Origin of the sequence: Neisseria sp. P0009.S008, from assembly GCF_051958615.1 — a bacterium.
Taxonomy (GTDB): domain Bacteria; phylum Pseudomonadota; class Gammaproteobacteria; order Burkholderiales; family Neisseriaceae; genus Neisseria; species Neisseria subflava.
The window spans coordinates 115,344-197,241 of the sequence record NZ_JBQCVG010000006.1; the positions used below are offsets into that span (position 1 = coordinate 115,344).

The 81,898-nt window shown below is 50.6% G+C and carries 75 protein-coding genes, 4 tRNA genes and 2 pseudogenes (1 of these 81 running past the window's edge); 36 read left to right on the forward strand and 45 right to left on the reverse strand.

Features of this window, described 5'->3' with window-relative positions:
• The 5 genes from ACTHSQ_RS06515 to tldD all read right to left on the reverse strand — a co-directional run.
• Nucleotides 1-25 carry the start of an amino acid ABC transporter substrate-binding protein gene (locus ACTHSQ_RS06515; RefSeq protein ID WP_049329484.1) on the reverse strand. It extends 830 nt beyond the left edge of the window, so only the first 25 of its 855 coding nucleotides appear in the window; its start codon is at nucleotides 23-25; its stop codon lies off the left edge, out of view.
• A gap of 74 nt (nucleotides 26-99) precedes the next feature.
• Nucleotides 100-831, reverse strand: a complete 732-nt coding sequence (locus ACTHSQ_RS06520; protein WP_308887034.1) for an amino acid ABC transporter ATP-binding protein — start codon at nucleotides 829-831, stop codon at nucleotides 100-102.
• Nucleotide 832: 1 nt separating this feature from the next.
• Complete coding sequence (locus ACTHSQ_RS06525; protein ID WP_308112123.1) at nucleotides 833-1,501, reverse strand: amino acid ABC transporter permease; 669 nt, start codon at nucleotides 1,499-1,501, stop codon at nucleotides 833-835.
• The gene (locus ACTHSQ_RS06530) at nucleotides 1,491-2,150 is read right to left on the reverse strand and encodes an amino acid ABC transporter permease (RefSeq protein ID WP_440371109.1); all 660 of its coding nucleotides are present in this window, start codon (nucleotides 2,148-2,150) and stop codon (nucleotides 1,491-1,493) included. Before ACTHSQ_RS06530 ends, ACTHSQ_RS06525 begins: the two co-directional genes overlap by 11 nt.
• A 151-nt stretch (nucleotides 2,151-2,301) precedes the next feature.
• Complete coding sequence (gene tldD / locus ACTHSQ_RS06535) at nucleotides 2,302-3,744, reverse strand: metalloprotease TldD (RefSeq protein ID WP_440371108.1); 1,443 nt, start codon at nucleotides 3,742-3,744, stop codon at nucleotides 2,302-2,304.
• A gap of 255 nt (nucleotides 3,745-3,999) precedes the next feature.
• Between tldD and ACTHSQ_RS06540 the strand changes: the two genes are divergently transcribed.
• Nucleotides 4,000-4,515: a DUF4189 domain-containing protein gene (locus ACTHSQ_RS06540; protein ID WP_254347082.1), complete on the forward strand. Its 516-nt coding sequence runs from the start codon at nucleotides 4,000-4,002 to the stop codon at nucleotides 4,513-4,515.
• Nucleotides 4,516-5,065: 550 nt separating this feature from the next.
• On the opposite strand, the gene ACTHSQ_RS06545 is transcribed toward ACTHSQ_RS06540, so the two are convergent.
• The 6 genes from ACTHSQ_RS06545 to ACTHSQ_RS06570 form a co-directional block, all read right to left on the reverse strand.
• The gene (locus ACTHSQ_RS06545) at nucleotides 5,066-5,908 is read right to left on the reverse strand and encodes a cell division protein (RefSeq protein WP_440371107.1); all 843 of its coding nucleotides are present in this window, start codon (nucleotides 5,906-5,908) and stop codon (nucleotides 5,066-5,068) included.
• Nucleotides 5,909-5,923: 15 nt separating this feature from the next.
• Nucleotides 5,924-7,684 carry a bifunctional biotin--[acetyl-CoA-carboxylase] ligase/type III pantothenate kinase gene (locus tag ACTHSQ_RS06550; protein WP_440371106.1) on the reverse strand — a complete coding sequence of 587 codons (1,761 nt, stop codon included), beginning with the start codon at nucleotides 7,682-7,684 and terminating at the stop codon, nucleotides 5,924-5,926.
• Nucleotides 7,681-8,187, reverse strand: a complete 507-nt coding sequence (gene rfaE2 / locus ACTHSQ_RS06555; RefSeq protein ID WP_094192836.1) for a D-glycero-beta-D-manno-heptose 1-phosphate adenylyltransferase — start codon at nucleotides 8,185-8,187, stop codon at nucleotides 7,681-7,683. The genes ACTHSQ_RS06550 and rfaE2 overlap by 4 nt, the downstream gene beginning before the upstream one ends.
• Before the next feature lie 258 nt (nucleotides 8,188-8,445).
• Nucleotides 8,446-8,521, reverse strand: a tRNA-His gene (locus ACTHSQ_RS06560).
• A gap of 9 nt (nucleotides 8,522-8,530) precedes the next feature.
• Nucleotides 8,531-8,607, reverse strand: a tRNA-Arg gene (locus ACTHSQ_RS06565).
• A gap of 27 nt (nucleotides 8,608-8,634) precedes the next feature.
• Nucleotides 8,635-8,712, reverse strand: a tRNA-Pro gene (locus tag ACTHSQ_RS06570).
• 201 nt (nucleotides 8,713-8,913) lie between these two features.
• Here ACTHSQ_RS06570 and folD point away from each other — a divergent pair.
• From folD to aroG, 13 genes are all read left to right on the forward strand, one after another.
• Nucleotides 8,914-9,765, forward strand: coding sequence for a bifunctional methylenetetrahydrofolate dehydrogenase/methenyltetrahydrofolate cyclohydrolase FolD (gene folD, locus ACTHSQ_RS06575; protein ID WP_003683785.1), 852 nt, complete (start codon nucleotides 8,914-8,916; stop codon nucleotides 9,763-9,765).
• A gap of 84 nt (nucleotides 9,766-9,849) precedes the next feature.
• On the forward strand, nucleotides 9,850-10,923 hold the full coding sequence (locus ACTHSQ_RS06580) for an AI-2E family transporter (RefSeq protein ID WP_440371105.1): 1,074 nt from the start codon (nucleotides 9,850-9,852) through the stop codon (nucleotides 10,921-10,923).
• Nucleotides 10,924-11,052: 129 nt separating this feature from the next.
• On the forward strand, nucleotides 11,053-12,294 hold the full coding sequence (locus ACTHSQ_RS06585) for an aromatic amino acid transporter (RefSeq protein ID WP_440371104.1): 1,242 nt from the start codon (nucleotides 11,053-11,055) through the stop codon (nucleotides 12,292-12,294).
• Between the two features lie 93 nt (nucleotides 12,295-12,387).
• Complete coding sequence (locus tag ACTHSQ_RS06590; protein ID WP_440371103.1) at nucleotides 12,388-12,861, forward strand: DUF7832 domain-containing protein; 474 nt, start codon at nucleotides 12,388-12,390, stop codon at nucleotides 12,859-12,861.
• Nucleotides 12,858-13,919: a glycosyltransferase family 4 protein gene (locus ACTHSQ_RS06595; RefSeq protein ID WP_440371102.1), complete on the forward strand. Its 1,062-nt coding sequence runs from the start codon at nucleotides 12,858-12,860 to the stop codon at nucleotides 13,917-13,919. The genes ACTHSQ_RS06590 and ACTHSQ_RS06595 overlap by 4 nt, the downstream gene beginning before the upstream one ends.
• 20 nt (nucleotides 13,920-13,939) lie before the next feature.
• Nucleotides 13,940-14,518 (forward strand): D-glycero-beta-D-manno-heptose 1,7-bisphosphate 7-phosphatase, encoded by a 579-nt coding sequence (gene gmhB / locus ACTHSQ_RS06600; RefSeq protein ID WP_440371101.1) that lies wholly within the window; start codon nucleotides 13,940-13,942, stop codon nucleotides 14,516-14,518.
• Between the two features lie 71 nt (nucleotides 14,519-14,589).
• Entirely contained in the window at nucleotides 14,590-15,321 is a 732-nt protein-coding gene (locus tag ACTHSQ_RS06605; protein ID WP_440371100.1) for a lysophospholipid acyltransferase family protein, read from the forward strand.
• Nucleotides 15,322-15,370: 49 nt separating this feature from the next.
• The gene (locus ACTHSQ_RS06610; protein ID WP_440371099.1) at nucleotides 15,371-16,066 is read left to right on the forward strand and encodes a M48 family metallopeptidase; all 696 of its coding nucleotides are present in this window, start codon (nucleotides 15,371-15,373) and stop codon (nucleotides 16,064-16,066) included.
• 172 nt (nucleotides 16,067-16,238) lie between these two features.
• Complete coding sequence (locus ACTHSQ_RS06615) at nucleotides 16,239-16,610, forward strand: hypothetical protein (RefSeq protein ID WP_003683787.1); 372 nt, start codon at nucleotides 16,239-16,241, stop codon at nucleotides 16,608-16,610.
• A gap of 156 nt (nucleotides 16,611-16,766) precedes the next feature.
• Nucleotides 16,767-18,242: a surface lipoprotein assembly modifier gene (locus ACTHSQ_RS06620; protein ID WP_440371098.1), complete on the forward strand. Its 1,476-nt coding sequence runs from the start codon at nucleotides 16,767-16,769 to the stop codon at nucleotides 18,240-18,242.
• Between the two features lie 292 nt (nucleotides 18,243-18,534).
• Nucleotides 18,535-20,031: a subtype B tannase gene (locus ACTHSQ_RS06625; RefSeq protein WP_440371097.1), complete on the forward strand. Its 1,497-nt coding sequence runs from the start codon at nucleotides 18,535-18,537 to the stop codon at nucleotides 20,029-20,031.
• Nucleotides 20,032-20,237: 206 nt separating this feature from the next.
• Nucleotides 20,238-20,915: a TIGR02117 family protein gene (locus ACTHSQ_RS06630; RefSeq protein ID WP_003683940.1), complete on the forward strand. Its 678-nt coding sequence runs from the start codon at nucleotides 20,238-20,240 to the stop codon at nucleotides 20,913-20,915.
• A gap of 278 nt (nucleotides 20,916-21,193) precedes the next feature.
• Nucleotides 21,194-22,237 carry a 3-deoxy-7-phosphoheptulonate synthase AroG gene (aroG, locus tag ACTHSQ_RS06635; RefSeq protein WP_003683923.1) on the forward strand — a complete coding sequence of 348 codons (1,044 nt, stop codon included), beginning with the start codon at nucleotides 21,194-21,196 and terminating at the stop codon, nucleotides 22,235-22,237.
• A 186-nt stretch (nucleotides 22,238-22,423) separates the two neighbouring features.
• Here the strand turns inward: aroG and ACTHSQ_RS06640 are convergent, their stop codons facing one another.
• Together ACTHSQ_RS06640 and wrbA are read right to left on the reverse strand one after the other, a co-directional pair.
• A complete protein-coding gene (locus ACTHSQ_RS06640; protein ID WP_440371096.1) occupies nucleotides 22,424-24,601 on the reverse strand; it encodes a TonB-dependent siderophore receptor in 2,178 nt (725 codons plus the stop codon).
• Between the two features lie 211 nt (nucleotides 24,602-24,812).
• Nucleotides 24,813-25,418, reverse strand: a complete 606-nt coding sequence (gene wrbA, locus ACTHSQ_RS06645) for an NAD(P)H:quinone oxidoreductase (protein ID WP_250590916.1) — start codon at nucleotides 25,416-25,418, stop codon at nucleotides 24,813-24,815.
• 99 nt (nucleotides 25,419-25,517) lie between these two features.
• On the opposite strand from wrbA, the gene ACTHSQ_RS06650 reads away from it, so the two are divergent.
• From ACTHSQ_RS06650 to xth, 14 genes are all read left to right on the forward strand, one after another.
• Entirely contained in the window at nucleotides 25,518-26,720 is a 1,203-nt protein-coding gene (locus ACTHSQ_RS06650) for a YihY family inner membrane protein (RefSeq protein WP_440371095.1), read from the forward strand.
• Between the two features lie 125 nt (nucleotides 26,721-26,845).
• Complete coding sequence (locus tag ACTHSQ_RS06655; RefSeq protein ID WP_440371094.1) at nucleotides 26,846-28,189, forward strand: replication initiation factor domain-containing protein; 1,344 nt, start codon at nucleotides 26,846-26,848, stop codon at nucleotides 28,187-28,189.
• A gap of 44 nt (nucleotides 28,190-28,233) precedes the next feature.
• The gene (locus ACTHSQ_RS06660; protein ID WP_440371093.1) at nucleotides 28,234-28,524 is read left to right on the forward strand and encodes a hypothetical protein; all 291 of its coding nucleotides are present in this window, start codon (nucleotides 28,234-28,236) and stop codon (nucleotides 28,522-28,524) included.
• Between the two features lie 4 nt (nucleotides 28,525-28,528).
• Entirely contained in the window at nucleotides 28,529-28,726 is a 198-nt protein-coding gene (locus tag ACTHSQ_RS06665) for a hypothetical protein (RefSeq protein ID WP_002215770.1), read from the forward strand.
• A 170-nt stretch (nucleotides 28,727-28,896) separates the two neighbouring features.
• Complete coding sequence (locus ACTHSQ_RS06670) at nucleotides 28,897-29,139, forward strand: hypothetical protein (RefSeq protein WP_440371092.1); 243 nt, start codon at nucleotides 28,897-28,899, stop codon at nucleotides 29,137-29,139.
• A 15-nt stretch (nucleotides 29,140-29,154) separates the two neighbouring features.
• The gene (locus ACTHSQ_RS06675; protein WP_440371091.1) at nucleotides 29,155-29,466 is read left to right on the forward strand and encodes a hypothetical protein; all 312 of its coding nucleotides are present in this window, start codon (nucleotides 29,155-29,157) and stop codon (nucleotides 29,464-29,466) included.
• Between the two features lie 112 nt (nucleotides 29,467-29,578).
• Nucleotides 29,579-29,872 carry a hypothetical protein gene (locus ACTHSQ_RS06680; protein ID WP_083311705.1) on the forward strand — a complete coding sequence of 98 codons (294 nt, stop codon included), beginning with the start codon at nucleotides 29,579-29,581 and terminating at the stop codon, nucleotides 29,870-29,872.
• A complete protein-coding gene (locus ACTHSQ_RS06685; protein ID WP_440371090.1) occupies nucleotides 29,826-31,355 on the forward strand; it encodes an IgG-binding virulence factor TspB family protein in 1,530 nt (509 codons plus the stop codon). The genes ACTHSQ_RS06680 and ACTHSQ_RS06685 overlap by 47 nt, the downstream gene beginning before the upstream one ends.
• Before the next feature lie 13 nt (nucleotides 31,356-31,368).
• The gene (locus ACTHSQ_RS06690; RefSeq protein WP_440371089.1) at nucleotides 31,369-31,650 is read left to right on the forward strand and encodes a DUF2523 family protein; all 282 of its coding nucleotides are present in this window, start codon (nucleotides 31,369-31,371) and stop codon (nucleotides 31,648-31,650) included.
• Between the two features lie 2 nt (nucleotides 31,651-31,652).
• The gene (locus ACTHSQ_RS06695; protein ID WP_440371088.1) at nucleotides 31,653-32,825 is read left to right on the forward strand and encodes a zonular occludens toxin domain-containing protein; all 1,173 of its coding nucleotides are present in this window, start codon (nucleotides 31,653-31,655) and stop codon (nucleotides 32,823-32,825) included.
• A 282-nt stretch (nucleotides 32,826-33,107) separates the two neighbouring features.
• Entirely contained in the window at nucleotides 33,108-34,058 is a 951-nt protein-coding gene (locus tag ACTHSQ_RS06700; RefSeq protein ID WP_440371087.1) for an IS110 family transposase, read from the forward strand.
• Between the two features lie 221 nt (nucleotides 34,059-34,279).
• Nucleotides 34,280-36,061 carry an extracellular solute-binding protein gene (locus tag ACTHSQ_RS06705; protein ID WP_049350828.1) on the forward strand — a complete coding sequence of 594 codons (1,782 nt, stop codon included), beginning with the start codon at nucleotides 34,280-34,282 and terminating at the stop codon, nucleotides 36,059-36,061.
• Nucleotides 36,062-36,475: 414 nt separating this feature from the next.
• Nucleotides 36,476-36,754 carry an ArsR/SmtB family transcription factor gene (locus tag ACTHSQ_RS06710; RefSeq protein WP_003683896.1) on the forward strand — a complete coding sequence of 93 codons (279 nt, stop codon included), beginning with the start codon at nucleotides 36,476-36,478 and terminating at the stop codon, nucleotides 36,752-36,754.
• A gap of 167 nt (nucleotides 36,755-36,921) precedes the next feature.
• Nucleotides 36,922-37,692 carry an exodeoxyribonuclease III gene (gene xth / locus ACTHSQ_RS06715; protein WP_049350827.1) on the forward strand — a complete coding sequence of 257 codons (771 nt, stop codon included), beginning with the start codon at nucleotides 36,922-36,924 and terminating at the stop codon, nucleotides 37,690-37,692.
• 239 nt (nucleotides 37,693-37,931) lie between these two features.
• Here the strand turns inward: xth and ACTHSQ_RS06720 are convergent.
• The 14 genes and pseudogenes from ACTHSQ_RS06720 to ACTHSQ_RS06785 all read right to left on the reverse strand — a co-directional run.
• Nucleotides 37,932-38,003, reverse strand: a pseudogene (locus tag ACTHSQ_RS06720) (REP-associated tyrosine transposase); the annotation flags it as partial.
• Between the two features lie 66 nt (nucleotides 38,004-38,069).
• Complete coding sequence (locus ACTHSQ_RS06725; protein ID WP_308112160.1) at nucleotides 38,070-40,127, reverse strand: tetratricopeptide repeat protein; 2,058 nt, start codon at nucleotides 40,125-40,127, stop codon at nucleotides 38,070-38,072.
• A gap of 84 nt (nucleotides 40,128-40,211) precedes the next feature.
• Nucleotides 40,212-43,025: a DNA polymerase I gene (gene polA / locus ACTHSQ_RS06730; RefSeq protein ID WP_440371086.1), complete on the reverse strand. Its 2,814-nt coding sequence runs from the start codon at nucleotides 43,023-43,025 to the stop codon at nucleotides 40,212-40,214.
• Nucleotides 43,026-43,416: 391 nt separating this feature from the next.
• On the reverse strand, nucleotides 43,417-43,842 hold the full coding sequence (locus tag ACTHSQ_RS06735) for a F0F1 ATP synthase subunit epsilon (RefSeq protein WP_440371085.1): 426 nt from the start codon (nucleotides 43,840-43,842) through the stop codon (nucleotides 43,417-43,419).
• A 10-nt stretch (nucleotides 43,843-43,852) separates the two neighbouring features.
• Entirely contained in the window at nucleotides 43,853-45,250 is a 1,398-nt protein-coding gene (gene atpD, locus ACTHSQ_RS06740) for a F0F1 ATP synthase subunit beta (protein WP_063076780.1), read from the reverse strand.
• Between the two features lie 38 nt (nucleotides 45,251-45,288).
• The gene (gene atpG, locus ACTHSQ_RS06745; protein ID WP_315039539.1) at nucleotides 45,289-46,164 is read right to left on the reverse strand and encodes a F0F1 ATP synthase subunit gamma; all 876 of its coding nucleotides are present in this window, start codon (nucleotides 46,162-46,164) and stop codon (nucleotides 45,289-45,291) included.
• A 24-nt stretch (nucleotides 46,165-46,188) separates the two neighbouring features.
• Nucleotides 46,189-47,736, reverse strand: a complete 1,548-nt coding sequence (gene atpA, locus ACTHSQ_RS06750; protein WP_003683922.1) for a F0F1 ATP synthase subunit alpha — start codon at nucleotides 47,734-47,736, stop codon at nucleotides 46,189-46,191.
• A 10-nt stretch (nucleotides 47,737-47,746) separates the two neighbouring features.
• Nucleotides 47,747-48,280 carry a F0F1 ATP synthase subunit delta gene (locus ACTHSQ_RS06755; protein WP_003683778.1) on the reverse strand — a complete coding sequence of 178 codons (534 nt, stop codon included), beginning with the start codon at nucleotides 48,278-48,280 and terminating at the stop codon, nucleotides 47,747-47,749.
• A 4-nt stretch (nucleotides 48,281-48,284) separates the two neighbouring features.
• Nucleotides 48,285-48,755, reverse strand: a complete 471-nt coding sequence (locus tag ACTHSQ_RS06760; RefSeq protein WP_003683705.1) for a F0F1 ATP synthase subunit B — start codon at nucleotides 48,753-48,755, stop codon at nucleotides 48,285-48,287.
• Between the two features lie 73 nt (nucleotides 48,756-48,828).
• Nucleotides 48,829-49,065, reverse strand: a complete 237-nt coding sequence (atpE, locus tag ACTHSQ_RS06765) for a F0F1 ATP synthase subunit C (RefSeq protein ID WP_003676106.1) — start codon at nucleotides 49,063-49,065, stop codon at nucleotides 48,829-48,831.
• 63 nt (nucleotides 49,066-49,128) lie between these two features.
• The gene (atpB, locus tag ACTHSQ_RS06770; protein WP_036472483.1) at nucleotides 49,129-49,995 is read right to left on the reverse strand and encodes a F0F1 ATP synthase subunit A; all 867 of its coding nucleotides are present in this window, start codon (nucleotides 49,993-49,995) and stop codon (nucleotides 49,129-49,131) included.
• On the reverse strand, nucleotides 49,985-50,338 hold the full coding sequence (locus ACTHSQ_RS06775; RefSeq protein WP_440371084.1) for an ATP synthase subunit I: 354 nt from the start codon (nucleotides 50,336-50,338) through the stop codon (nucleotides 49,985-49,987). Before ACTHSQ_RS06775 ends, atpB begins: the two co-directional genes overlap by 11 nt.
• A gap of 274 nt (nucleotides 50,339-50,612) precedes the next feature.
• Entirely contained in the window at nucleotides 50,613-51,473 is an 861-nt protein-coding gene (locus ACTHSQ_RS06780; RefSeq protein ID WP_039863743.1) for a ParB/RepB/Spo0J family partition protein, read from the reverse strand.
• 101 nt (nucleotides 51,474-51,574) lie between these two features.
• Nucleotides 51,575-53,359 (reverse strand): chorismate-binding protein, encoded by a 1,785-nt coding sequence (locus ACTHSQ_RS06785; protein ID WP_440371083.1) that lies wholly within the window; start codon nucleotides 53,357-53,359, stop codon nucleotides 51,575-51,577.
• Between the two features lie 167 nt (nucleotides 53,360-53,526).
• Between ACTHSQ_RS06785 and ppk2 the strand changes: the two genes are divergently transcribed.
• On the forward strand, nucleotides 53,527-54,456 hold the full coding sequence (gene ppk2 / locus ACTHSQ_RS06790) for a polyphosphate kinase 2 (protein WP_070583865.1): 930 nt from the start codon (nucleotides 53,527-53,529) through the stop codon (nucleotides 54,454-54,456).
• Nucleotides 54,457-54,508: 52 nt separating this feature from the next.
• Here the strand turns inward: ppk2 and ACTHSQ_RS06795 are convergent, their stop codons facing one another.
• The 5 genes from ACTHSQ_RS06795 to tpiA form a co-directional block, all read right to left on the reverse strand.
• Nucleotides 54,509-54,943 (reverse strand): hypothetical protein, encoded by a 435-nt coding sequence (locus ACTHSQ_RS06795; protein ID WP_440371082.1) that lies wholly within the window; start codon nucleotides 54,941-54,943, stop codon nucleotides 54,509-54,511.
• A 51-nt stretch (nucleotides 54,944-54,994) separates the two neighbouring features.
• On the reverse strand, nucleotides 54,995-55,552 hold the full coding sequence (locus ACTHSQ_RS06800) for a UbiX family flavin prenyltransferase (RefSeq protein ID WP_440371081.1): 558 nt from the start codon (nucleotides 55,550-55,552) through the stop codon (nucleotides 54,995-54,997).
• A 90-nt stretch (nucleotides 55,553-55,642) separates the two neighbouring features.
• Nucleotides 55,643-55,728, reverse strand: a tRNA-Leu gene (locus ACTHSQ_RS06805).
• Nucleotides 55,729-55,743: 15 nt separating this feature from the next.
• Nucleotides 55,744-56,103 (reverse strand): preprotein translocase subunit SecG, encoded by a 360-nt coding sequence (secG, locus tag ACTHSQ_RS06810; protein ID WP_003683944.1) that lies wholly within the window; start codon nucleotides 56,101-56,103, stop codon nucleotides 55,744-55,746.
• Between the two features lie 7 nt (nucleotides 56,104-56,110).
• Nucleotides 56,111-56,884, reverse strand: coding sequence for a triose-phosphate isomerase (gene tpiA, locus ACTHSQ_RS06815; protein WP_004519014.1), 774 nt, complete (start codon nucleotides 56,882-56,884; stop codon nucleotides 56,111-56,113).
• Between the two features lie 182 nt (nucleotides 56,885-57,066).
• On the opposite strand from tpiA, the gene ACTHSQ_RS06820 reads away from it, so the two are divergent.
• Together ACTHSQ_RS06820 and ACTHSQ_RS06825 are read left to right on the forward strand one after the other, a co-directional pair.
• Nucleotides 57,067-57,723 (forward strand): protein-L-isoaspartate O-methyltransferase family protein, encoded by a 657-nt coding sequence (locus ACTHSQ_RS06820; RefSeq protein ID WP_440371080.1) that lies wholly within the window; start codon nucleotides 57,067-57,069, stop codon nucleotides 57,721-57,723.
• 52 nt (nucleotides 57,724-57,775) lie between these two features.
• On the forward strand, nucleotides 57,776-58,105 hold the full coding sequence (locus ACTHSQ_RS06825) for a rhodanese-like domain-containing protein (protein WP_003679997.1): 330 nt from the start codon (nucleotides 57,776-57,778) through the stop codon (nucleotides 58,103-58,105).
• Nucleotides 58,106-58,171: 66 nt separating this feature from the next.
• On the opposite strand, the gene ACTHSQ_RS06830 is transcribed toward ACTHSQ_RS06825, so the two are convergent.
• From ACTHSQ_RS06830 to ACTHSQ_RS06870, 9 genes are all read right to left on the reverse strand, one after another.
• The gene (locus tag ACTHSQ_RS06830; RefSeq protein ID WP_440371079.1) at nucleotides 58,172-59,602 is read right to left on the reverse strand and encodes a basic amino acid/polyamine antiporter; all 1,431 of its coding nucleotides are present in this window, start codon (nucleotides 59,600-59,602) and stop codon (nucleotides 58,172-58,174) included.
• 98 nt (nucleotides 59,603-59,700) lie between these two features.
• Nucleotides 59,701-60,588, reverse strand: coding sequence for a homocysteine S-methyltransferase family protein (locus ACTHSQ_RS06835; RefSeq protein WP_440371078.1), 888 nt, complete (start codon nucleotides 60,586-60,588; stop codon nucleotides 59,701-59,703).
• A gap of 141 nt (nucleotides 60,589-60,729) precedes the next feature.
• Nucleotides 60,730-61,422, reverse strand: coding sequence for a hypothetical protein (locus ACTHSQ_RS06840; protein ID WP_440371077.1), 693 nt, complete (start codon nucleotides 61,420-61,422; stop codon nucleotides 60,730-60,732).
• Between the two features lie 181 nt (nucleotides 61,423-61,603).
• Complete coding sequence (gene fabF, locus ACTHSQ_RS06845) at nucleotides 61,604-62,851, reverse strand: beta-ketoacyl-ACP synthase II (protein WP_250591587.1); 1,248 nt, start codon at nucleotides 62,849-62,851, stop codon at nucleotides 61,604-61,606.
• 162 nt (nucleotides 62,852-63,013) lie between these two features.
• Nucleotides 63,014-63,250, reverse strand: coding sequence for an acyl carrier protein (gene acpP / locus ACTHSQ_RS06850; RefSeq protein WP_003679644.1), 237 nt, complete (start codon nucleotides 63,248-63,250; stop codon nucleotides 63,014-63,016).
• 284 nt (nucleotides 63,251-63,534) lie between these two features.
• Nucleotides 63,535-63,855 carry a cupin domain-containing protein gene (locus ACTHSQ_RS06855; RefSeq protein ID WP_440371076.1) on the reverse strand — a complete coding sequence of 107 codons (321 nt, stop codon included), beginning with the start codon at nucleotides 63,853-63,855 and terminating at the stop codon, nucleotides 63,535-63,537.
• 570 nt (nucleotides 63,856-64,425) lie between these two features.
• On the reverse strand, nucleotides 64,426-66,606 hold the full coding sequence (gene tdfF / locus ACTHSQ_RS06860; RefSeq protein WP_440371075.1) for a TonB-dependent iron piracy receptor TdfF: 2,181 nt from the start codon (nucleotides 66,604-66,606) through the stop codon (nucleotides 64,426-64,428).
• Between the two features lie 74 nt (nucleotides 66,607-66,680).
• Nucleotides 66,681-67,004, reverse strand: coding sequence for a cupin domain-containing protein (locus ACTHSQ_RS06865; protein WP_009425946.1), 324 nt, complete (start codon nucleotides 67,002-67,004; stop codon nucleotides 66,681-66,683).
• Between the two features lie 299 nt (nucleotides 67,005-67,303).
• The gene (locus ACTHSQ_RS06870; protein ID WP_440371074.1) at nucleotides 67,304-68,281 is read right to left on the reverse strand and encodes a siderophore ABC transporter substrate-binding protein; all 978 of its coding nucleotides are present in this window, start codon (nucleotides 68,279-68,281) and stop codon (nucleotides 67,304-67,306) included.
• Nucleotides 68,282-68,517: 236 nt separating this feature from the next.
• On the opposite strand from ACTHSQ_RS06870, the pseudogene ACTHSQ_RS06875 reads away from it, so the two are divergent.
• A pseudogene (locus tag ACTHSQ_RS06875) lies at nucleotides 68,518-69,186 on the forward strand (helix-turn-helix transcriptional regulator); the annotation flags it as partial.
• 315 nt (nucleotides 69,187-69,501) lie between these two features.
• On the opposite strand, the gene ACTHSQ_RS06880 reads toward ACTHSQ_RS06875, so the two are convergent.
• Together ACTHSQ_RS06880 and ppk1 are read right to left on the reverse strand one after the other, a co-directional pair.
• Entirely contained in the window at nucleotides 69,502-71,517 is a 2,016-nt protein-coding gene (locus tag ACTHSQ_RS06880; protein ID WP_440371073.1) for a prolyl oligopeptidase family serine peptidase, read from the reverse strand.
• A gap of 102 nt (nucleotides 71,518-71,619) precedes the next feature.
• Nucleotides 71,620-73,677 carry a polyphosphate kinase 1 gene (gene ppk1, locus ACTHSQ_RS06885; RefSeq protein ID WP_440371072.1) on the reverse strand — a complete coding sequence of 686 codons (2,058 nt, stop codon included), beginning with the start codon at nucleotides 73,675-73,677 and terminating at the stop codon, nucleotides 71,620-71,622.
• Between the two features lie 206 nt (nucleotides 73,678-73,883).
• Between ppk1 and fabI the strand changes: the two genes are divergently transcribed.
• Nucleotides 73,884-74,672: an enoyl-ACP reductase FabI gene (gene fabI, locus ACTHSQ_RS06890; RefSeq protein ID WP_003748060.1), complete on the forward strand. Its 789-nt coding sequence runs from the start codon at nucleotides 73,884-73,886 to the stop codon at nucleotides 74,670-74,672.
• A 447-nt stretch (nucleotides 74,673-75,119) separates the two neighbouring features.
• Complete coding sequence (gene mscL / locus ACTHSQ_RS06895; RefSeq protein WP_440371071.1) at nucleotides 75,120-75,563, forward strand: large conductance mechanosensitive channel protein MscL; 444 nt, start codon at nucleotides 75,120-75,122, stop codon at nucleotides 75,561-75,563.
• 255 nt (nucleotides 75,564-75,818) lie between these two features.
• On the opposite strand, the gene ACTHSQ_RS06900 is transcribed toward mscL, so the two are convergent.
• The gene (locus tag ACTHSQ_RS06900; protein ID WP_440371070.1) at nucleotides 75,819-78,713 is read right to left on the reverse strand and encodes an Rne/Rng family ribonuclease; all 2,895 of its coding nucleotides are present in this window, start codon (nucleotides 78,711-78,713) and stop codon (nucleotides 75,819-75,821) included.
• A 516-nt stretch (nucleotides 78,714-79,229) separates the two neighbouring features.
• On the opposite strand from ACTHSQ_RS06900, the gene ACTHSQ_RS06905 reads away from it, so the two are divergent.
• Entirely contained in the window at nucleotides 79,230-80,216 is a 987-nt protein-coding gene (locus tag ACTHSQ_RS06905; protein WP_440371069.1) for an RluA family pseudouridine synthase, read from the forward strand.
• Nucleotides 80,217-80,226: 10 nt separating this feature from the next.
• The gene (locus ACTHSQ_RS06910; RefSeq protein ID WP_440371068.1) at nucleotides 80,227-80,877 is read left to right on the forward strand and encodes an HAD-IA family hydrolase; all 651 of its coding nucleotides are present in this window, start codon (nucleotides 80,227-80,229) and stop codon (nucleotides 80,875-80,877) included.
• A 65-nt stretch (nucleotides 80,878-80,942) separates the two neighbouring features.
• Here the strand turns inward: ACTHSQ_RS06910 and ACTHSQ_RS06915 are convergent, their stop codons facing one another.
• A complete protein-coding gene (locus tag ACTHSQ_RS06915) occupies nucleotides 80,943-81,749 on the reverse strand; it encodes a DNA ligase (RefSeq protein WP_036472495.1) in 807 nt (268 codons plus the stop codon).
• Between the last annotated feature and the right edge of the window lie 149 nt (nucleotides 81,750-81,898).

The window sequence follows — 81,898 nt, forward strand, 5'->3', positions numbered from 1 at the left end:
CTTTGAATTTTGCGTTCAGTTTCATTGGGAATCTCCTTTTTGAATGTTTGCTTGGGATAGAATGCCGTCTGAAAGGGGGAGCGGACGGTTTGCGGTAAATCAGTAGTCCATACCTGCCAGAAATTGGCGGGCACGCTCGCTTTTGGGTGCGGAGAAGAAGGTTTCGGGATCGGACGATTCGACGATGCCGCCTTTGTCCATAAAGACGATGCAGTCGGCAACTTTGCGGGCGAACCCCATTTCATGGGTTACGATGAGCATGCTCATGCCTTCGCGGGCGAGTTCTAAAACCACTTCCAAGACTTCGCGCACCATTTCGGGGTCGAGTGCGGCGGTAATTTCGTCCAGAAGGATGACTTCCGGATTCAGGCACAGGGCGCGGACGATGGCGATGCGCTGTTTCTGGCCGCCGGAGAGTTCGCGTGGATAGGCGTTTTTGCGGTCGAGCAGTCCGACACGTTCCAACAGCTTGTCGGCTTGAGCCTCTGCCTCGGCACGGTTGCGGTTTTGTACTTTTACCGGGCCTAAGAGGATGTTTTCGATGACAGTCATGTGGGCAAACAGTTCATAGCTTTGAAAGACCATGCCAACTTTTTGCCGGGCGGTTTGCCAGGAAACGTCTTTACCGAATTCGCCAACACCGTCCATCACGATGCTGCCGCCTTGGTGCGGCTCCAAACCGTTGACGCAGCGCAGGAGGGTGGATTTGCCGCAGCCGGACGGACCCAATAACACAATCACTTCGCCTTTTTCCAAGTCCAAATCTAAGGATTGAATGGCGGTTACGCTGCCGTATTGTTTGTGCAGCTTGCGGATGCTCAATAAAGCCATATCAGTGTTCCCATTTTTGTTCCAGCTTTGCCGCCAACAGCGACAGCGGCCAACAGCATAAAAAATACAGCATAAAAATCAGGCCATAAACCCAAAATGAGGCATTGGGCTGCGTCAGCAGAGAGTTTTCAATAATTTGCTGTCCCACTTTGACCACTTCAATCACGCCGATAAGCGAGGCGAGCGAACTGGTTTTAATCATTCGCGTAAATAAATTAACCGCCCCCGGCAAAGCGCGGCGGATACCTTGCGGCAATTCGATGTAGCGGAACACTTGACGACGGCTCAAACCCAGTGCCAAGCCCGATTCGACTTGATGTTTTTCAATCGATTCCAATGCGCCGCGCACCAAATCGCCCATTTCGGCGATGCCCCAAAGCGTAAAAACCCAAACGCAAACCCAAAATCCGCCGATGTGTATGCCCGTCCACACGGACAAACCGAAATACAGGCCGAACAGCCACACCAAAATCGGCACGATGCGGATGGTTTCGAGATAAAACCGTCCGATAAGGCGGACAAGCCGGTTGCGCGAACGCAAAACCAGGCCGAACAACGTCCCCAATACGCAAGAAGCCGCAACAGAGATTAAAGAAATTTGTGCCGTTAAGAGCAGGCCTTCGCCCAAACGTGCCGCATTTTTTCCTTCAAAAAGCCAGTCAAACGCCATATTTCGCCCTCCGTATGCGGTTTTCCAATCGCCGCACCAACAAAGAAACAGGCAGCAGGATAATCAGATAAGCGGCAAACAGCAGGAACAATGCCTCGTTGGTTTTATAGTCCATACCAATCACATCTTTGGTAACAAACAACAATTCTGCAATACCGACCGCGCTAATAACGGATGTTTCTTTCATTAAAAACAATATATTAGCGGCAATAGCCGGAAAAGCGACCGCCCAAGCCTGCGGCAATTCGACATAGCGGAACACTTGAAATCGGCTCAAACCAACGGCTTTGCCCGCCTCGACCTGCCCTTTTGGCACTGCCAAAATGCCGGCGCGGACGGCTTCCGCCATATAGCTTGCGCCCAAGAAAACCAGTGCGATCACGCCGCAGGTGAAACCGTCCCATTTAATGCCCATTTTCGGCAGGCCGTAATACAGGAAAAACAACTGGATCAACAGGGGCGTATTGCGCGACAGTTCGATATAGGCGCGTGCCAATGCGTAGAAAGGGCGGATGCGGTATGCCGTTACCACGGCGACGGGCAGGCCGAACAGCAACGACAAAACAACGCCGTAAACGGACAATTCCAGCGTCAGCTTTGCCGCATCGGCGAATTTGGGTATGGCATCGATCAGATAAGGCCAGTTCATCAGAATCAGACAATCAGCTTAACGAAAGGCGGTATTTTAATGAACTTGTAAGATAATGTTAAAGAATTCTTGGGAATATCAAACATCATAAAAAAGAATAAGGCGATGCCGTCTGAAAAAACTTTCAGACGGCATCGTACTGGATTCCGCGTCAGATTGCGCTGCCGCCGACGGTCAGCCCGGCATCGATACGCAAAGTCGGCTGCCCCACGCCGACGGGGACGCTCTGCCCTTCTTTGCCGCACACGCCGATGCCGCTGTCCAACGCGGTATCGTTGCCTATCATCGAAACATGTTTCAGCACTTCGGGGCCGTTGCCGATAATGGTCGCGCCTTTGACAGGGTATTGCAGTTTGCCGCCTTCGACCCACCACGCTTCGGATGCGCTGAATACGAACTTGCCGCTGGTAATGTCCACTTGTCCGCCGCCGAAGTTGACGGCGTAAATGCCCTTGTCGATGGACGCGATAATTTCTTCCGGCTCATAGCCGCCGTTTTCCATAAAGGTATTGGTCATGCGCGGCATAGGCGCAGAAGCGTAACTTTCGCGGCGGCCGTTGCCGGTCGATTGCGTGCCCATCAGGCGGGCGTTGGTTTCGTCCTGCATATAGCCGACCAAAATACCGTCTTCAATCAATACCGTGCGGCGGGTTTCATTGCCTTCGTCGTCGATATTGAGCGAACCGCGTCTGTCGGCAATATCGCCTTGGTCAACGACGGTAACGCCTTTGGCGGCCACACGCTCACCGATTCGGCCGGAGAAAACGCTGGTTTCTTTGCGGTTGAAATCGCCTTCCAAACCATGTCCGACCGCTTCGTGCAGCAACACGCCCGGCCAGCCGTTGCCCAAAACAACGGTCATCTCGCCGGCAGGCGCAGGACGGGATTCAAGATTGGTCAGGGCTTGTTTGACGGCGGAATCGACAAACCGATGCACCAAGGTTTCATCAAAATACGCCAAATCATAACGTCCGCCGCCGCCCGCGCTGCCCTGCTCGCGACGCTCGCCCTGCTTGGCAATGACGGTTACGTTCATGCGCACCATCGGGCGGATATCGGCAGCGTGTTTACCGTCCAGACGGGCGATGTACACCATGTCGTATTCGCAGGTCAAACCGGCCATCACTTGCACGATACGCGGATCGGTGGCTTTGGCCAGCGTTTCGACTTTGTTCAACAGCGCGACTTTGGCAGCGGAATCGAGGCTGGCAATAGGGTCAATCGCCATATGGACAGGCTTGCCGTAGGCAGGTGTCGGCACTTTGACGCTGGCCTCGCCACCGGCCGCACCAATCACGCGCACGGCTTTGGCAGAGCGGTTGATCGAATCGATACACAGGCTGTCGGCGTAGGCAAAAGCGGTTTTATCGCCCGAAACGGCACGCACGCCCACGCCCTGATCAATTTGGAAGCTGCCCGATTTGACAATGCCTTCTTCCAGATGCCAACTTTCATAGGCAGTGCGCTGACAATAGATGTCGGCATAATCAACATGGTTGGCGCCGATAATGCTCAGGCTTTGGGCGAGCAAATCGGGGGAAAGATGGTTGGCTTCGAGCAAATCTCGCTGTACGGCGGCGTAGGTTTGTTGCATAATTTTTCAGACGGCCCGACAAGCAGGCAAAGTTAATTTGGCCTTGATTATACGGTATTTTATATGGCTTTGGATATGTTGATTGCTTGGGTTTATGAGTGATTGAAACAAATCAAAAGGCCGTCTGAAAGATAAGGGCGAAATGTTTGCCTACCCTATTTCAACCTCAGCCGCGTAAAGAAGATAACAAATCATCGTAGGATTGATGCAGCGCAGGCTGATAAAGATTCAAATAATAAATAGATTGGAATTGAAATGAAAAAGTTACTTGTTGTATTGCTAGGACTGGCAAGTCTTAATGTTTATGCCAACGGCTGTGGCGGTGAATACCAACCTGCAACTGGAACCTGTCGTATTATCGACAGCTCGGGCAGACAGATTTTATATAATGTTCCACAATCAAAAGTATCTAAGCCACAAAAAAAAATAGAATATGTAGATGTGCACGTCCCATCTAAGTTTGGAGCTATCGCAATCAGTAAAAAGGCTGGCCATATTACAGGTTCTTTAAATCATAGGTCATTAGCAGAAGCAAAAAGTGAAGCAATTAAACGTTGTAAGAAAGGTAGTAATGGGGCTTCTTGTGAGATTCTTAAATGGGTTAGAAATGGCTGCGTTGCTGCGGCAGTAGGAAATTTAAAAGGAACTCCTATAATTATTGGCGGTGCTGCTGAGCAAGGATTTTCCGAACAAACAGCTATAACAAATTGTACCAATACAGGCGCACAAGAATGTAGAATCCTAATGCCAGAGGGTTGCTCTTTACCCTAATTCTTATACGCTATACTTTCCTCTATCCACATTCTGTTTTAACGAGTACAACACGATAAAACGCTTATCTGGTTTTGTTTTAACCACAGCCCTGTTGCCGTTTTCTACCTCTGCCGGCAATGCTTCAGACATTGTCGGCAAGCTACTGACAGTCTGCCAAATATGCCTGCAAGGTCATTAACGGCCTTTTCAATCACGGCAAAGCCGATACCGAAATTTAATTTCCATACAAAACAAATTATTACGGTAAATTCCATTATTTTTTCAATTTTACTATTGATAATAATTATTATTAGCGTATAATCAAAACCACTCGGAAGACGTCCTAATCCGAGCCATTAAACGACAGATTTTATCCCCCTCTTTCCCATTATCTCTTGATACTCGGAGTGCGCATATACGAAACATACCTGTTCCCCTTTATATCAGATACTCAAAACCGAAAAACATGAAACCCACTGCCGATACAGTGGGTTTCGTGTTTTTTTTGGCGTTCGGTTTATCAGGCTTGGCACTGCTGTTCAGGCCGTCTGAAACCGAATAGGCCTGATTATCGGCAGGTCTTCATGTTCAACTTGCCATAACGGCCGACAATATTTCTGATGTCTTGTGCATCGCGCTCGTCGACCGCCATGAAGACCACAGTCATGCGCGCCACGCTCAAACCGGTATCGGGTGCGCTTCTGTCTTCCTGTTCGACAATGCGCGCGCCGCCGAAACCTGCGCTGGACAAGCGTGAAATCAAAACTTGGGCGGAAGAACGGCTGCGTGTTACGTCAATGCTGATTTCGCCGTTGTGAATGCTGCCGCTAAAGCCGCGGCTGCTCAAGGCATCAAGCTGGGCGGAGGTGTCGCCGTCCGCAGGCAAGACCACGCGGAAGGTTTTGGAAGAAGTCTCGCCAGCGGATGCGCCGTTGCGTTTTTCGATACTGCGGCTGGCGGCATGAGGCCATTTGCCCAACAGGCCTTTGATGCGGTGGTAATCGTCTTCATCCATCACCACGGTGGCGCTGCTGGTACACAAGCGTTCCACGCCGGCCGCGCCCATCTCTTCTTCAGCGGCGCGACGCTCTTGCGCTTCTTTCTCGCGGCGCATTTTTTCTTTTTTCTCTTTCAACTGCTGCGCTTCTTGCTTTTTACGCAAGGCTTCCGCTTCTTCGGATTCAGGTTCGGCCATAATCAGGCCGTCTGATTCGACCACCACCCAATCAGGTTGCGATGCCTGCTGAGGTTCGGCTTTAGGCACATCCAAAGAAGACGGGCGCAATAATTCGTGTGTACTGCCTTCCAAAGCAGATTCGGGTTTGGCGGTTTTATGTTGTGTCCGATAGGCAACCATGCTGCCAAAAACAATGATGTTGAGTGCGACCAAGACCGCAAACAGCCATTTCATGATGCGTTTTCCTTTTTATTGTCCGTTGCGATGGGCAATCCAATGCAAGAGCCCGTGAATCACGAGATTATCGACGATTTTCACTTGATTGTCATGAACGAATGATTCCGGCAGCGCCTGCACGACTCTGGCCGCGCCGCCGCCCGTGATAATGATATCGACCGGTTTGCCCTCGCCCGTTTTGTCTTTCAGACGGCCATGCATCATCATCAACGCGCCGCAAACGGCATCCATCATGCCGCTGGCAATGGCGTTCGGCGTTGTGGTTGGAAACGGATATACCTTGCCGATGGGGCGGTTGAGGTTGGCGGTCTTGAGCGCCATCGCCTCTTTCATCAAGTGGAAACCGGGCATGATGGTGCCGCCGAGATAATGATTGTCTTCCGTCAGCGCGTCGGTGGTTATGGCGGTACCGCAGCTGACGACGACGCAGGCGTTTTGCGTAAAGCGGCGGCTGCCCAGCGCATTAAACCAACGGTCGGAGCCATGTTCTTCAGGGCGGCGGTAATGGTTGCGGATACCCAAAGCCTGCGGCATGGAAGACAGCCATTCGACCGGACGGGTTAATTGTTCTTCAACCATCGCTTTTTTTACCGAACCACACACGGCGCAACCGACAATCTTCACATCATCATCGGCAAATTGTAGCCATTCTTCGCCCAGCTGGGTCAAATCACGATACGGCGCGCGGCCGACTTCGGAAAATGTGCCGTTCTCTACCCATGCCCATTTCAACTGACTGTTGCCGCCGTCCAGCAGCAAAAAGCGTTCCGGTTTGGCAGCGGCAGGTTGTGCCGGTCGGTTATCCGGGCGCAAGCTGATCTCGCCGCTGACAATGTTTTTTTCGCCTTTGTCCGTCTGCAAACGCAACGCGCCTTGCGCATTCACGCCTTTGACCACGCCTTCGTAGATAACGCGTCCTTCCTGAAGCAGCAACACCGGGCTGTCCGTATCGCGGTTGGCGGCATCGTATTCGCCGACACATAACGCGAATCCGTTTTGCGCGTATTCGCTCAACAGCGCATCGAGTTGCGCCAATACCGCATTCAACAAGGTTTTGACGCTTACGCCCTGCTTAGAGGCCGTCTGAAACAAAGCCTGCACGGAAGTGGCGTTTTCAACTTCTTTCGGTAATACAAAATTGATGCCGATGCCGATGATGGCGACAGTCTTATTCTCTACCCTCGCCGTTTCAATCAAAATACCGGCCAATTTATCGTTGGCCACGACCAAATCGTTCGGCCACTTGATATTTACGTCCAAACCGATATCGGCAAGCGCGCGGCGGCAAGCCAATGCCACCACCAACGCCAGCGAACCCAGCTCATATTGCGGCTTGTCAAACGTCCAGCCCAAGCTGAACATCAGACATTCGCCCTGTCGGTTGACCCAACTCCGCCCTTGCCGTCCGCGTCCTTTGGTTTGGAAATGCGCCACACACAAGGCCTTATGCGCCAAATCTGCCGACTGGCGCGCCAATGCCATGATTTCATCGTTGCTGGACGAACATTCGTGTTTCAACTGCGCACGAAAACCCTGTTTTCCGGCCATTTGTTGCAAAGATTCTTCGGAAAACACAGCCAAAGGACGCACCAAGCGCCATTGCCCATCGTGCTGGCGCAGCAAACCGCGGATATGGCCCGGCATCTGCTGCCAGAATCCGTTTAATTGTTGCGGCTTCATCCCGACCACACGCGCCAACTGGGAAACGTGTTGCGGCAGGCCGTCTGAAAGCGCGGCGAGCAAAGCCCAATGGCGGCTGTTCAAATCCGTCATTCGCCTCCTCCGGCTTCACGGATTTTCGCCAAAGTTTTGGTGGTCGAAGTCTGGTGTAAAAACGGAATCGAAAATACTTTGCCGCCACGCGCAAACGTCTCGGCCGCACCGACAATCTTATCCACAGGCCAATCGCCGCCTTTAATCAATACATCGGGTTTGACCATTTCAATCAACGCGGCCGGCGTGTCGTCATCAAACCATGTGACCAAATCCACGCTCTCCAATGCCGCTGCCACTGCCGCGCGGTTTTCCAAAGGATTAATCGGACGGTCGTCCCCTTTGCCCTGACGGCGCACCGACGCATCGGTATTCAACGCCAACACCAAAGCCGCACCGGCCGATCGCGCCTGCGCCAGATAGGTTACATGGCCCCTATGGAGAATATCGAAACAGCCGTTGGTAAACACCAGCGGACGGGGCAATGCCGCCAAACGCTCCGCCAGCTTTTCGGGCGGACAGATTTTGGATTCAAATTCTGGAGCTGACCATTCGGACATGATGCGGTTCCTTTGGGAATGAAACAGAAAATAATCAGGGTATTATAAAGGATAACGGCGAAACGCCATAAAAAGATACCGAACGGTACAATATTCGGGCTTGATTACGTATTCATTGATATTTGATAACACAGCAAACGCCATTTTTGCCGATGCCATGATGAAACGGTTTGATAAATACTTTTTTGAAACCCAATTAAATCTGAAGTAAAATTCGGGTATAAATGGAAAAAGCCTGCATACAATATGCAGGCTTTCATCTGGGGTGGCTGATGGGGCTCGAACCCACGACAACTGGAATCACAATCCAGGGCTCTACCAACTGAGCTACAGCCACCGTAAAAATTGGCACGCCCGACAGGAATCGAACCTGTAACCCCCGACTTAGAAGGTCGGTGCTCTATCCGGTTGAGCTACGGGCGCTCATGCCGATTCGTGCTAAGAATTTTGTGGTCGGGGCGGTGGGATTCGAACTCACGACCCTCTGCTCCCAAAGCAGATGCGCTAACCGGGCTGCGCTACGCCCCGACTGAAGACCTGAACTATACAGACCCTTTTCAACCCGGTCAACACCTACTTTGCTTTATTTTTTCATTTTTTGGTTATCTTATTATTTTTAATCGTTATTTATTTTTATGTTTCGTAACCAGGGTCACTCTTTTGTGTCAGGCCGTCTGAAAAATGCGATAATTTAAACGCAATATTTATCCCTATTGAGGAGGAAAAATCATGGCTGCACAACTTATAGACGGAAAAAAAATCTCCCAACAACGCATCGAGGCGGTCGCGCAGGCGGTAAAAGCACGTCAGGAAAAAGGTTTGCACACGCCTTGCTTGGCAGTAGTATTGGTTGGCGACGACCCTGCCAGCGCGGTTTATGTACGCAATAAAAAACTGACCTGCCAAAAAAGCGGCATAGAATCGCGCTCTTATGAGCTGCCGTCTGAAACCACGCAAGACGATTTGCTGAAACTGGTGGACGAATTGAACAGCGACCCTGCCGTCGACGGTATTTTGGTGCAACTGCCGCTGCCGGCTCACATCGACAGCCAAGCGGTTTTGGAGCGTATCGAGCCGCATAAAGATGTGGACGGCTTCCACCCTTACAACGTCGGCCGCCTGGTCGTCAAAATGCCGCTGATGCGCCCTTGCACGCCCAAAGGCGTGATGACTTTGTTGGAAGCCTACGGCATCGACCCGAAAGGCAAAAAAGCGGTCGTCGTCGGCGCGTCCAATATTGTCGGCCGCCCGCAGGCGTTGGAATTGCTGCTGTCCCGCGCGACGGTAACCATTTGCCACAGCGCCACGCAAAACCTTGCCGATGAAGTTGCGGCCGCAGATATTTTGGTGGTCGGCGTAGGCATTCCGAATTTCGTTAAAGGCGAATGGGTCAAACCCGGCGCAGTCGTTATCGATGTGGGCATCAACCGTTTGGACGACGGCAGCCTGTGCGGCGACGTTGAGTTTGATGTCGCCAAAGAACGCGCGTCCATGATTACGCCCGTTCCCGGCGGCGTCGGCCCAATGACGATTGCCACTTTGTTGGAAAACACGGTACACGCGGCCTCATTGCACGATTAATCGCTGTCATTAAGTTAGGCCGTCTGAACATGGTTTTTCAGACGGCCTGACCTGTTTTTTTGCTTTTTACCTTATTGGCTTCACATGTCCTTACTCTCTTCACACACCGACAACCCGACTTTCCGCAACGCCTCCTATATCCTGATGGGCTTGGCCTTGCTGATTGTCTTGCACTACCATTTTCTGCCGCTGCTGCTGCCGGTTATCCTGACCTATATCTTTATTACGCGCACCAACGGCGTCATCCTCAAACTCCGCCGCCGTGTTTTGCCGCGCAACACGCGGCTGCATAAATCGCTCAACGCGCACAATATCAACCTGATTTCCACTACGCTGACGCTGGCCATCGTGTTCAGCATCATCACGATGATGTCTTTGGGCATTTACCACCTGATACACGGCGGCCATGTCGGCTTTATGCTGGCCAAGCTGGCGGCGATTTTGGAAGACACCAAAAACAGCCAAGACCTGCCTGCGGCCATTCTCAATATGCTGCCCAACAATATGGCCGAAATCAAAGCCTCGGCAATCAAGCTGATTGAAGAATACCGCGCCGCGCTGACCCGTATCAGTAAAAACAGCATCACATCCTTCGTGTACATCCTCATCGGCATCATCATCGGCGCCATGCTCAGTTTCCACCGCCTGAAAATGCGCAAAAACCGCCACAAAATGCCGCTGTTTAAAGCCGAATTGATACGGCGCATCGTCAATTTTGAAACCAGCTTTGAACGCGTGTTCCTCGCCCAAGTCAAAATCTCGCTGATCGACACCTTCCTGACCGGCCTGTACCTCTACTTGGTTTTGCCGCTGTTCGGCGTTGACCTGCCGTTTAAAATGACCGTCCTGATCGTCGCCTTTATCGTCGGTCTGATTCCGGTGGCGGGCAACCTGATTTCCAACACCATCATCATTATTTTGAGCCTCGGCGCATCGCTGTACGTCGCACTTGCCTCGTTGGTTTTCCTCGTTGTCATCCATAAACTCGAATATTTCCTCAACGCCAAAATCATCGGCTCGGAAATCGAATCCAGCGCGTGGGAATTGCTGGTGGCGATGGTCGTCTTTGAACGCATTTTCGGCATCGGCGGCATCATCGTCGCGCCGGTTTATTACGCCTATCTGAAAAACGAATTGAAACTGCGAAAATTGATTTAATCAGTTGCATTTATACACATCAAAGGCCGTCTGAAAACGACAATCGGGTTTTCAGACGGCCTTTGCTTTACCTTTTCTTACACTTTACGGCATAATGGCAGCCACACATTTCTAGAAGAAAGATAAACAATGTCAACCAAAACCCCTTCCCTATTCGGCGGCGCGATGATTATCGCCGGTACGGTTATCGGCGCAGGCATGCTTGCCAACCCGACCGCCACCTCCGGCGTATGGTTTACCGGCTCGCTGGCCGTGTTGCTGTACACCTGGTTTTCCATGCTCTCCAGCGGCCTGATGATTTTGGAAGTCAATACCCATTATCCGCACGGCGCCAGCTTCGACACCATGGTTAAAGACCTGCTCGGCCCGACTTGGAACGTCATCAACGGCGTTGCCGTCGCTTTCGTTTTATACCTGCTCACCTACGCCTACATCTTCGTCGGTGGCGACCTGACAGCCAAAGGCATCAGCAGCGCGGTAGGCGGCGAAATCTCGCTCACCGTCGGCCAACTCGTCTTCTTCGGCATTCTCGCCTTTTGCGTTTGGGCATCCGCACGCTTGGTTGACCGCTTTACCAGCATCCTCATCGGCGGCATGGTATTGACCTTTATTTGGGCAACCGGCGGCCTGATTGCCGATGCCAAAATGCCTATCCTGTTCGATACCCAAGCCCCTGCCGGCACCAGCTACTGGATTTATGTCGCCACCGCCCTGCCCGTCTGCCTTGCCTCATTCGGCTTCCACGGCAACGTCTCCAGCCTGCTCAAATACTTTAAAGGCGACGCACCCAAAGTGGCCAAATCCCTGTGGTCGGGGACGCTGATTGCCTTGGTGATTTACGTCCTCTGGCAAATCGCTATCCAAGGCAACCTGCCGCGCAACGAGTTCGCACCGGTTATCGCCGCAGAAGGCCAAGTTTCCGTCCTGATCGAAACGCTGTCCAAGTTCGCCCAGACCGGCAATATGGACAAAGTGTTGACCCTGTTCTCCTACATGGCGATTGCAACGTCCTTCCTCGGCGTAACGCTCGGCCTGTTCGACTACATCGCCGACATCTTCAAATGGAACGACAGCATTTCCGGCCGTACCAAAACCGCCGCGCTGACCTTCCTGCCGCCTTTGATCTCCTGCCTGCTCTTCCCTACCGGCTTCGTTACCGCCATCGGCTACGTCGGTCTGGCCGCAACCATCTGGACAGGCATCATCCCCGCCATGCTGCTCTACCGCTCGCGCCATAAATTCGGCATCGGCAAAAACTACAAAGTTTACGGCGGATTCTGGCTGATGGTTTGGGTCTTCCTCTTCGGCATCATCAACATTGCCGCCCAAATACTGAGCCAAATGGAGCTCGTTCCCGTATTTAAAGGTTAAATTCCCTTAAGGCCGTCTGAAACACCCTCTTTCAGACGGCCTAATTCATTATTTTCCGCTACAATACCCCCTTTCCCCCAACGAACACCGTCCATGTACGACAATATCCGCTTCCATCTCGACGAAGACTATTCTGACCAGCTCCCACCCGAAAACGCCGCCACCCATATCGGCATGTACTGGCAGTGGGCCGCGCAGGCAGGCCTCGTCAACCCCGTCTGGCAAACCGCCCCCGAAACCGCAGCCGACTTCGCCGCCATGACCTCGGGCAAAATCAGCGGACGGCACTTCCTGCTCAAGCACATGGACGGCGCATTGACGGCGGACGACTTTACCGAACTCGGCCAACGGTTTACCGAGTTCTACTACACCGACGAAGAAGACGGCTACGGCGCATTTATGGAAGACTACGTCCTCGCCCTCGACACGCCCTCGCTCGGCGGCTTCTACCACGTCAAAAACGCCCCGGAAACCTTCACCAAACTGACACCCGTTTTTCAGACGGCTTTTGAAAAATGGAAAAGCAGTTTGAAAGCAGAAAAATATTCGAAAGAATCCACACAATGAAGCCGAACTATTCTATCGACATTGCTATTAACTGCTTCCGTCCAGGTGGCGGCATGGAAAGCTACACTTTCGACCTGGTCCGTGGTTTAAGCGCACACGGCATCAAACCTACAGTCTTTGCTGCACAAATTGATACAACGGTTCCGGAATACCGCCAAGTTGATACGCATCACGTCAATCAAAAAAAGATTCCAAAAAAGTTGCGTCCTTTTTTCTTCAGTATGCAATTGGCCAAACTCCGGCAAAACAGGAATATCCCCCTTATTGCCTGCAATCCCAGTAATTATGCTGATATCTTTGTCTGCGGCGGTACACACTTAGGTTACCTGCACAACATGGGTAAAACCCCAAACCTACTTGATAGACTCATCATTCGGCGTAACCGTACCAACTACTTAACGGCAAAATTGATCATGGCGCATTCACACTTAATGCAACACGAGTTGATCAACCTCTATGGGGTGCCTTCTGAAAAAATCCGTGTTATCCATCCACCTGCCGATACTGCACGCTTCTACGCTAAACCGGAAGAAATTCCTGCAACTCGTGCGAGATACGGATTTAAAGACGACGAAACTATTTTCCTATTTCCATCAACCGGACACACCCGAAAAGGCTTGGATTTATTAGCAGAATTTTTCGAGCATACCGATTTGCCCATCAAACTGGCTGTTGCCGGATCGGCTTTACCCCACCCGATGAACAACGTTATTGAGCTTGGTTTCTGCAAAAATATGCCTGAACTTTACCGAGCTGCCGACTTCACCATCATGGCATCACTGTACGAACCATTCGGACTGGTTGGCATAGAATCTATTTTGTGCGGAACCAGAGTTGTTTTCTCCGACAATATGGCATGTACCGAAGTCATGAACGAAAATGCAGGCTTCTTTTTCTCACGTCAAAACCCAGAAACATTGGCACAAGCCATCACTCAAGCAGTTTCTTTCAAACGGCAGGGAAAACACAAAATTACCTCTCCTATGCAGGCATTAACCTATAATCCCACCTTAACGCATCATATCGACCAAACTCTCAATATGTTGAAGGCCGTCTGAAAACAATATTTAGGAACACCATGAAACTCATCATTCTCGACCGCGACGGCGTCATCAATCAAGACCGCGACGATTTCGTCAAATCCGTTGACGAATGGATTCCCATCGAAGGCAGCATGGATGCCATCGCCTTTTTAACGCAGGTAGGCTACACCATCGCCGTGGCCACCAACCAATCCGGTATCGGCCGCAAATACTTTACCGTGCAAGACCTGACCGAAATGCACGCGAAAATGCACCGCCTTGCCGTTCAAGCAGGCGGTACCATCGACGGCATTTGGTTTTGCCCGCACACCGCCGCCGACAACTGCGAATGCCGCAAACCCAAGCCTGGCATGATTATCGATATTATCGAACGCTTCAAGGCCAATGCCGCCGAAACCTGGCTGGTCGGCGACAGCCTGCGCGACCTGCAAGCCATTGATGCCGCAGGCGGCAAATCCGCACTCGTCCTGACCGGCAAAGGCAAAAAAACGCTGGCCAAACACGAGCAAGAACTGCCCGAACACACCCAAGTCTTCGACAACCTGCTCGCTTTCTCGCAATACATCATGCGTGAAAACACAAAAATCGAAGAAGCCGCGCAAGCCATCCTATAAACGACAAGGCCGTCTGAAAACTGCCGACAACGTTATTCAGACGGCCTTCAAACGACAGACTTTTCCCCGATATGCTGATTATCCGCAACCTAATTTACTGGTTCATCCTTTCCTCCAGCATTATTTTGCTGTTCCCCTTTATGCTGCTTGCCCTGCCCTTCCAAGGCGGTGCGCACAAAATGGCGCAAATTTGGGTGCGCATCCTCAACTGGTCGCTCAAGCACGTCATCGGTTTGAACTACACCTTAAGCGGCGCGGAAAACATTCCAAACCACCCCGCCATCATCTGCGCCAAACACCAAAGCGGCTGGGAAACCCTCGCCCTGCAAGAGATTTTTCCGCCGCAAGTGTATGTTGCCAAACGCGAACTGTTCAAAATCCCTTTCTTCGGCTGGGGCTTGAAGCTGGTCAAAACCATCGGCATCGACCGCAGCAACAGCCGCGAAGCCAACAAACAACTCTTAGAACAAGGCCTTGCGCGTAAAAACGAAGGCTATTGGATTACCATTTTCCCTGAAGGCACACGCCTGCCGCCCGGCGAAAAAGGCCGCTACAAGCTCGGCGGCGCGCGCATGGCAAAAATGTTCGAGATGGACATCGTCCCCGTCGCGCTCAACAGCGGCGAGTTTTGGCCGCGCAACTCCTTCCTCAAATACCCCGGCACGGTCAGCGTCATCATCGGCAAACCCATTGCCCACAACAACGGCGATGAAGCCGAACTCATGGCCCAATGTGAGCAATGGATTGAAAGCCAACAGCCCCTGATTACCGGACAAGGCCCGTTCGCGCCCCAAACCAAATAAATCATTCCATCGGGTGGGCCACTATACCCGCCCTTTTCACTCAAACACCATGCCCCGCCTCCATACCCACACCCTTTCAGACGGCCTCACCATTCATATCCAGCTCAAACGCAGCGCCAAGAAAAACCTCATCTTGCGCCCCGTTTCCGCCGATACCGTCAGCATCAATATCCCTCCGTTTGTTACCCAGCACACCTTTACCCAATGGCTGAACGACAACGAAGCCATCCTGCGCCGTACCCTAAACAAAACACCGGCCCGACAAACACCTACCGACTCGCTTCCCGAATGGATTTGGTATCAAGGCGTTCAGACGGCCTTGTCCGTCCACGCAGCAAACCACATCCAAATCAGGCCGTCTGAAATCCTGTTGCCCGAAAAAGAAAACGCCGCTCAACTCACCCATTTGCGCCGCTTCCTGCACGAGCGTGCGCACGAGTATCTGCTGCCGCGCCTCGAAGGCCATATCCGAACCACCCGCCTGACCCCGAGTGCCATTTCCCTTTCCAACGCCAAAACCTTCTGGGGCGTTTGCCGCCACACCACCGGCATCCGCCTCAACTGGCGGCTCATCGGCGCGCCCGAATATGTCGCCGACTACGTCTGCCTGCACGAACTCGCCCACCTGCGCCATCCCGACCACAGCCCTGCATTTTGGGCTCTGACACACTCGCTCACGCCGCATGTTGACCAAGCCGAACAATGGCTGAAGGCGCACGGCGGCGAATTGTTCCACCTCGGCTAAGTCTTATCCGGCAGCATTTTTTTGCAAGCAAACACCAGCCCAAAGCAAAGAACCAACGCCCTCCAAACAAATCATGTAGCCGCGCGTAAAATCAAGTTTATCCGCTTGCCGCCCCTCATACCTGCCGATAAGATGATGTCGTTCTCAAAACCCTTTTCAGAAAGGAAAACCGATGACCAAAGCAAAATCGTTACTGGCCACCGGCATTTTGGCTCTTTTCTCCGCCACGGCATTCGCCTCCCCACTGCCTTCCGAAATCTACCGTCCGGATGGCGCGCACACCATCAAAGCCGATCATCAAGGCAACGGCGAATTTGAATACGAAGCCGAACTTTCCGGCCAACGCAATTCCATTCCTTCCTTGGCCAAAAAAGTGATCGCCCACGCGCGCAGCAAAGGTTTCCATGTGGTTGAGTCTGAAATCAAACACGACGATGCCGATCTGAAATTCAAACGCGGCAAACAAGAGCTGGACGTTTCCATAGAAGACAAAGGCCAAGGCCGTATCGAATACAAAGCCGATTTGGACTTGGACCAAAACTAAATCCGACTCGCAAATAAAGGCCGTCTGAAATCCCATCGGGTTTCAGACGGCCTTTTGTCGTCTTTATCAGGTATAATGGCACTCGGTTTGTAAAATTTCCGACTCAAAACATTGTACAATCTGCCCACTTATACCGATAACATCCCAAACATTGCCATGAAAAAACGTCTGCTCCTCCTCGCCATCCTTCCCCTTTCCCTTCACGCCGCCGATTTGCCGCCTGATGTGAAACCCGAGCTTCAAGTCAACACAGCCGAACCCCAACAACCCGAAACGCACAACATCCCTGCAGAGCAGACAAACAGGCCGTCTGAAAAAATCATCAACGTCGATGCCGATACCCTGCTTGCCAACACCGAATTACTGGCACGCGCCATGTATTCCGCCGTCGTCGCCCACAACATCCCCGGCATCAAAGCCGTTTTGCCCATTTACGAACAATGGCCAGAACACGACCGCGCCATGGCACGCTATGCCAAAGGTTTGCTTGCCCAATCCGAAGGACGCGCCGCCGAAGCCGTCGGCCATTACCGCCGCTTTATCGCCGAGAAGCCCGATGCCTCCGCCGTCCGCTGGCAGCTTGCGACCGCCTTGTTTGAAGACAAACAAAACGAAGCCGCGGCCGACCAGTTCGACAAACTACAAACCGAATCCCTCCCGCCTGCCTTGCAAGAACGCATCGAAACCTACCGCAAAGCCCTGCGTGAACGCGACTCATGGCAATTCAACGCCGGCTTGAACATCACGCGCGAACAAAACATCAACCAAGCCCCCAGCCAACGCCGTCTGGGCAACCACCTGAGCGATGAACAATGCCGCGCCGTGCGCCTTGCCTATCCCGACGACGACTGCTTCCGAGGCTGGACATTCCCCGAACCCATCGATGCCACCGCGGTCCACTACCAAATCGGCGCAGAAAAAAAATGGTCGCTGCCACGCGGCTTCTATGCCACGGCAGGCGCAGACCATTACGGCAAAATCTACCCCAAACACACCAACTACAACGACCTTACCACACGCTTTTCGGCAGGCATCGGCTATGCCGACCAGCGCAACGATATCGGCATGACCCCGTTCCATGAACGCCGCTTCTACGGCAACGACCCCTACACCTACACCAACGGCGCACGTCTCCACTACAACCATTGGTGGCAACCCAAGCTACAAACCCTCAGCGCATTTGAAGCAGGCCGTCTGAAAAACGGCCGCCGCGAGCATTCCAACAACACCAGCCAACTGCTCAGCAACTCCATCGTGTACTACCGCAACGCGCGCCAATACTGGGTAGCCGGTATCGACCTCTACCGCGAACGCAACCGCGACGACAAAAGCGACAGCTTCAACCGCTACGCCCTGCGCACCACATGGGGACAAGAATGGCCCAAAGGCCTCTCCACCGTCCTACGCCTCAGCGCCGCCCAACGCCATTACCAAGCCCCCAGCTTCTTCAGCAACGAACAAAACCGCCGCGACAAAGAAGCCTCCGCCTCCCTGAGCGTATGGCACCGCGCCCTCCATTTCAAAAGCATTACCCCGCGCCTGACCATTGCCCACAACAAAACATGGAGCAACGACAAGTTCTACGAATACGGCAAAACCAAAATGTTTGTCGAATTGAGCAAAACGTTCTGACAAGTAGAACCAATCTGTGAATAAAGCAAAAATGTCTGTCCTGCATACTGATTTACAAGACAAATTCAAACTTTTACAGATACCGAATCAATAGATTTTTTAAGGCATAATGCCTTATTTAGATTCATATTTATCAAATAGATAAAATCCAAGCCAATATTACTTTACCAACATAACGTACAACACCGCATAACGTTACAAAAAATCAGGCCGTCTGAAACCCGACTTAGCGTTTCAGACGGCCTTAGTATTTGTTATCATATCCGTTCACACCTCTTCAAAAAGTATGATGATGAATGCCCTGAACAAAACCCTCTTATCCGTTTCTGTCGCACTGGGATTGAGCGCCTGCGCTTCCGTCAAAACCGCAGACACCTACGACCTAGACTTCTCCAAACAAAAATACACCGAACAAAGCATCGAAGTGAACGGTCAAGCCGTCAAATTCCGCGCTTACGAAGGCGTGGTGTACGTCCGCAATCCTGTCGATACCCGTTACGAAATCATCAATATTTACGTCCCCGAAGCCTATTACAACGGCGGCGAGATAGACGGTTTTACCGCCGAAACTGCACCGATTTTTCTGCCCAACCAAATCGGCGGTTATATGCCTGCCGAACCGGGCAAACCTGCTTTAGAAGGCAAACGCGGCGAACCTGAAGACGGTCAAAAATCGCCGAACGCCGCGCTGACCGCCCTTTCCAAAGGCTACGTCGTCGCCTCCCCGGGCGCGCGCGGCAGAACGGAATCCACCGGCAAAGCACCCGCCGCCATTGTCGATTTGAAAGCTGCCGTCCGTTACCTGAAAGCCAACGACAAAGCCATGCCCGGCGATGCCAAAAAAATCATTTCCAACGGCACAAGCGCAGGCGGCGCGATGTCTGCCCTCTTAGGCGCAACAGCCGACCAAAAAGATTACGAAAAATATCTGAAAGCCTTAGGCGCGGCAGACGGCAGCGACAAAGTTTTCGCCGTATCCGCCTACTGCCCAATTACCGACTTGGATCATGCCGACATGGCTTACGAATGGCAGTTCAACGGCGTTAACGACTACAAAAAAATGAACATTTCCATGCTCGACTACCGCGTCAAACGCGAGCTGGTCGCCGGCACGCTGACCGATGACGAGAAAAAACTGTCCGACCTCCTCAAACCCCTATACCCCGCATACCTCAACAGCCTGAACCTGAAATCTCCCGAAGGCAAACCCCTGACGTTGGACGCCCAAGGCAACGGCAGCTTTAAAAACCATATTGCCGGTTTACTTGCCCAATCCGCACAAGCCCAGCTTGATGCAGGCAAAGACCTGAGCGACCGCACTTGGCTGACCGTCCGCAAAGGCAAAGTCGTCTCCGTCGATTTCGATGCCTACGCCAAAGCCGCCGGCCGCCAAAAAACACCGCCGGCCTTTGACGGCGTAGATTTAAGCGCAGGCGAAAACCAACTCTTCGGTACCAATACCGTCGATAAACGCCACTTCACCGCGTTCTCCATGCAACACAATACCGCCGCCAACGCCGAAATCGCAGATGAAGAAACCATCAAAATCATGAACCCGCTCAACTACATCGGCAAACCGGGCATAAACCTGCCGCAAAACTGGCGCATCCGTGTCGGCACCAACGACCGCGACACCTCACTGGCAGTCTCCGCCGTCTTAGCCGCCAAACTGCAAAACAACGGCCAAACCGTCGACTACGCCCTGCCTTGGGATGTCGGCCACGGCGGCGATTATGACTTAGACGAACTGTTTGCCTGGATGAATCAGGTCAGCCGTTCTGCAAAATAAGCATTTGCAACATAGATTGAGATGAGATTTAGTATCCGTTTTAATTAAAGAAAGGCCGTTTGAATATTTCAGACGGCCTTTTTTATTTAAATTAAACAATCATTTTTATCATTAGTCGCAAGATACCATCTAATCGTTTCTAATGAAAAAAGTACAAATTTAATAGAAAATACATACCTTCAAACTTAATTGCCTTTAAAAAACGAATGCGCTCCTTTCTCCACATCCTCAAAAAAATCGGCAAAATAGCGCTGATTATCCCTATTTTTGCCCTATTGTATTTTTTATCTGCTTGGATGCTGGCTTCATTGCCGCTTAATGAAGAGCAGCCCAAAGGGGAATTTACTTTATTTTTAGTCAGTAATGGCGTGCATACTGATGTAGTCATGCCGCTGAAGAATGATATTTTTGATTGGTCGGATGTCGTCAATCCGAGAGACACGCTCACTGCTGATCCTCAAATAACGCATATCGGTTTAGGCTGGGGGGAACGCAATTTTTATTTATACACGCCTGAGTGGAAAGATTTGACGTTCTCCAATGCTTTAGGTGCATTAAGCGGGCTGAACCGTACGCTGATTCATGTTACTTATTATCCTTTTGAACCACAAGAAAATAGCCATGTCGTCAAATTTTTGGTCACGCCTGAGCAATACAGGAATTTAACCAAATCGCTCTTGGCCGGTTTTCAACAAGAAAATGGGCAAACTATCTTGCTAAAAGGAATCCATCATCAAGCTAACGATGCTTTTTACAAAGCCAAAGGGCGCTATCATTTATTCAATACTTGTAACACTTGGCTGAATGACAAATTGGTGGAAAGCGGCCTGAAAGGCGTGTATTGGACTCCTTTTTCTTCCCCCTTACTGGAACAATATCGATAGTCTCCACGCTTCTCAATTTTTGGGTCTATGTAAGACTTCAGGCCGTCTGAACATTTTCAGACGGCCTGTATTTTGATGAAAACTCAAAGCCCTTTATTATATAAATGAATTTTTTAATAGCATTAAATATTAATTTTTATAAATAAATTAATTTTAAATTCCATAAAATAATTAAAATAAAGAAATTTTAGAATAAAATTGCCAAAACAAAAAATCAAGCCTTGTTTAATTCCGCTAAAACCTGTAACCTGTATCAAAAATAAACAAGAGAGTCCATCATGTCCCAGCACCACCCTACCGATGATATTAAGATTAAAGAAGTCAAAGAGTTACTCCCTCCAATCGCCCATTTGTATGAGCTGCCTGTTACGCCTCAGGTTGCCAATTTGGTTTATAAAACACGTCATGAGATTTCGGATTTGGTTCACGGCCGCGACAACCGTTTGCTGGTCATCATCGGCCCATGTTCGATTCACGATACTAAGGCGGCGGTAGAATATGCACAAAAATTGCTGCCCTTACGCAAAAAATATGAGAAAGAGCTGCTGATTGTAATGCGCGTGTATTTTGAAAAACCGCGTACAACCGTTGGCTGGAAAGGCTTGATTAACGATCCGCACTTGGACGGTACGTTTGACATCAACTACGGCCTGCGCCAAGCGCGTCAGTTGTTGCTGACTTTGAACGAAATGGGCATGCCTGCTTCGACTGAATTCTTGGACATGATTACGCCGCAATACTACGCCGACCTGATTTCTTGGGGCGCAATTGGTGCGCGTACAACTGAAAGCCAGGTACACCGCGAATTGGCCAGCGGCCTCTCCTGCCCTGTCGGTTTTAAAAACGGTACGGACGGCAATCTGAAAATCGCCATCGACGCCATCGGTGCCGCCAATCATCCGCACCACTTCCTGTCTGTCACCAAAGCCGGTCATTCCGCGATTGTCCACACCAGCGGCAACCCTGACTGCCATGCAATTTTGCGTGGCGGAAAAGAGCCTAATTACAGCGCGGAACACGTTAAAGACGCGGTTGCGCAGCTTCAAAAAGCCGGTGTGAGCAGCAAACTGATGGTGGACTGCAGCCATGCCAACAGCCGTAAAGACTTCCGCAAACAAATGGATGTAGCACGCGATGTTGCGGCGCAACTGAAAGCCGGTGAAGAAAACATCATGGGCGTGATGGTCGAAAGCCACTTGGTTGAAGGCCGTCAAGACAAGCCAGAGGTTTACGGTCAAAGTATTACGGATGCCTGCATCGGTTGGGATACAACTGAAGAATTGCTGGCCCTGCTTGCCGAGGCGAAAGGTTACCAAGCGTAAGTGCGAAACCATTAAAAAGACCGGATATGTTCCGGTCTTTTTTGTGTCTGTCATTTTGATTTCTTTGCTTAAGATAACGCAAGTTTTAGTCATGTTTGACATCAAAACAATATGAGAAAAAATTCAGGCCGTCTGAAACCCCGATCACTCAGGTTTTCAGACGGCCTGTCCTACTTTTCTTTTCAATTAAAACGTGTGCTTAACCGTGGCAGTCACACTACGCGGCGTGCCGTAAACGTGAATATCCGGCATGGTGCGGTAGCGTTTGTTGAACACGTTTTCAAAGTCCAAACTGATGCGGGTGGATTTGCCGATTTTGTAATGACCGGTCAAATCCAGCGTTGCGTACGGACGTTGGGTCAACGCGGCGGCGGCGGCCGGGTTGATGTCTGCAGGGTATTCATCCAGCGTGTGGCTGCGGCTTTGCCAGTTGACGTTGGCACCCAGGTTCAAACGGTCGGTCACGTCATACGCGGTAAAGAGTTTGAACAAATGAACTGGGTAAGACGGATGCAGTTGAACACCTTCGCTGTCTTTAATTTTGGAACGTGCATAAGACGCATTTAACAGCCATTTGTCACTCAGGCGGCCGCCGACAGAGAGTTCCATGCCTTTTGTTGTGGTGTTGTCGGCTGCGCGGTAGTATTCCTCGCCATTTGCGAATTTGCCTGCAACCACGCCCAAATGGTCACGTTTGTTCATAAAGACGGAGGCGGAAGCATTCAGACGGCCTTCAAACCATGAGGCTTTCAAACCGGTCTCGTAGGTTTTGCCGCGCTGCGGTTTGAGCGCTGCGCCGTCTTTGGTCAGGTAACGCACTTGCGGACGGAAAATCGTGGTGTAAGACGCATAGGCAGTCAGATTGTCGCCGATGTCGTAGGTTACGCCCAAATAAGGAATGAAAACGTTTTGTTTATGGCTGCTGTGTGCGAATTTGTTACGGCTGGTGCTGTAACGGTAACGCCAATCCACAAAACGGCTGCCACCGATAAAGGCGAGCTTGTCGGTCAGTTTGAAACGGGTCGATCCGTAAACCGACAGGTTTTTCATGCGTGAAAAACCATCGCGCAGATACGGCATATCGGGTTTGGCGATGTTGCCGTCAAATTTACGCAAATCAGGAATCGTCGATTCGCCTTCTTCATAGAAAGACAGGTTTTCTTTGTTGTCCTGATAGCTGATGCCCGCATTGAACTCATGCGAACGGCCCAATGCAGGATAGTGACCATCCAAAGTCAGGGAGAAATCTTGGTCGCGATATTTGCTGCGATCGCGGTCGGATGTAAAGAGCGCGGAATAGTCGGGATTGATTTCGTATGTACCGGCAATGCCTGAAACGATGTCGTTTTTGCCCGAAACATGGCTGTAATTGCCTGTCAGTTTCCAGCCGTTGTCAAACTCATGGCTGAGGGAAGTGAATACTTCGGCACTGGTGTCCTTGCCGTATGCCCAACGTGCGGAAGAATTGCTGCGCGGCGAAGATTCAAACGGCTTGAATCCGTCGTTGCGGTTTCCTGCCACAGTCAGATAGCTGAAACGCGAGCTGCCATTATTGCGGAAACGATGCAGCTCTGTACCGACGCGCCATTGGGTTTGCGGCGTGATATCGTAAGACAAAGTACCGTAGAAAGTGTGATTATGGCGCGAAGTGTTCGGCAGGTAATCGCCGCCGTGGTCGCTGACCAAAATAGCGCGGCCGCGCAAGGTATTGTCTGCATTCAAAGGCTGATTGGCATCAAGGACGAAGCGGTAGTGGTTCCACGAACCGACACCGGCTTCTATGCTGACGGCAGGTTTGGCAGTCGGTTTTTTGCGTTCCAAAGCAACCGTACCGCCCGGCTCGCCCATACCGCCGTTGGACAAACCGCTTGCGCCTCGTACGACGACGACTTGTTCGTACAATGTGCTGTCCAGATTGTTGGTACCGCGGCGGATGGCTTTACCGTCGTAAAGGAATTTAGGCGCGCCATCCACGGAAATGCTGTCAATCGCCTGACTGCGCGAAATAAATTGGCTGTGGCCGGATACGTTGTTGCCCATTTTGCTGTGGAACACGCCCGGTGTTTGTTTCAACACGTCCTGCAGGCTGTCCAAGCCTTGGTCTTCGATTTGTTTTGCCGTTACGACAGACAGGGACTGCGGCGTTTCGCGCTGGGTCAGGCGGATACCTGTCGCGGCGGAGGAAGCGGGAATGGTGTAGTTGGAAGTAGTCTGTTTACCGACACCTTGGACGGTAACTGTCGGTAAATCGACACGCTCTTGCGGCTGGGTATTTTCTACTTCGGTTGCGAAAGAATACGCCGAACACAGCGCCAGACTGACGGCAAAGCTTAATTTGCCATAGGGAAATACAGGTAGTGACATAGCCTCTCCAATTAGCTTATCTTTACAATTTGGTCGCAGATTCTATCAAAAAGATGTAGTCCGATGAAACTATGTTCTAATCACTATTTCCTAAGTAGTTCGTTTGATTCAAAATATTTATTTTCAATCTAGTACCAATTAACTAAAAAGGCCGTCTGAAACCCATATCATCAGGTTTTCAGACGGCCTTAATCTTTTTATTACAAGGTAATCAGTCTGCCAATTTTCTTGTCAATTCTGCCAAACGTTTACCTTGCGCAAAGGCAATATCGTTTTCTTCGGCAGTCAATGCCGGCTTGCTGTCGTGGCCGGAAACATGGCTTGCGCCGTAAGGCGTGCCGCCGCTTTGGGTATTGCTGAGCGCAGACTCGGTATAGGGAATGCCGCTGATGACCATGCCGTGGTGCAGCAGGGGCAGCATCATGGTCAGCAGGGTGCTTTCTTGGCCGCCGTGCAACGAAGATGTGCTGGTGAATACGGTGGCAGGTTTGCCGACGAGTTCTGCGCCGAGCCAAAGGGGAATGGTGCCGTCGATAAAGTATTTCATCGCGGCGGCCATATTGCCGAAACGTGTCGGGCTGCCGAGCGCGAGGCCGGCGCAGTTTTTGAGGTCGTCGGCAGTCGCGTATGGTGCGCCTTCGTCGGGAATGTCTTTTTCAACGGCTTCGCAAACGGTGGAAACTTTGGGAACGGTACGCAATACGGCTTCGCAACCGTCCACGCTTTCGATACCGCGTGCGATTTGGCGGGCAAGGTTGCGCGTGCTGCCATTTTGGGAATAAAAGAGGACGAGGATTTTCAGAGGATTTGGGTTCATTTGGGGTTTCCGTTACAATGCTGTCAGGTTTCAGACGGCCTTTTAAATACTCGGGCCGTCTGAAAAGAAAAAATTTCAATTTAGAAGTGGGAAAAGGTTATGCCGTTTTCGCAATGGTGGCAAGGTTTTTTAAAGAGTAAAGGCGTGGCGTTCGCTTGGTTTGTCATGCGCCGTTTTGATGAGGAGCGCGTGCCGCAGGTGGCGGCAAGCATGACGTTTACGACGCTTTTGGCTTTGGTGCCCGTGTTGACGGTGATGGTCGTCATCGCTTCTGCCTTCCCCGTTTTCGACCAATGGTCGGGGGAATTTATCTCTTTTATCAACCGCACCATTGTGCCGCAGGGCGCGGAAATGGTGTTTGACTACATCAATGCGTTCCGCGATAAGGCCACCAATCTGACGGCGATCGGCAGTGTGATGTTGGTCGTCACCTCGCTGATGCTGATTCGGACAATAGACAATGCGTTCAACCGGATTTGGCGCGTCAATTCGCAACGGCCTTGGATGATGCAGTTTTTGGTGTATTGGGCGTTGCTGACGTTTGGGCCTTTGTCTTTGGGCGTTGGCTTGTCGGTCGTAATCGGCCAGGTGCAAGTGGTGAGCGGCTCGGAATGGTTGAGGGGCATAACCACGGTTTCATTTATTACGCTGCTGCTGTGGGGCTTATACCGCTTTGTGCCCAACCGTTTCGTGCCTGCCAGCCATGCTTTGGTCGGCGCGGCCGTAACGGCGTTTTGTTTGGAAACGGCACGCTTTTTGTTCGCTTGGTACATGGGCAACTTTGACGGCTACAAATCAATTTACGGCGCATTTGCCGCGGTACCGTTTTTCCTGTTGTGGCTCAACCTGTTGTGGACGCTGGTATTGGGCGGCGCGGTTTTGACCTCGTCCCTGTCCTACTGGTGCGGCGAAGCGTTCCGGCGCAGTCTGGATGCGCGCGGCCGCTTTGACGATGTATTGAAAATCCTGCTGCTGCTCGATTCTGCCCAACAAAGCGGCAAGGCATTGCCGGTGCAGGAGTTCAGACGGCATATCAATATGGGCTTTGACGAATTGGGCGAGCTTTTAGAAAAACTGGCGCAACACGGCTATGTCTATTCCGGCCGTCAGGGCTGGGTCTTGAAAATGGGAGCGGAGTCCATCGACTTGGCGGAGCTGTTCAAACTCTTCGTCTACCGTCCGCAAACGCTTAATAAAGACAAGGTCAATCAAACGGTTGACCACATCATGCAGCCCTGCTTGGAAACCTTAAACATGACGCTTGCCGAGTTCAGCGCCCATACGAAAAAACAATCCTCTTAAACCTGACGCCGTCTGAAACCAAAAATATCAAGTTTCAGACGGCCTTATATATTGCCCTTTGTAAATATTACCTTTACAAACGTAAAAGTATTATTTGCAAAGGGTTTTTATTTAAGGAATACGTCATGAAGAAAGAGATTTTAGAGAGAGAAGCGGCAACGGACGGTTTGGCGGCCGCGCCAGCGGACGGCGAAACGGACGGTGTCGCTTCTTATTCTCCCCCCTCATCTAACAGGGGGGGTACAGAATCCGAAGACGTCGGCGCATTCCAAGAAGCCTTTGAATGTTACGAAACATACATTTTGGACGGCAAAGGCAACCTGTTAGGCGTTCCGCTCCGTCGAGGTGTATCCGATTCAGCCTTTATCGACCAAATTAGTTTTTCATTCCACGAAAAAACTTTTTTTGATAAATATGGTGTACGTGTAAGCCTGTTGGAAGATGAAGATTTCATACGTGCCGCATCCATGCTTGCTGAAGAAGTTTTTGGTTTCGGTATCTACAAAGAGTCCAAAGGATCGGGCGGTCGTTTTTATGAGCGTTGTTGGTTGATGGGTTCAGAAGACGCCCTATACGGTCGCGTCCATTTTGGTGGCCAGCAAAATACCATCCTTTTCGAACTGACCGGCACCGGTTGCGGCGTATCAAAAGAAGGCTGGGAATCCCGACTTTTTGCATTCCTGACCAATGCAATCCGCCCAAAAATTACCCGCGTTGACGTAGCCAAAGACTTTTTCAACGGCGAATACAGCCCGAATCAAGCCCGTGAAGACCGCAATAAAGGTCTGTTTACCTGCCACCACGTCAAACCCAAAGGCGAATGTTTAGGCTCCGACTGGGAAGAAGACGACGAAGCCAAAATGATAAAAGGCAAGACCTACGGTATCGGCTCCCGTGAATCGTCAAAATACGTCCGCGTCTATGAAAAAGGCAAGCAGTTGGGCGATAAAACAAGTACATGGACACGCTTTGAAATTGAATTTAAAGCAAAAGACATCGTTATCCCTTTCGAAGTTTTGCAGAATCCGGGCGAATATTTCGGTGGCGCATATCCGATTTGTGAACGCTTCGCTCAAAAGGCAACGCGCATACATGCGGTTAAAGAAGACAAAGTCATTTCGGCCGATCGTTATCTTGAATGGGTTAAGAAACAATTCGGACGCGCGGCCAATGGTCTGAAATTCATTTTTCCTGAACTGGACAAAGCCAAACTGTTTGAACTGATTGAGCCTGATCATCATAAATTGCCCAAGTCTTTGGCTCCAGAAGCCTACGACTGCGCCTTTTTGAAAGCCAAAGCCATTCATGAGCAAGCCGCTTTCAAACCATACAAAGACCCTTACGACATGTATGAATATTACGCGCGTTTGGAAAAACAGCTTGAACAGCAAAAACACGTCATCAATGAAGAAAGCTACAACAACTTCATTTACGACAAATTCGCAAGACTACCGATTTCATGGGCTTAAAGCGTCTGCCTGCAAAGACGTTTAATTACAAAAGGAAACCAAAAATGAACATCCAACTTCAAGGCCACATCGTAGGCGTTAAAAAATTCAACGGACAAATCGAAGGCAAGAACTTCGACTATTGCCGACTGATTGTCGCCACGCCCTTAGACAGCTCTCAAGGCAACGCATTGGGCAGCTCTACCACTGAATACGATTTCGGCGGTTCTGCCAATTTCGATCAGTTCCGAAACGCCCAATTCCCGATCGAAGCAAACCTGAACGTAGAAATCGTCACTACAGGTAAAACGCAAAAACTGAAAGTCATCGGTTTTCAACCTGTTAAGAAAGGCTGATTGAATGCAGAAAGTCTATGTTGTCCAGTCCGTATCAACAGGGGACTTTCTGTATCTATCCCCTGAAACGGGTGACATCGGACATACAAAATTAATCACCAATGCCGATTATTTCTATGACTTCGAAGAAGCGATTAATGCAGGCTTGGAAGAAATCGGTAATCAATATGAATTTGTCGTATTCGGATTTTTGAAAGACTGAAAAATGAAACAGAAATTACCCCTCTCGTTTAAATTAAGTTTGGGCGGTTTAGTTTTTTTCCTCATGGTTTTATCTGTATCGGTTTGGTTCCTGTACGGTTAAAAGACTTGCGGTAAGTCTCAAAACACCTGCATCACTTTTTTATTAACCCTTATTGAAAGGAAAACGCTATGAAACTCGTTAACGTAGCAAAAAAATATGGCAATAAAGTTATTGCTGCAACAGCCCTGACAACCGCTTCCGCCCTGGCCGCTGCCGAAGGCGTCGATTTGTCCGGTATCGGTACGACCGCAGCCGCAGAAATTGCAAAATTTGCCGTAATGGTATCTGCAATTGGTGCTGCCGTTCTTTCGGTTATTGTTTTGATGCAAGGCTTCCGCATGGCCTTTAGCATGGTTAAAACGGCTAAATAACTGAAAGGGTAGGACATGGGGTATCGCGTCGGATTGCAATGCTTTTCTACAACGGAAGAAGCGCATGATTATGTATTGTCTCAAGTCCTACCTACCGTAACGGCGGATGGCAAAGTCGTCCGCCCTTATAAAAACGGCAAAGACTGGTATTTGAACGAGCAGAAAATCAATTTGAGCTTTCCGCAATGCGACATAGCCGAACAAATACAATTCGGCGTATTGGTCGGCGCGCCGTTCATAGTCTTATTGGTGCTTGTATTCGGTATCAGAATGATAAAACGGCTGATTGAATCGGTAACGGAGAATCAAGGGGGTGGAGATGATTGATTTTTGGTTTTTATATGGATTCGGAGCGGTCTGTTTAGCATCGCTGATATTTTTTTGATATTCAAAAAGGGTATAATCCCAACTTTCTGAAACCGTTAAGAAAGTTAGTATTATGCTTCTCAAAAATGAAAAAGATTTTTTCTATATCTCTGAATTTGAATTGGATGAGCTATCTAAACTCTATTTAGATAAACCTTTATCTTATGTTTTTTATTTATTTTTAAAAGAAACTGAATATTTAAAAAAATTCTCAATGAATAAGTGTATGAATTTTTATAATAGAATTGTTTTTGATAAATCCTGTTTTGAAATTCTATTTAAAGATGATTCAGTTTTCAGTATAGGAAATGGCGAAATAAATGTTACGGGGTTTAATAATAATTTTTCTGTTTGTATTCAGCTTTAATTCTTATGCTACAGATTTACAGGTTAGAAACGGCAAGCTAAGTTATCCGTTAACTAAGGAATTTAATGAAAATGGCTTTAGAGCATGGAAAGTAATAGGCGGTGGTATAGAGCAGGAATATCAAGCTAGATTTGATAAAAGTTTACATGTAAGAGATGCTTCAACAGGCTTTAGATCTACCTCAACTGTACCTGTAACATTACAAGCACGAGTATCCCGAAAAGCCGTCTTATCAGGCGCATTTGGCCTGGTAAAAGCAGGTGCAAAACTTGGTTTAAAAGCTGCTCCTTATGTTGGAGCTGCTTCATATGCTTATGATGCCTATCAAGCTTTAAAAGGTGATTTAGAAAAAGAAGGTTTTAAATGGAATGAAGTCAATGAAGAATTCCTAAAAGAATGGCCTGCTAGAAACTGTCTTGTCAATCGAGATAGTGAAGGTAGATTGATAAAGGTCGCGTGTTATGGTGTTGACAGTTCTGTCTTAAGTGCTTACAGAAAAGGCGGTCAAAGCCGAATAGAAGCTGAACAACTTATGCGAGGCCAAATGGAAAAACTAGCAGGTCCATTTTGGGATCAAGAAAAAATTGCATTGGACAAAGAAAGAGGCGAACAATTTTGGGAATTTTATAGCCTTGATGCATGTTATTTTAATATGAATGGTGGAGGTTGTTCTGTGACATATGGAGGTGATGGAAGAAGCACGATTTCATTTCAATTATACATGAGAGACACAGAAGTCCTTGATCAACAAACATTTCTGAAAATCGCTACCCAATCTATCGATGGAAATCCAACGCCATTTGTCAAAGGCACGGGATACCCTGAATATAACGAAAAAGTGTCAGTCCCTGCCGGTACTGTTGTAACCATTGGACCTGTCACCCCCGAAAACGGCAAACCGGTGCAAATCACTATCACTTTCGGCAAAGATTCAAACGGCAATACGACGGCCGAAGTCGCAACTACTCAACGTCCTGATCTTGATCCAGGTAGCCCAGCAGCACCCAATACCAAGCCTGATCCAGATCCTAATCCTAATCCTGATGGAAAGCCCGATAAAAAACCTGATGGTAATCCTGATGGAAAACCCGATAAAAAACCCGACGATAAGCCCGACCCTGATCGCAAAGACGATCCAAAAAAGGACGAAAGACCCAAAGAGGACGACAAGCCAAAAGAAGATGGCGGTTTGCTCTGTAAAGTGTTCCCGAATATTTTGGCATGCGACGAATTGCCCGAAAAAGAAGAACCAAATTTAGAGATTCCTCAAGAAACTATCAATTTGAACTTCACAACTGACAATACCTTTAAAGAGTATGGCGAATGCCCTGCTCCGGTAACGTTTCAGGCTTTGGGCACGGAATATAAAATCAGTCTTGATCCGGCTTGTAATTTAGCTGCCATGATGCGCCCATTTATTATCGCCATGGCTTGGCTGGTGGCTTCGTTCTTTGTGGCCAGAGTTGTCAGAAATAACGCATAGGGGGATTTGATTTATGAGATTTTTAGCTGCTCTTGCTCCATATTTGATAAACCATGTTGTCAAATACATCCTGACTGCCTTAGGGGTTTCTATAATTTCCTATGTTGGTTTTGATGCCCTTATGAGTAATCTTAAAAATCAGTTTATAAGTAGCATGGGGACGATTCCTGCTGGCGCGATCCAAATATTTTATATCGCAGGCGGTGGCGTTGTTTTGAACATCATGTTTGGCATGCTCGCCTTTGTCGTTACGTTTAAAACTCTGTCTAAATTAAGCTTCGGTAAGAAAGGTTAAAGATGGCCGCCATTACTCTGATTACAGGCAAACCAAGAATCGGCAAAACCGCCTTTGCTGTCGAACTGCTTATGTTTGATGACTTCTATAAAGGCCGTAAAATCTTTTCAAACATCAACGGCCTTTTGATAGACCATCATAAACCGCCGGAGGGACATAGCTGGGAAGACATGCATGAATGGCTGAAATGGAAAGAGAATATTGGCTCTGTTGTCATTTATGACGAAGTGCAATATTTATTCCCGACTCGTTCGAGCGGCTCAAAAATGCCTGAAAATGTCGCCTTTTTGAATATTCACGGCCATTACGGTATTGACATGATACTAATCACACAATCGGCCAAGTTGCTTGACGTGAATCTGCGCGAAGTAGTTAACAAGCATATTCATATAGCTGCGAACAAAATGGGCGGTTTAACTAGGCTTGAATGGAATGAAGTAGCTTTAAATCCGACCCAACAGGCAAGAAATGCCTTGTCCAGTTCGCATAAAATTAGACAAGAGGTTTTTGAATACTACAAATCCGCCGAAGTGCATACCGCGCATTCGCACGTTAAATCAAGATGGTATTACGTCATCATCGCCATGTTGTTTATCCTGCCGTGTATCTTAGGTTTGGTCGGATTCATGGGCTATAAGATGTATCAGGGCTATAAAGAAAAAGCAGGAATAACGGCACAGGCCGAAGAAGTAAAAGAAGATACAGGTTTTAAAAATCCGCTTGACCCTGAAAGCCAAAAGGAAATGATGCCGCAAAGCGGAATTCAGGGGCAAAACCTAAAACCTGAAGACTTCGTGCCAACGCTTGCCGAAAAGCCCGAAAGTAAGCCCATTTATAACAGCGTCCGCCAAGTCAAAACATTTGAGTACCCTGTCGGCTGTGTCGATGGCGGTAAAAGCGGATGTACCTGTTACTCAAGTCAGGGAACGCCGTTGAAAGAAATCACTAAGGCAATGTGCAAAGACTATGTCAAAAACGGATTGCCATTTAACCCTTATAAGGATGAGCATCAAACCGTGCAACAGCAACAAACTGCTCCGCAGACAGCCTACACGCCTGAAAATGGCCAAGTGCTTACAATGGGTGGTAAAAGCCCTCAAAACCTGATGTATGACGGCTATGTTGAATCAGGAGAGCAATTCCAACAGCGCGGCGGTATTGTTGGCACTAATTAATTGAGCTGCTTTTTATCGTGTTGATAAAGCCCAAAGGCGTAATCAACACGGTAAAAAGTAGCCATGGGGGTTCGGGGAACACCCCGAAAGTTTAGCGTTAATCCCTGAATGAGCAATTATGCTTATTCAGGGCTTAGCGTTTGACGAAACACTAAGCAAAGCCCACGACTTCGCAAGCACGGCCAAAGCATAAGCTTGAAGCAAAGATAGAAGCGTGGGCTTTCGTACATCTGAAGTTTGAACACTATCTAGGGCGCAACCCGAATTTATAAGGTAAAACACATGTACTTAGGCATAGACGTATCAAAACTCACAATAGATTGCTGTCTCATTTCAGACGGCCAAAACCATGAAAAAAGATTCAGCAACAACCCGAAAGGATTCCAACTACTTACAGACTGGCTAAAATTTCATCAAATGACTTCAGAGCTGCATTGCTGCTGCGAAGCCACCGGAACATATTACGAACCGCTAGCTAATTATTTACATCAGCATTACACCGTTACGGTCGAGAATCCGCGAAGAATAAAAGGGTATGCCATAGCCGAACTTCAACGCAGTAAAACCGACAAGCAAGATGCAAGACTAATCGCACAATATTGTCAGGACCGGAAACACAAACTGAAAGCATGGATACCGCCGTCACAAGAACAAAAACAGCTACAAGAACTCGCCCGATATTTAGACCATCTCAAACAACAACGTGCGACCGAAATAACCAAACTGCACGAAGCACCGGACTACATCGCCCCGCATATCAAAACCACCATTGAAAATCTAAGCGGTCAAATCCGTGACATCAAAAAGCAACTGCTCCAGTTCTACAAGTCTCATACCGATTACAATACGCAACGCAAGCGCCTAAAGACCATTACAGGCATAGGGGAACAAAGCGCAGCAGTATTGCTTTCCGCCTACAAAAGACACCCTTTCTCCAACCAAAAGCAGTTTACTGCCTATCTCGGTTTAGACCCACGCATAAACCAATCAGGAAGCAGCGTAAACGGCAAAAGCCGAATATCGAAAATTGGCAATGCCGACATCAGAAAAAGCCTGTATATGCCCGCCTTAGTTGCTTATCGCTGTAACGTCTTTTCCAGTTTCGTAAACAGATTAAAAGCCAAAGGAAAGCCCATAAAACTCATACTGATAGCAATCATGCGCAAACTTGCCGTGATAGCTTTCAACTTATTAAAAAACGGTCAAGATTTTGAGCCGGAAAGATATAAATGAAAAATTAAACCGGGCTTTCGCCGGTGATTTTTAATTTACTGAAAAATAAATAAAAAAATTAAACGCAAAATTATTTAATATAAAACAAAAAACCCTTAACAAATCAGGGTGCGTATTGTTGTAACTTTAAGAAATGTAAAGTTTATTGATTTTATAATACACTATCTTTGCTATAATCGGCACACTACTGAATATTACATTCGACCTACAAGGATAAATAGATGAAAACACCAGCCCTACTCTCTCTGCTCGGTCTGATTCCATCTGCCGCCTTTGCCGCCCACGGCGTAGGCCTTGGCCAACCACCCAAATATCCGGCCAACTTCACCGCTTTCGAATACGTCAATCCCAACGCTCCCAAAGGTGGTACATTTACCACGCCTTTCCTCGGTGCTTTTGACACACTCAACCCCTTTACCCTCAAAGGCAACCACGAATACGGCATCAGTATGCTGACGCTCGATACCCTGACCGAGCAAAGCATGGACGAACCGTACGCCGTTTACGGCCTGATTGCCGAAGACATCGCCCTGGCTCCGGACGGCCTTTCCGTTACCTTCAAAATCAACCCCAAAGCCAAATTCCACAACGGCGACCCCGTTTTGGCCAAAGACGTTGCCGCTTCATTTAACATCCTGACCAAAGACAAAGCCGCCGCCCCCATGTACCACTTCTACTGGAGCGACGTGGCCAAAGTGGAAACGCCCAACGACCGCACCGTCGTGTTCCGCTTCAAACAGCGCAACTCAGAATTGCACATGATTCTTGGCAGCCTGCCCGTCTTCTCGCATAAAAGCTATCCTAAAGGCCTGGCCGCCGCACCAAACAGCCTGCCAATCGGCTCCGGCCCCTACCGTTTTGCCAAAGCCGAAAACGGCCGCATCAGCGAGTTTGTCCGCGATAAAAACTACTGGGCGCAAAATCTGCCCGTGCGCAAAGGCCGCTACAACTACGACCACATCCGCATCAAATACGTCAAAGACGAAGTTGTCCGCATCGAAGGGCTGAAAGGCGGCCAATATGACTTCGTACAAGAAAACGTCGCCCGCAACTGGGCGCGTGCCTACTCCGACGAAGTCCTCAAAAAACGCAATCTGTCCAAACACGAATGGGTACAAAACAGCACAGCCGGCATGCAAGGCTTCGTCATCAATATGCGCCACAAGCCCTTGGACAATATTTACGTCCGCCGCGCCTTGATTGAAAGCTTCGACTACGAAAGCGTCAACAGCCGCATCTTCTACGGCGCATACCGCCGCACCGACAGCTTCTTCACCAACAGCACCATGGCCGCAACCGGCAAGCCTGACAGCGCAGAAACCGCATTGCTCAAATCATTGGGTACCAAGCTGCCCGACGGCGTATTGGATCAAGACGTCCCTATGCCGCCGGTTACCGACCCCAAACTGGGCGTGCGTCCGAACCTGCTCAAAGCACGCGCCCTGCTTGAAAAAGGTGGCTATCAATACAAAAACGGCAAAGCAGTCGACAAACAAGGCAAACCGCTGACCTTTGAATTCCTCGCCCCAAGCAAAAACTACGAACGCATTACCGCCAAATGGCAGCGCGACCTCGCCAAAATCGGCATCACCATGAACGTGCGCACCGCCGATTCCGCCGTGTACCAAAAACGCATGAACGACTTCGATTTTGACGTGACCACCGGCTACTACGGCAACAGCGAAAGCCCCGGCAACGAGCAATACGACTACTTCAGCTGTGCCGCCGCCAAAACCGAAGGCAGCCGCAACCTATCCGGTGTCTGTCATCCTGCGGTTGAAAAACTGCTGACCCATTTCAACAGCTTTACCAACCGCCAAGAGCTGCAAACCACCTCGCGCGCGCTCGACCGACTGATCCGCCATCAATACACCATCGTTCCAAACTGGTTCGCCGACCGCTACCGCGTCGTGTACCGTAACGATGTCGGCATTCCGTCCAAGCTGCCGAAATACTACGACCCCATCACCTTCGCCATGACCGCAGGTTGGAAGAAAAAATAGTCGCATTTCGACAACACGTCCAAGCGTCTGACAAGCCCTTGGCGTGTAGTCCTGAGCATAGAATTATAAAATCTTGTTGTTTGTTTAAAAACAATCAATCGATTGATTCCAAACAAACATAAAAGAAAAAACAACTTAAAACCAAATCAAAGGCCGTCTGAAACATCCGTCAGCAAAATCATCTGCAACGGAACATTTCAGACGGCCTTTTCGTCTCTTTTCAATCCATTTCACAACCGAAGCAAACTATCGAAAATAAACAAAAAAATTGCAAAACAATGCCCTCAAATTTTACAAAACCGTGTACACTGCAAGGTAAGAGTTTGAATTATAAGGTTAATCTTAATAAAAACTACAATCATCCAAATTTAACCCAAATCAAGCATTCATATAACAGACAAAAGGAACAATAATATGGAAATCAAGCGTCTCTCTACCATTCTCAAACTGATTGCCAACCCCGAACGCATGGCCATCCTTTTTCTGCTGCTTGACGGCGACCGCAGCATTACCGAATTAGCACAGGCGCTCGACTCCTCCCCGACCGGCATCGCCAACCACCTCGCACGCCTGCGCACCGAAGGCATCATCGATTTCACGCGCTACCACCGCATCATCGAATACCGCCTCATCTCCGAAGAAGCCACCACCATCCTCAATACCCTGCGCACGCTCAAAGACCAAGCAGAATAAACAAATTATTCCACATCACAACATCAAGGCCGTCTGAAACACCAGCTTTCAGACGGCCTGTCACTTTCAGCCCATATCGAAAAATAAACCAATCCGCTATACAATACCGCTCATTCCCACAGGCGCAATCCGCCGTCTTCCCTCCCAACAGCACACACGGAAACATCATGAAAATCGCCACTTGGAACGTCAATTCCCTCAACGTCCGCCTGCCCCAAGTACAAAACTGGCTGGCCGACCACCAAGCCGACATACTCGCCTTACAAGAACTCAAACTCGACCAAGACAAATTCCCGGCCGCCGCCCTACAAATGATGGGCTGGCACTGCGTCTGGAGCGGCCAAAAAACCTACAACGGCGTCGCCATCATCAGCCGCCACGAACCGCAAGACGTACATTGCGGCCTGCCCGCCCTACCCGACGACCCGCAACGCCGTGTCATCGCCGCCACCATCAACGGCGTGCGCGTCATCAACGTCTATTGCGTCAACGGCGAAGCACTGGACAGCCCAAAATTCCAATACAAAGAGCAATGGTTTGCCGCATTGACAGAGTTCGTCCGTGCCGAAATGGCCGCCCACCCCAAACTCGTCCTGCTCGGCGACTTCAACATCGCCCCGTCCGATGCCGACTGCTACGACCTCGAAAAATGGCACGAAAAAATCCATTGCTCCTCCATCGAAAGACAATGGTTTAAAAACCTGCTCGACCTCGGCCTGACCGACAGCCTGCGCAAAATCCACCCCGAAGGCACGTTCTACACCTGGTTCGACTACCGCGGCGCCATGTTCCAACGCAAACTCGGCCTGCGCATCGACCACATCCTCTGCAGCCCCGAACTCGCCATCACCCTTACAGACGTCACCGTCGACCTAGAAACCCGCGCCCAAGAACGCCCCAGCGACCATGCACCGGTTATTGCAGAGTTTGACTGTTAGATTTTGAATGAATAAACAATAAGGCCGTCTGAAAACTGGATTTCAGACGGCCTTTATTCCAAAAGTTTTCAGACCACGTTTGAAATTGTCTGAAAGTTTGAAACAATGGTTTGAACACCAAAACACGTGTGCGTGCGTACCGCACACACCCTGCACGTTGGCTTTGAAGTTTCGCGTAATTCACAGGTAGGGTGAGTGGTGCAGCCACGCACGCTGTTGGTGGAGATGCAGGCTACGGCTTGCTGCCGTTTATTGGTTACAACCGTAAAAAAGTAAGTGCCGCCATTGCGGTAAAAATGACGGTATTTCATAGTGTTATGCCCGGAATGATTTTGTAGCAACTGTATTTTTCACCCCGTCGGGCAAAAATACAGTTGCTACTGCTGGCTTACAGATTTGTTCGGCGGGTTAATCGGCAATGACGAATGCCTTACTTTGATGTGCGGCTGTTTGCGTTTGAGCAGGTGGCGGAACACTTCCACTTTCCGGCAGTCGGTGGTGCGCTCGTAATTCGTGCCCAAAATCACTTCGTCCAGCTTGGTGCAGACGTTGCCGTATTCCAAAAAAGCGGTGTTGGTATCGGGACAATACTGCACTTTGTCCGAGCCGATTTCTTCGATTTGCAGCAGGCGGAATTCTTCTTCGTCGCGGAATGCGTGGTCTTTAAACAGATAGCGGATGTATTCCAATGCGGCTTTGTTTTCTTGGGATTCTTCCCTGTTTTGCTTGGTGTCTTTGAAATAATCGCACAAGCCGATTAAGGCCGTCTGAAACTGCGCTTTTCTCACTCCATGCCAATCTTGGTTGTCGCTAATCGGCTTTAAGCGGACGCCGAAAACCGGATCGCCGTCCATCACATCGTATTCTTTATCCTGCGTATATTCGTCGCGGTAAAAAATATAGGCAATTTGGTACAGCGGCAGGTTTTCAGACGGCCTTTGCGCCGTGGTTTCTTTTACAACGCTACCCGTGAATCCGTCTTGATCGTTCAGGCGGCGGAAAGACGCATCGAGGTCGGGCTCGTGTATCCAATTGCCGCGCTTGTTGAACACCAAGCAGCAGCCCGAGGCTTCGACGTTGCCGACTTTTCCGTACAGGCGGAACTGGTTTAAATCGTTTACCCGCGAAGAAAAGCAGGAAAAAAAGGCATTGTAGGGGCTGAATTCCGACAGGTTTTCCAAATCCGGTTCCTGAATGCCCAGCAGGTCATACAGGCTTTTGCCTTCATACGGGTCGTTCATATAGGCCGAGCTGTTCATTCTCATTTTGCCGGCAACGATGTTTTCCTGATTGGCCTGTTTTTGTCCTATGCCCAATAATTTTTCGCATACCGTCGGGCTGGTGTAATGCGCCAGAGGTTTGTCAAATTCAATCGGGTCTATGCTCAATACCGCTAAAACCGCAGCAATGTTTTCTTTTAGACAGCCGTTTATCTTTTTATTTTTAGACAATTTTTGTTGGATATGCTCTTGTTTGGATTTGAAGTAGTTGTCGTAATTTCCTTTTGCAAAATCAAGTTCTCTGAAATCACGTCTCAGCTTCGAAATCACTTGCTTTTTGAAAGACTTATCTTTTGACTTTTCTACTAGCTTGGATACTTCATCAAAGCATTTTTCTGCTTCGGACAAATAATCTTCGCTTTGCTCTATGTTGCCTTGGTTTTGCTTGGCCTGTTTCAAATAACAACGTCCCAGCCAGACTTGGGCATTGGCTTGTTTTTCAATACCCTTATCGCTGTTTAATTTTTCCAATTGTTCAGCCTGTGTCAATTGCGCTTGAAAGTGTTTGTAGGCCTTGTCAAACGAGATTGCATTGTCAGTTTGAAGTGCCTGCTCGAAATAACAACGCCCCAGCCAAAATTGGGCTTTGGCTTGTTCTTCAATGTCCTTATCGCCACCTAATTTTTCAGCCGATTCCAACCATTCTTGAAAATACCTGCGGGCATCGTCAAACAAAGCTGCGTTGCCGGTTTGAAGCGCCTGCTTAAAATAACAATAACCCAGCCAAGATTGGGCATTAGCCTGTTTTTCAATGCCCTTATCTCCGCTTAATTTCTTAGTACATTCCAACTGTTCTTGAAAATACCTGCGGGCATCGTCAAACAAAGCTGCGTTGCCGGTTTGAAGCGCCTGATTAAAATAACAATAACCCAGCCAAAATTGGACATTAGCTTGTTCTTTAATACCCGTATCGCCGTCTAATTTTTTAGCTAATGCCAATTGTTCTTGATGGTGCTGACGAGCCTTATCAAACAAGGCTGTATTACCAGTTTGAAGTGCCTGTTCCAAATAACAACGCCCCAGCAAAAATTGGACATCAACTTGTTGTTGCGGATCGTTTGTTGTATCTAAAGCCTCATTCAGCTTTTGAATGGCTTCGGTGTATTGTTTAGCGTTAAAGAGTTCATGGCCTTGCTTAATTAAATCGTTTTCCATCACTTAATCCTTTATTTATCCCTATTGTTCGGCTTTCTCAACTCAAGCGCTTTGTGCGCGGCGGTTAACCGCTGTGAAATCAAATCAATGCGCTCCATCCCAATCCTTACCCACCCCCACTTCCGCCACCAGCGGCACATGCAACAGCCCGCCGTCCACTTCGGCCATCACTTTCGGCAGCATTTCTTTTACGGTTTCCAATTCCGATTCAACCACTTCCAATACCAATTCGTCGTGCACCTGCATAATCAATTTGCTCTTCAGGCAGTCCCACGGGGAGGCTTCGCACTCTGAAAGCCAGCGGGCCACGTCTATCATGGCGCGTTTGATGAGGTCGGAGGCGGTGCCTTGCATGGGGGCGTTGATGGCGGCGCGTTCGGCTCCGGCGCGGGCGTTGGCGTTTTTGTTACGGATGTCGGGCAGGTAGAGGCGGCGGCCGAACAGGGTTTCGACGAAGCCTTGTACGGCGGCTTGTTCTTTGGTGCGCTGCATGTATTCGGCAACGCCGGGATAGCGGGCGAAGTAGCGGTCGATAAAGTTTTTGGCGGAGATGTTGTCGATGCCCAGCGATTTGGCGAGACCGTATTGGCTCATGCCGTAAATCAGGCCGAAGTTGATGGTTTTGGCATAGCGGCGTTGTTCGGACGAAACGTTTTCGGGCGCGATGCCGAACACTTCGGCGGCGGTGCGGCGGTGTACGTCTTCGCCGTTTTGGAAGGCGGCCATCAGGGTTTTGTCGCCGGAGAGGTGCGCCATGATGCGCAGCTCGATTTGGGAATAGTCGGCGGAAACGATGACGCTGCCTTGCGGTGCGGTGAAGGCGCGGCGTACGCGGCGGCCTTCGGCGGTGCGGATGGGGATGTTTTGCAGGTTGGGGTTGTTACTAGCGAGACGGCCGGTAATGGCGACGGCTTGGGCGTAGGTGGTATGCACGCGGCCGTCTTTGGGGGAAATCATTTCGGGCAGTTTGTCGGTGTAGGTGGATTTGAGTTTCGCCAGACTGCGGTTTTGCAGGATGATTTTGGGCAGGGGGTAGTCGGGTGCGAGCTGTTCGAGCACGGCTTCGTTGGTGGAAATGCCGCCTTTGGCGGTTTTTTTCAGGCCTTTGGTGGGAATGCCCATTTTGTCAAACAGGATTTCTTGCAGCTGTTTGGGCGAGTTGAGGTTGAACGGCTGGCCTGCGGCGGCGTAGGCTTCTTGTTCGAGTTTCATCAGCTCGGCGCCAAGTTCTGCGCTTTGACGGGCGAGTTCGGCACGGTCGATTTGTACGCCGTTGCGTTCCATTTCAAACAATACCTGCGCGACGGGCAGCTCCATTTTTTCATACATTTCAAGCTGTTTGGCGTCCATTTGCGCGCGCAGGTGCGCTTCGAGGCGCAGAGCGAAATCAGCGTCTTGGGCAGCGTATTCGGTCGCCTGCTCGATGGCGACGTCGGCAAACCCGATTTGCTTCGCGCCTTTGCCGCACAGCGATTCGTAGGTAATGGTTTCCAAGCCCAGCCAGCGTTCGGACAATTCATCCAAGCCGTGTCCGAGATGGCTCTCGATGATGTAGGAAGCGAGCATGGAATCGCCGGCAATGCCGTTCAGGGCGATGCCGTAGTTGGCGAAAACGTGTTGGTCGTATTTGAGGTTTTGCCCGATTTTTTTCAGGGCGGGGTTTTCCAAATGCGGTTTCAGACGGCCTAATACGTCTTGCAAATCAAGCTGTTCGGGCGCGGCGGTCAGGCTGTGCCCTACGGGGATATAAACCGCTTCGCCTGCTTGGAACGCGATGCTGATGCCGACCAGCGAAGCGTTCATCGCATCTAGGGATGTAGTTTCTGTATCGATGCCGATTGTGTCTGTCTGCGATAGTTTGTCTAACAAGGTGGCAAACTGCGCTTCAGTGGTAACGGCTTGATAATCCAGCTTTTCAGGGGCTGGGGCAAGTTCGGGTTGTTTTTCCGGCTGTGTTTCCATCGCCAATGCAGCTTGTTCGCCGATATGCTCGCTGCCGAACAAATCTGTGTTTTGCGCTTCGTGCATACGGCTTTCCGCTTCTTTCAGCCAAGTGCGGAAGCCCCAGCGTTTGAAATCGACCGCAAGCTGCGACCATTTCGGCGAAGTGCGGCGCAGGCTTTCGAGGCCGTCTGAAAGCTCGGTGTGCAAGTCCACATCGGTTTTAATCGTTACCAAATCATACGACAGCGGCAGTTGGGGCAGCGCGGCTTGCAGGTTTTCGCCGACCTTGCCCTTGATTTCCGCAGCGTGTTCCATCACACCAGCCAGCGAGCCGTAAGCTTCCAGCCACTTCACCGCCGTTTTCGGGCCGCATTTCTCCACGCCCGGCACATTGTCCACCTTATCGCCCATCAGCGCGAGATAATCGCGGATTTGGTCGGGGCGTACGCCGAATTTCTCCTTCACGCCCTCAATGTCCAGCGTTTCGCCGCTCATCGTGTTCACCAGCGTAACGCGCTCGTTCACCAACTGCGCCATATCCTTATCGCCAGTGGACACCACCACGTTCCACCCCGCTTCGCCGGCCATCTCCGCCAGCGTGCCAATCACGTCGTCCGCTTCGACTTGCGGAATCACCAGCACCGGCCAGCCCATCAGCCGCACCAAATCCGGCAAGGCTTCCGCCTGCGGGCGCAAATCGTCCGGCATCGGCGGGCGCGTTGCCTTATAGTCGGGGAACATCTCGTGGCGGAAATTCTTGCCCTTCGCATCAAACACCACCGCACAATAATCGTGCACATAATCCGCCCGCAGCCGGCGCAGCATGTTCAACACGCCATACATCGCCCCCGTCGGCGCACCGTCGGGTGCAGACAAATTCTGCCCCATAGCATGATAGGCGCGGTAAAGATAAGAAGAGCCGTCAACGAGAAGGAGTGTGGGTTTGTTGGACATAGAGAACCTGCTGTGTGTATGAAAATAATGTACTGATTATAAAGGAAAAGTCCGTCTGAAAACCGAAAATCAAGTTTCAGACGGCCTGTTTATATGAGCATTTTGATAAACCCTATTATTTTAAATGTTTAAGAATTTAACTCTATTGAAATCTCAATAAATTAGAAATTATCTAATCTGTTTTATTGATGCTGGAAAAGATTTAAAAAAACTATTTTACCAGCATAACAAGGCTAACTGCTTGACCAGAATCTATCAAAAATTCAATCATAACCGTGATTATATCGTCTCGACTCCTGCTTATCTATCGACATTTCAATACCAAATTGCTTATCTTCAGGCAAATAAAAAAGCACAACATTTCGTTGTGCTTTTTCTTGATGAACCCACATTACTTGTTTTTTTGCGAACGAAGGTAATCCAAAGTTTTCAGCTGAGCAATGGCTGCTGCCAATGCTTTGTGCGCTTCGGCCAAAGATTTTTCGTCTCTGGCTTCAGAAACACCTGTTTCGGCTGCTTTTTTAGCTGCTTCAGCACGCGCCTGATCCATTTCTGTACTGCGGACGGCAACGTCTGCCAATACGGTAATCTTATCAGGCTGTACTTCTAAAACTCCACCGGAAACAGCAACCAGCACTTCTTCAGCTTCACCCGGAACAGTCAAACGCAATGCTCCGGGGCGTACCAAACTCATAATCGGCTCGTGTCGTGGATAAATACCAAGCTCACCTTGAACGGTCGGAATCACCACAAAGCTGGCCTCGCCCGAATAGATGTTTTGCTCGCTACTAACCACTTCAACTTGCATGGTGCTCATGCCGGCCTCCTTAGTTTAAGGTTTTCGCTTTCTCAGCCGCTTCTTCAATGCCGCCTACCATGTAGAACGCTTGTTCAGGCAGATGGTCGTATTCGCCGTTCAAGATGGCTTTAAAGCCGGCGATGGTGTCACGCAATGGAACGTATTTGCCTGGAGAACCGGTAAATACTTCGGCAACGTGGAACGGTTGAGACAGGAAGCGTTGGATTTTACGGGCACGCATCACAGTCAGTTTGTCTTCGTCAGACAATTCGTCCATACCCAGAATGGCAATAATGTCGCGCAATTCTTTGTATTTTTGCAGAGTAGACTGTACACCGCGCGCTACGTCATAGTGCTCTTGACCCAATACCATCGGATCCAATTGGCGTGAAGTAGAATCAAGTGGGTCAACTGCCGGGTAAATACCCAAAGATGCAATATCACGGCTCAATACGACGGTGGCGTCCAAGTGGGCGAAAGTTGTCGCTGGAGACGGGTCAGTCAAGTCATCCGCAGGTACATATACGGCTTGGATGGAAGTAATGGAACCGGTTTGGGTAGAGGTAATACGCTCTTGCAAACGACCCATTTCTTCAGCCAATGTCGGTTGGTAACCCACTGCAGAAGGCATACGGCCCAACAGTGCAGATACTTCAGTACCGGCCAGAGTGTAACGGTAGATGTTGTCAACGAAGAACAATACGTCGCGGCCTTTACCGTTTTCGTCTTTTTCGTCACGGAAGTATTCGGCCATAGTCAAACCGGTCAAAGCAACGCGCAGACGGTTGCCTGGAGGTTCGTTCATTTGGCCATACACCATGGCTACTTTATCCAATACGTTGGAATCTTTCATCTCGTGGTAGAAGTCGTTACCTTCACGGGTACGTTCACCCACACCTGCGAACACGGACAGACCGCTGTGCGCTTTGGCGATGTTGTTGATCAATTCCATCATGTTCACGGTTTTGCCCACACCGGCACCACCGAACAGACCTACTTTACCGCCTTTAGCAAACGGACACAGCAAGTCGATCACTTTAATACCGGTTTCCAACAATTCGGTAGTTGAAGACAACTCGTCGAATTTCGGAGCAGTTTGGTGAATGGCACGGCTCTTGTCGGTATCGATCGGACCTGCTTCATCAACAGGCGTACCCAATACGTCGACAATACGACCCAATGTACCTTTACCTACCGGCACAGTAATTGGCGCACCAGTATTGCTTACAGACATGCCGCGTTTCAGGCCGTCTGAACTACCCATTGCAATAGTACGGACAACGCCGTCACCCAGAAGCTGTTGAACTTCCAGAGTCAGACCGTTCTCGTCCAATTTCAGGGCATCGTAAACATGCGGGATAGCGTCGCGTGGAAATTCCACGTCAACCACCGCACCAATAACTTGTACGATTTTGCCTTGGCTCATTATCGTATCCTAATTTCCTGTTCAGGCTTCAGACGGCATTAAACTGCCGCTGCACCTGCTACAATTTCTGACAATTCTGTGGTAATCGCAGCTTGACGCGATTTGTTGTACACCAAGCGCAATTCTTTAATGGCATTGCCTGCGTTGTCGGTTGCGGCTTTCATCGCTACCATACGCGCGGCTTGTTCAGATGCCATGTTGTCGCTCAATGCCTGATAGACCACAGACTCTAAATAGCGGCGAACCAAATATTCCAATACGGCGATAGGACTCGGCTCGTAGCGGTATTCCCAAGCAAATGAAGAATGACCCGCTTCGTCGTCAATAACGTTTTCACCGATAGGCAGCAAAACTTCCATACGCGGCTCTTGGCGCATTGTATTGACGAAACGTGAGTAAACCATATGGATACGGTCTAATTCATGCTTCTCATAACGTTGGAAGATTTCGGTCAGAGGGCCGAGCAGCAATTCCATTTTTGGGGTATCGCCCAAATTGGTTGCGCTGGCAATAACATTCAAACCGATGCTTTGGCATGCAGCCAAACCTTTACTACCCAGGCACACGACTTCGACTTCGATGCCTTGTTCCTGATACTCTTGAACTTGCGCCAAAAACTTTTTCAGTACGTTTGCGTTCAAGCCACCGCACAAACCTTTATCCGAGGTAATCAAAATGAAACCGGCACGACGCACTTCACGGTGCGGCTCCAACAATTTGATACCATGATCGGCATTAGTCTGTGCAAGATGGCTCATCACTGTACGCACTTTTTCGGCGTACGGACGCGCTAAGCGCATCCGGTCTTGAGTCTTCCGCATTTTAGAGGTCGACACCATTTGCATCGCTTTAGTGATCTTTTGGGTATTTTGAACACTACGGATTTTGGTGAGAATCTCTTTTCCGACTGCCATTTCAGACTCCTTTCATCTCAATACTTATGCTTGGTAAGCGTAAGAAGATTTGAAAGATTTCATGGCTTCGGTCAATGCTTTTTCGCTTTCGTCAGACATTGCGCCTGATGCATTAATCGCTTCTAGAACCTCAGGATGTTGCGTACGTACGAAACTCAAGAATTCTGCTTCGAAAGCCAAGGCTTTGGATACCGGAACATCTGCGTAAGAACCGTTGTTGATCGCCCACAAAGTCAATGCCATTTCGGCAGTGTTCAATGTGCTGAATTGTTTTTGTTTCATCAATTCAGTAACCACTTCACCATGTTGCAACTGTTTGCGTGTTGCTTCGTCCAAATCGGAAGCAAATTGCGAGAACGCCGCCAATTCACGGTATTGTGCCAACGCCAAACGGATACCGCCACCCAGTTTTTTGATAACTTTGGTTTGTGCTGCACCACCTACGCGCGATACGGAAATACCGGCATTGATTGCAGGACGGATACCGGCGTTGAACAAGTCGGTTTCCAAGAAGATTTGGCCGTCTGTAATCGAAATTACGTTGGTTGGTACGAACGCTGATACGTCACCGGCTTGTGTTTCAATAATCGGTAATGCAGTCAGAGAACCGGTTTTGCCTTTTACTTCGCCATTGGTCAGTTTTTCAACTTCGTTTTCGCTGACGCGAGCCGCACGTTCCAACAAACGGGAGTGCAGATAGAATACGTCGCCAGGATATGCTTCACGACCGGGAGGACGGCGCAACAGCAGGGAAATTTGACGGTATGCAACGGCTTGTTTAGACAAGTCATCGTATACGATCAGTGCATCTTCACCGCGGTCACGGAAGAATTCGCCCATGGTACAACCGGAGTAAGGGGCGATGTATTGCAGTGCAGCGGCTTCAGAAGCAGTTGCAGCAACCACGATAGTGTGTTCCATCGCGCCATGCTCTTCCAATTTGCGTACTACGTTGGCAATAGAAGATGCTTTTTGACCGATAGCCACATAAATACAGATAACGCCTGTACCTTTTTGGTTAACGATGGCATCCAGTGCTACGGCAGTTTTACCGGTTTGACGGTCACCAATGATCAACTCACGTTGGCCACGACCAACCGGAACCATAGAGTCAATGGCTTTCAGCCCGGTTTGCATTGGTTGGTCAACCGATTTACGCGCAATCACACCTGGTGCAATTTTTTCGATTGGAGCAGTCAATGTTGTGTTGATTGGACCTTTACCATCGATAGGACGACCCAATGCATCAACTACGCGGCCAACCAGTTCGCGACCGATCGGCACTTCCAAAATACGGCCGGTACAGGTAACTGTATCGCCTTCTTTAATGTGTTCGTACTCACCCAACACTACGGCACCGACGGAGTCACGCTCCAAGTTCATGGCCAGACCGAAAGTGTTACCGGGGAATTCGAGCATCTCACCTTGCATCGCGTCTGACAAGCCATGAATGCGCACAATGCCGTCTGTAACAGAAACAACGGTACCACGGGTACGCACTTCTGCATCGACGGACAGATTTTCGATTTTGGCTTTAATCAAATCGCTAATTTCAGCAGGATTAAGCTGCATGAAAACTCTCCTAATTTGTCATAGTCGCATACAAAGCATTCAGTTTGCCTTGTACGGACAAATCCAAGACCTGATCACCCACTTCTACTTTGATGCCGCCAATTAATTCAGGGGCAACTTTAGTTACCACATCCAATTTGCTGTTGAAGCGTTTTGTCAGGATATCGGTAACATCGGCCAGCTGCTGAGAACTGAGCTCATACGCGCTGTAAATTACTGCCGATTTCGTATTGTTGTGTATCAAGGTCAAATCTTGATATTGGGCATAAATTTCCGGCAATACCAGCAAACGCTTTTGCTCGGCCAAAACGGTAATGAAATTTGCCAATTCGACATTTTTGATACCGACAAGACCTTTGAGCGTTTCTGCTTTTTCGGAAGCTCCCGTTTCCGGTTGCTCGATGAAAGCAATAACTTTCTCATCTTGAACAACCGCTGCGAGTTCTTTCAGTTCGCCCAACCAAGACTCGATTTGGTTTTTTTCCTGAGCCAGACTAAACAATGCTTTCGCATAAGGCCTGGCAATCGTTGCGAACTCTGCCATAAGATTACAGCTCCTGTTTTAAGGCACTGAGCAAATCTGCATGTTTGGAAGCATCAACTTCTTTACGCAAGATAGATTCCGCACCTTTAACAGCCAGTGTAGCAACCTGTTCGCGCAACACTTCGCGCGCACGGTTAACTTCTTGCTCCACGTCAGCTTTTGCTTGGGCTGCAATGCGTGCTGCTTCATGAGAAGCTTGCTCTTTGGCTTCTTCTACAATTTTTGCAGCACGTTTTTCGGCGTTAGCAACCATTTCGGTTACCTGATTACGCCCTTCGGCCATAAGTTCTGCAACTTTTTTCTCTGCCTGCTCAAAATCGCTCTTACCGCGCTCGGCAGCAGCCAAGCCCTCGGCGATTTTTGCGGCACGCTCATCCAATGCTTTGGCAATCGGAGGCCATACGAATTTCATCGTAAACCAAACCAAGCCAAAGAAAACTAGGATTTGCGCAAATAAGGTTGCATTAATATTCACGTTACTTAACCTTCGTATCTGGGTTAATCAAACAGACCATAAGCCTGTATCTGAACGGATCACTCCGTCTTGATTACGCAGCACCAAACGGGTTAACGAAGGCGAACAACAGGGCAATAGCCACACCGATCAAGAAGGCCGCGTCGATCAGACCAGCGATCAAGAACAGTTTGGTTTGCAGAGGACCGATCAGCTCAGGTTGACGGGCAGAAGATTCCAAGTATTTAGAACCAACCATTGCGATACCGATAGAGGCACCCAATGCACCCAAGGCAACGATCAAACCACATGCGATAGCAATCAAACCCATTTTTAAACTCCTTAAGATAGTAAAGGTTAAACTACAAAAACAAACTACGAAAAAACTACTTGATTAGTGTGCATCATGCGCTTGTCCGATGTATACGAACGCCAACGCCATGAAAATAAATGCCTGCAAGGTGATAACCAAAATGTGGAAAATCGCCCAAGCCAAACCGGCAATCAGGTGGAACACAAATAAAATTGGATCCAAAGTCTCGATACTGCCGGTTGACGCCCATGCACCACCCAACAAAGCGATCAGCAGGAACACCAGCTCACCGGCATACATATTACCAAACAACCGCATACCGTGGGATACGGTTTTGGACAAAAACTCTACCAAGTTCAACAGAAAGTTGGCCGGAGCGAGCATCGGGCCAAAAGGTGCGCTGAACAATTCGTGAATCCAACCGCCAAAGCCTTTGATTTTGATATTGTAATAAATACATACCAACAATACGCCGATTGCCAAAGCCAAAGTCGTATTCAAGTCAGCAGTCGGTACAACGCGCAACAGTGCATGATGATTACCGGTAATGCCTTGCCATGCCATCGGCAGCAAATCAACCGGCAACATATCCATGGCGTTCATCAGGAAAATCCAGACAAACAGGGTCAAACCCAAAGGCGCAACGGCTTTACGCGATTGTTCGTTATGAATAATACTCTTACACATGTTATCCACGAATTCGAACAAAATTTCAACAGCTGCTTGAAAACGACCAGGCACGCCAGCCGTTGCTTTTTTGGCACCGCGCCACAAAAGGAAGCTGCCGATTACGCCTAACAGAACAGCAAAAAAGATTGCATCAAGGTTAATGAACGAAAAATCAGCGATGTTTTTCAGTCCTTGACCCTGAGTAACATCCGACATACTGGTCAAGCTTTGCAAGTGGTGCTTGATGTAGTCGGCAGCGGTCATAGTTTCACCTGCCATAGTGTTTCACTCTCAACAATACTAAAAAAACCAAATGACTGACACTGAGTAACCCCAATAAGAATGGGAAAAATACCAGCGATTGATGCCATATCGCAAAAACGACCGACATAGATACCAGCGACAGCACTACTTTTAAAACCTCTCCACCGACAAACATCGACCTTTGCAGATCGGGATTTCGTCGGGAAAACTTTAAAAGTAAAACTGCAACAAGGGTAGGCAAAATGTACGAAAATCCTCCCGCCAAAGCAGAGAGGAGGCCGGGCAATCCGGAGAATAACGCACAAACAACTGAAATTATTAACAATACAACTACTTGCAATGGGACTATTTGATTCATTGTACTTCACACCCCAAAACGCAAGGTAAATTAATATAATCAAGAAGTTTGTTAACGTCAAGCAATATGTTAATCTTTGTGAACCTTTCACAGATAAATGATTAACACATATAAAACAAATCTTTGCAGGAACGGAGTTTAACACAAATTACATGTTGCTACACAGATTTTATAGAAGATTTTGATTTGTATTGTAAACATCTGTACGACCAGTCCTTTTATCAAAAATTCAGGCCGTCTGAAATTTTTTTCAGACGGCCTGTTTATAAAACCGTTAAAACTCTTGATTGATACCCAACTGCTTCAGCAAGTATTCAAATGTTTCCGGCGTATCAAAATGCAGTACGATTTTGCCTTTTTTCTGATTGCTGGTTTTGACTTCGGCATTGACACCCAAACGCTCGGTCAAGGCATCATTGATACGGCGGATATCCGGGCTGATGGTTTTGGCTGCTTCCGGTTTGGCTTTTTGATGCGCCAACTGACTGCGACGTTCTACTTCGCGCACCGACCAACCGTTTTTGACGGCTTTTTGCGCCAACTCCAATTGGTCAACCACATGCAAGGTCAGCAACGCACGGGCATGACCCATTTCTAGACGGCGTTGATAAAGCATTTCCTGAACCGGCTCAGGCAGGCTCAACAGGCGCAGGCTGTTGGAGATGGCACTACGGCTTTTACCGACGGCTTTTGCGATGGTTTCGTGAGTCAGGCCGAATTCATCTGCAAGACGTTTCAAACCTTGCGCTTCTTCAATTGGATTGAGGTTTTCACGTTGCAGGTTTTCAATCAAACCCATAGCCAATGCAGTTTCGTCGCTAATGGTCTTGATAACGACAGGAATTTCGGTTAAACCGGCCAACTGGGAAGCGCGCCAACGGCGTTCGCCGGCAATCAATTCATATTGAGACAGACCACGTTCGCGTACGATAACCGGCTGGATAATGCCTTGCGCTTTAATGGAATCGGCCAATTCCTGCAAAGCTTCATCATCAATTTGCACACGCGCCTGATAACGGCCGGGCTGAATATCGGCGATGGCAACCGTTGTCAGGCGGTCGCTACTACTGCTGTCCACTGCATTGGAAATCAGCGAATCCAAACCGCGTCCCAATCCACCTTTTGCTTTTGCCATATTGTTTTCCCTTTCAGACGGCCTCATTGTTGAAATGACGTATTCTATCGGATATTGCCGCTTTACGACAATTTGAATCACGATGATTTGACTATTGCCATTTATTTACGGAGCGAAACCGCAAACACGCCCCTTAAAGCGTTGCTTAAGCGGATTTCTTCCGCGTTTTCCAACATGGTACGCGTGATGTGTGTTTCCCTTATCGTATCCGCACCTAAATATAGCTGCAGTTGCCTCAATACCGCTTGGCGCATCACCCCGTCCAAAATGTCCAAATCCAAAGACGGCGTGAGCCATTGTCCTTGATATTTGACGAACACATTGCTTCTTCCACCCTCTAACAAAAGGCCGTCTGAATTGAAAAACAGACCGTCAAATGCGCCCTGCTCTTCTGCCGTTTTCCACGCTTGGTCAAAAATTTCACGGCGCGTGGTTTTGAAGCGGCGTAGATAATCGCGTTGGCTTAATGTGTGTTCACTCAAGATAACGTATTGCTGCCCATCCAATTCGGAAACAGCCGCATGACTCAATACAAGACCGTCTGAAAACAAAGCGGCTTTGACTCTAAATAACCCACTTGGCAACGCATCTATATAGTGTTGGATTTTCTCTATTGTATTTTCAGGCCAAGTCAGGTTGAGCGCTTGCGCCGAGCTGTTCAGACGGCCTAAATGCAAATCAAGCAAACGGCATTGTCTATCTTCCACACGCATGGTTTCAAAAATACCGAAATCAGGCCGCAATTCATTCAGAAAACGCGCTTTCCAACCGCACTCGCGATATTCGGCTTCAGGATCGCTATCAATCACAATCCCCGAACCCACGCCATAAACGCCTTGATAAAGGCCGTCTGAAACCGGTTTCAGGGATAAGGTACGAATCACAACATTAAATACGCCTTCAAATCCCAAACCCGTATCGCACGGATGCAAAAAGCCGATGCTGCCTGTGTACAAACCGCGCGGTTCGGATTCAAGGGACTCAATAATCTGCATACTCATTCGTTTAGGCGCACCGGTAATACTGCCGCACGGGAAGGCTGCACGGAGAATATCAGCAACCGAAACATCAGGCAGCGCCTGCGCCTCGATGGCACTGGTCATCTGCCAAACGCTGCCGAAACGGGAAACTTTAAACGGTTCAGGCACGCGTACTTTGCCCGTTTGCGCGATTTTGCCGAGGTCGTTGCGCAACAAATCGACAATCATCACATTTTCGGCGCGATTTTTCGGGTCGTTTCGCAATTCAACGGCGCGGCGCTCATCTTGTCCGTCATGAAGAATCGGCGCAGTGCCTTTCATCGGCTCGGTTGTGATCAGGCCGTCTGAATCGATTTTGAGGAAAAGTTCGGGAGAAAAACACAAAGTCCACGCGCTCTGCCCTGCCCTGTCGGGCAGACAAGACAAAACGGCATACGGCACAGGCTGGCGCAAACGGCGGTAAAGTTGAATCGGATTACCGTAAGTTTGCAGGTGCAGGCGTGCGGTGTAATTGATTTGATAGGTATCGCCGCGGCGGATGGCTTCGTGGATTTGGTTGATATGCTCGAGATAATCGGCTTCAGATACGGAGAATCGGGGAGTGGAGATGCCTGCCTCAAGGCCGTCTGAATGATTGTCTAGCCAGCTTTCGGCATCGATTTCAGAATAATCGGCAAACCAGTGCAAACGCAAATTGCCACTGCGCGCGGATGAAATATCCATCAGTGGCAATCCGAATTCGTAGTCTGCAAACAACACTGCATACAGGCCTTTTTTCCAACCTGCCTGCAAAACATCATCCAACGACGCCAGTTCGTTATGATGAAAAAGGCAGCTTTCCACATGATTTTGATAGAGTTTTGCACGACCGCTTAACGCATCGTCGAACAGGGCGAAATAAGGCATGATGTATTATACAAATAGGCTGATTATACGCTGTTTTTACAAAAATTATCAAACAAGCCGGAAAAAATCGCTTATGTGTAATTTTATGTAGGCTAACACAGCATAAAGAGGTAAAATCAAGTCATACCACACCATATCATTTAAAACTTAATCGATAAGGAGACTTTATGGCAGACCACCAATTAGAACCGTTCGAGAATGTTGAACTGGGCGAGAAACAAGACCAGCTGCAAGTATTCGAAAAGGCTGTTTTGGAACACGAAGGACGCGGCACTGACGAAGATTCCAGCAGTGCACCGCTTCCTGCCAACTACCCGTACAAACAACGTATGCGCCGCTCTGTTTACGAAAAAGAAAAACAGAAGCTGCAAATCGAATTGTTGAAAGTACAAAGCTGGGTTAAAGATTCCGGTCAGCGTATCGTCAGCCTGTTTGAAGGCCGCGATGCAGCCGGTAAAGGCGGTACCATCAAACGCTTTATGGAACACCTGAATCCGCGTGGCGCGCGCGTGGTTGCTTTGGAGAAACCGACCACTACCGAACGCGGCCAATGGTATTTCCAACGCTACATCCAAAACCTGCCGACCGCAGGCGAAATGGTATTCTTCGACCGCTCATGGTACAACCGTGCCGGCGTAGAACGCGTAATGGGCTTCTGCGAACCTAACGAATACCTGCTCTTCATGCGTCAAACCCCTGAATTGGAACGTATGCTTGTTGCCAGCGGCATCCATCTGTTCAAATTCTGGTTCTCCGTATCCCGTGAAGAACAACTCCGTCGCTTCATCTCACGTCGTGACGACCCGCTGAAACACTGGAAACTGTCTCCTGTGGATATCCAGTCGCTCGACCGCTGGGACGACTACACCGAAGCCAAAAACGCCATGTTCTTCCACACCCACACCGGCGACGCGCCTTGGGTCATCATCCGTTCCGACGACAAAAAACGTGCACGTTTGAACTGTATCCGCTACTTCCTGCATCAGCTGGACTATCCGGGCAAAGACGTGAAAGCCATCGGCAAAGTGGACGAGAAAATCGTTTTGGTTCCCGATACACGTTACAAAGACAAAACTGTCGATCTCGGACACGATTAATTTGTAACATTACCAAAGGCCGTCTGAAATTTCATCTTTCAGACAGCCTTTCTTAATCCTCGCGATTCCAGTACGTTTTTTGTGCGAATACCAATTTATTGTCAGTGAATTTCACACTGTCCAAATTCAATGCCCAAACATCGCTTTTCATTACTCTGGCAGCAGGATGCGCTTTGTAATACAAAGACTGCGCCGCTTTCAAATCCGCTTCATCCTCAATCAAAGCGGCAGTCGCCGCAAACTGAATGCCGCTGATTTTCGTGATGCTGTCAGGCTGTCCGGCAATGGTACCGGCTACTTTGGCTGACCGGCTCATCATTCCGCCATGTTTCGTTTTCAAAGATGTCAGCACAATTAATCGGGCATTTGCCTCATCAAATACATAAAAACAGCAAGCGGCCCAAACTTCGCCCTCTTCCGCAGCAGCAATACTGACGACATGGTGACTACTCAAAAACTTCACTATATTGGCAGGAATCGTTTGCATGGTTTTTATCTTCATTCTCAGTCGTAACTTATACTCAGGCCGTCTGAAACATCAGCCCTGCCAGCGCGGCACATTGTTTTGAATGATACCGAACAAGTCCAAAGCATGAGAGACACTGTGTGTAATCATATCTTCGATGGATTCAGGCTTCTGATATAAAGCCGGAACGGGAGGAAACACAATGCCGCCCATCTCTGTCACGCGGCGCATGTTTTCAATGTGCGCTAAGTTTAACGGCGCTTCACGCACCATCAACACCAGCTTGCGCCGCTCTTTCAACGTTACATCCGCCGCACGGCTGAGCAAATTATCGGCGAATCCATGAGCAACCGAAGCCAAGGTTTTCATTGAACACGGCGCAATCAACATTCCATCTGTCAAAAACGATCCGCTGGCAATACTTGCCCCGACATTACGGATAGAATGCACGACATCCGCCAAAGCATAAACGTCTTCTTTGGTGTAATCCGTTTCCAAAGCGCGGGTCATCTCCGCCCCTTGCGAAACCACCAAATGCGTTTCTACCTGATGCTCACGCAAAAGCTGCAAAGCTTTCACGCCATACTGAAAACCGCTGGCACCGCTGATGCCGACAACCAAACGCTTCATTGTATTTCCCTGTCTCGGCCTAAAGATAAATGAAAGGCAGATTCTCAAGACGAAAAAATAACCGCTAAAAAGCGGTTAGATTTTCTAATGTGGTGCCGACAGCGAGATTTGAACTCGCACAGCCTACGGCCACTACCCCCTCAAGATAGCGTGTCTACCAATTCCACCATGTCGGCATAAATCAAATTGTCTTACTGCTGCTGAGGATTCGGAGCAACAGGAGTTGTATTGTTTTGTGCAGGCGTTGCAGGCTTAGGAGCCTGTTGGGTCTGCTTCACATCGCTGAAGTCTAAACCGTGCTTACTGGAGTGGGTGTGAATATACACCATCGCCATGCAGGTCGCAAAGAAAAATGTTGCGGCAATGGCAGTCGAGCGGCTCAAAAAGTTGGCGTTACCGGCAGAACCGAATACGCCTTGCGCGCTACCGCTGCCGGAACCGAACGTTGCGCCGGCATCCGCGCCTTTACCGTGTTGCAACAATACTAACACGATTACGGCTAAAGCGGAAATAATATTAATGATCCAGATAAGGGTTTTAAAGGCTTCCATATGTTTTCTACGAGGCTTGTGCTGCGTTGATGATGGCGGTAAAGGAGTCATATGATAATGACGCGCCACCAACCAATGCGCCGTCTACATGAGGTACTGCGAAGATGTCGGCCGCGTTATCCGCTTTCACACTTCCGCCGTAAAGAACGCGGATTTTAACATCGCTTCCGCACAAAGACAAGATTTCTTTGTAGATAAATGCGTGCATATCGGCGATTTGTTCGACGGTGGCGACTTTGCCTGTACCGATTGCCCAAACCGGCTCGTAGGCAACAGCGATGTTTTTGGTGTTCAAACCTTGCAGGATGGAAAGCTGGTGGGCAATGACTTCATGCTCTTTACCGGCTTCGCGTTCTTCCAGGCTTTCGCCGACGCACAACAATGGAATCAGGCCGACGTTGAGGACGTTTTCCATTTTGCGGCGTTGGATTTCGTTTTTCTCGCCGAAATAAAGGCTGCGCTCGGAGTGGCCGATGAGGACGATATCTGTACCGATGTCGGCAAGCATTTCGGCGGACACTTCGCCGGTGTATGCGCCGTTATTCGGGAAACGGCTCACGTCTTGCGCACAGGTCAAGATGCGGTTGTTCAAAACAATCTGCATGGCGTTGTGCAGTTGCAACAGGTAAACGGTCGGAGCAGCCAGACCGATTAACACGCGTTCTGCGGTTGGCATGACACGGAAGCGGTGCATAAGCGCATTGTTGTTTTGGAGTCGGCCGTTCATTTTCCAGTTGCCGATAACCCATTTTTGATCCCACATTCCGATTTGGTGATACATCTTTATTGCTCCGTGTGTTGGTTGTTGCTTGCTGTAGCGTCGTGTAATGTGAAAGTTTAGTGGATATATGTGCGCTTGGCAATTATTAACGAGCCTCTGGGCCGTCTGAAAGATGGCACACTCTCCGACAAGGATTTATAATGTATGCTTCGATAAAATTAAGAATTGAACGGAGCACAAATATGGACTTTGAAAAAGCGCGTTTCAATATGGTTGAACAGCAGATTCGTCCGTGGGATGTCTTGGACTTCGACATTTTGGATGCTTTGGAGGAGATCGAGCGCGAACATTTTGTCGGCGAGGCTTTTCAAGGTTTGGCCTATGCGGATATGGAGCTGCCGCTGACCAACGGCCATAAGATGTTGGAACCCAAAGTCGTTGCCCGCCTGGCTCAAGGTTTGAAACTGAAAAAAGACGAAACCGTCTTAGAAATCGGTACAGGTTCAGGCTATGCAACCGCCCTGCTGTCCAAACTGGCCGGCAAAGTCGTCACTGACGACATCGATGCCGAGCAGCAGCAACGCGCCAAAAAAGTTTTGGACGAATTGGGCTTTACCAACATCGATTATGTGCAAAACAACGGCCTGACCGAAGCATCGCAAGGCGCTCCTTTTGATGCGATTTATGTGGGTGGCGCAGTAGACAGCGTACCTGAAATTCTGAAAGAGCAACTGAAAGACGGCGGCCGTATGGTGATCATCGTCGGCCGCAAACCAGTACAACGTGCGCTTTTGCTGACGCGCAACGGCAATGAGTTTTCCGAAAAAGTATTGTTCGACACCGTCGTAGCACACTTGGAAGACAAATCGGCCAATCCGTTCGGCGATTTCGATTTTTAAACAACAGGCCGTCTGAAAGTTCAGACGGCCTCATACTTTTATACCCGACCCTATGACCGACATCATCCAACTCTCGCCCACCGAATTGAAACAATGGCAGGACGAAGGTCGCGCATTTCATCTGCTCGACGTCCGCACCGATGAAGAACGCGCCATCTGCACCCTGCCCGCTGCCATTCATATCCCGATGAACCTCATTCCCCTGCGCCAAAACGAGCTGCCCGACGACGATTTACCCATCGTCGTTTACTGCCACCACGGCATCCGCAGCCTGCACACGGCAATGTATTTAGAAGATGCAGGATTTGAAAACCTCTACAACCTGCAAGGCGGTATCGATGCTTGGGCAATGCAGGTGGACAGCAAAATGATGCGGTATTGAATCGGTTTTATCAATAAAAGGCCGTCTGAAACTGGATTTCAGACGGCCTTTTTCAAACCTTTCTGCTTACGCTTGCAAGCTAGCGACAAACTGCTGTACGGCCGGCACAGCCAAAATCAACAGTAATACCAATACGGCTTTTTCCATACGGTTGAACTGACAACTTCCGTAGTGTTTCTTTTGCGAATAGAGAAACAGCAATACGCCGGGCAAATAGAGCAAGACTGAAAGCAGCAAATATTCCGTGCCTGCCGCATAGACAATCCAAGCCGCATAAAGCGTTGCTGCCGCGCCGATAAGACGGTATTTTGCCGCAGCCTTTTGTGTCAGCGATAATTTGAGCAGATATGCACCAATTAACAGATACGGTATCAAAATCATGGAAGTCGATACCATCAGCAAGGCAGAATAATCCTCGCCTTTTAACCACACCAGCAATAGGCAAACCTGCACGGTCAAGGTGGTAAACATCAACGAACCCTGCGGCACTTCGTTTTTATTCAACGGGATAAACGATTTTGGAAATGCGCCGTTTCTCGCACCCATGTGCGGAATCTCGGTCGCATACAGCGTCCAGCTTAAATAAGACGACAGCACAGACACAATCAGGCAGGAAGAAATCAGCACCTTACCCCAAGGGCCGACCATGTGCGCCAACACGCCCGCCATAGACGGATTAGCCATTGCTGCAATATCCACACGAGGCAAAATGCCTTGAGCCAAGACGGTAATTGCCACATACATTGCCAGCGTCAAGCTGACTCCGATAATGGTTGCTCGACCGACATCAGCACGACTTCGCGCATGCTTGGACAAAACCGCCGCACCCTCAATACCGGTAAACACCCACAGCGTAATCAGCATTGTGTTTTTCACCTGCGTCATCAGGCTGACATCAGGATTTTCAGGCGTAGCAAGGCTCGCCCCTGTCCAATCGGACATAAACACTTCGGTTTGAAAGAAATAGGCTGCCATACCGATAAATAAAATCAGCGGAAATACTTTGACTACTGTCGCAATCAGGTTCACTCCTGCCGCTTCTTTAATACCGCGCACTACCAACCAGTAAATCAGCCATACAATTACCGATTCACCGACAAAAGCAGCAAATGTGTTGCCTTTACCGAAAATCACGCTGTCCGGCGTATCGACAAATCCGCCTACTGCTTCAAACGCAACCACCAAATAGCCGACAATACCAACCGTGGTGCAAAGCCAATAGCCCCACGCCGAGAAAAAACCCATCAAATCGCCGAAGCCGTCGCGGGCGTACGTATAAATACCGCCATCCAATTCGGGCTTAAATTTGGACAAGGCCGAAAATGACAGGCCGAGAAAGATAATGCCCACACCGGTAATCAGCCAACCCAGCAGCAAAGCCTGCGAACCTGCAACGGCAGCCATATTCTGCGGCAGGCTGAAAATACCCGAACCAATCATGGAACTGATAACCAAGGCCGTCAGCGCGGCCAAGCCGATTTGAGATTTTTGCGACATGTTTATTCCTGATTTTTATAATTATGTGTTTGTGAAGCAACGGCATTACCGGCTTTTTTAGCCTGTTCTAACCGTATCAAAATATTATGCGACCACTTTCAGACGGCCTTAAATCCTTGCGCCAACGCACGGATATGTTCAGGTGCGATACCGCAGCACCCGCCGATGATTTCTGCACCCAAATCCGCCCATTGTCTCACCCACGCCAAATAATTTTCCGGCGTAGCATCGGCACGAATCGGATCCAAACCATCGTTGGCCTCGTTCATCTGTCCTTGTACCGGCTCAAATGCATTGGCGTAAACACCCAGTTTCAGACGGCCTTGGGCTTCATGTGCCACTTTCAAAGCTTCCGCCATCACTTCAGGCTGACTGCAATTGAACAACATTGCCGCCGCACCTATCTCTACCGCGAAATCCGCCGCCTCGTGCACGTTTTCTCCCGAACGCAACACCGGTACATCATGCGGTATCGTATCTTCCAAAGTAAACGACACCCAAAACGGCTTACCGTCATCAGGCAGACTGCTGCGCCAGAAACGCGCTTCTTCCAAGCTGGATACGGTTTCTGCCAACCAAATATCAGCAAACGGCATCAAACCCGATATTAAAGGGCGAGCCAAATCAGGTGCGACTTGTTTGTCAAACAAGTCAGGGCGGTAAGAACCGAACAACGGCGGCAGGCTTGCGGCCACTTTTGCAGTAGTCCCGCTTTGTTCCACCGCTTCACGCGCCAAACGGCCGGCCTGCCTTGCCCATTCGGCAGCTTGAGCATCAAAGCGCTCCTGCCCGATATGAAACGGAACAAGCGCATAGCTGTTGGTCGTAACTACTTGTGCGCCTGCTCGAAGAAAATCCAAATGCGTTTCACGCACAATATCCGGCGCTTCCATCAAAGCCAAAGCAGACCATTCCGGCTGACGAAACGGTGCGCCGCGCCGATGCAATTCACGCCCCATTCCGCCGTCTAAAATCGTTACCGTCATGATCGACCTCCAATGATGAATTTTTAAAATCGCCATTCTACGCTTTTTTAACTCCTTACCTTTAATCTATAAAGAACTAAACTTATGCAGTTTTGGCATATAAAAGGCCGTCTGAAACTGGGTTTCAGACGGCCTTTGCGATTATTTCACAAACCGTGCATCTGCTATAAACGGCCGTGTAGCCGCCGGTTTAGCGGAATAGAAGCGGGAGAACGTGCTGTCGATTTTAGTCTGTATCGGCTTACCGTCCAATGTTGCCGATGCTTCCAATTTCACACCACCGCCACTGGTTTCGCCTAATTTCATATTTGGCAACGTCAGTTTGGCAATATTGAGTTTCGCATTTTCCACTTTGGTATCGGGAGACATCAGCTGCTTGCCGACCGGACGGATTTTTTCACCCTCATCATGAGGCGCAGCACCACCATTGTCGTCAACCACGCCGATATTAATCAATCGTGCAGACGCCAAATCCATCTTGCCGTTTTTAACCGGAATACCGACAAACAGTTTTACGCCGCGATGAATGAACGTATTGTCCCGCCACTGAGTTTGGCCCTCTTTCGGCGGTTTGGTTTCTGCTGCCACCGAATAAGTGCGGCCCATAATCATCAATTTATAGCCCGGAATTTTTTTCGAACCCAACCCATCGGTAATGTCTTCGACCAGTTGCGGCGCAGTCAAGGTTTCGTTTGCCAAAATACGGGCTGAAGTTTCTGCCAGATGGGCGGGCTTGCCGTCTATGGTCAATGCCTGTTCATGGCCGAAATCAGACGCAAATACAGGCACGGCGGCCAGTGCGGCGGCCAATGCCAGAATACGGATAGTTTTCATTGCAGACTCCTGATAAAAATGTAATTGGGTTGATTACCCGATAAAATCCGGGCGATATTGATAGGAATCGGTATTTTTATACAAATGATACAGATTATCAAGAGTATTTGGCTTTTAAAATAAAAAGGCCGTCTGAAAACCAGTTTCAGACGGCCTTTTCAATTTGGCTTAAAACCTTCTATCAGTCTTTGAAGCGTTTGAATACCAATGTGCCGTTGGTACCGCCAAAGCCGAAGGAATTGGAGATGGCAACGTCAATTTTCGCGTCACGCGCTTCGTTGGCACAGTAGTCCAGATCGCAACCGGCTTCAACGTCTTGTTCAAAGATGTTGATGGTTGGTGGAGATTTTTGCTCGTGTACTGCCAATACACTGTACAACGCTTCCACACCGCCTGCCGCGCCGAGCAAATGGCCAGTCATGGATTTGGTGGAATTGACGATGACTTTGCGGGCATGGTCGCCCAACGCAAGTTTGAGGGCTTTGGTTTCGTTGGCATCGCCCAAAGGAGTCGATGTACCGTGTGCGTTGACGTAATCAACGTCTTCAGGATTCAGGCCGGCATCTTTCAGGGCGCGGGTAACGGCCAATGCAGGGCCTTCTTCGTTAGGCGCGGTAATGTGGTAGGCATCGGAGCTCATGCCGAAGCCGACGATTTCGGCGTAGATTTTCGCGCCGCGTTTTTTGGCGTGTTCCAATTCTTCCAACACCAGCACGCCCGCGCCTTCGCCGATAACGAAGCCGTCGCGGCCTTTGTCCCACGGACGGGAAGCGGTAGCCGGGTCGTCGTTGCGGGTGGAAAGTGCCTTCATAGCAGCAAAACCGCCAACGCCCAAAGTGCTGATCGCGCCTTCCGCACCGCCGGCAATCATCACGTCTGCGTCGCCGTACTTAATCAGTCGCGCAGAGTCGCCGATGGAGTGTGCGCCGGTCGTACAGGCAGAAACCATGCCGTAGCTCGGGCCACGGTAGCCTTTGAGGATGGTCACATGGCCGGAAATCAGGTTAATCAGCGAGCCTGGGATAAAGAAAGGATTGATTTTGCGCGCGCCGCCTTCGATAACGGCTTTGCCGGTCGCTTCGATGCTGGGCAGGCCGCCGATACCGGAGCCGATGTTGACACCGACGCGGTCTTTGTCGAGGGTTTCCAAATCGTCCAAGCCTGAATCATTAATCGCCTGCAGGGCTGCGGCAATACCGTAGTGGATGAACACGTCCATACGGCGCGCTTCTTTCGCGCTGATGTATTGGCCGATGTCGAAATCGCGTACTTCGCCGGCGATTTGGCTGTTGATGTCGGATGCGTCAAAGCGGGTAATCCGTCCGATGCCGCTTTTGCCTGCGAGCAAATTGCTCCATGCGGTGGCGACGTCGTTGCCGACCGGTGATACTTGGCCAAGACCTGTGATGACTACTCTTCTCTGACTCATGATAATCTCGCTGTTGGTTGTCGGGATTTTCGCGGCAGCCTTGCTCATTTTCTTTGTGAAAACGGGCAAAACTCATGCCGTCTGAAATTTCAGGGGTTTAATAATAAGGTAAAAGCCTCTATTGCGATGGCGCAGCAGAGGCTGGATGTTTGGTGCGACCGATTAGCCTTGGTGGGCGTTGATGTAGTCGATAGCCAATTGTACGGTAGTGATTTTTTCAGCGTCTTCGTCAGGGATTTCGCAGCCGAAAGCTTCTTCCAAAGCCATCACCAGTTCTACGGTGTCCAGAGAGTCAGCACCCAAATCGTCTTGGAAAGAAGATTCGTTTTTCACTTCGGCTTCGTTTACGCCCAGTTGTTCAGCAACAATTTTCTTAACTTGTTGTTCGATGTTTGACATATCAGTCGTTCCTTTTCGCCTTGCGGCAGGTTGTTTAAGAGAAATAATTCGTCGGTATTGTACCGAATTCGGATAGAGTTTTCCATCTAATCCTACATTTTAGCACAGATTATTCTGGAAAAACCTGTTGTTGCGCATATTAGCATAGGCTGATTTTAACCTACAAGCAGGAATTTGTTTTTGTTTGTCGTCAGACAGTTAGTATTTTTCTGCAACCCACCCCGGCTTGTACGAATGTCATTTTCCGTTCCGACCGTTCTCTGTGTCCTTCACCAGTACAATCACTAAAATTCACTGTCGTCAGTTATTTTGATGGCGACGTATTCGCTGCCGTCCACCTTCAGGATGCTGCCCGGCCGCAATTCCTGCCTTTTCCCGCCGTCAAACAAAAATACCGAGCTGCCTTTGGTTTGGGTAACCAGCAGGGTGTGGCCGGGATGGTTGTGGCGGGAGATTTCCTTGCCCTTGGGCAGGGTTTCGTGGATGACAGTGTAGTTTTCACCTTCAAAAACTTTGCCCGTGCCTTGGGCGGTTTCAGCGGCAGGCGCGGCTGCGGCGAAGAGGCCGATAAGAGCGGCGAAAAGTTGGGTTTTGATGTTTTTCATGATGGTTTTCCTTTGATTGCAGACAAAATTTATCGCGGACTAAAATCGCAATGATACGGCATTGCCAACGCCCTTACGTACTCTGGTTGTACACAGCGGGCGTTGCCGTCTTGTCTCATTTTTATTTTAATCTACTATATTTTTCGGGCGGCTTGGGTCGTCTGAAAGCGGAATATGGCCGCGTTATTTGTTTTCCTAACCGTTTTGATTAGACTTCGTGCGGCGGTTTTCGTTTCGTTCCGAATGTAAGCCTGCGGCTTACTGCCCTCTCCCTAACCCTCTCCCACGGGGAGAGGGAATTAGGGTTGCTGAAATCCAGCCGTTTCGGACTTTCCGCCAGTTTGTCCGTTCTCTTCAAAATAATAGGGAATTGAAACTGGTGAAACATGGGTGTTTCAGGAGTTCCGGTCATCCGTTCCTTCTTTCCGAGAGAGGGCTGGGGAGAGGGCGGCAAACCGCGAGGTTGCTTTGGCGGCATTCCCAATGTGCAGGCTGCTTTTAACTTCGTTGATACTGCGCTTTAGCTTCGCAGAAACTCAGCTTCCTTCGGAAACTCCGTTTCAGACGACCTTATTTAAAGCGATAGGTAAACGCCGCGTTCACTGTCCGCAGTGCGCCGTAACTGTGGCGGTCGGGCTGGGTGCGGTAGTGTTTGTTGAACAGGTTGTCCACGTTCAGTGACAGTTCGGCATGCGGATTGAAGCGGTAACGCGCCATGATGTCGGCGACGGCGTAGGCTTTCTGGCGGCTGTTGGCGGCGGCGCGGGCTTTGGCGGCGGGATTGGGGATGCGGAGCGTGGCAGGGTCGGTGTGGGTTTCGCTCTGCCAGCGCACACCCGCACCGATGGTCCAGCCGCTGGGGGCTTCGGGGGCGAAGTGGTAGGCGGTGAAGAGTTTGAAGCTGCGTTCGGGCACGCTGTCGGGGTTCAGGCGGCTGCCGTCTTGGTCGCGGGTTTTGCTTTGGCTGTAGCCTGCCTGTATCTGCCATTCGGGCGTGATGCGGCCGCCGATTTCGATTTCCCAGCCGTGGGTTTTGGCTTGGTTGGCGGCGCGGTAGTAGGTGTTTCCGCTCGGGTCGCGTCCTGCTGCGGTGGCAAGGTTGTTTTTACGGGCGCGGGACACGGCGGCGGATGCGTTCAGACGGCCTTCAAGCCATTCGCCTTTGATGCCGGCTTCCAGATTGTTGCCGGTTACGGGTTTCAGGTAGCTGCCGTGTTCGTCTTTTTGCGATTGTGGGACGAACAGGCTGCTGCACGAGCCGTAAAGCGACAGGTTGTCGGTCAGGTCGAACACGATGCCTGTGTAGGGGGTGAAACGGTTGGCGCGGATGGTAGGCGTGCCGCCGGTGTGGCTGTCGTAGCTGCCACCGGTGCGGTAACGGGTGTATCGTCCGCCCAAAATCAGCGAAAGCTTGTCGGCGGCGCGGAAGCGGGTGGCGAGATAGCCGCCGATTTGCCGCCTGGTGCCGTATTGCGGGATGGTTTGGGCAAACGATGATGGCTGCGGGTAAGCACCCGTGCGGGAAAATTCGTAGGCGTTGGGGATGGCGTTGGGGATGATGCTGCGTTCGCCGTATTTGTTGCTGGCGTATTTGTAACCGTTGATACCCGCGATTAAATCGTGTTCGCGGCCGAACAGGCGGTATTTGCCGGTCAATGACACGCTGGCGCTGTGGGTGCGCGGGTCGGCGTGCCAATAACCGGGAATTAGGTCGGTGGCGGCAGTACTATGGTCGATGGAAAGCACGCCTGCCACGCCGTAGGGCTGGCGGAAGCGGCTGCGGGTGTAGTCGTATTCGGCTTTGAGTTTCCAGTCTTGGTTGAAGCGGTGTTCGATGCTGGCGAACAGGTTGAGCGCACGGTGGCGGCTGTTCGACCAATTTGTGGCGGGGTTGTCTTTCGGGCCGAAGGCGGTGGCATAACCTTGGCTGTCGTACACGGCGTAGCTGAGCGGCGCGTCGGCGGTTTCTTTCGCCTGCTGGTAGTCCATACCTACGTGGACGCGGGTTTGCGGTGCGATGTCGTATTCCAAAATGCCGTAGAGTTCGGCATCGTGGCTGCGTTCGCGCTGCCGCCACGAGTCGCCGCGTTCGAAGGTGGAAACCAGGCGGCCGCGCAGCGTGCCTTCGGTGTTCAGGCTGCCCGATACGTCCGCGCCCAACCCGAAATGTTTGCGGTTGCCCGCTTCGGCGCGGACTTCAAACAATGGCTTGCGGGTCGGGCGTTTGCGCACCAGATTGACGGTGGCAGAAGGCTCGCCCGTGCCGTCCAGCAGCCCTGCCACGCCGCGCACGACTTCCACGCGCTCATAGGCGGCGGTGTTGGCATTGCCCGTATCGGCCAGCGCGTCGGCAACGGGGATGCCGTTGATTTGGTAGTTGGCGATGCGGCTGCCGCGCGCGAACAGGTAGTTGTAGCCCGCGCGGTCGGAGCCGTAAATCTGGCGGCTGGTGCCGGTCGCCTGCAACAGGGCACGGTCGAGCGTTTTGATGTTTTGGTCGCGCATTTGTTGCGATGTGATGACGCTGACGCTCTGCGGGATTTCGCGCAGGGTCATGGGCAGCCCGAGCGGGGTGTGCGTACCGGAAACGGTGTAGCCGTCGTTGGAACTCGCGGTGCGGTCGGCGGTAACGGTGATGGTCGGCAATTCGGTGCTTTCCTGCGGTTTGGGGTCGTCTGAAACAGAAACATCGGCCTGCGCGTACACGGGCAGCAGGGCGGCAAACATCAGGGAATATTTGAAGCGTGTCATGGGGTTTCCTTTGTGTGTTGGTGTGCGGTGGGGTTGTATTTTCGGCATATTGATTGAAGGTGCAGGCTGCTTTTTCAGACGGCCTCGGACGGGTCGGGCAGCTCAATCAGCACCACCGAGCAGCCGTTTTCCGAACGCGGGCGGTGCGACACCGACTTCGGCACGACCGCCATCTCGCCTTCGCGTATCGTCATGCTGCCGCCGTCGGCGAAGTCCACCGCCATGTCGCCCTCCACGGCAAACAGCACTTTGTCGCTGTATCCGTGCGTGTGCCAGCCGTAATCGCCCAAAAGTTTGACCAGGCGGAATTGGAACCCGTGGCGGTTGATGATTTCGGGCTGCCAGTATTCTTTGATGGCGGCAAGGTGCTGTTTCAGGTTGATGGTTTCGTTTTGCATGGGGTTCTCCTATGGGTTGGGTGGTTTACAATGCGGTTTGTCGTTTTGGCTTCGTTGCAGGCTGCTTTCAGTGGGCGGAGTTGTAACGGAAGTGTTGTCGACTTTGATGCAAGCCTGCGGCTTACTGCCCTCTCCCTAACCCTCTCCCACAGGGAGAGGGCTAGGGAGAGGGCGGCAAACCAAAGGTTTGCTTTGGCGGTATTTTCAACGTGCAGGCTGCTTTTCACTTCTTTTGCAGCTTAGGTTTTAGCTTCGCAGAAACCCCCGCTTCCTTCGGAAGCTCCGTTTTCAGACGACCCCTATTCTTTCCCCGCCGCAACGGGTTCGGCCTTTTCAAACGCCGTCTTCAACTGCTCCGCCGCCTGTATCAACTGCCGCGCGCCGCCCGCGACAATGTAGTTCGCGGCAGGCATGACGATGATTTGCTTGCGCTTCCAAGCGTTCGTGCCGCGTACCAGCGCGTTATCCAACACTTCGACAGCCGCCGGCCCTTCCTGTCCGATGGCGGCGGTACGGTCGATGATGAAAATCCAGTCGGGGTTTTTCTCTTTGATGTATTCGAAGGAAACAGACTGCCCGTGCCCCTCGTTGCGTAAAGATTCGTCCACGGGCGGCAGGCCGATGTCGCCGTGTATCCAACTTGCCAACCGCGACTGCGTGCCGAAGGCGGACACCTTGTTGCCCGTAACCGACAGCACCAGCCCGCGCCCTTTGCCTTTGGCGGCTTCGCGCGTTTGGGCGAACAGCGCGTCAATCTGCGCCTTCAATTCCGCCGCGCGCGCTTCCTTGCCGAAAATCCGCGCCAGGGTTTCCATCCGCTTTTCGCCGCTGGTGCGGATATTGCCGTTGTCCACCGTCAGGTCTATGGTGGTCGCGTTTTTCGCCAACTGTTCATACGCTTCCGCGCCCGGCCCGCCGGTAATGACAAGCTGCGGATTGTAGCGGTGTAGGGCTTCGTAATCGGGCTCGAACAGCGTCCCCACCGTTGCCGCCTTGTCAAATGCAGGCTGCAAATAATCCACGCGCACCGGCGCGGTGGTTACGCCCACGTTCACGCCCAATTCGGTCAGCGTATCCAACGCCGCCCAGTCGTACACGGCAACGCGTTCGGGATTCTTCGGCACAACGGCATCGCCCCGCGCGGTCGGCACGGTCAGCGTGGCGGCAGATGCGGATGCGGCTTGGGGTGCGGCGGATACAGTTTTTTCGGCGGCAGGTTCGGGCGAACAGGCGGCCAGCAGGACGGCGCAGGCTGCCCAATAAAAACGTGGCTTCACGGTGTGCGGTTCCTTTGTTGTACAAATAAGAATATTTATTATTAAATAACTAACCCGCAGAAACCATGCTGCAAAACGCAAAATTCCCGATACGGCAAAACAAATTCCCGAAACGGGAAAGGTCGTCTAAAACACCCTTTCAGACGACCTTTCCCGTTTCAACCAATCCCCGCGCTTGATTATTGGCAATAATTCCTATTTAATCCACTTATCAGACAACCCGTTCCCATCCAAGCATGAACACCGCCGCCATCTACCGCCAGTACCAAACCTATGTCCGCTCCGATAAATCCGGCTGGGCGTTGGACGGCTGTTCAGACAGCGCGCTCATGGCGCAGGCAAAACAGCCCGGTTTGCATCTGGAAATGTGCATCAACCGCTTCGACTCGGGCATCACCCTGTCGCGGATGCGCGGCGGCGGAACGGGTGCGTTTCCCACCGAAATCCACAATTTCAGCCACAACTGCGCCTTGTTCGTCATGGTGTCGGGGCAGAACCGGTTGCAGATGGGCGGCAGGGAATACCGCCCGTCTGCCGGCGAAATCTGGCTGGTGCGCGGCGAGTTGGCGGACGTATCCGAAACCCTGCTGCCCGACAGCGGCGGCATGTGCGCGCTGCATTTGGATTTTTCGCTGGAAAAACTGCGCCGCAGGCACGACGAAGGCTTGCTGGACGAACGCCTGTTTTCGCCGCAAACGATAGGCCGATTTGCCCTGCAACGGCTGGTGCAAAACGCGGCGGCACTGACGGCGGCGGCCTGCCCACTGCTGCAACGCCCGTTCGAATCGGACGGCTTCGGCCTACTCGCCGACGAAGCCACCGCGCTGGAACTCGCCGCCCGATTATTGCGCTTCACCTTCCGCCGCCATGACAACGGCTACCGCCGCCGGCGCATAGACGAAGCATTCAGACGGCATTACGGATTTTTGCCTTCGGATGTGAAGAAGTGCTGATGGGGCCGGCGGCATAGATATAGTGGATTAACTTTAAACCAGTACAGCGTTGCCTCGCCTTAGCTCAAAGAGAACGATTCTCTAAGGTGCTGAAGCACCAAGTGAATCGGTTCCGTACTATCTGTACTGTCTGCGGCTTCGTCGCCTTGTCCTGATTTTTGTTAATCCACTATATTTTGATTTGAAACAACCATTAAAAAAGGTCGTCTGAAAAAGTAGTTTCAGACGACCTTTTTTCATTCGCGGCGGCAGTGTCGCTCCCTGCCCTTACCCTAAAAACTCTTTCAAAAACAGCAACACGCAGGCGAGTTCGTCGGCGGATTCGCGTTGCGTGCCGTTGCCGGTATGGCCGCCGCCGTCGGGAGCGTAGAGCCACGATTGCGCGGAGGTTTCGCGCAGTTTGGCGTAGAACTTGAGCGCGTGGGCGGGATGGACGCGGTCGTCGGACAGGCTGGTGGTGATGAGTGCGGGCGGGTATGGCACGTCGTCTGAAAGATTGTGATACGGCGACAATTCGCCCAGCCAGCGTTTGCAGACTTCGTATTTTTGCGGGTTGCCGTATTCGTCCGTCCAGCTTGCGCCGGCGGAGAGCAGCGGATAGCGGATCATGTCGGTCAACGGCACTTCGCACACCAGTGTGCCGATACTTTGTGGCTCGCGCACGAAGGCGGCGGCGGTAATCAGGCCGCCGTTGCTACCACCCTGCAAACCGATGTGTTTGGGCGAACTCATGCCGCGTTCGGACAAATCGCGCACGACTGCCAATAAATCATCAACGCTTTTATGTTTGCTGATTCCCTGCGCCGCCTGATGCCAACGCGGGCCGAATTCGCCGCCGCCGCGGATGTTCGCCAATACAAAGGCATTGCCCTCTTCCAGCCAATATTTGCCAATGCTGCCCAGATAATGCGGCAATTCGGGAATGCCGAAACCGCCGTATGCATAGACCAAAGTCGGCGTGTCGGTCGTCGCGTTTTTGCCGACGTGGAAATAAGGAATGCGCTCGCCGTCGGCCGACGTCGTCCAAAACTGCTGCACGTTGATGCCGTCTGAATCAAACTGCTGCGGCTGACGGCGCATGACGGTCAGTTCCATCACGTTCAAATCCAGCGCAAATAGCGTCAGCGGCGTGGTGAAATCGCTGGCGGCAAGGTAAACCACGTCTCCGCCCCACGGTTGGTCGGTCATTTCCAACACACCCGAAGGCAGGCGCGGCAGTTCGACTTCCTGCCATTTGCCGTCGGTAAAGCGCCATGCTTTCAGACGGCCTTGTACGTTTTCCAGCAAGTTCGCCACGACAAAACGCTTGGTCGTTTCCACGCTTTCCAATGCCTGCGTTTCATCGGGCGCAAACAAAAGCTGCGCCGCCCCGAGTTCGCCCCGATTCAGTTTCACCGCTACCAGCGCGCCGCTCGGATAGCTTTGGTTCGCGCGGTTCCAGTCTTTACGCAGCGTCAGCAAAAGATGTCCGGCCAGATAGCCGACTACGTCGCAATCGTTAGGCAGGTTCAACGGTTTCGCCTCGCCTTCGGCCGACACCTGCAAATAGGTTTTGGTGTAAAAACCGTCAGACGCTTCAATCAAATCAATCGGCGAACCCTGCGGATCGAGGTAACGCCACGCGTTCACCATCATCCCGTCTTCGCCGATTTGGTACACCGGCAGGCTTTCCTCGAAACTCTTGCCGCGCTCCACCAGCCACACCTCGCGCGGATAGCCCGATTCGGTCAACTGCCGCTCGTCCCAAGCCGGACACACCCACACGCTGTTTTCATCGCGCCACGACACATGGTTTTTGCCTGCCGGAAAGTGAAAACCGCCTTCTACCAACTCCCCTGCTTCCAAATCCACTTCCAGCGTGTACGCCGTATCGCCGCCCGATTTGCTCAGTGTTAACAACGCGCGGTTGGGCTTTTCCACCAAGTGCGACACGCCGCCCAAATACACATCGTCGCCGAGCAATTCGTCGAAGTCCGCCACTGAAAACAGGATTTTCCACTCGGGATAGCCGGAACGATACGTCGCCGCGGTACACACGCGGTATACACCCTTCGGATATTCCGCGTCCTGATGGAAATGGTACATCCGCGCGCGGTGTTCCTGACAAAACGGAATCTGCCGCGTATCCTGTAGCTGCGCCAAAATGCCGTCAGACAATGCGCGCGCCTTGTCATTTTCTAAAAAACGGGCGCGCGTTTCGGCATGCGCCGCAGCGGCAAACTCTTGCGTTTCGGAAGATTCGAGGTTTTCAAAATGGAGATAGGAATCGGGGTAAGATTTCATAGGAAAAGGCCGTCTGAAAGATTGGGAAACGGAATTATAACGGCAAAATCAAAAAAGGCCGTCTGAAACCTGCGTTTCAGACGGCCTGAGACATTATTTAACTTAACGTCCGTATATTTTCCACAAACCTTCCTGCAAACCAAATGCAGGCTCGCCGTCTTGCGGCTGGGTGCGGACATAGCTGCCGTCAGGCTGCATCAGCCAAGCTTGGGTATTGTCTTCCAAGGCCATTTCCAAACCTTCACGGATCACGCGTTCTTTGAGTTCGGGTGTGGTAATCGGTGTGGCGACTTCAATGCGGCGGAAGAAGTTGCGACCCATCCAGTCGGCGCTGGAGATAAAGGTATCGTCTGCGCCGTTGTTATGGAAGCAATACACGCGCGAGTGTTCGAGTTGGCGGCCGATGATGGAACGGACGCGGATGTTTTCGGACAAGCCTTTTACACCCGGGCGCAAAGTACACATACCGCGCACAATCAGGTCGATTTGCACACCTGCCGCGCTGGCTTGATACAACGCATCAATCACGCTCGGCTCGATGAGGGAATTCATCTTGGCGGTAATCCGCGCCGGTTTGCCTGCTTTGGCGTGTTCGGTTTCCTGCTTGATGCGGTCGATGACCATTTTGTGCAGGGTAAACGGGCTTTGATAGAGCTTGTTCAGACGGCCAGGCTTGCCCAAACCTGTGATTTCCATAAACAAAGTGTTCACATCGGCAGTGATTTGTTCGTCGGCGGTGATAATGCCGAAGTCGGTGTAGATACGCGATGTGCCTTGGTGGTAGTTGCCGGTACCGAGGTGGGCATAACGCTTAAGCACACCGTCTTCGCGACGGATAACCAAAGCCATTTTGGCGTGGACTTTGTAGCCGAATACGCCATACACGACGTGTGCGCCCGCCTCTTCCAGCTGTTTCGCCCAATTGACGTTGTTGGCTTCGTCAAAACGCGCCATCAGTTCGACAACGACGGTAACCTGTTTGCCCGCCAGCGCGGCCTTCATCAATGCGCGCACAAGCTCGGAATTGCTGCCGGTGCGGTAGATGGTCATTTTGACAGCCAATACATCCGGATCGGCCGCGGCTTCGCGTATCATTTGGACAACCGGATCGAAAGACTGATACGGGTGGTGCAGCAAAATCGGCGACTGTTTGACCAGTTTGAACACTGAGCCGTTTTTGCGCAAGGCTTTCAGACGGCCTGCATTGCGCGGTGGGAACTTCAAATCCGGCCTATCCACCAAATCGGGAACGGCATTGAGGCGCACCAAATTGACCGGCCCTTTGACCTGATACAGCTCGGCAGAAGTCAGCTTGAACTGGGCAAGCAGGAAGTCGTGAATATGCGCCGGACAAGTATCCGCCACTTCCAAGCGCACGCCGTCGCCGTATTCGCGGTCGTGCAACTCGTTTTGAATCGCGGCACGCAGGTTTTTCAAATCTTCTTCATCAACCGTCAAATCGCTGTCGCGCGTGAGGCGGAACTGATGGCAGTCTTTAACCTTCATGCCGGGAAAGAGTTTACCGACATGGGCGTGCAAAATCGAAGACAAGAACACAAAGCCTGCATTGCCGCCGCAAATTTCAGACGGCATGGGGACGACGCGCGGCAAAATGCGCGGAGCCTGCACAATCGCCATCCCGGACGGACGGCCGAACGCATCCGTGCCTTCTAGTTCAACGGCAAAGTTGAGCGATTTGTTTAACGGGCGCGGGAATGGGTGTGACGGATCAAGGCCGATGGGGGTGAGAATGGGCAAAAGCTCGTTGTCGAAATAGTTTTCGATCCATTTTTTCTGCGCAGCCGTCCATTTGTGGCGGCGATAGAAATGAATGCCGGCGCGGCCGAGTGCAGGCTGCAATACTTTGTTAAACAGATCGTACTGCTCGCGAATCAAGGCCTGCGCCTCTTTCGCCACCGCTTCAATAGTTTCGGCCGCGGTTTTGCCGTTGTCGAGCAGCTGATGCGGGCGCAATTTGTTTTCGCGTTTCAACCACGCCATGCGGACTTCAAAAAATTCGTCCAAATTGGAAGACACAATGCACAAAAAACGCAAACGCTCCAACAAAGGAACTTTCGTATCCTGCGCCTGAGCCAGTACACGGCGGTTGAACGCCAACAGGCTGAGTTCTCGGCAGAGAATGCGGTTTTGCTCGGGCATGGTTTACTCCTGAAACATCAGTCACTAACACCATCAAGTATAACGTTTTGCCGCCGTTCCGTCAGGTTTCAGACGGCCCCGGCAGACAACCTCATCCCTATTTGAGGCAAGACAAAGGGTTATCCGTTGTTTTCTATGCCAAAACAGCGGTTTTTGCTATAATGCGCAGTTTAATGCAACCGCAATACCACTGAAAGGATAAGAAAATGGGCTTTTTGCAAGGCAAAAAAATTCTGATTACCGGCATGATCTCCGAGCGTTCCATCGCTTACGGCATCGCCAAAGCCTGCCGCGAACAAGGCGCGGAATTGGCATTCACCTACGTTGTCGACAAACTGGAAGAGCGCGTCCGTAAAATGGCGGCAGAACTCGGCTCCGAACTCGTGTTCCGCTGCGACGTTGCCAGCGACGACGAAATCAACCAAGTGTTCGTTGACTTGGGCAAACATTGGGACGGCTTGGACGGCCTCGTCCACTCCATCGGCTTCGCCCCCAAAGAAGCCTTGAGCGGCGACTTCCTCGACAGCATCAGCCGTGAAGCGTTCAACACCGCTCACGAAATCTCCGCATACAGCCTGCCTGCGCTGGCAAAAGCCGCCCGTCCGATGATGCAGGGCCGCAACGCCGCAATCGTTGCACTGAGCTACTTGGGCGCCGTTCGTGCCATTCCTAACTACAACGTTATGGGCATGGCCAAAGCCAGCCTTGAAGCCGGCATCCGCTTCACCGCCGCCTGCCTGGGCAAAGAAGGCATCCGCTGCAACGGCATCTCCGCAGGCCCGATCAAAACCCTGGCTGCTTCCGGCATCGCCGATCTCAGCAAACTCTTGGGCCACGTCGCTTCCCACAACCCACTGGGCCGCAACGTTACCACCGAAGAAGTCGGCAACACCGCCGCCTTCCTGCTGTCCGACCTCGCTTCCGGCATTACCGGCGAGATTACCTACGTTGACGGCGGTTACAGCATCAACGCGCTGAACGACGAAGAGAACTAAACAGTTTTCACATAAAACGCACTTTCATGATGAAAGTGCGTTTTTTATGGCCATTACATTATGGTTTAAATGATGGCATAACCGATAAGGCCGTCTGAAATTCAAATACACGAATAAAACATAATTGTCGTACGCTTCGGCGCGTTATGTTACTAACATTACAACATTATCATTTCATCTCATTTAAAAGATGAGATAGAGCATTGATTCTAAAGATAACATTCATGTTATCTGATACTTAGCCGCTAATAAAAAATGGTGTAAAAAAGTAACAGAAAAATTTCAGACGGCCTGTTTTTCATACAGAAGGCATAGAAGCAGGGCATTTTTGGCATGAAATACAAAATTTAACATTATTGAATTCTTCTTAACTAATAAAGCGTTAAGATGCCTGCCGATTAATTGAATCACATCTGATTTTGACCAAACACATACAGGAGATTAATTATGTCAATCGCTTCAGAATTTAAAGAATTTATTATGCGTGGCAACGTGATCGACCTCGCAGTCGGTATGGTTGTCGGTACAGCATTCAGCGGCATCGTCAAATCATTGGTTGACGATGTAATCATGCCTCCTATCGGTCTGTTGATCGGCGGCGTTGATTTCTCCAACCTGTTCATCACGCTGAAAGACGGCGCGCAAGCCGCTCCTGCAGAAGGTTACGCCAACCTGGCGGCCGCTCAAGCAGCCGGTGCCGTTACCCTGAACATTGGTCTGTTCATCAACACTGTGATCAGCTTCCTGATCATCGCCGCTGCCATCTTCTGCGTGGTTAAAGCCATCAACTCCGTGAAAAAAACCGAAGCTCCTGCTGAAGAAGTACCAGCAGAGCCTAGCGAAGAAGTTCTGTTGTTGCGCGAAATCCGTGACTCTCTGAACAAAAAATAATCACAATACCTAAACATACACACAAACCAAGGCCGTCTGAAACCATTTCAGACGGCCTTTTCTCATATCAATCTATTTATCATTAAGCCTTTTCCATTGAAAGAATCACGCCCTTCCCTTTCTCAGCAAGCTATCCTGCTTTTTTAACCATGAAACAACAACGCTCAGCAAACACAAAGCAAATGAGCAGCGCATCTCCTTGCCAATAAAAAAGCCCGATGCGTTCAACATCGGGCTTTTAATGGAAAACCAATCTTAGTCTTTGCGTGTTTCCACCAAAATCATTTCGACTGCTACGTCTTCCACTTCTACTTTAGGTACATCCGAACGGCGTGTTTTAGCAACCGGTTCAGGTTGTGGCTGCGCGGCAAAAGCGGCAACGGCTTGCGGATCGGTTTCAACGAAGATCAAATCGCCCAAGCTCTCAGGCACAACGATTGCGACAGGCGCTGCTTCGGCTACGGTTTCAGTTTGCGTGGCAACAGTTTCGGTTGGTACTTTGGCTGGTGCAACAGTAGCCGTTCCATTCGGAGACAATACCGCAGAAATGGCTTCTTTAACGTTGCTGACTGCAGAAGCAAGCAGGGCTTGTTCGGCATCTGCGCTTTCAGTTTGCGCTACGGCAGGCTCGTCTTCGCTTTCAATCGCAAATACGAATGGCTCTGCGCTGGTAACTTCAGGCTCGGATACCACAATCACCAGCGGCTCGGCTTGATCGCTTTCAGAAGTCAATGTCGCATTTGCAACTTCGACCGTTTCGTTCAAACCCAAAACATGCGCTACGGCAAAGAGGACTTTGTCGGCGGTATCGGTAATGTTCAGGTATTGCTCGATTTTTGCCGAAGACGGAATATTGCGTTTTTTGCTGTTGGAACGGCGGTCGTTACGGTTGTTGCGCTGACGGTTGTTGCGGTCGCGTCCTTGACGGCCGTTGTTTTTCACACCCTCTTCGCTGCGGGCGTTGTCATCCGCTTCAACTTGCGCCTGTTCGCCATCGGCTTGAACGTTCACGTCCTCAACACGGTTTTCCGCAGATTGATGACGGTTGCGCTCGTTACGGCCGTTGTTGCGGCGGCGTTTATTGCCGTTTTGTTCCGCTTGGTTTTCAGACGGCATCTCAGCCAGTGCAGCCACTTCTTGAACGTTTACGTCTTCAACCACTTCCTCAACACGGTTGCGCTCGTTGTTGCGATCATCGCGGCGGTTGTTACGGTTGCGGTTGCGACGGCTGTCTTTACGCTCATCGTTGCGGCTTTCGTTTGATTTGTTTTCTTCAAACTTGCTGTCGACAGCTTCGGCATTCACTTCGCGCACTTCTACCTTGCTGCCGTCGTGCCTATTGTTGCGGCGCGGGTTTTGGCGGCGGTTGTTTGCGCGGCGGTTGCCGGAATTGCCGTTGCGGTTGTTGCCGTTTGAAGTGCGTTTTTCTGCCACTTCGGCAACAGGCGCGGTTTCGGCTGCGGTATTGCCGCCGAAAATGCGTTTGAGCCATGCTTTGAAGCTATCCCACCATGAACCGTTCTTCTGCTCGGCTACAACCGGGGCTGGCTGGGTATGGCGCACGCCTTTGACGGCGGGTTCGGGGCGGGCGGCTTTGGCTCTTTCGCTGCCGAAAGGTTTGGCGGATTCGTCTTCTTCCGGCTCGGCAACGCGTTTGTAGCTCGGTTCGCCGTCTTCTTCTACGTCGTCAATGCGGATGCGGTTGATTTCGTAGTGCGGATTTTCCAAATGAATGTTTGGAATCAGGACGACGTTCACATCCAAGCGCTCTTCCATCGCAAACAGCTCGGCGCGTTTTTCGTTCAACAGGAAGGTGGCAACATCGACAGGAACTTGTGCGTGCACTTCGCCGGTGTTGTCTTTCATTGCTTCTTCTTGAATGATGCGCAAAACGTGCAGGGCGGTGGATTCGATACCGCGGATGACGCCGGTACCGGCGCAGCGCGGACAAGCAACGTGGCTGCTTTCGCCCAAAGCCGGTTTCAAACGTTGGCGGCTCAATTCCAAAAGGCCGAAACGCGAAAGTTTGCCCATTTGCACGCGGGCGCGGTCTTTTTTGAGCGCATCGCGCAGAACGTTTTCAACATCGCGCTGATGTTTCGGATTTTCCATGTCGATGAAGTCGATGACGACCAAACCGCCCAAGTCGCGCAGGCGCATTTGACGGGCAACCTCTTCGGCGGCTTCCATATTGGTTTTGAACGCGGTGTCTTCAATGTCAGAGCCGCGTGTAGCGCGCGCAGAGTTGACGTCGATGGAAACCAGGGCTTCGGTGTGGTCGATCACAATCGCGCCGCCGGAAGGCAGGCTGACGCTGCGTGAGAACGCACTTTCGATTTGGTGTTCGATTTGGAAACGGGAGAACAGTGGCGTGTGGTCTTGATAGAGTTTCAGACGGCCTACATTGCTCGGCATGACGTAGCTCATGAACTCGGCAACTTGGTCGTGAACTTCTTGATTGTCCACCAAAATCTCGCCGATATCGGGACGGAAATAGTCGCGAATCGCACGAATCAGCAGCGAGCTTTCCATAAAGAGCAGGTAAGGGTCATGATGTGCTTTGCCTGCTTCTTCGATGGCTTTCCAGAGTTGCTTGAGGTAGTTCAAGTCCCATTCCAACTCTTCCGCGCTGCGGCCGATGCCGGCAGTACGGGCAATGATGCTCATGCCGTTTGGAATGTCGAGTTCGGCCATGGCGGCTTTCAACTCTTGACGCTCTTCGCCTTCGATACGGCGGGATACGCCGCCGCCGCGCGGGTTGTTCGGCATCAATACCAAATAGCGGCCAGCCAGGCTGATGAAAGTGGTCAGCGCCGCGCCTTTGTTGCCGCGTTCGTCTTTTTCAACTTGGACGATAACTTCCATGCCTTCTTTGAGCACGTCTTGAATTCGCGCCCTGCCGCCTTCGTAATCGCGGAAATACGAACGCGATACTTCCTTAAACGGCAAAAAGCCGTGGCGGTCGGTTCCGTAATCGACGAAACACGCTTCCAGCGACGGCTCGATGCGGGTAATGATACCTTTGTAGATATTGCCTTTACGCTGTTCTTTGCCCAGCGTTTCGATGTCCAAGTCCAAAAGGTTTTGGCCATCGACAATGGCAACGCGCAGCTCTTCGGCCTGCGTTGCGTTGAATAACATTCTTTTCATAGTCACCTCGTGAACAGCGGCCGTTTGATTTGTGAATATCTTTTTCAGACGGCCTGTCTGTCCGGTTGGCACTCTTCAAAGGCAAGATGGGAAAATCCCCGTGTAACCAGTATTTGATTTGAAATCCGCAAGGTTGCATGCTTGAGCTCAAGCCATGTGCGGACGGATTCGGATAAAGAAGGAAATAAAGAACAATGCGGCGGAAAGGTTGATGGTTCCGCTGCCGTCCGAATGCTGATGCTTCGGACAAAATTAAGGCAGCCTACATCTTCTTATTATCGTAGCGCCGGTAATTTCGGACGGTGCTGCGCGGACTGCGTCTTACGCCCGGCCGGACGGCAGGTTCAATTCAAACTTAATTACGGGATTGCGTTTGCCGGCTTTGAACAAACACAAGGAAATGCTTTGCGGAGTGCGTTTTTAATATAAAATCTCGTTTTAACAATAAATCCGTTTCAGACGGCCTGCAACGGCAGGTTCGGGTCCCGAAACGGACGTTTTGGGATTATAGAGAAAATGCACGCAATACGCAAAGATTCAGTCAGCCTGATTGCCGTTGCCGAACACGCGGAAGGCCAACGCCTTGATAACTATCTGATAAAAATCCTCAAAGGCGTCCCGAAAAGCCATATCCACCGCATTATCCGCGCCGGCGAAGTGCGACTGAACAAAAAACGCTGCAAACCCGACAACCGCATTCAGGCAGGCGATACCGTCCGCATTCCGCCGATACGCATCGCCGAAAAACAAAGGCCGTCTGAAAGCCAGGCCGCGCCTGCGCGCGAGTTTGACATCGTTTACGAAGACGATGCGCTTTTGGTCATCAACAAACCATCCGGCGTCGCCGTCCACGGCGGCAGCGGCGTGAGCTTCGGCGTCATCGAACAAATCCGCCGCGCCCGTCCCGAAGCGCGTTATCTCGAACTCGTCCACCGCCTCGACAAAGATACCAGCGGCCTTTTGATGATTGCAAAAAAACGCAGCGCCTTGGTAAAACTGCACGAAGCCATCCGCAACGACCATCCGAAAAAAATCTATCTTGCGCTGGGTGTCGGCAGGCTGCCGAACGACTGCTTCCACGTCAAGCTCCCCCTGTTCAAATACACCGGCGCACAAGGCGAAAAAATGGTGCGCGTCAGCGAAGACGGCCAATCCGCCCACACCATCTTCCGCGTGTTAAACCGTTTTTCAGACGGCCTTTTGCACCAAGTCGGCCTTTCCGACCTGACCTTTGTCGAAGCCACCCTGAAAACCGGCCGTACCCACCAAATCCGCGTCCACCTGCAATCGCAAGACTGCCCCATTGCCGGAGACGAACGCTACGGCGACTATCAGGCCAACAAACGCCTGCAAAAACTCGGTTTGAAAAGAATGTTCCTGCATGCTTCCGAGCTGCACCTCGCCCATCCGCTGACCGGCGAAAAACTGATCCTGAAAGCCCCCCTGCCGCAAGAATTGGCGCAATTCATTGTAATGTTGGAAAATCAGGAAAAGGCCGTCTGAAAGGAAACCCATGAAACCCAAACTCATCATTTTCGACTGGGACGGCACGCTTGCCGACACCACCAACCCCATCATCCACACCTTTCAGCAAAGCTTTGCCGATTGCGGCCTGCCCGTTCCCGAAGCCGACCAAATCCGTCCGCTCATCGGATACAGCCTGTCCGGCATCATTCGCCGCCTTGCCCACAACGTCAGCGAACACGTTCAGGAAACCCTGATTGAGACCTATGCCGCGCACTACCTCAATCCCAACAATCACAATATGACCCTGTTCCCCGAAGCCCTGTCCTGCCTGCAACGCTTGCAACAACAAGGTTATTGGCTTGCCATCGCCACCGGCAAAGGCCGGAGCGGCTTGGACAAAGCCATCGCACAAACCAACACCCAAGCCTTTTGGCTGGAAACCGCCTGCGCTAGCGAATATCCGTCCAAACCCGCGCCCGACATGGTACTTGCCCTCTGCGACCGACTGGGTGTTGAACCGGAAGAGGCCGTCGTCGTCGGCGATACCACCCACGACCTAGAAATGGCTGCCAACGCCAAAATCCGCGCCATCGCAGTCACCACCGGCGCACATACCGCCCAACAGCTTTCCGCCCTGCCCCATGTCGCCATGCTCAACAGCTTGGCCGAATTGCCTGATGTATTGGAAACCTTATAAAAGGCTATACAACATCTATATGAAAGGCCGTCTGAAACCTATTTTCAGACGGCCTTTCATTTGTTTTATCGATCCGAGCGCACCCTGACAAATGTTGCAAATTTCGGCGTTCCCTTTTGCGTAAAACCACGATAACGGTAAGTAATCAGTGCACCGATTTTCGGCGGATGGTCGCGGTCTTTATCCTTAAAACCGCTGCCGATACGAAACTCGCCATATTGGTTTTTGCATCCTACCGCACCCAAACGCCCGACATTGCGCCCTTTGCCCTCATAATGACGCGTTACCGTACATTCATCATCATATTCACTTTTCAGCTTCAACAGCTGCCCATTTCTACCGCTTGCATAACGGGCTTCAGGTTGACGCAGCATCACACCTTCCCCACCCAGCGCTTCGACTTGTTTCAAAAAATCCAAAGCATGCTGTTTGTCGCGCACCTTGACTTGCGGAATGACCGTAAACCGTGCCGACGGGTGTGATTTCAGCCATTTCGAAGCCGTTTCCAGCCGCTGATACAGATTACCCTGCGCCTGCGGCACATCAAAAACATGCAAACGGATGCCGTCCCAATTTCCCGAGGCAGAACGCACCGTCGCGGAAATTTGCTCAAACCGCCCTCGTCCGCTGTACAACTCACCATCCATCGGAAACGGCGGAAAACCTGCTGTAAAACCTTTGGGTGGTGTAAACGCATAACCCTGACGACTGACCAGCCGCCTGCCGTCCCAATACGCGCGTACGCCATCCAACTTTTCACTCATGGCCCAACCGGCAATATCTTGATTTTTATATTCCTGCGCCAACAACAAATCTGCACCAAACGCCGCAGAGATGAAAGAAGCCGCAAAAATCGGTATCATGATCCGCATTACATTATTCATAAGACATTTTTCCAGACTTGCTTTTTATTATATATACATAATAGCAAAAAAATGAACTGGCCCCAAATCTTGGACACTCATAAAAGCCTATTCAGGCGCTCTGTGTAAGCTGGGTTCTGTATGCGACAGGACTCAGC

What these genes read in the sequence shown, in the direction of transcription:
- ACTHSQ_RS06520 (WP_308887034.1), bottom strand. Translation starts at nt 831, where the DNA reads ATGGCTTTATTGAGCATCCGCAAGCTGCACAAACAATACGGCAGCGTA.
- ACTHSQ_RS06525 (WP_308112123.1), bottom strand. Translation starts at nt 1,501, where the DNA reads ATGGCGTTTGACTGGCTTTTTGAAGGAAAAAATGCGGCACGTTTGGGC.
- ACTHSQ_RS06530 (WP_440371109.1), bottom strand. Translation starts at nt 2,150, where the DNA reads ATGAACTGGCCTTATCTGATCGATGCCATACCCAAATTCGCCGATGCG.
- tldD (WP_440371108.1), bottom strand. Translation starts at nt 3,744, where the DNA reads ATGCAACAAACCTACGCCGCCGTACAGCGAGATTTGCTCGAAGCCAAC.
- ACTHSQ_RS06540 (WP_254347082.1), top strand. Translation starts at nt 4,000, where the DNA reads ATGAAAAAGTTACTTGTTGTATTGCTAGGACTGGCAAGTCTTAATGTT.
- ACTHSQ_RS06545 (WP_440371107.1), bottom strand. Translation starts at nt 5,908, where the DNA reads ATGAAATGGCTGTTTGCGGTCTTGGTCGCACTCAACATCATTGTTTTT.
- ACTHSQ_RS06550 (WP_440371106.1), bottom strand. Translation starts at nt 7,684, where the DNA reads ATGACGGATTTGAACAGCCGCCATTGGGCTTTGCTCGCCGCGCTTTCA.
- folD (WP_003683785.1), top strand. Translation starts at nt 8,914, where the DNA reads ATGGCTGCACAACTTATAGACGGAAAAAAAATCTCCCAACAACGCATC.
- ACTHSQ_RS06580 (WP_440371105.1), top strand. Translation starts at nt 9,850, where the DNA reads ATGTCCTTACTCTCTTCACACACCGACAACCCGACTTTCCGCAACGCC.
- ACTHSQ_RS06585 (WP_440371104.1), top strand. Translation starts at nt 11,053, where the DNA reads ATGTCAACCAAAACCCCTTCCCTATTCGGCGGCGCGATGATTATCGCC.
- ACTHSQ_RS06590 (WP_440371103.1), top strand. Translation starts at nt 12,388, where the DNA reads ATGTACGACAATATCCGCTTCCATCTCGACGAAGACTATTCTGACCAG.
- ACTHSQ_RS06595 (WP_440371102.1), top strand. Translation starts at nt 12,858, where the DNA reads ATGAAGCCGAACTATTCTATCGACATTGCTATTAACTGCTTCCGTCCA.
- gmhB (WP_440371101.1), top strand. Translation starts at nt 13,940, where the DNA reads ATGAAACTCATCATTCTCGACCGCGACGGCGTCATCAATCAAGACCGC.
- ACTHSQ_RS06605 (WP_440371100.1), top strand. Translation starts at nt 14,590, where the DNA reads ATGCTGATTATCCGCAACCTAATTTACTGGTTCATCCTTTCCTCCAGC.
- ACTHSQ_RS06610 (WP_440371099.1), top strand. Translation starts at nt 15,371, where the DNA reads ATGCCCCGCCTCCATACCCACACCCTTTCAGACGGCCTCACCATTCAT.
- ACTHSQ_RS06615 (WP_003683787.1), top strand. Translation starts at nt 16,239, where the DNA reads ATGACCAAAGCAAAATCGTTACTGGCCACCGGCATTTTGGCTCTTTTC.
- ACTHSQ_RS06620 (WP_440371098.1), top strand. Translation starts at nt 16,767, where the DNA reads ATGAAAAAACGTCTGCTCCTCCTCGCCATCCTTCCCCTTTCCCTTCAC.
- ACTHSQ_RS06625 (WP_440371097.1), top strand. Translation starts at nt 18,535, where the DNA reads ATGAATGCCCTGAACAAAACCCTCTTATCCGTTTCTGTCGCACTGGGA.
- ACTHSQ_RS06630 (WP_003683940.1), top strand. Translation starts at nt 20,238, where the DNA reads ATGCGCTCCTTTCTCCACATCCTCAAAAAAATCGGCAAAATAGCGCTG.
- aroG (WP_003683923.1), top strand. Translation starts at nt 21,194, where the DNA reads ATGTCCCAGCACCACCCTACCGATGATATTAAGATTAAAGAAGTCAAA.
- ACTHSQ_RS06640 (WP_440371096.1), bottom strand. Translation starts at nt 24,601, where the DNA reads ATGTCACTACCTGTATTTCCCTATGGCAAATTAAGCTTTGCCGTCAGT.
- wrbA (WP_250590916.1), bottom strand. Translation starts at nt 25,418, where the DNA reads ATGAACCCAAATCCTCTGAAAATCCTCGTCCTCTTTTATTCCCAAAAT.
- ACTHSQ_RS06650 (WP_440371095.1), top strand. Translation starts at nt 25,518, where the DNA reads ATGCCGTTTTCGCAATGGTGGCAAGGTTTTTTAAAGAGTAAAGGCGTG.
- ACTHSQ_RS06655 (WP_440371094.1), top strand. Translation starts at nt 26,846, where the DNA reads ATGAAGAAAGAGATTTTAGAGAGAGAAGCGGCAACGGACGGTTTGGCG.
- ACTHSQ_RS06660 (WP_440371093.1), top strand. Translation starts at nt 28,234, where the DNA reads ATGAACATCCAACTTCAAGGCCACATCGTAGGCGTTAAAAAATTCAAC.
- ACTHSQ_RS06665 (WP_002215770.1), top strand. Translation starts at nt 28,529, where the DNA reads ATGCAGAAAGTCTATGTTGTCCAGTCCGTATCAACAGGGGACTTTCTG.
- ACTHSQ_RS06670 (WP_440371092.1), top strand. Translation starts at nt 28,897, where the DNA reads ATGAAACTCGTTAACGTAGCAAAAAAATATGGCAATAAAGTTATTGCT.
- ACTHSQ_RS06675 (WP_440371091.1), top strand. Translation starts at nt 29,155, where the DNA reads ATGGGGTATCGCGTCGGATTGCAATGCTTTTCTACAACGGAAGAAGCG.
- ACTHSQ_RS06680 (WP_083311705.1), top strand. Translation starts at nt 29,579, where the DNA reads ATGCTTCTCAAAAATGAAAAAGATTTTTTCTATATCTCTGAATTTGAA.
- ACTHSQ_RS06685 (WP_440371090.1), top strand. Translation starts at nt 29,826, where the DNA reads ATGTTACGGGGTTTAATAATAATTTTTCTGTTTGTATTCAGCTTTAAT.
- ACTHSQ_RS06690 (WP_440371089.1), top strand. Translation starts at nt 31,369, where the DNA reads ATGAGATTTTTAGCTGCTCTTGCTCCATATTTGATAAACCATGTTGTC.
- ACTHSQ_RS06695 (WP_440371088.1), top strand. Translation starts at nt 31,653, where the DNA reads ATGGCCGCCATTACTCTGATTACAGGCAAACCAAGAATCGGCAAAACC.
- ACTHSQ_RS06700 (WP_440371087.1), top strand. Translation starts at nt 33,108, where the DNA reads ATGTACTTAGGCATAGACGTATCAAAACTCACAATAGATTGCTGTCTC.
- ACTHSQ_RS06705 (WP_049350828.1), top strand. Translation starts at nt 34,280, where the DNA reads ATGAAAACACCAGCCCTACTCTCTCTGCTCGGTCTGATTCCATCTGCC.
- ACTHSQ_RS06710 (WP_003683896.1), top strand. Translation starts at nt 36,476, where the DNA reads ATGGAAATCAAGCGTCTCTCTACCATTCTCAAACTGATTGCCAACCCC.
- xth (WP_049350827.1), top strand. Translation starts at nt 36,922, where the DNA reads ATGAAAATCGCCACTTGGAACGTCAATTCCCTCAACGTCCGCCTGCCC.
- ACTHSQ_RS06725 (WP_308112160.1), bottom strand. Translation starts at nt 40,127, where the DNA reads ATGGAAAACGATTTAATTAAGCAAGGCCATGAACTCTTTAACGCTAAA.
- polA (WP_440371086.1), bottom strand. Translation starts at nt 43,025, where the DNA reads ATGTCCAACAAACCCACACTCCTTCTCGTTGACGGCTCTTCTTATCTT.
- ACTHSQ_RS06735 (WP_440371085.1), bottom strand. Translation starts at nt 43,842, where the DNA reads ATGAGCACCATGCAAGTTGAAGTGGTTAGTAGCGAGCAAAACATCTAT.
- atpD (WP_063076780.1), bottom strand. Translation starts at nt 45,250, where the DNA reads ATGAGCCAAGGCAAAATCGTACAAGTTATTGGTGCGGTGGTTGACGTG.
- atpG (WP_315039539.1), bottom strand. Translation starts at nt 46,164, where the DNA reads ATGGCAGTCGGAAAAGAGATTCTCACCAAAATCCGTAGTGTTCAAAAT.
- atpA (WP_003683922.1), bottom strand. Translation starts at nt 47,736, where the DNA reads ATGCAGCTTAATCCTGCTGAAATTAGCGATTTGATTAAAGCCAAAATC.
- ACTHSQ_RS06755 (WP_003683778.1), bottom strand. Translation starts at nt 48,280, where the DNA reads ATGGCAGAGTTCGCAACGATTGCCAGGCCTTATGCGAAAGCATTGTTT.
- atpE (WP_003676106.1), bottom strand. Translation starts at nt 49,065, where the DNA reads ATGGGTTTGATTGCTATCGCATGTGGTTTGATCGTTGCCTTGGGTGCA.
- atpB (WP_036472483.1), bottom strand. Translation starts at nt 49,995, where the DNA reads ATGGCAGGTGAAACTATGACCGCTGCCGACTACATCAAGCACCACTTG.
- ACTHSQ_RS06775 (WP_440371084.1), bottom strand. Translation starts at nt 50,338, where the DNA reads ATGAATCAAATAGTCCCATTGCAAGTAGTTGTATTGTTAATAATTTCA.
- ACTHSQ_RS06780 (WP_039863743.1), bottom strand. Translation starts at nt 51,473, where the DNA reads ATGGCAAAAGCAAAAGGTGGATTGGGACGCGGTTTGGATTCGCTGATT.
- ACTHSQ_RS06785 (WP_440371083.1), bottom strand. Translation starts at nt 53,359, where the DNA reads ATGCCTTATTTCGCCCTGTTCGACGATGCGTTAAGCGGTCGTGCAAAA.
- ppk2 (WP_070583865.1), top strand. Translation starts at nt 53,527, where the DNA reads ATGGCAGACCACCAATTAGAACCGTTCGAGAATGTTGAACTGGGCGAG.
- ACTHSQ_RS06795 (WP_440371082.1), bottom strand. Translation starts at nt 54,943, where the DNA reads ATGCAAACGATTCCTGCCAATATAGTGAAGTTTTTGAGTAGTCACCAT.
- ACTHSQ_RS06800 (WP_440371081.1), bottom strand. Translation starts at nt 55,552, where the DNA reads ATGAAGCGTTTGGTTGTCGGCATCAGCGGTGCCAGCGGTTTTCAGTAT.
- secG (WP_003683944.1), bottom strand. Translation starts at nt 56,103, where the DNA reads ATGGAAGCCTTTAAAACCCTTATCTGGATCATTAATATTATTTCCGCT.
- tpiA (WP_004519014.1), bottom strand. Translation starts at nt 56,884, where the DNA reads ATGTATCACCAAATCGGAATGTGGGATCAAAAATGGGTTATCGGCAAC.
- ACTHSQ_RS06820 (WP_440371080.1), top strand. Translation starts at nt 57,067, where the DNA reads ATGGACTTTGAAAAAGCGCGTTTCAATATGGTTGAACAGCAGATTCGT.
- ACTHSQ_RS06825 (WP_003679997.1), top strand. Translation starts at nt 57,776, where the DNA reads ATGACCGACATCATCCAACTCTCGCCCACCGAATTGAAACAATGGCAG.
- ACTHSQ_RS06830 (WP_440371079.1), bottom strand. Translation starts at nt 59,602, where the DNA reads ATGTCGCAAAAATCTCAAATCGGCTTGGCCGCGCTGACGGCCTTGGTT.
- ACTHSQ_RS06835 (WP_440371078.1), bottom strand. Translation starts at nt 60,588, where the DNA reads ATGACGGTAACGATTTTAGACGGCGGAATGGGGCGTGAATTGCATCGG.
- ACTHSQ_RS06840 (WP_440371077.1), bottom strand. Translation starts at nt 61,422, where the DNA reads ATGAAAACTATCCGTATTCTGGCATTGGCCGCCGCACTGGCCGCCGTG.
- fabF (WP_250591587.1), bottom strand. Translation starts at nt 62,851, where the DNA reads ATGAGTCAGAGAAGAGTAGTCATCACAGGTCTTGGCCAAGTATCACCG.
- acpP (WP_003679644.1), bottom strand. Translation starts at nt 63,250, where the DNA reads ATGTCAAACATCGAACAACAAGTTAAGAAAATTGTTGCTGAACAACTG.
- ACTHSQ_RS06855 (WP_440371076.1), bottom strand. Translation starts at nt 63,855, where the DNA reads ATGAAAAACATCAAAACCCAACTTTTCGCCGCTCTTATCGGCCTCTTC.
- tdfF (WP_440371075.1), bottom strand. Translation starts at nt 66,606, where the DNA reads ATGACACGCTTCAAATATTCCCTGATGTTTGCCGCCCTGCTGCCCGTG.
- ACTHSQ_RS06865 (WP_009425946.1), bottom strand. Translation starts at nt 67,004, where the DNA reads ATGCAAAACGAAACCATCAACCTGAAACAGCACCTTGCCGCCATCAAA.
- ACTHSQ_RS06880 (WP_440371073.1), bottom strand. Translation starts at nt 71,517, where the DNA reads ATGAAATCTTACCCCGATTCCTATCTCCATTTTGAAAACCTCGAATCT.
- ppk1 (WP_440371072.1), bottom strand. Translation starts at nt 73,677, where the DNA reads ATGCCCGAGCAAAACCGCATTCTCTGCCGAGAACTCAGCCTGTTGGCG.
- fabI (WP_003748060.1), top strand. Translation starts at nt 73,884, where the DNA reads ATGGGCTTTTTGCAAGGCAAAAAAATTCTGATTACCGGCATGATCTCC.
- mscL (WP_440371071.1), top strand. Translation starts at nt 75,120, where the DNA reads ATGTCAATCGCTTCAGAATTTAAAGAATTTATTATGCGTGGCAACGTG.
- ACTHSQ_RS06900 (WP_440371070.1), bottom strand. Translation starts at nt 78,713, where the DNA reads ATGAAAAGAATGTTATTCAACGCAACGCAGGCCGAAGAGCTGCGCGTT.
- ACTHSQ_RS06905 (WP_440371069.1), top strand. Translation starts at nt 79,230, where the DNA reads ATGCACGCAATACGCAAAGATTCAGTCAGCCTGATTGCCGTTGCCGAA.
- ACTHSQ_RS06910 (WP_440371068.1), top strand. Translation starts at nt 80,227, where the DNA reads ATGAAACCCAAACTCATCATTTTCGACTGGGACGGCACGCTTGCCGAC.
- ACTHSQ_RS06915 (WP_036472495.1), bottom strand. Translation starts at nt 81,749, where the DNA reads ATGCGGATCATGATACCGATTTTTGCGGCTTCTTTCATCTCTGCGGCG.